Genomic DNA, 111,814 nt, shown 5'->3' on the forward strand with positions numbered 1-111,814 from the left:
AAACGCCCGGTTACATTCCGAACCCGGAAGCTAAGCCTTACAGCGCCGATGGTACTGCAGGGGGGACCCTGTGGGAGAGTAGGACGCCGCCGAACTCCTTTTAGAGCTCTGGCTCTTGGGCACCAGCCCAAGAGCCAGAGCTTTTTTGCGTTGAGGTAAGGTCAGGGGGCATCGTTGGCTTATTTTCTACTGGAGGCCCCCGGGTGGAGGTCCAGGAGACCCGTGTCCAGACAGACCGGGTCCTCACCATCCCGAACATCCTGAGCATGGCCCGCCTCGTCGGCGTACCTGTCTTCCTGTGGCTGATCCTCAGGCCCGAGTTCGGGGGTCCCAAGAGCGACGGCTGGGCCCTACTCGTACTGGCGCTGAGTGGAGTCAGCGACTACCTGGACGGCAAGCTGGCACGGCGCTGGAACCAGATCAGCAGCCTCGGCCGGCTCCTCGACCCCGCGGCCGACCGACTCTACATTCTCTCGACGTTGGTCGGGCTCACCTGGCGCGAGATTCTGCCTATCTGGTTGACCGCTGTACTTCTTGCGCGTGAGCTGGTTCTGCTGGTGATGGTGGGCATCCTCCGGCGGCACGGCTATCCGCCGCCCCAGGTTAACTTCCTGGGCAAGGCCGCCACCTTCAACCTGATGTACGCCTTCCCGCTGCTCCTGCTCAGTGACGGAAGTGGATGGATCGCGTCACTTGCCGCTGTTTTCGGATGGGCGTTCGCAGGATGGGGTACAACCCTGTACTGGTGGGCAGGAGTCCTCTACGTGGTACAAGTCCGCCGTCTGGTTCGTGCGGACGCCATGGCCGACTGAGCTCGCCCTTCGGCGGTAACAGTGGCTCGATGGCCCGTTGCGGAAAAGTGCGGGACAATCAGGACGGGTGAAGTCGGCTAGACCGTCGTCTCTTAGAGGAGGACGCTTCCGACATGAAGGCCGTCGTGATGGCCGGAGGCGAAGGCACACGCCTTCGCCCCATGACCTCGAGTATGCCCAAGCCGCTCCTGCCGGTGGCCAACCGGCCGATCATGGAGCACGTTCTGCGGCTGCTCAAAAGGCATGGGCTCAACGAGACCGTCGTAACTGTGCAGTTCCTGGCATCGCTCGTCAAGAACTACTTCGGAGACGGCGAAGAGCTCGGGATGGAGCTCACCTATGCCAATGAGGAGAAGCCACTCGGTACCGCCGGAAGCGTCAAGAACGCCGAGGAAGCGTTGAAGGACGATGCTTTCCTCGTCATCTCCGGCGATGCGCTGACCGACTTCGACCTGACCGAGCTGATCAGCTTCCACAAGGAAAAGGGTGCGCTGGTCACCGTCTGTCTGACGCGCGTACCCAATCCGCTGGAATTCGGCATCACCATCGTCGACGAAGAGGGCAAGGTCGAGCGCTTCCTTGAGAAGCCGACCTGGGGGCAGGTCTTCTCGGACACCGTGAACACGGGCATCTACGTCATGGAGCCCGAGGTGTTCAACTATGTCGAGCCGGATGTGCCCGTCGACTGGTCCGGCGACGTCTTCCCACAGCTGATGAAGGAGGGCAAGCCGATCTACGGCTATATCGCCGAGGGTTACTGGGAGGACGTCGGTACGCACGAGAGCTATGTGAAGGCGCAGGCCGACGTCCTGGAGGGAAAGGTCGACGTCGAGCTCGACGGCTTCGAGATCTCCCCGGGCGTATGGGTGGCGGAGGGTGCCGAGGTGCATCCGGACGCCGTACTCCGGGGGCCGCTCTACATCGGTGACTACGCCAAGGTCGAGGCCGGCGCCGAGATCCGCGAGCACACCGTCGTGGGCTCGAACGTCGTCGTGAAGACCGGTGCCTTCCTGCACAGGGCCGTGGTGCACGACAACGTCTACGTGGGACAGCACAGCAATCTGCGGGGCTGTGTGGTCGGCAAGAACACCGACATCATGCGTGCCGCCAGGATCGAGGACGGCGCGGTCATCGGTGACGAGTGCCTGGTCGGCGAAGAATCGATCGTGCAGGGCAATGTGCGGGTCTATCCGTTCAAGACCATCGAGGCGGGCGCCTTCGTCAACACCTCGGTGATCTGGGAGTCGCGAGGACAGGCCCATCTGTTCGGTGCCCGCGGGGTGTCCGGGATCCTGAACGTGGAGATCACGCCGGAGCTCGCCGTGCGGCTCGCCGGAGCCTATGCGACGACGCTCAAGAAGGGCTCCACGGTCACCACGGCCCGCGACCACTCCCGTGGTGCCCGCGCGCTGAAGCGGGCCGTCATCTCCGCGTTGCAGGCCAGCGCCATCGACGTTCGGGATCTGGAGAACGTACCGCTGCCCGTCGCCCGGCAGCAGACCGCGCGGGGCAGTGCCGGCGGGATCATGATCAGGACCTCCCCGGGTGTGCCCGACTCCGTGGACATCATGTTCTTCGACGGGCAGGGCGCGGACCTGTCGCAGGCCAGCCAACGGAAGCTGGACAGGGTGTTCGCGCGACAGGAGTACCGGCGTGCGTTCCCGGGAGAGATCGGGGACCTGTACTTCCCGGCCAGCGTCTTCGACTCGTACACCGGTTCGCTACTGCGGAACGTCGACACGACCGGCATCGCCGAGTCCGGGCTGAAGGTCGTGGTCGACGCGTCGAACGGCTCCGCCGGGCTCGTCCTGCCCAGCCTGCTCGGCAAGCTCGGGGTGGACTCGCTGACCATCAATCCCGGTCTCGACGAGTCCAGGCCGACGGAGAGTGCCGATGTGCGGCGGTCGGGGCTGGTGCGGCTCGGCGAGATCGTCGCGTCCTCCAGGGCCGCGTTCGGAGTGCGGTTCGACCCTGTCGGTGAGCGGCTGTCGCTCGTCGACGAGAAGGGGCGGATCGTGGAGGACGACCGGGCGCTGCTCGTGATGCTCGATCTCGTGGCCGCGGAGCGGCGCAGCGGCCGGGTGGCGCTGCCGGTGACCACGACCCGGATCGCCGAGCAGGTGGCGGCCTACCACGGGACCCAGGTGGAGTGGACGACGACTTCGCCCGACGACCTGACCCGGGTCGGGCGTGACGAGACGACCATCTTCGGCGGGGACGGCAAGGGCGGATTCATCGTCCCGGAGTTCAGCAGCGTCTTCGACGGTACGGCTGCCTTCGTACGGCTCATCGGGCTGGTGGCACGGACGCAGCTCACGCTCAGCCAGATCGACGCGCGGATTCCGCGGGCGCACGTCCTCAAGCGGGATCTGGCGACTCCGTGGGCCGTGAAGGGACTGGTCATGCGGCGCGTGGTCGAGGAGGCAGGAGACCGCTTCGTGGACACCACTGACGGTGTGCGGGTCGTGGAGACCGACGGGCGCTGGGTGATGGTGCTGCCCGACCCGGCCGAAGCGGTCACGCACCTGTGGGCGGAAGGGCCGGACGACGCCTCCGCGCAGGCCCTGCTGGACGAGTGGTCGGCGGTCGTGGACAGCGCCGGCCGCTGAAACACCCGGTACGCGTGCGTGCCGGACAAGTGTCCCCAAGGGGGCCTGTCCGGCACGCAGGTGGGGCCATTCGGAGGTAGCGGTCGCGACATGCGACGATGTGCGGCATGCCGCAGCAGCCCCCCGTTCGGAGCACAATTACGCGCCCGTCGCGTCCGGACGCGTCCATGTCGCTGCTCACCAACGTCATGGACCACAGCCTCGACGACGGATACGCCGAGGCTGCCGCCCGGAAGAAGTCCGAAGGCGGCTTCGGCATGCCCAGGACGCTCAGCGCGAAGCTCGGTCTCGCCGCCGGCCTGGTGCTGGCGGCGCTCGTCGTCACCGTGGGCGCGGCGCAGGCGCGGGTCGCGGCCCCGGTCGTCGCCAAGGAGCGCCAGGAGCTGATCGACCGCATCGACCGGGAGACGGAGAAGGCGGACAAGCTCGAGGGCACCGTCGACTCGCTCAGGGACGACGTGAGCGCGCGGCAGCGCGAGGCGCTCAACCAGAGCGGCGGCGGTGACCAGGCGGAGCTGGTGGGCATCCTGTCGGGCGCCGCAGAGGTGCACGGCCCCGGCGTGAAACTGGTCGTGAACGACGCCAAGGAAGCCACCACCGGCGGTGACGGCGATCCGCGTGAGACGTCCGGTTTCTCCGACACCGGGCGGGTGCGCGACCGGGACATGCAGCGCGTGGTCAACGGGCTGTGGGAGTCGGGCGCCGAGGCGATCTCCATCAATGGACAGCGGCTGACGGCGCTGTCGGCGATCAGGGCCGCGGGTGACGCGATACTGGTCGACAACAAGCCGCTGGTGCCGCCGTACACGGTGCTCGCGGTGGGGGACGGCAAGCGGCTGAGCACCAGGTTCCAGAACAGCGCCGACGGCCTGTATCTGAACGCCCTGCAGGAGAACTACGGCATCCGGACCAGCATCTCCACGGAGGACGCCCTCCGGTTGCCCGCCGCACCGAGTGTGATCGTACGTACAGCACAGCCGATAACCGAGAAGGGCACATCGTGATCGCCGTACTGGGCCTCGTCGTGGGAGTCGTGGCCGGCCTGTTGGTCCGGCCTGAGGTTCCGGCGGTCGTCGAGCCTTACCTGCCGATCGCCGTCGTGGCGGCTCTGGACGCCGTCTTCGGAGGACTGCGCGCCATGCTCGACGGCATCTTCGACGACAAGGTCTTCGTGGTGTCGTTCCTGTCGAACGTCGTCGTGGCCGCGCTGATCGTGTTCCTCGGCGACAAGTTGGGTGTGGGTGCCCAGCTCTCCACGGGTGTCGTGGTCGTCCTGGGCATCCGCATCTTCTCCAACGCCGCGGCCATCCGCCGGCATGTGTTCCGGGCGTGAGATCACCGATGAGCCACCAGGACGAGCAGCCCGAGCCCGAGCCCGAGCACAGGCTGCGCAAGGAACTGCCCGATGAGGTGCCCGCGCAGGTTCCCGAGCCCGAGCGGGGCCGCGAGGAGACGTCCGGGTCCACGCTGACCGGCCGTCAGCGGCTGGTGAAGGGGCTGTGGCCGCCGCGCGTCTCCCGTGCCCAACTCATCGTGGCCGTGCTGCTGTTCGGTCTCGGCTTCGGGCTGGCCGTGCAGGTGGCGTCGAACAGCGACAGTGACAGCGCGCTGCGCGGGGCCCGCCAGGAAGACCTTGTGCGCATTCTCGATGAACTCGACGACCGTACTCAGCGTCTTGAGGACGAGAAGCAAGGTCTGGAAAAGCAGCGCGACGAGTTGGAGAACAGCTCCGACCAGGCTGAGGAGGCCCGTAAGCAGACGGTCGAGAAGGAGAGGCAACTCGGCATTCTCGCGGGCACGGTGGCCGCGCAGGGGCCCGGCATCACGATGACGATCGAGGACACCAAGGGGACGGTCGAGGCGGACATGCTGCTCGACGCGATCCAGGAGCTGCGCGCGGCCGGTGCGGAGGCGATCCAGGTGAACGGCGTGCGTGTGGTCGCCGGCACGTATCTGACGGACTCCGGCAAGAGCGTGAGCGTCGACGGGAACCAGATCAAAGCTCCCTATCGTTTCAAGGTCATCGGCAAGCCGCAGGATCTCGAACCGGCGCTCAACATCCCCGGAGGCGTGGTGCAGACAATGGAGAAGGAGCAGGCCACGGTCACCGTCGAGCGTTCGAGCAAGATCGTCGTGGACGCCTTGCGGGCGGCGAAGCGGCCTGACTACGCTCGGTCGTCCTCCCAGTGAACCGGGGGTGCATGGCGGCCGACGCGCGAGGGCATGAGGTTGCGGGGGGTCGGCGCACCGAATGGGTGGTGCGTGGTGGAAACTGTCTGGTGGATACGGACGTTGTGAGGATGTCCGGTTCGACCGGCGTAATGAGTCAGGGTTCGTCCTGCCCCACGGGCGGGTCTGTTTCGGTCAAGGGGAATCGCCCGTGAAGTTGTTTGCGAAGTTGTTCGGCAAGAGCGCGCGAGAGGGCAGCGACAACGCGACCGCTCGCCATCGCGCACAGCCTGATGCAGAGGGCCGGCGGCCGCTGTTCCGGGACCAGGTGGCTGGTCCCGGCGGCGACATTTCCGGAGGTCAGGGCGCGCCGTCTGTTGACCCTGCCCAGTCCGGAGGCATAGGTTTCGGGCAACCGTCAACCTCAAGTGCGGGTGGAGGGTTTTCCGTGTCGGCCCTGGTATGTACGAGGTGCGGTAACCGCAACGGCGAGAACAGCCGTTTCTGCTCCAACTGCGGCGCGCCGCTGCGCCCCGGCCTGACGCCCGAGCGGGCGTCGGAGACGACGTCCACGATCTCGATCTCCGGCATCGAGGCCTACGACGCCGAAGTCACCGGTCAGACGCCGGTGCCGATGCTGTCGCCCGAGGCGCAGGCGGCCGTCGACGCGCTGCCGCTGGGTTCCGCGCTCCTGGTCGTGCGCCGGGGGCCCAACTCGGGCAGCCGCTTCCTCCTGGACGGTGAGCTGACCACGGCCGGGCGTCACCCGCAGAGCGACATCTTCCTGGATGACGTGACGGTGTCACGTCGGCACGTGGAGTTCCGACGTGGCCAGGACGGCACGTTCGCGGTCGCCGACGTGGGCAGCCTCAACGGCACGTACGTCAACCGTGAGCGGATCGACCAGGTCGCTCTGTCGAACGGTGACGAGGTGCAGATCGGCAAGTACCGGCTGGTCTTCTACGCGAGCCAGCGAGGCTACTGACCGTCCCCCCAGACTCCGTCCGGGGGGACCCCAGGGAAGGTCCATGCTTCGAACACCGGGCGGCGGTGCCGGGCACGGCGCCGCCGCGGCGGACAGTGGGCTGATGAGTATCGGCACGGTGCTGAACGTGCTGCGCGAGGAGTTCCCCGAGGTCACCATCTCCAAGATCCGTTTCCTGGAGTCGGAGGGCCTCATCGAGCCGCAGCGGACCCCCTCGGGGTATCGCAAGTTCAGCACCCAGGATGTCGAGCGCCTCGGTCATGTCCTGAGGATGCAGCGGGACCACTATCTGCCGCTCAAGGTGATCCGCGAGCACCTGGAGGCGATGGAGCGCGGTGAGGCCGTACGGCTGCCGGCCGTGGGGCGCCAGCGGGACGGCGAGGCCCTGCCGGAGGTGTCCGACGGACCCACCGCGGCCCGGATCGGGCGGGCCGCGCTGCTGGCCGCCGCGGAGATCGGCGAGCAGGAACTCCAGGAGTGGGAGTCCTACGGGCTCATCACCCCGTTGGAGGGCGAGGTGTACGACGCCGAGGCGGTCACGGTGGCCTCGCTCGTCACCGAGCTGGGACGGTTCGGGATCGAGCCTCGGCATCTGCGGGTGATGAAGGCCGCCGCGGACCGCGAGGCCGGGCTTGTGGACCAGGTGGTGGCCCCCCTCAAGCGCCACCGCAATCCGCAGACCAGGGCACACGCGGAGGACCGTACCAAGGAGCTGGCGGGCCTCACGGTGAAGTTGCACGCGGCACTGGTACAGACCGCGCTCGGGGTCCGGCTGCGCTGAACCGGGGTGGTCCCGGGAGGCGTGATCGGGCACCCGTTCCCGGCCCGACTACCCAAACGTCCCGGGCACGGCCTAGGGTTGCTGTGTGAACGAGCTCGATGTCGTAGGTGTCCGGGTCGAAATGCCCTCCAACCAACCGATCGTGCTCCTGCGTGAAGTGGGAGGCGACCGCTACCTCCCCATCTGGATCGGGCCGGGGGAGGCGACGGCCATCGCCTTCGCCCAGCAGGGCATGGCCCCCGCGCGACCGCTGACCCACGACCTGTTCAAGGACGTGTTGGAAGCCGTTGGCCAGGAGCTCACCGAAGTGCGCATCACGGACCTGCGTGAAGGCGTCTTCTACGCGGAGCTGGTCTTCGCCAGCGGGGTCGAGGTCAGTGCCCGTCCGTCCGATGCCATAGCGCTGGCGCTGCGTACCGGGACGCCGATCTACGGCAGTGACACGGTGCTCGACGACGCGGGCATCGCGATCCCGGACGAGCAGGAGGACGAGGTGGAGAAGTTCCGCGAGTTCCTCGACCAGATCTCGCCCGAGGACTTCGGGAGCAGCAGCCAGTAGCAGAGCCGGTGCGTGACAAGGTGCCGTGGCCCGGTGACGGGCCGCAACGGCGGCAATTGCCAGCGGCGAGTGAGAGCGTCCTGCGGCTCTCTCCGAGAGCATTCGGCTAGCCTTTCCCCGCGGTGGGGTGCGGGAAACCACTCTTAGGGTGATTATCACTCGGCGTGCCGAGTGTGGCGATCGTTGACGCGCCCCTGGTGACTGCCTACCGTCGAGAAGGCAGGTCAAGGACGGAGGTCGGCGTGAGCAGCAGCGGCGGCGGTATGGCTGGGGGTGCCCCCGGACACGGTTTCGGGGCGAGCGGTCCGTACCCGCTTCACAGCAACGCGGCCGGTCACGCTCCGCAGCGACCGACGGCCGTGCCGAGCAGCGGAGGGGCGACGTCCATGGCGTCCGAGCAGATCGGCTATCGAGGCCCGACGGCCTGTGCGGCCGCCGGCATCACCTACCGGCAACTCGACTACTGGGCCCGTACCGGGCTGGTCGAGCCGAGTGTGCGGCCCGCCTACGGATCGGGGACACAGCGGCTGTACAGCTTTCGCGACGTGGTCGTCCTGAAGATCGTCAAGCGGTTCCTCGACACCGGGGTGTCGCTGCAGAACATCCGCACCGCCGTACAGCACCTCAGGGAGCGGGGCTTCAGTGACCTGGAGCGCATGACGCTGATGAGCGACGGCGCCACGGTCTACGAGTGCACCTCGCCCGACGAGGTCCATGCGCTGCTCCAGGGCGGTCAGGGCGTCTTCGGGATCGCTGTGGGCGTGGTGTGGCGGGACGTGGAGAGCGCCCTGTCGCAGCTGCACGGGGAGCGGATCGACACGGGTGAGACCCTGGTCGGGCCCAACCCTGCCGATGAGCTGGCGCGGCGGCGCAACCGGGCCGTCTGAGCCCTGCCCCGGAGCCGTACGGGGCATTGTCAGTGGCGTAGGGCAGCATCGGAGATGTGAGAACCGCGCCCACGATCCTGCATCTCGACATGGATGCCTTCTTCGCCTCGGCGGAGCAGGCGTCCAAGCCGAGCCTGCGCGGAAAGGCCGTCGTCGTGGGCGGGCTCGGGCCGCGCGGGGTGGTGGCGACCGCTTCGTACGAGGCGCGGGTCTTCGGGGTTCATTCCGCGATGCCCATGGCCCAGGCGCGCCGGCTGGCTCCGAACGCGGCGTACCTGGTGCCGCGCTTCGGGTTCTACCGGTCGATCAGCGAGCAGGTGATGGGGCTGCTGCGGGCGTTGTCGCCGCTGGTGGAGCCGCTGAGCCTGGATGAGGCGTTCGTGGACCTGGAGGCCGGGGAAGCCGCCTGGGACGCGGAGTCGGCCCGGCTGGCCGGCCTGAAGCTGCGCGCCGACATACGGGCCGGCACGGGGCTCACGGGGTCCGTGGGGCTCGCCGCCTCCAAGATGCTGGCGAAGATCGCCTCCGAGCAGGCGAAGCCGGACGGGCTGGTGCTGATCGAGCCGGGCACCGAGCGGGCGCTGCTCGGGCCCATGCCGGTGCGGACGCTGCCGGGTGTCGGACCGGCCACCGGGGACCATCTGCGGCGGGCCGGGATCACCACGGTCGACGAGATCGCCGGGGCGGGCGAGGACGAGCTCGTACGGCTGCTGGGCAAGGCGCACGGGCACGCGCTGCACGCCATGGCGCAGGCGCGCGACGACCGGCCCGTCGTGGCCGAGCGGGAGGCCAAGTCGGTGTCGGTCGAGGACACCTACGACGTGGACATCCACGACCGGCTCAGGGTGGGGCTCGAGGTGCAGCGGCTGGCCGACCGGTGCGTGCGGCGGCTGCGCGGGGCCGGGCTGTCCGGGCGGACCATCGTGCTGAAGGTGCGGCGGTACGACTTCTCCACGCTGACCCGGTCCGAGACGCTGCGGGGGCCCACGGACGATCCGGCGGTCGTACGGGAGGCGGCCGCCCGGCTGCTGGACTCCGTGGACACAACGGGCGGTGTGCGGCTGCTCGGGGTGGGCGTGTCCGGGCTCGCCGACTACACGCAGGAGGATCTGTTCGCACAGGCGGCCGGTGAGCGGTCGGAGGGTGCGCTGGAGGAGTCGGCGGTGGACGAACCCGTGCAGGAGCCGCAGGAGCCGGTGGAGAGGCGTTGGCCGGCCGGGCACGACGTGCGGCACGCCGAGTACGGGCACGGATGGGTGCAGGGCAGCGGCCTCGGGCGGGTCACCGTGCGGTTCGAGACGCCCGACTCGGAACCGGGGCGGGTACGGACTTTCCGGATCGACGACCCGGACCTGGAAGCGGCGGATCCACTGCCGCTGGTGCGGCGAAGACCGGAGGATGGCGAGGTCCCGGCTGTGGACGACGGTGTCGGGGGGGAGCGGTCGGCTGCCTCGGGGTGAGCCCGGTGCGGCAGCTTGCCCAGTGACGGCCTTCCCGGGAAGCAGAGCCAGGATGAGCGTCGCGGGCCCGGCGCCTTGCCGGGGCCCGGCCGGCCCGGAAGGAAGGACCCGGGCGCGGGTTCTCGGGCCGCCTGCGGGCGGAACGCCCGGTCCGTCGGCCCGCCCTCGCGCAGCCTTCAGGTCTCGTCCGTGCCTGCCAGCTTGCCGAAGTCGTGGTCCGGGAACGGGGGAGGAGCGGCGATGTCGAGGCCATAGTGGTGGTAGAGCTGGAGTTCCTGTTCGGGGGAGAGGTGGCGGCCGACACCGAAGTCGGGGGCGTCTTTGATCAGGGCGCGGTCGAAGGGGACACGCAGGGCGCCCTCGATCAGTTCGCTGGGCTCGAGCGGGACGAAGGCGTCCCTTGAGAACAGGCCGGTACGTATGGCTGCCCACTCCGGCACACCGGTCGCGTCGTCGAGGTAGACCTCGTCAATGGTGCCGATCTTGGTGCCGTTGCGGTCGAACGCCTTGCGGCCGATCAGGTTGCGCGGATCGATATCGGTCTGCACGGGCCCTCCTCTTGGTCGCAACTCATCCGTAAGCACTACAAAAGAGCACATTCAGGAAGGCGGCCACTCGAAGGATCCGACGTCGACCTCGCTGGTAGGCTGGCGAACGGCTGCTGACCCCGTGCGGGAGAGTCCTCCGGACATCATCGGAGGCGCCGAAGGAGCAAATCCTCCCCGGAATCTCTCAGGCCCACGTACCGCACGGACGAGGTCACTCTGGAAAGCAGAGCGGGTGTCGACGGCATCCGCTCTCACCGACGGTGAAAGCCGGTGACCCCTCCTGGGCGACCCGGTGAAGCTCTCAGGTTGAGATGACAGAGGGGGAGGCCGTCCGGGTACCCGCGCCGTGGTGCCCCTCGCAGGTCGCGTCAGACCAGGAGGCCTCCGCAATGACCGCCCACCGCATTCCGCTCTCCGAGCTCGAACAGGGAATCCCGTTCGAGCAGCGCCACATCGGGCCCGACCACGAGGCGCGGGCCAAGATGCTCGCGCAGGTCGGCTACGGCTCGCTGGACGAGCTCACAGCAGCCGCGGTGCCGGACGTGATCAAGAACGCCGACGCGCTCGACCTGCCGGGTGCGCGCACCGAGGCCGAGGTGCTGGACGAGCTGCGTTCCCTCGCGGACCGCAACCAGGTCCTCGGCTCCATGATCGGTCTCGGCTACTACGGGACCTTCACGCCGCCCGTCATCCTGCGCAACGTCATGGAGAACCCGGCCTGGTACACGGCGTACACGCCGTACCAGCCGGAGATCTCGCAGGGCCGCCTCGAGGCGCTGCTGAACTTCCAGACCATGGTCGCCGAGCTCACCGGACTCCCGACGTCGGGCGCCTCGCTGCTGGACGAGGGCACGGCCGCGGCCGAGGCCATGGCGCTGTCCCGGCGCATGGGCAAGAACAAGAAGGGCCTTTTCCTGGTCGACGCGGACGCGCTGCCGCAGACCATCGCCGTGATCGAGACCCGCGCCGAGCCGACCGGCGTCGAGGTCGTCGTCGCCGACCTCAGCGGCGGCATTCCGGCGGAGATCGCCGAGCGCGAGATCAACGGCGTGCTGATCCAGTATCCGGGCGCCTCCGGTGCCGTGCGCGACCTCAAGCCGGTCATCGACCAGGCCCACGAGCTGGGCGCGCTGGTCACCGTCGCCGCGGACCTGCTCGCGCTGACCCTGCTGACCTCGCCGGGCGAGCTCGGCGCGGACATCGCGGTCGGTACGACGCAACGCTTCGGCGTGCCGATGGGCTTCGGCGGACCGCACGCCGGCTACATGGCCGTGCACGAGAAGTTCGCACGCAGCCTGCCCGGGCGGCTCGTGGGCGTCTCCGTCGACGCGGACGGGAACCGGGCCTACCGCCTTGCTCTGCAGACGCGTGAGCAGCACATCCGCCGGGAGAAGGCGACCAGCAACATCTGCACCGCGCAGGTGCTGCTCGCGGTGATGGCCGGGATGTACGCCGTCTACCACGGGCCCGAGGGCCTGAAGGCCATCGCCCAGCGCACCCACCGCTACGCCACGCTCCTCGCCGCGGGCCTCACCGCCGGCGGTGTCGAGGTCGTCCACGGCGCCTACTTCGACACGCTCACCGCGCGGGTGCCGGGCCGGGCCGCCGAGACCGTGGCCGCGGCGCGCGAGGACGGCGTCAACCTGCACCTCGTCGACGCCGACCATGTGTCGCTCGCCTGCGACGAGACCACCACGCGGGCACAGATCGCCGCCGTGTGGACGGCGTTCGGGGTCGAGGCCGACATAGAAGCCCTGGACGTAGTCACCGAGGACGCCCTGCCGGCCGCGCTGCAGCGCACCGACACGTACCTCACCCACCCGGTCTTCCACCAGCACCGCTCCGAGACCGCGATGCTGCGCTACCTGCGCAGGCTGGCCGACCGCGACTACGCGCTCGACCGCGGCATGATCCCGCTGGGCTCCTGCACCATGAAGCTCAACGCGACCACGGAGATGGAGCCGGTCACCTGGCCCGAGTTCGGCCAGCTGCACCCCTTCGCGCCCGCCGAGCAGGCGCAGGGCTACCTCACGCTCATCCATGAGCTGGAGGAGCGGCTCGCCGAGGTCACCGGCTACGACAAGGTCTCCCTCCAGCCCAACGCCGGGTCGCAGGGCGAGCTGGCCGGTCTGCTCGCCGTACGCGGGTACCACCGGGCCAACGGGGACGAGCAGCGCACCGTCTGTCTGATCCCGTCCTCCGCGCACGGCACCAACGCCGCCAGCGCCGTCATGGCCGGCATGAAGGTCGTCGTCGTGAAGACCGCCGAGGACGGCGAGATCGACGTCGAGGACCTGCGGTCGAAGATCGAGCAGTACCGCGACCGACTGTCGGTGCTGATGATCACGTACCCGTCGACGCACGGCGTGTTCGAGGAGCATGTCGCCGACATCTGTGCGCAGGTGCACGAGGCGGGCGGCCAGGTCTATGTGGACGGCGCCAACCTCAACGCGCTGGTGGGGCTCGCCCAGCCGGGGCACTTCGGTGGCGACGTCTCGCACCTGAACCTGCACAAGACGTTCTGCATCCCGCACGGCGGCGGCGGCCCCGGCGTCGGCCCCGTGGCCGTACGGTCGCATCTGGCGCCGTACCTGCCGAACCACCCGATGCAGCCCGCGGCCGGTCCGGAGACCGGGGTCGGTCCGATTTCGGCGGCCCCGTGGGGTTCCGCGGGCATCCTGCCGATCTCGTGGGCGTACGTCCGCCTCATGGGCGGTGAGGGACTCAAGCGGGCCACTCAGGTGGCGGTGCTCTCCGCCAACTACATCGCCAAGCGGCTCGAGCCGCACTACCCCGTGCTCTACACCGGCCCGGCCGGGCTGGTCGCGCACGAGTGCATCATCGACCTGCGGCCGCTCACCAAGGCGACCGGCGTGAGCGTCGACGACGTCGCCAAGCGGCTCATCGACTACGGGTTCCACGCGCCGACGATGTCGTTCCCGGTGGCCGGGACGCTGATGATCGAGCCGACCGAGTCCGAGGACCTGATCGAGCTGGATCGGTTCTGCGAGGCGATGATCGCCATCCGCGCGGAGATCGAGAAGGTCGGCGCGGGCGACTGGCCGGCCGAGGACAACCCGCTGCGGGGCGCTCCGCACACCGCTGCCGCCCTCGGCGGGAAGTGGGAGCACGCATACAGCCGGGAGGAGGCCGTCTTCCCGGCCGGCGTCTCGGCCGCCGACAAGTACTGGCCGCCGGTGCGCCGTATCGACCAGGCCTTCGGCGACCGGAACCTGGTCTGCTCGTGCCCGCCGCTGGACGCGTACGAGGACTGAGCGCTCCGCTGGAAGCGCGGTGACGAAACTGCGGGCCGGTGGGGGCCGGTCGCGCAGTTCCCCGCGCCCCTCGAGTCGCTCGGGGCATGTGACGAGGCCTCCGCTTCGGCCGGTCGGTCGGGGCGGAGCCCCTGCGCGTTCACGCGGACGCGAGTGACACCTCGGTCGACTTGATCAGGGCGATGACGGGGGAGCCCGTCGACAGGCCGAGGTCGGTGGCGGCGTCCTTGGTGATCGCCGCGGTCAGCTCGGCACCGTCGACGGCGACCTTGACGGTGGCCATGGCACCGCCGGTGGCGACATCACGCACCGTGCCGGGCAGCTGGTTGCGGATGGAGAGGCCGTCCACCCCGCCCGTGGCGAGGGAGACCTCCGTCGCCTTCACCAGAGCGCGTACGGCGGAGCCCGCTGTGAGGCCGAGTTCCTCGACGGCCTCCAGGGTGATCGCCGCGGTGAGGTCCTGGCCTCCGGTCAGGCGGACCTTGACCGTTGCCATGACCTCGCCCGGGGTGACGGCGGTGACGGTGCCAGGGATCTGGTTGCGGATGCTCAGGCTCATGGGATGCCTCGCAGAAGGTGGGGTTTGTCCTGATGTGGGTCCTGGGTGGCCCCACCGTAACCGGCGTGCATCGGCCTTGGCGTCAGGCCGGGTACGCGTGCGTCTGCGTCGCCTTCACCGTCGCCCAGACCGGTGCGCCCGGGTGCAGGTCGAGTTCGGCCGCGGCGACCGTGGTCAGGTCCGCGGCGAGCGGGAGTTCGCCGGTGAGGGCGGCGCGGATCTGGTCGCCGTGGGTCTCCAGGCCCGCGACCTCGCAGTGCCAGAGGTTGCGGGCGCTGGTGCCGGTGGGGCGGTCCCGGTGGAGGGTGACCGCGCTCGGAGGGAAGGCCACGAAGACTCCTCCCGAGAGGTCCTCGGTGGTGGTGAGGGCCGGACCCCCGTCGAGGCGGACCGTGTGACCTTCGGCCTGCCCTCGGTACAGGTTCAGACCGACCAGCTGCGCGATGTAGTCCGTACGCGGGTGGCGGGCGATGTCGGACGGGGTGCCCTCCTGGACGACGCGGCCGTGCTCGACGACGATCAGCCGGTCGGCCAGCACCATGGCGTCCAGCGGGTCGTGGGTGACCAGGACGGCGACCGCCTCGAACTCGTCCAGGTGACGGCGGAGTTGGGCCCGCACCTCAAGGCGGGTGCGGGCGTCCAGGGCGGCCAGGGGTTCGTCGAGGAGCAGCAGGCGGGGGTGGGTGGCCAGGGCGCGGGCGAGGGCGACGCGCTGCGCCTGACCGCCCGAGAGGCGGCGGGGCTTGGCACCGGTGTGGTCGGCCAGGCCCATGCGGTCCAGCCATTCGGCGGCCTGTGCACGGGCCTGCGCCCTGCTCGCGCCCCGGCAGCGCGGGCCGAAGGCCACGTTGTCCAGAGCCGTCAGGTGCGGGAAGAGCAGGTAGTCCTGGAAGACCACGCCGACCGGGCGCGACTCCGGAGGCGTACGGTCCAACGATGCGCCGTCGAGACGCAGATGGCCGGCCGTGAGCGGGACGAGACCCGCGAGTGCGCGCAGAGCCGTGGTCTTGCCGGCGCCGTTCGGGCCGAGCAGAGCGACGACGTCACCGGGTGCGGCGGACAGTGTCACGTCGAGGCGGAAGGCGCCGCGGTCCACGACGAGACGGGCGTCGAGGCCCTGGCCGCGAGCGTCCTCGGAGGCGAGGCCGGCCTCGGCGGCGTCAAGATCGGTCATGAAGCAATCGTCCGGCATGGTCGGGGGATCTGGGCAGAGGTCTTCGCGGCGCTCTCCGGCAGGTGCAGGGGGTGCCGCAGAGGTGCTCGTGGCCTGCTGGTCCGTGCTGCTGGTCGCGGCGTCATGAGGCCGTCATCCAACGGTCCCGCAAGCCCGCCAGTACCGCGATCGACACGGCCAGCAGCACCAGGCTGAGCGCGATCGCCGCCTCCGGGTCGTTCTGCAGGGCGAGGTAGACCGCGAGCGGCATGGTCTGGGTGCGGCCGGGGAAGTTGCCCGCGAAGGTGATCGTCGCACCGAACTCGCCGAGCGCGCGGGCCCAGGCGAGGACGGCACCCGCCGCGATGCCCGGCGCGATCAGCGGCAGGGTCACCCGGCGGAACGCGGTGAAGCGGGAGGCGCCCAGGGTGGCGGCCGCCTCCTCGTAGCGCGGGTCGGCGGCCCGCAACGTGCCCTCGACGCTGATGACGAGGAACGGCATCGCCACGAAGGTCTCCGCGACGACGACGCCGGTCGTGGTGAACGGCAGCGTGATCCCGAACCAGGCGTCCAGCCACTGGCCGACGACCCCGTTGCGGCCGAGCGCGAGCAGCAGCGCCACACCGCCGACGACCGGAGGCAGGACGAGGGGCAGGGTCACCAGGGCGCGAACGAAGCCACGGCCGGGAAAATCCGTGCGGGCCAGCACCCAGGCCAGGGGGACGCCGATGACCAGGCTCACCGCGGTCGCCGCCGTGGCGCAGACGAGGGACAGCCGGAGGGCCTGCCAGACCTCGGTGCTGGTCAGCTGCTCGGGCATGCTGCTCCAGGGTGCCCGTACGAGCAGGGCGATCAGGGGCAGGAGCAGGAAGGCGAGGCCCACGAGCGCGGGCAGGAGCAGGGGCAGTGGGACGCCCCGGGGGCGCTCGCGGACGCGGCCGCGCCGCGGGCCGCCCTTGAGGGTGTCGCCCGCGGCTTCGGCCTTGTCGGTCGGGGTCACGGCTTCAGGAACCCGGCCTCGGTCAGGACCTTCTGACCCTCGGCGGACTGCACCAGCGCGATGAACGCCTTGGCGGCCTCGGCGTTGGGCGCGTCCTTGAGCAGGGCGATCGGGTAGTCGTTGATGGCGTCGGAGGACTCGGGGAACTCAACGCCTTCCACCTTGTCACCGGCCGCGTGCACATCGGTCTTGTAGACGACCGCTGCGTCGGCCTCCTTCAGTTCGACCTTCGTCAGGGCGCTCTTGACGTCCTGCTCGTAGGAGACCGGGGTCAGCTTGAGGCTGCCGGCGTCCAGCGCCTTCTGGGCGGCGGCGCCGCACGGCACCGTCTTGTCGCACAGGACGACCTTCAGGCCGGACTTGGTGAGGTCCTTCAGGGAGGCGATCTTGTCGGGGTTGCCCGGCAGGGTGGCGATCTCCAACTGGTTGCGGACGAAGGTGACGGGCGTGGTGGCCGCGTCCTTCTTGTCCGTCACGATCGCCATGGTCTTGGCGCTGGCGGCGGCGAAGACGTCCGCGGGGGCGCCGCCGGTGATGCCGGCGGCGAGGCTGTCGCTGCCGCCGAAGTTGAAGGTGACGCTCGTCCCCGGGTGCTCCTTCTCGAACTCCTTGCCCAGGGTCGTGAAGCTCTCCTTGAGGGAGGCGGCCGCGAAGACGGTGACGGTGCCGGAGAGCTTCGGCGACGCCGAGACCGAGGAGTCGGATTTGGCGGACGAGTCCGAGTCCGAGTCGGAGGACGAGCAGGCGCTCAGCGCCAGCAGTGCGGCGGCACCCGCACCGGCCATCTGCAGGGTGCGGCGGGTCCGGCGTGCGGGACGGGTCATCACGGGTCTACTCCCTCTGCTGCTTCACCTGAGAGCCGTCGGGCCCTTCCACGATCTCGTGCGTACCGTGCAGCGATGATACTGCCGCAGATGCGAGGCGTAAGTCTCCTGTGGCATCGCATGATCTGTTTGCAGGCCGGGTTGGGGTGGGCATGTGCGTTTGTACGTGGCTGTCGTCCGGGTACCGTAATCCGGGAGGTGGTGGCACGTGACGCTCGCGGAGCTCTCCCTGATCGGAGACCTCGCCCGCCCGACCCGCCTGACCGTGCCGGACCTGCTCGGCTGGCGTCAGCACCGGGTGCGGGCCAGTTTCGAGTGCGCCACCAGCGGTAGGGCGTCGACAAGAGCGGGGTGACCGGGGCGACGATCTCGCTCGTCGACCGGGCGCCCCAGGGGGGCTCATCGCGTCCGGAGCAGGCCGCACGGGCTCGACTCCCGATTCACGCGTGGGCCACGCATGCCGCTGCGTCGGCGGTACCGCGTCGCGCTCGCGCGTGAACGCCACTTCGCACGGGCGGCGGCCGCCTGTCACGTCTCGCGGTCCTCGCCGTCCGGTCAACGCCTGAACGGCGGAGGCCGCTCCCGCTCAGACGCGGTCGATGTGCACGTTCGTCGACTTCACCCGGGCGGTGGCCTCCATGCCGACCTCCAGGCCCAGATCCTCCACGGCCTCGCGGGTGAGCAGGGAGACCAGGCGGTGCGGGCCGGCCTGGATCTCCACCTGGGCCGCGACGTCGCCGAGCTTGATCGCGGTGACGATGCCGGGGAAGGCGTTGCGGACCGAGGTGTACGGGGCGTCTTCCTCGGTGGTTCCGCCCCTGGCTAGCTCGACGGAGAACGCGGCGAGGTCCTTTCCGTCGATGAGACGGCGGCCGCTCTCGTCGCGGTGGGTGGCCACCCGGCCGGCGTCCGCCCAGCGCCGGGCGGTGTCCGGGCTCACGCCGAGCAGCCGTGCCGCCTGGCCGATTGTGTAGGACTGCATGTGAGTCACGATAGGGCCGGGAACGGGCGGTGGTGGACGGGGGCTGGTGACCCGGCCGGCGTCGTCGTGGACACCGACTCCCTGGCACTCGACTCCGCCAAGATCAGGACACGTCCGGCGGGTGAACCGGATACCCCGGTCGTCCTGCGTGTCGAGATCGTCGGCCGTACGAGACACGGGCGGGTCATGGCGCGTCTGCCGCGGCGCGCGCCGCTCAGGAAATCCCCGACTCCCTGAGCACGGCCCGCGCGGTGGCGTCGTCGATCTCCCGGCCCAGCCGCTCCAGCACCTCGGTGCCCTCCCACAGCGTGCCGCGTTCGCGCGAGCGGCGCGCGCCCGTGTCCAGGTCGTGCCAGAGCAGCGGGTTGGCGACGAGGACACGGGGGTCGAGTTCCAGCCGGTGACCCTGGGTGTCCCGCAGGACCAGGTGTCCGGAGACGCCGGGGTACTGCCGTATGTCGGTCAGCGCGTCGGTACGCACCATGTGCCCGCGTACGGGGCCGCGTATCGCCAGCCAGCCGGGGCCCGCGCTGACGCGCTGCGGCAGGAGCACCGTGAGGACCGCGGCGGCCATGGCCAGCCACAGCACGGCCCGCGCCGGCGTCAGGGTTCCGGCGTCCCAGTCGACCAGGAAGGTCAGTCCGCAGAAGACCAGGGCGCAGGCCACCGCGAGCCAGGCGCGCTTCCGCCAGTGGCGGTCGCCGTCCGGGGGGAGTGGTGTGGTGCGTCCCATGAGGCCGACGGTAGGCCCGCGCCGGCGGCGTGGACACCGGCGCTGACGGTGCTCTGACGCCGTACGGTCCGATCTTGACGGGGTCCTGACGCGCCGGGTTGTGCTCAGCCGGTGTGGACCCGCGGTCGTCGTGCGCGGTCCGGCTCCGCCTCGCGCAGGACCTCCCGGGTGACCGGGGCGACCTCGCCCTGGCCGAAGAGGAAGAAGCGCAGGAAGTTGGCGAACGGGCTGCCCTCGGTCCACTCGAAGTAGATGTGCGGGGTGCAGCCGGTGGCGTCGCGGACGTGCAGGAGCAGCGCGGCCAGGGCGTTGGGGATGGAGGCGGACTCCAGGGTGAGCACACGGTAGCGGTTGTGCAGGACCTCGCCGCGGACGGTCAGGCCCGCCTCGAACTCGGAGGGGTCCGTCACCGTCACCTCGACGAAGACGAAGTCCTCCTGTTCCGGCATGTCGTTGTCGGCCCGGATCTGCTCGATCTTGTCGCGGTACTCGGCCTTGTCCCGGCGGTCGGGCTCGTTGGCGATGAACCGCATCTTCCGGCTGGCCATGTCCCGGATGAATCGTTCCGCCATGTCGTCCAGCGTCACGCTGGTGACGCGGAGCTCGAAGGCGCGGGCCAGCCGGGAGAGCAGGGAGACCAGGATGATGCCCGCGATGAAGCAGGCGCCGATCTTCACGCCGTCGGGGCGCTCGATGACGTTCAGGACGGTCGTGTAGAGGAAGACCGCCGAAATGACGCCGAACGCGATGGTCCAGTTGCGCTGGCCCGCCTTGCGCGCGGCGATGGTCACGGCGATCGCCGCGGAGCTGATGAGCACCAGTACGCCGGTGGCGTACGCGCCGCCCTGCGCGTCCACGTCCGCGTCGAAGATCCACGTGACGAGGAAGCCGATGAGCGTGAAGACGATGACCATCGGGCGGACGGCCCGTGCCCAGTGCGGAGCCATGCCGTAGCGGGGCAGATAGCGCGGCATCAGGTTCAGCAGGCCCGCCATGGCGGAGGCGCCGGCGAACCACAGGATCGCGATCGTCGAGGCGTCGTAGACCGTGCCGAAGGCGTTGCCCAGGTATTCGTGCGAGAGATACGCCAGTGCACGCCCGTTGGCCTGGCCGCCGGACTCGAACTCCTTCTCCGGGATCAGGAGGGTGGTGATGAAGCTGGTGGCGATCAGGAAGCAGCTCATGATCAGGGCCGCGGTGGTGAGCAGCTTCTTGGTGTCCCGGATGCGGCCGGTCGGCTGTTCCTCGGTGTCGTCCGGGTCGCCCTTGACGTGCGGCATGACGGCGACGCCGGTCTCGAAGCCGGAGAGGCCGAGCGCCAGCTTGGGGAAGACCAGGAGGGCCACGCCGACCATGGCGAAGACGTTGCCGTGTTCGGCGGTCAGGGCGGTGGACCAGTCGGTGACCACGTGGCCGGCGGTGACGACGTGCCACAGGCCGACGATCACGACGACGACGTTGAGTCCGAGATAGATGCCCACCAGGACGACGGCGACGCCGATCGCCTCCAGGAAGCCCTTGAGGAACACCGCGCCGAGCAGCGCCACGAGGAACAGGGTGATCAGCATCTGCTTGTCGTGCAGGACGCTGTTCAGGTGCGGGTTCTCGACCAGGTGGGTCGAGGCGTCCGCCGCCGACAGGGTGATGGTGATCAGGAAGTCCGTGGCCGCGAACCCCAGCAGGGTCAGCACGAACAACTTGCCCTGCCAGAACGACAGCAGCCGCTCCAGCATCGCGATCGAACCCTCGCCGCGCGGGCTCTCCTCGGCCACGCGTCGGTACACGGGCAGGGCGCCCGCCAGGGTGACGATCACCAGCACGATGGTCGCGATGGGTGACAGCAGGCCGGCCGCGAGGGCCGCGATGCCCGGCTGGTAGCCGAGGGTCGAGAAGTAGTCGACACCTGTCAGGCACATCACCCGCCACCAACGCTGGCCCTTGTGCGCGGGTTCGGGTACGGCGTGCGGTCCCTGGTGGCCGCCGCCCTTGCCCATGTCGGACAGGCCCTCCAGCATCCAGGCGCGCAGGCGACTGGGAGGCGGGTGTTCGGTTGTGGCCATCGGCGTGCTCCTGATGTGCAGCTCAGCGTGTGGGTTCCGGCCATCACGCGGACGGCGGCACCAGCGTAAGCGGAGCGTGACGTCTGGGCCCACGGATCTTGGGGCGGTAGGCGTCAAGCTTCCGTTAAGAGTGGCCGTGTGAGCGGGGCTGCGCATCAGACAAGGGGCAAGCGGGCCCGGCCAGGCACGGGTTGGGCTGTACGGGGGACGAGCGGGTCGGTCGCCGAGGGGCCGATACCCGACGTCACGCTCTCGTACGGTCGCGGGACCTGGGCCGCCGACAACGGAGTGGACGGGTTCGCGCACCAGGCGGAAGCCGGCGGCCAGGCGAGCGGGAGGCCGACGCGGTGGTGGATCGAGCGGCTCCAGTGGGCAGGGCGCCGCGGCCGGGCGGGCCCGGGGAAACCCTCCGGCTGCGGCTGGGCCTGGGCTGCTGCAAACCAGCGGGGCGCCCTCGTCGCGCACGCCGTGCGGCGGGAGACCTACGCGGTGATCTGCCGGCTGCGGTTCCGGCCGTGCTGAACGGCGACCACCAGACCGCGTAAGAGTCCTGTCAAAGGCCCGCGGTAAGCCGTAAGGGACCCGTCAACGGCGGTCGAATCCGGAGACCGAGGTTGTTTCCTCGAACCGTTCCCGTCCAACGAACCTCACTCCAGGAGTCCACGATGGCCGATCTGGCCTTCGTCGTCACCACGATCGCGGTCTTCGCGTTCGTGGCCTTCATCGCCAAGGGGGTGACGAAGCTGTGACCGCCGAGAACATCGTCGGCCTCGTCGTGGCCGTCGCCCTGCTGGGTTATCTCGTCCTCGCCCTGATCTTCCCGGAGAGGTTCTGACCGTGACATCAGCTGCTACCGCAGCGGGCGACATGGGTCCCGTACTCGCCGGCGTACTCCAACTGCTCGCCCTCATAGCGGCGCTGGCACTCGCCTACGTCCCCCTCGGCACCTACATGGCCAAGGTCTACTCCTCCGACAAGCACTGGCGGGCCGAGAAGTGGATCTACAAGGGCATCGGTGCCGACCCGAACACGGAGATGCGCTGGCCCGCCTATCTGCGCGGTGTCCTCGCCTTCTCCGCGGTCGGCGTCCTCTTCCTCTATCTGCTGCAGCGGCTCCAGGGCGTCCTGCCCGGTTCCCTCGGCTTCTCAGCGATCGACCCGGACCAGGCGTTCAACACCGCCGCCTCCTTCGTCACGAACACCGACTGGCAGTCGTACTACGGCGAGCAGGCCATGGGCCACGTCGTGCAGACCGCCGGTCTGGCCGTGCAGAACTTCGTCTCCGCGGCCGTCGGCCTCGCCGTCGCGGTGGCCCTCGTACGCGGCTTCGCCCTCCCCCACTCTCGACTTCGCTCGAGCGGGGGGACCCCCATCCGCACCGGTGAGCTCGGCAACTTCTGGGCCGACCTGGTGCGTGGCACGGTCCGCATCCTGGTGCCGGGCGCCGTGATCGCCGCGATCGTGCTCGTCGCGTGCGGTGCGATCCAGAACTTCTCCGGGATCCATGAGGTCGGTCAGTTCCTGGGCCGGTCGCAGCAGTGGAACGGCGGTGCGGTGGCCTCGCAGGAGGCCATCAAGGAGCTGGGCACCAACGGCGGCGGCTACTTCAACGCCAACAGTGCCCACCCCTTCGAGAACCCGACCCCGTTCACGAACCTCTTCGAGATCTTCCTGCTTCTGGTGATCCCGTTCGCGCTGACCCGCACGTTCGGCATCCTGGTCGGCTCGGTCAGGCAGGGCTACGCGATCCTCGCCACGATGGCCACCATCTGGGTCGGCTTCGTCGCCCTGATGATGTGGACCGAGTTCGCCCACCACGGCACGGCGTTCCAGATCGCCGGTGGTGCGACGGAGGGCAAGGAGACCCGCTTCGGCGTCGGAGCCTCGTCGATCTTCGCGGTGTCGACCACTCTCACCTCGACCGGTGCGGTGGACTCCTTCCACTCGTCGTTCACCGGCCTCGGCGGCGGCATCACCCTGCTCGGCATGATGCTGGGCGAGATCGCGCCCGGTGGTACCGGCTCCGGCCTCTACGGCATGTTGATCATGGCGATCATCGCGGTGTTCATCGCCGGCCTGATGGTCGGCCGCACGCCCGAGTACCTGGGCAGGAAGATCGGCACCCGCGAGATCAAACTGGCGGCCTGCTACATCCTGATCACCCCGGCGCTGGTGCTCACCTTCACCGCGATCGCGATGGCCCTGCCGACCCCGGCGCACTCGATGACCAACAGCGGGGCGCACGGCTTCTCCGAGATCCTGTACGCCTACACGTCCGCCTCCAACAACAACGGCTCGGCGTTCGCCGGTCTGAACGCGGACACGCAGTGGTTCAACAGCACCCTCGGTCTCGCGATGATCCTCGGCCGCTTCCTGCCGATGGTGTTCGTGCTGGCCCTCGCCGGCTCGCTCGCCGGACAGAAGCCGGTCCCGGCCACCGCGGGCACCCTGCGCACTGAGAAGCCGCTGTTCACCGGTCTGCTGGTGGGCGCGATCCTGATCATCACCGGTCTGACGTACTTCCCGGCCCTCGCGCTGGGTCCGCTGGCCGAAGGGCTGGCGTCATGACCACCGAGGTAACGAATCACGAGGACTCGATGTCCACAGCCACCCCGACCCGGGCGCCGCACAGCGACGTACCCACCGCGCACAGGTCCCCCGAGGGCCGTGTCGGAGCGGGCCTCTTCGATCCGAAGCAGCTGGTCAAGTCGCTGCCGGACGCCTTCCGCAAACTCGACCCGCGGGTGATGGTCAAGTCGCCCGTCATGTTCGTGGTGTGGATCGGCTCCCTGCTGACCACCGTCTTCTCCTTCAAGGACCCGGGCGCCTGGTTCGGCTGGACGATCAGCGCCTGGCTGTGGCTGACCGTCGTCTTCGCCAACCTCGCCGAGGCCGTGGCCGAGGGCCGCGGCAAGGCGCAGGCCGACACCCTGCGCAAGGCCAAGACCGACACGGTGGCCCGACGGCTCGCCGGCGACCGCGAGGAGCAGGTCCCCGGCACCGAGCTGAGGATCGGCGACCTGGTCGTCTGCGAGGCGGGCGACGTCATCCCCGGCGACGGTGATGTCGTCGAGGGCGTGGCGAGCGTCGACGAATCGGCGATCACCGGTGAGTCGGCTCCCGTCATCCGCGAGTCCGGCGGCGACCGGAGCGCCGTCACCGGCGGTACGAAGGTGCTGTCCGACCGCATCGTCATCAGGATCACGACGAAGCCCGGTGAGACCTTCATCGACCGGATGATCAACCTGGTCGAGGGCGCGGCACGGCAGAAGACGCCCAACGAGATCGCGCTGAACATCCTGCTGGCGTCGCTGACGATCGTCTTCCTTCTGGCCTGCGCCACACTGCCGCCGTTCGCGGACTACGCGGGTTCCCACCTGACGATGGTCGTGCTGGTGGCCCTCCTGGTCTGCCTGATCCCGACCACGATCGGCGCGTTGCTGTCCGCGATCGGCATCGCGGGCATGGACCGTCTGGTCCAGCGCAACGTCCTGGCGATGTCGGGCCGTGCGGTCGAGGCCGCCGGTGACGTCTCCACCCTGCTGCTCGACAAGACCGGCACCATCACCCTCGGCAACCGTCAGGCGTCCGCGTTCGTGCCGGTACGCGGCGCCACCGAGGCAGAGGTCGCGGACGCCGCCCAGCTCTCCTCGCTGGCCGACGAGACGCCCGAGGGACGCTCCATCGTCGTACTGGCGAAGGAGAAGTACGGGCTGCGCGAACGTCACCAGGGCGAACTGGCCGGCGCCGAGTGGATCGCCTTCACCGCCCAGACCCGGATGTCCGGTGTGGACGTCGACGGCCGGAGGATCCGCAAGGGCGCGGCCGGTTCGGTGATCGCCTGGGTGAAGGAGCGCGGCGGCGAGGTCTCCGCGGACGCCGACACCCTCGCCGACCGGATCTCCGAGGCGGGCGGCACGCCGCTGCTGGTGGCCGTCGAGGACTCCGAGGGCGCCCGCGTCCTGGGTGTCATCCACCTCAAGGACGTCGTCAAGGACGGCATGCGGGAGCGGTTCGAGGAGCTGCGCCGCATGGGCATCAAGACCGTCATGATCACGGGTGACAACCCGCTGACGGCCAAGGCGATCGCCGAGGAGGCGGGCGTCGACGACTTCCTCGCGGAGGCCACTCCCGAGGACAAGATGGCCCTCATCAAGCGGGAGCAGGCGGGCGGAAAGCTGGTCGCGATGACCGGTGACGGCACGAACGACGCCCCGGCGCTCGCCCAGGCGGACGTCGGCGTGGCGATGAACACGGGTACGTCGGCCGCCAAGGAGGCCGGCAACATGGTCGACCTCGACTCGAACCCGACGAAGCTCATCGAGATCGTGGAGATCGGCAAGCAGCTGCTGATCACCCGTGGTGCGCTGACCACGTTCTCCATCGCGAACGACGTCGCGAAGTACTTCGCGATCATCCCGGCGTTGTTCGCGGCGGTCTACCCGGGCCTGGACAAACTGAACATCATGGCGCTGTCCTCGCCCGACTCCGCGATCCTGTCCGCGGTCGTCTTCAACGCGCTGATCATCGTCGCGCTGGTGCCGCTCTCCCTGAAGGGCGTGCGGTACCGGCCGATGAGCGCCGACAAGATGCTGCGGCGCAACCTGGGGATCTACGGGATCGGCGGTCTGGTCGCCCCGTTCATCGGCATCAAGATCATCGACCTGCTCATCTCCCTCATCCCCGGCATTGGGTGACGTCATGAACAACTCCCTTACGAACACCGCCCGGTTGCTCGGGGCGGGCCTGCGTGCCCTCCTCATGCTGACCCTGGTGACGGGTGTCATCTACCCGCTGGTGGTCACCGGCGTGGCCCAGGCCCTGTTCAACGACAAGGCGAACGGCTCCGAGGTCACGGCGGACGGGAAGGTGGTCGGCTCCTCGCTGATCGGCCAGGCGTACAACCTGCCGCTGAAGATGGGCCAGGAGACGCCGGCGCCCGACCTGAAGTGGTTCCAGGGCCGTCCGCAGAACGGCCTGGGCAGCAACAGCGTCAACACGCGGTACAAGCTGATCCTGTCCGGCGCGACCAACCGTTCCGGAGACAACGCCGACCTGATCCGGTGGGTGAAGGACGCCAAGGCCTCCGTCATCAAGGACAACTCGACCGCCGACTACAAGGTCAAGGCCTCCGAGGTGCCCGCCGACGCGGTGACGTCCTCCGGTTCCGGCCTGGACCCGGACATCTCCCCGCAGTACGCGGACATCCAGGTCCACCGGATCGCCGAGCGGAACGGCCTCCCGGTCGCCCAGGTGGAGAAGCTGGTCGAGGACCACACCGAGGGCCGCACCCTCGGCTTCATGGGTGAGCCCCGCGTGAACGTCCTCGAACTCAACATCGCGCTCAAGGCGCTTGTGGCCAAGGGCTGATGGCGTTACGCGATCCGCGCGGGAGCCGGTGGCCCGGGGCACATCCCGGCTCCGCCGACTCCCGCCGCCATGAAGCCGGCCCCGCCGAGGTCGGCGCCCATGGCCCCACGTACGACAGAAAAGGCGCACACCGATGACGCGGGTGCTGGTGGTGGAGGAAGACCCGCAGCTCGTACGGGCCCTCGTGATCAACATGCGGGCCCGCCGGTACGGAGTGGGCGCGGCCCCTGACGGAGCCACGGCCCTCCGCCTGGCGGCCGCCCGTCAACCCGACGTGGTGATACTGGACCTCGGTCTGCCCGACATGGACGGCGTCGACGTCCTCAGGGCGCTGCGCGGCTGGAGCCGGGTCCCCGTCCTGGTGCTGTCGGCCCGTCAGGCGTCCGACGAGAAGGTGGCCGCGCTGGACGCCGGGGCCGACGACTACGTCACCAAGCCGTTCAGCATGGACGAACTCACGGCCCGGCTGCGGGCCGCGGTCCGCCGCGTCGAGGAGCCGCCGCAGGTCGCCGGGACCACCACTACGATCTCGAGGCGTACGACGGCACGGTGAACGTCCATGCCCGGAACGGCCGGGTGCGGCAGTGCGTCGCGGAGCACGCCGTGCCGCCGGGACCGATCACGCCGGCCGTCGAGACCCGCACCGGCGGTGTCCTGCCGCCCACGGTCACGACCGCCGAGCAGGAGGCCCCCGGAGCGAGGGTCGGCGGGCCCGACACGATCGCTTTCTCGGCCGAGAGTTCCGAAGGAGGCGTGCGGCTCGCCGAACTCGATGGCCGCTCCCTGTCCACCCAGGTCGCCGGGGGCTTCACCGGACGGGTGGTCGGTATGTACGGCATCGAAGGCAGCGCTGCGTACGACTGGTTCGACCACGGTCCGCAGCGGGTGGCGCCGGGCAGCGAACCCCACTGATACCAACTGCGGCGAACTCCGGGGAACTTGGTGGCGGATTCGCCGCGCACAGGGGGTTGCCACCCGTCGGAGGCTGTCTCTAGGGTGCGGCAACAGCGAAGATTTCTGGATCTGGTCCGAAACTTTCGGAATCGGACGGGCAGGACGCGCCGTCCCGTACCCAAGGAGCGCAACATGGTCGACCCGGCACTGTCCCGCCGCAGCTTCCTGGCGGTCTCCGCCGCGGCCGGTCTGGGCATGACGGCACTGAGCGGCTGCGGTGGAGACTCGGACGGAGGATCGTCGTCGGGGACGAAGACGATCGAGTGGTGGAACATCTCCACCACCGAGCCCACGAAGACCGTCTGGGCTGGTCTGGCCAAGAAGTTCGAGGCTCAGAACCCCCATGTGAAGATCAAGATCGTGCAGCTGGAGAACGACGCCTACAAGTCGAAGATGACGGCGCTCATCGCCTCCGGAAAGCTGCCGGACATCTTCCACACCTGGGGCGGCGGCGTGCTCAAGCAGCAGGTCGACGCCGGGCTCGTCGAGGACCTCAGTGACAGCACCAAGCCCTGGTCGGACAGCATGCTGTCGGTCGCCAAGCAGCCGTACCTGATCGACGACAAGCTGTACGGCGTCCCGTTCGACATCGGCATGATCGGCTTCTGGTACAACAAGGCGCTGTTCAAGCAGGCCGGCATCAGCACGCCTCCGACCACCTGGAGCGGCTTCCTCGACGCCGTGCGCAAGCTGAAGGCCGCCGGTATCACTCCCATCGCCCTCGCGGGCAAGGAGAGCTGGACCGCGATGTATTACTGGGCGTACCTCGCGATGCGCACCGCCGGCATCGACGCCCTGCAAAAGGCCAACGAGGACAAGGACTTCACCGGCGCCGGTTTCGTCGAGGCCGGGCAGCACCTCAAGGATCTCGTCGGCCTCCAGCCGTTCCAGAAGGGCTTCCTCGGCGCCGCCTACTCCAGTCCCACCGGTCAGGCCGCCGCCGTCGGCAACGGCAAGGCGGCGATGGAGCTGATGGGCCAGTGGGCCCCGGTGGTCGAGGCCGACGCGGGCAAGGGCCTCGGCTCGGACCTCGGCTTCTTCCCGTTCCCCGCGGTCGAGGGTGGAAAGGGTGTCATCACCGAGGTGTTCGGCGGTGGCGGCGGGCACGCCCTGCGCAAGGGCGCCCCGAAGGAGGCCGTCGACTTCCTGAAGTTCTTCGCCTCCGAGGCCACCGACCTGGAGCTCGTCAAGAAGACCAACTCTCTCCCGGTGGTCCCCGGGGCAGAGAAGGGCCTGAGCGACCCCAACACCAAGGCCGTACAAGCCCAGTTGAACGGTTCCACCGGCTTCCAGCTCTACCTCGACCAGGCCTACGCACCCGCCGTCGGCCAGGAGATCAACGACAGCGTCGCCGCGCTGATCGCCGGCTCCAAGTCCCCCGAGCAGGTCGCGCAGTCGGTCACGAAGACCGCGAAGGAAGAGCAGTAGCCCACGATGACCTCCACATTCCTCCCGGACAAGCGGTCGGGCCCGGACGTCGCCCTCCCGCCGCCGACCGCGGGCCGGGGGCGGGCCCGGCGGCGCCTGCGGACCTGGCTCACCGCGGTCGGCTTCCAGGTGCCCGCGCTGGTGATGTTCATCGGGCTGGTCCTGCTGCCGATGCTGTTCGCGCTGTACGCCGCCTTCTTCCGCTGGGGCGGCTTCGGAATGCCCTCCGACTACACGGGCACGGACAACTTCACCCGGCTCTTCCAGGACCCGATCTTCCTGGGCGACCTGTGGCGCTGTCTGGTCCTGGTCGGCCTGACGCTCGCGTTCCAGCTGCCGTTCGCGCTCGCCATGGCGGTGCTCCTCAACCAGCGGCTGCGCGGTCGGGCCGTCTACCGGATGCTGTTCTTCGCGCCGTACGTCCTGTCCGAGGCCATCACCGGCGTTCTGTTCGGCATGGTCTTCGCCCCCGATGCCGGACTCGCCGACCACATCCTGGGAAGCATCGGCCTGGACAGTCTGGGCGGCGAGTGGTTCGCCGATCCCTCCAACGTCATGGCGACCATCTTCCTGGTCATGATGTGGAAGTACTTCGGCTTCCACATGATGCTCTACCTGGCCGGACTCCAGTCCATCCCGGCCGAGTTGAACGAGGCGGCGCTGATCGACGGCGCCGGACCCTGGATGCGTTTCCGCAACGTCACCCTGCCGCTGCTCGCGCCCACCCTGCGCATCAGCATCTTCCTGGCCGTCATCGGGTCGATCCAGCTGTTCGACCTGGTGTGGGTGGTCACCCAGGGCGGCCCCGACCACCACTCCGAGACGATGGCCGTGACCATGTTCCAGTACGGCTTCAAGCGCTACCAGGTCGGCTACGCCAGCGCGATCAGCGTGGTCATGTTCGGCATCTGCTTGGTCTTCGCCCTCGCCTACCAGCGGTTCGTGCTCCGCCGCGACCTCGAAGGGGCCACCACGACGATGAGGGGGGACGGCAAGTGACCCGGAAGACCGTACGCAGCCTGCCGCTGCACCTGATCCTCGTCGTCGTCGGCGCGGTGATGATCCTGCCCCTGGTGTACGCCGTCCTGTCCGGCTTCAAGTCCACCGACGAGCTCTCCCGCAACCCGTTCGGGCTGCCCGAACGGTGGCTGACCGGCAACTACACCGACATCCTCGGCTCGGGCGACTTCTGGCGGCTGCTCGGAAACAGCACACTGATCGCGGTGGCGACGACCGTGATCGTGGTCGCCGTGTCCGCGCTCGCGGCCTTCTCCTTCGCCAGGTTCGCCTTCCGCGGGCGGGAGGTGCTGTTCACCGTCTTCACGATGGGGCTGATGTTCCCCTTCGCGGTGGCGGCGCTGCCGCTGTTCCTGCTCCTGCGCTACCTGGGCCTGCTGGACAACCCGCTGGGTGTGATCCTCCCGCAGGCCGCCTACGGGCTGCCGATGACGATCATCATCCTGCGCGGGTTCTTCCGGCAGATCCCCGGCGAGATGGAGGAGGCGGCCACCCTCGACGGCTGCAGCCCCTTCGGCTTCTTCTGGCGGGTACTGCTGCCCATGGCGCGGCCCGCGCTCGGCACCGTCTCGGTCCTCGCCGTGGTCACCAGCTGGAACAACTTCTTCCTGCCGCTGCTGGTGTTCACCGACAACACATGGTGGACCCTCCCCATCGGCGTCCAGCAGTTCCAGGGCCAGTACTCGGCGGAGTACGCCCGCGTCTTCGCCTATCTCGTCCTGGCCATGGTCCCCGCCCTGGCCTTCTACTCCGTCGCCGAGCGCCAGCTCGTCGGCGGTCTCACCGCCGGCGCGACGAAGGGATGACGCGCGCCCGCGGACGTACGGCCCACCAGCACCCCGTTGTGAGGAGTCGCACCATGAGCACCACCAGCACCACCAGCACCATCGGCTCTGAGAGCACCACACGCACAACCCGCCCGTCCCGCACCCGCCTCAGACTCGCCGGCGCCCTCGCCACCGTCCTGGTCGCCGCCGGTGTCGTCGGAGGCCCGGCCGCCCAGGCAGGCGAACAGCACGGCAAGCCGCTCACCCTCGCCGACCTCGCCCAGCGCCACGGCCGCTACTTCGGCAGCGCCACCGACAACCCCGAGCTCACCGACCCCGCCTACACGGCGCTGCTCGGCAGCGAGTTCGACATGATCACCCCGGGCAACGGCATGAAGTGGTACGCCACCGAACCCCAACAGGGCGTCTTCGACTGGTCCAATGGCGACGAGATCGTGAACCTCGCCCGCGCCAACCACCAGAAGGTCCGCGGCCACACCCTCGTCTGGCACAACCAGCTGCCGAGCTGGCTCACCAGCCGCGAGTGGACCGCCGACGAACTGCGCGCCGTACTGAAGAACCACATCTTCGCCGAGGCACGCCACTACCGCGGCAAGGTCTACTCCTGGGACGTCGTCAACGAGGCGTTCAACGAGGACGGCACCTACCGCGAGACGATCTTCTACAAGACGCTCGGCCCCGGCTACATAGCCGACGCGCTGCGCTGGGCCCACCAGGCCGACCCGCACGCCAAGCTCTACCTCAACGACTACAACATCGAGGCGACCGGCCCGAAGAGCGACGCCTACTACCAGCTCGCCAAGGACCTGAAGGCGCAGGGAGTCCCGCTCGACGGCATCGGCCTCCAGGCCCACCTCGCCCTCCAATACGGCTATCCCACCACCCTGGAGGAGAACCTGCGCCGCTTCTCCCAGCTCGGCCTCGACACCGCGCTCACCGAGGTCGACGTACGGATGCTGCTGCCCGCGACCGAGGAGAAGGTGGCCCAGCAGGCCGACTGGTACCGGGACATGACCGAGGCGTGCCTGGCGGTGCGCCGGTGCGTGGGGATCACGGTGTGGGACTACACCGACAAGTACTCGTGGATCCCCGCGGTCTTCACGGGAGAGGGCGCGGCCCTGCCGTGGGACGAGCAACTCCAGCCGAAGCCGGCGTACTTCGCGCTGCGGGAGGCGCTGAAGTAACGCCCGTCCCGGGCGCCCGCCTCCCCGGCGCCCGGGAACGTCATGCCGTGGCCGGTGGTGCCGTGCTCGACCGCACCACCAGCTCCGTGCCCAGCTCCACCCGTGGCGAGTCCGGCTGTTCGTCACGGGCCAGCCGCAGCACCGTACGGACGGCCAGCTTGCCCATGTCCGCGAGCGGCTGGCGGACGGTGGTGAGCGGGGGAGCGGACCAGCGGACTTCCGGAAGGTCGTCGAAACCGACCACGCTCATGTCCTCGGGCACGCGCAGCCCGCGCCGGCGCAGCGCCTCGATCGCGCCGAGCGCCATCTGGTCGCTGGCCGCGAACACCGCGGTCGGCGGCTCGGGCAGGTCGAGCAGCCTGCCGCAGGCGCTGAACCCGGACTCGGGGTGGAAGTCGCCGGGGACGATGAGGGATTCGTCGACCGCGATGCCGGCGCCCTCCAGGGCTGCCCGGTAGCCGTCGTGCCGGGCGCGCGAGCACAGCAGCCGGACCGGCCCGGCGATCAGGCCGATCCTGCGGTGGCCGAGGGACAACAGGTGCTCGGTGGCCGCCATGCCGCCCGACCAGTTGGCGGCGCCGATGGTGGGCGCGTCCAGGGCGGGGAAGCCCGTCGGGTCGACGACCACCAGCGGGACGCCGAGGATGCGCAACTCCTCGTGCAGGGGCGGCTCCAGGGCCGAGGTGACGAGGACGACGCCGTCGGATGCGCGGGCCCGCAGGTTGCGCATCCAGCCGCGGGCGTCGCCCGAGCGCCCGTGGATGGCCGACACCACGGTGCCCACGCCGGCCGCGTGGGCGACCTCCTCGACACCCCGGATGATCTCCACCGCCCAGGGGCTGTCCAGGTCGTTGAAGACCAGGTCGAGCAGGGCCGCGCGGGTGGTGGCGGCCGCGGGGCGCTTGCGGTAGCCGTGCAGGCGCAGCAGGTCCTCGACCCGGGCCCGGGTCGAGGGCGACACGTCGGACCGGCCGTTGACCACCCGGGACACGGTCGGCACCGAGACCCCCGCCTGCCGGGCGATCTCCGTGATCGTGACCTTGCCCCGGACGGCGTCCGACGCCGTCCCTCCGTCGGCCTCGCGTGCTGCCAATGCCCCCACCTCCGTCGCTCCGGACGCATTCTCGAAACTTCCAGGAGTCTTCCGGAAAACGGACGCTCGTGGGAAGTCATCGCGGGGATCTTCCGGATCTCGTAACGGAGAGCTACGGTGAGTGACCACCCCTGGAGATGCGTCGGGGCCGGTTCGCAGGGAGTCTGCGGTCCGGCCCCTCATGTCTCCTGGCGGCACGCCGTGCCGCCCGATGGTGCTGGGTCGGCAGGTCCTAGGCTGCCGTCACCACCCGGCTGGTCTCCAGTGGGCGGTGGGGGGCGATGATCTGGCCGTCCGGCAGGAGCTCACCGGTGTCCTCGAAGAGGAGGACGCCGTTGCACAGCAGGCTCCAGCCCTGCTCCGGGTGGTGCGCCATGAGGCGGGCGGATTCCCGGTCGGCGGAGTCGGCTGTCGGGCACGGTGGCTGGTGCTGGCACATGGGTGGGATCTCTCGCTCTGTCGTGGTCATGTCCGCCCCCCGTTGCGATAAGTCGGTCGGAACCCAGTGTTGCCCCATGGGCGTCAATCCGCAGGGGTTTCGCTGCACCGCTTCTCACAGGTTGATGACGCATCACCGGGGCGAGCGGTTCATTCCAACTGCACGGTCTCTTCGGGTGGTTCGAAATGGTCGTACCAGGCTAGTCCCTGCGGGCTGGAGGCATTTTCCGGCTCGTACGAGCACTTTGCGGCTCTTGCGAGCGCAATGCTGTCCGCCGCCGTGATCATGGTGGGCAAGGCCGCTCGAATCGCGGCCTTCGGCGCCGGAAACGCACTCGTACCCCGCTGCCCGGAAATTCGGTTGGCGGGGTACGAGTGCGGGCGGAGGCGACTGCCCCGGTGTCAGGCCGGCTGGCTCAGCAGTGGTGCCGGAGTCGCCCGATGCGTGAGCACCGGGAGTAGTTCGGCGACCCGGTGCGGGCGGTGGGCCGCGATGCCGGGCGGGGCCGGCGCCAGCGGGACCAGGAGGTCCGTGGCGGCGGGGTGGCCGTCGGCGCCGTCCGCATCGCAGTCGCCGTGCAGCCACAGTGTGAGCATGTACAGGCCCGGCAGGGACAGCAGGCGCGCCTGATAGGGCTGTTGCACCGTCTCGGCCTGGCGCAGCGCGAGTTCGGTGGAGGCGATGTAGGGGCCCTCGAAGAAGTGCGAGAAGGCCCAGCCGTCGGGGGTGAGCCTGGTCTCGGCGGCGGCCACCGCGCGGTCGCCGCAGCGGATCAGGAACCGCCAGCCGGCCAGCCGGGTCGCGGACATGCCTTCGGGGGTGATCCGGTCCAGTACGTGGACGGGCAGCGGGAGTTCGGGCGTCGCGGGCCCCTGGGCGGTGCGCAAGGAGGGGGTTCGGGCCTCGCGGACCGCGGTGGGGGAACCGAGGGCCGTGAGGACGGAGCGGAGGGCAGGCGCGGGAGCCGGGGGGACATGCAGCGGCATGGTGGGTCGCCTCTCATTCGACAGGCACGGTGGCGCGAGGGCGGGGCATGGGCGGACGGCGCTGTCAGCTCTCGGATGGTCGGAGAGGCAGGGGCCGGGGTCTGTGGACCAGGATGCGGGTGTGCCTGTCGTACGTCACCTGGACGACAGGTTTCTTTCGACCGTGGGCGCCAACCTTCTCCGCCTTGTTCGCGGAGTTTATACGACGAGTGTTCACACTGTGTTTCGTCTAGCCGTTTCCCGCGGTTTCGGCAAGGGTTCATTCGGTCGGCGGTATGCGGGAATCCTCCCGGTTCCGGGCTCGCTGCGCGGCGATGACCTCGGGTTATGCATGTGCAGCGGTCGGCCAATTCTCGTCGGCGTTTTTCACGAGGCGTACGGGGTACTCGAAAGTGCACATTGTTTCATGCCTCGTGAATGTGCCGCCGGTCACGCCCGACCAATGTAGCGGCTACCCGGTGCGGTGGGGACGTTATCGATCGCTTCCACTGGGCATCATCCCACCTGACCCAGGACACCGGCGGCCGGAATCTTCGGGCCGCCCGCCGAGGAGGGACGCTTCCATGGGGGAGAAGGTCGTGGCAGGTCGGTTCGACCTGTCCGATCGCCAGCGCTACCGCGACAAGCTCCGGCGGTGCCTGGCGGGGTTGGAGCGGCTTCTGGAGGAGAAGCGGTTCGATCGCCCGAAGAACCTCATGGGGCTGGAGATCGAACTGAATCTGGTCGGCGCCGACGGTATGCCGAAAATGCTCAATGCCCAGGTGCTCGAGAGGATCGCAAGCCGAGATTTCCAAACAGAACTCGCCATGTTCAACCTGGAAGTCAACATAGCCCCACACCGATTGGGTGAGCGGGTATTCGACCGGCTCGCCGAGGAACTCCGTACGTCCCTGGCATATGCCGACCGGAAAGCGGGCGAGCTCGACGCCGGAATCATGATGATCGGCATTCTGCCGACCCTCGACCGCGACGACCTGGTGTCCTCCAACCTTTCCGATGTCGACCGCTACACCCTGCTCAACGACCAGATCGTGGCCGCCCGCGGGGAGGACTTCGCGCTCGACATAGACGGCATCGAGCGCCTCACCTGTACCTCCAAATCCATCGCTCCCGAGGCCGCCTGTACCTCCGTGCAGCTGCACCTCCAGGTCACCCCGGGCCGTTTCGCCGACGTCTGGAACGCCGCTCAGGCCGTCGCCGCCGCACAGATCGCCGTGGGTGCCAACTCGCCCTTCCTGTTCGGCCGCGAGCTGTGGCGCGAGTCCAGGCCCCCGCTGTTCCAGCAGTCCACCGACACCCGCCCGCCCGAGCTCCAGGCCCAGGGCGTGCGGCCGCGGACCTGGTTCGGCGAGCGCTGGATCTCCTCTGCGCACGACCTGTTCGAGGAGAACCTGCGCTACTACCCGGCGCTGCTGCCCATCTGCGACGACGAGGACCCGCTCGAGGTCCTGGAGGCGGGCGGTGTCCCGTCACTCGCCGAACTCGTCCTGCACAACGGCACGGTGTACCGCTGGAACCGCCCCGTCTACGGCATCGCCGACGGCCGGCCGCATCTGCGCGTCGAGAACCGGGTGCTGCCCGCCGGGCCCACCGTCACGGACGTCCTGGCCAACGCGGCCTTCTACTACGGCGTCGTGCGGGCGCTGGCCGAGGAGCCACGGCCGGTGTGGACCCGGCTGCCCTTCGAGGCGGCCGCCGCCAACTTCGACGCCGCGTGCCGGTACGGCATCGACGCCCGCCTCGAGTGGCCCCGACGCGGCCGGCTCGGTGGCACGACCCAGGTCGACGCCGTCGGCCTCGTACGCGACGAGCTGTTGCCCCTCGCCGAGGCCGGGCTCGACGCGTGGGGTGTCGAACCCGCCGACCGCGACCTGTACCTGGGCGTGATCGAGGAGCGCTGCCGGCGGCGGACCAACGGCGCGTCCTGGCAGGCAGCCACCTTCCACCGGGCCCTGGAGAAGGGCCTGTCCCGGGACGCCGCGTTCGCCGCCACCACCCGGCGGTACCGCGAGTTGATGAACCTCGGGGAGCCGGTGCACACCTGGCCGGTGGGGCTGCCGGAGCCGGTGCTGCTCGGGTGATGTGCAGGGCCAGCCCTGGCTTCCGCTCGCCCCGCCGCCACGATCGCCGTCAGGATCACCGTCTGGATCTGCGAGGGGTCGCTGACCGGCTGCCCCGCGCCGCCGGTGGCCCCGGCGATCTGCTCGGCCTCCTGCTTGTCGGCGTCCGGGCCCACGGCGATCACGATCAGGGAAACCGGCCGGGGGTCGTCCTGACAGGAGGATCCGAAAGAGCGCAGCCCGCCCTGCACGGAGGCCGCCGTGCGGGGCGGCGACGGTGAGGACGAGGACCGTCGTGACGGCCACGGTCCGGCGACGGACGCGGCGCCGGGGGTCGGCCGTGCCCGCCCCGTACTGATCGGGCAAGCTGTGACGTCCCATTACGGTGGTGCCCCTCCCTGGTGAACCTTGCGCCGGATGACGGCCGTATGGCCTGCAGAGGCCGGGCGAAGGCGGGCATGGGACGGGATTACTCAACTGGAGGCAGGTGTGCAGGTGGAGGCGGACTCGATGGCCGATTCTTTTCCGCAGGAGCGGCCCTCGCGACGGATTCTCCGGGACGAGACGCTGCTCGTCCTGGGGCTTTCGCTCGGTGCGAGCGGAGTGTCCGCCTTGATCAGTTTTGTCGGATCGGTCACCAAGCCGGGGGGTCTCAAGGACCAGGCGGCCACTCTCAACGCCTCGGCCGCGCCCGGCCGCCCCTGGCTGGATCTCGCCTGGCAGCTCTTCGGGATCGCCTCGGCCCTGGTGCCGGTCGCGCTCGTCGCCCACTTCCTGCTGCGTGAGGGCCAGAGCCTGCGCGTCCTCGGCTTCGACCGCACCCGGCCCTGGCCCGACCTGGGCCGCGGGGCGGGGGTCGCGGCGGTGATCGGCAGCGCCGGAATCGCCTTCTACCTGGCCGCTCGCGGCCTCGGCTTCAACCTCACGGTGGTGCCGGAGGCGCTGCCGGACGTGTGGTGGAAGTACCCGGTGCTGATCCTGTCGGCGATGCAGAACGCGATCCTCGAGGAAGTCATCGTCGTCGGCTATCTGCTGCGCAGGCTCGGCCAGTTGGGCTGGACCCCGGGCACCGCGCTGGTGGCCAGCTCCGTACTGCGCGGCTCGTACCACCTCTACCAGGGCATCGGCGGCTTCCTCGGCAACATGGTGATGGGTGTGGTGTTCGTCTACCTCTACCGGCGCTGGGGCCGGGTGGGTCCTCTCGTGGTGGCGCATTCCCTGCTCGACATCGGGGCGTTCGTCGGGTATGCGCTGCTGGCGGGCAAGGTGGGGTGGCTGCCCACGGCGTGAGCGGTGGTACGAGGGCAACGTGAGGGGCGTACGGCGACGTCGTACGCCCCTTGTCTCTTACGTCCTTTTTGCCGCTGTCAGGCGAGCAGCTCGCCCTCGATGACCGTGACCGCGCGGCCGCTCAGCAGGGTGCGGTCGCCGCGCACGTCGGTGCGGACGCGGCCGGAGCGGGGCGAGGCCTGCAGACCGGTGAGGTCGGCGCGGCCGAGGCGCTCGGACCAGAAGGGGGCGAGGGCGGTGTGGGCGCTGCCGGTGACCGGGTCCTCGTCGATGCCGACGTTCGGGAAGAAGCAGCGGGAGACGAAGTCGTAGCCGCGGGCGGGGTCCTCGGCGCGGGCGGTGGCGATGATGCCGCGCGCCGAGTAGGCGGCGAGGGCCTGGTGGTCGGGCTTCAGGGCGTGGACGGTCTTCTCGTCGGCGAGTTCGAGGAGCAGGTCGCCGACGTTCGGGCCGGTGTCGAAGGCCGCGCGGGGCTCGGCGCCGAGAGCCTCGGCGACCCCGCCCGGGAGCTCGACCCGCGTCAGCGGGGCCGTGGGGAAGTCCAGGGTGATCGAGCCGTCCTCGCGGGGCGTGGCGATCAGGACGCCGCTGCGCGTGGCGAACCGGACGGCCCCCTCGTGGGCGCCCGTGGTGTGCAGGACGTGGGCGGTGGCGAGCGTGGCGTGGCCGCACATCGCGACCTCGGTGGCGGGCGTGAACCAGCGCAGCGCCCAGTCGGCCTCGCCGCCCTCGGGCAGACGGTGGGTGAACGCGGTCTCGGCGTGGTTGACCTCCAGGGCCACCTTCTGGAGCCAGTCGTCGTCCGGGAAGGCGTCGAGGAGCAGGACCCCGGCCGGGTTGCCGGCGAAGGGGCGGTCGGTGAAGGCGTCGACGATACGAATGCGCATGCCACGACGCTAGAGCTCCGCGCCGCGGCGGACCAAGGCCAATCCGCCGCCGCTGGACCGGTTTCCGCGACAGCGCCGGGTCGGCGCCGGGCCGGCCGGGAGGGGCTTGCCACGCCCACCGTTCCGATATATCGTTGAAGCATCGCGACTGATCAACGACTGAATGGAGTGACTGCGATGCGCACCCACGGATTCGAGCGTGGACATCGACAGGACGGCCCCTCCCGGCGCGGCAGGGGTGGCGACGGACGGCGTGCCGCCTTCGGGCCCTTCGGCCCCGGTGGTCCCGGGTTCGGTCCCGGCGGCCCCGGATTCGGCCCGGGCGGACCCGGGCCCTGGGGCGGACGAGGGCGTGGCGGACCCAGGGGAAGGGCGCGGCGAGGTGACGTACGCGCCTCGATCCTGGCCCTGCTCAAGGACCGGCCCATGCACGGCTACGAGATGATCCAGGAGATCGCCGAGCGCAGCGGCGGGGCGTGGAAGCCCAGCCCCGGCTCGGTGTACCCCACCCTCCAACTGCTGGAGGACGAGGGCCTGATCGTCAGTGAGACCGAGGGCGGCAAGAAGCTGTTCTCGCTCACCGAGTCGGGCCGCACGGCCGCCGAGGAAGGTGCCGACGCGCCTTGGGAGGAGGCCTCGCGCGGAGTCGACTGGGAGGCCCTCACCGAGATCCGCCAGGCCGGCTTCGGTCTGATGGAGGCCTTCGGGCAGGTCTGGAAGACCGGCAGCAAGGAGCAGCGCGAGAAGGCGCTGACCGTCATCAACGACGCCCGCAAGAAGCTGTACCTGATCCTCGCCGACGAGGACTGACAGCAGTACAGCAGTACAGCAGTACAGCAGTACAGCAGTACAGCAGGACAGGGGCGCCCCCGCGGAGCACTCCGCGGGGGCGCCTCTGCGTGCGCCCCTCAGGTCACCAGACCGTCCAGCTTGCGCAGCGACTCGTTGAGCGCGGCTGTCGCCGAGTCCTTCAACTTGCCCGCCATCAGCGAGACGGCGGCGCCCGTGAACTCTCCGTCCATGCGGACCGTCGTGGCGTCGCCGTCGGGCGTCAGCGTGTAGCGCGTGGCGACGGTCACCGCCATCGGGCCCTTGCCGCGGATGGCGAGCACGCGGGCCGGCTCCAGTTCCTCGACGGTCCACTCGACCTCCGCCGGGAAGCCCATGAGCTTCATGTTCTCCTGGAACGTGGCGCCCACTTCGAGGGCCTCCGGACCACCCTTGGGAAAGTTGGTGTGGGTCGCGTTCCACTCGCCGTAGGCGGACCAGTCCGTGAGCTGTGCCCACACCCTCTCGGCGGGGGCCTGGATGCGTGCCTCCGCGCTGACTTCGGCCATGCGACCACCTCTTCGTGTCGGGCTACGGTGTCGCGGAACGTAGCCGCACGGCCCCGAACATTCAATACTGATGAACCGTCAGAAAAAATTCGCGGAGCAAGGCGGCGCGCACCTCTCCGGGAGGAACGGCGTGATCTCATCCGTAAGGAGGAGATTCCCGCTCGCGTTGTCCACTCTGCGTGGGACGCGAGAATGCTTCGCGCCGGGGATGTCCGCATCCGCAGGGGCTGATGAGCTAGGAGATGTGCAACCCCGTATTCCCCGGCAGTCGACCAGCGACCAGGGCATCCGTCGCGCCGGCGGCGAGGCCCGGATCAGTGCCGAACTGGCGGCGGTGGTCGCCGGTGCCCGGCGCAGGGCGCTCCGGGACGGGGACCGCCAGATCGACACCGCCCATCTCCTGCACTCGCTCCTGGAGTCCGACCCCGAGGCGCGCACCGTCTTCGGCGAAGGGCCGCAGATCGCCCGCCTGCTCGGCTATCTCGTCCAGCGCAGCATCGGCTACGGCCTGCGCTGGCAGGGCGGTGTCGAGGACTCCGGCCCCCTGCCCGCGGTGACGGAGGCGGCGGCCGAGGGATTCTCGCCGCTGGCCGCGGGCGCCATGGAGCACGCCTGCGAGCGCGCCGCGCTGCGCGGCGGCGAACCGGCCCGGGGTGTGGACCTGCTCGCGGCGATCGTCGTCGACCCGCAGGCGCGGGCCGTGGAGGTGCTGGCCCGCGCCGGCGTCGACCCGCGCGAGGTGACCGCCCGGATCGACGGCGGCCTGGAGAAGTACGTGAGGGGCGGCGAGGCGGCCTGGTGAGCCGCGACCTGGTGCAGGGCCGCGGGTCCAGTCGGTGAGACAGGTGTCATCGGAGGTGACGCTCATGTCGTCGCCTGTCATCATGTGCCGGTGCATACGTCAGAGAGCAGTCGGGTCGGCCGCGGAAAGGGCGTCGGACTGGGTCTCGCGCTCGCGTCGGCACTGGCCTTCGGTGGGTCCGGAGTCGCGGCCAAGCCGTTGATCGAGGCGGGCCTGGACCCGCTGCACGTGGTGTGGCTGCGGGTCGCCGGGGCGGCCCTGGTGATGCTGCCCCTCGCGGTGCGTCACCGCGCGCTGGTGCGCCGCCGACCCGCGCTGCTCGCCGGATTCGGCCTGCTCGCCGTGGCCGGCGTCCAGGCCTGCTACTTCGCCGCGATCTCCCGTATCCCGGTCGGGGTCGCCCTGCTGGTCGAATACCTCGCGCCCGCCCTGGTCCTCGGCTGGGTGCGGTTCGTGCAGCGGAGGCCGGTGACGCGCGCCGCGGCCCTCGGTGTGGTTCTCGCGGCCGGTGGGCTCGCCTGCGTCGTCGAGGTGTGGTCGGGGCTGAGCTTCGACACGCTCGGACTGCTCCTCGCGCTCGGCGCCGCCTGCTGCCAGGTCGGGTACTTCGTCCTGTCCGACCAGGGCAGCGACTCCGGCGAAGACGCCCCCGACCCGCTCGGTGTCATCGCCTACGGCCTCCTCGGGGGTGCCCTCGTACTGACCGTCGTCGCCCGTCCTTGGAGCATGGACTGGTCCGTGCTCGCGCACAGCGCGCGGATGGACGGCACCGCGGTCCCGGCCTGGCTGCTGCTGGCCTGGATCGTGCTCGTCGCCACGGTCGTCGCGTACATCACCGGCGTGGTCTCCGTACGTCGGCTCTCCCCGCAGGTCGCGGGCGTGGTGGCCTGCCTGGAGGCGGTCATCGCGACCGTCCTGGCCTGGGTACTTCTGGGCGAGCACCTCTCGGCGCCGCAGATCGCGGGTGGTGCCGTGGTATTGATCGGCGCGTTCATCGCGCAGTCGTCCACGCCCGCCGAGGGCTCGGCGGAGCCGGTGGCGAGTGGCACGCCCGAAAGGGAGTTGTCGGCCCGCGGAACGGCGGCATAAGGTGCGGATCATGCCTTCGGACGCACTCGTTCTTCCGCCGCCCGCCGCCTGAGGCGGGCCCTCCGGTCATCCCGCCCGGCACGTCGCCGGGCCGAACGGTGCTGCCCGCAGACGAAGTCCGCGGACCCTCGCTGAGCCGGGGTCCTTTCCCGAACTTCCGCGCACTTTCGCTGCGCGTCTGCGGAGAGAACGCATGTCCACTGCTGTATCCGGCCTGCCCGTCGGGCGAGGCCTGCTGTATCTGATCGTCGCCGGTGTCGCGTGGGGCACCGCCGGCGCGGCCGCCTCCCTCGTCTACCGGTCCAGTGACCTCGGCGCCGTCACCCTGTCGTTCTGGCGCTGCGCGGCCGGGCTCGTCGTGTTGCTCGCCGCCCGCTGCCTGCGTCCACGCGCCCGCACCGCCGCAGCGCTGTCACCGCGCCACAAGGCGCTGCGCGCCGGCGTCACGGGTGTGGGGCTGGCCGTGTTCCAGACGGCCTACTTCGCGGCCGTCTCCGCCACCGGCCTCGCCGTCGCCACGGTCGTCACGCTCGGCGCCGGCCCCGTCCTCATCGCGCTCGGCGCACGGCTGACCATGGGGGAGCGGCTCGGCCGCGGCGGGGTCGTCGCCGTCGCCGGGGCGCTCGTCGGCCTCGTGGTGCTCGTGGCCGGCGCCGGAGGCACGACCGTACGCCCGTGGGGCGTGCTGCTGGCGCTGGTGTCGGCCGCCGGCTACAGCGCGATGACCCTGTTCACGCGCTGGTGGGGCCGCGGCGGCGCGGTGGACGCCGCCGGTACGTCGGTGGGCGCGTTCGCGGTCACCAGCGTGTGCCTGCTGCCGTTCGCCCTGGCCGAGGGGCTGGTGCCGCACACCGCCGCCCCCGGCCGGATCCTGTGGCTGCTGGCGTACATCGCGACCGTCCCCACGGCCCTCGCGTACGCCCTCTACTTCGCGGGCGCGGCCGTCGTACGGTCCGCCACCGTCTCCGTGATCATGTTGCTGGAGCCGGTCGGCGCGGCGGTCCTCGCCGTCGCCCTGCTCGGCGAACGACTCACCCCCGCGACCCTCGCCGGCACGCTACTGATGCTCGGCTCGGTCACGGGCCTCGCACTGGCGGAGGCACGGGGCGCGGCGACGCCCGCCTGACACGGGCCCCTTGCCGGAGGACCCCCGGTCGGCACGCCTGCAGTCGCGTGCGCCGGGGGTGCTGCGGGTCCGGGGGAGCGGCCCTTCACCGGAGGGGCCCCTCCGGTGAAGGGCCCTGCTGCGCAACGAACGCGGCACGCAAGTTGGACCACCGCATAGCCGGCCGGCCCGTCCGCACGCCCGGCCGCCGACGCTCACTCATGCTCGCGAGAACGCACTCGTGCACGCTCGAGCGGCAACAGTTACGAACCCCCGCCACTCGCTGTCGTCGCCGGGCGCGTCCCAGGGACGGATCAGCATCACAGCACCGCCAGATAGTCCGGGACCTCGGTGCCGGAGGCCAGGTCGGGGTCGGCGAGCGGGGCGTCGTAGCCCTTGCGCAGGGGGACGACGCCGGCCCAGTGCGGGAGGGCGAGGTCCTCGGGCTCGTCGTTCACGCCGCCCGTGCGGAGCTTGGCGGAGACCTCGTTCAGGTCGAGGCGGATCACGGCGGTGGCGGCCAGCTCCTTCTTGTTCGCGGGCCGGGAGTCGGCGGCGCGGCCGGGTACGACGTGGTCGACGAGGGCGTCGAGCGCCTGCCGCTTCTCCTCGGGGTCCGTCACGTCATGGGCGATGCCGTGCACCACCACCGAGCGGTAGTTGATGGAGTGATGGAAGGCCGAGCGGGCCAGGATCAGCGCGTCGACGTGGGTGACCGTGAGGCACACCGGCAGCCCCGGGTCGGCCTCCCCCGTCATCCGCAGCGGACGCGAGCCGGTCGAGCCGTGCACATAGAGCCGCTCGCCGACCCGGCCGTACAGCGTGGGCAGCACCACCGGTGCGCCGTCGCGGACAAAACCGAGATGGCAGACGTAGCCCTCGTCGAGTATCGCGTGCACCAGTTCCTTGTCGTACGACGCCTTCTGCGCGGCACGCGTGGGGACCGTGCGGTCGGTCGGGCTGTAGGCGGCGGGTCGCGACGGCGTCCGCTGGGTCCCCTGCATGGCGCTCTCCATTGCACTAGTGCATAATTGGCTTTGTGCTAGGAGAATATCCGATCCAGGGTCGGCGCGCAGCGGAGATTTCGGCGAGCGTCGAACGCGCGGTGGGCGCCGGTGACCTGCAACCCGGTCAACTGCTGCCGCCGATGCGGGAGTTGGCGGAGCGGCTCGAGGTGAACCCCAATACCGTCGCGGCCGCCTACCGCACCCTGCGCGAGCGCGGGATCATCGAGACCGCCGGGCGACGGGGCAGCCGGGTGCGGGCCAAGCCGGCCACCACGGGGCGCGAGCGCATCCGGGTGGAGGTGCCGGAGGGAGTGCGGGACGTGGCCGACGGCAACCCGGATCCGGCACTGCTGCCGCCGCTCGCGCCCGCGTTCGCCGCGGCCGCCGGACAGGCAGACCGGGAGCCGGTGCTGTACGGCCATGATCCGGTGGAGCCCGAGCTCGTGCGTATCGCGCGGGCCGACCTGCGCGCCGACGGTGTACCGGAGGGTCCACTCGCCGTCACCTCCGGTTCGCTGGACGCCGTCGAGCGGGTCCTCGCGGCGCACCTCAAACCCGGTGACACGGTCGCTGTGGAGGACCCCGGCTGGGGCAGCCTGCTCGACCTGGTCCCCGCGCTCGGCCTGCGCACGGCTGCCGTCGGCGTCGACGACGAAGGCCCGCTCCCGGACGCCGTGCGCCGGGCCCTGGACTCCGGAGCGCGCGCCCTGATCGTCACGGACCGGGCCCAGAACCCCACGGGCGCCGCGGTGAGCGCCACACGCGCGCGTGCCCTGCGTTCCGTACTCCGCCAGTACCCCGACACCCTCCTCCTCGAGGACGACCACGGCCACCGCATCGTCGACCTCCCCCTGCACCCCCTCGCCGGCACCACCCGGAACTGGGCCTTCGTCCGCTCGGTCGCCAAGGCGTACGGCCCCGACCTGCGGCTCGCGGTGCTCACCGGGGACGCCGTCACCCTCGACCGGGTCCGCGGCCGGCAGCGGCTCGGGCCCGGCTGGGTCAGCCGGATCACCCAGCGGGCCGTGCTGCGGCTGTGGACCGACGGCGCGGTGGACGCGCCGGCGGTCGCGGCGGCGTACGGCCGCCGCCGGGACGCGCTGATCGGCGCGCTCGCCGAGCGGGGGATCGAGGCCCACGGCCGCAGCGGCATGAACGTCTGGATCCCGGTCCCCGACGAGACCGGAGCCGTCGCCCGGCTGCTGCACGCCGGCTGGGCGGTCGCCCCCGGCGCACGCTTCCGGATGAGCGCGCCGCCCGGCATCCGGATCACCGTCTCGACCCTGACCGCCGCCGAGATCGGCCCCCTGGCGGACGCGGTCGCCTCCGCGGTGGGCCCGGCGCCGGTGCGCGGTTACGCCTGAGGACGGGCCCTCAGGCGCGACCGCGCTCAGCGGCGCGCTACGCCTTGGCGCGGACCTGCGTCAGCGCCGCGCCCGCCAGCACGATCGCCGCTCCGGTCGGCGTCGACCAGGTCAGCGACTCGCCGAGGATCGCGACGCCCGCGGCCGTGGCGATGACCGGGATGAAGTACGTGACCATCTGGGCGGTTGTCGGGCCGACTTCGGCGACCAGTCCGTACTGGATGAGGACGGCGAGCCCGGTGCCGAGGGTGCCCAGTGCGGCGGTCGCCAGCAGGGGCACGAGCGCGAAGTGCGTCGGCGTGGTGGTGAACAGCGGGGTGACAGCTGCCAGTTGGGCGGTCGCCAGCAGCAACTGGGCGCCGGTCAGGGAAAGGTGCGAGTGGGTGGACCCGGCGAGCGTGCGGCGGACGTAGATCCAGCCGATCGGATAGCTGAGAGAGGCCAGTAGGGCCATCGCCGTGCCCGTGGCGTCCAGGCCGTGGAAGCCCTGCCAGGCGCCGAGCACGGTCAGGACGCCGAGGAAGCCGAGGCCGAGACCGGCGACCCTGAGCCGGGTCGGGCGGTCCTCGGAGAGGGCGACCAGGGAGAGGGCCATGCCCCACAGGGGAGAGGTCGCGTTGCAGATGCCCGCCAGCGTGGACGGGATCGTCAGCTCCGCGTAGGCGAAGAGGGAGAAGGGCAGCGCGTTGAGCAGGAAGGCGGCGACCGCGAGATGCGCCCAGGTCCGCCCGCCGCGCGGGAGTCGTTCGCCCTTGACGGCCATGGCCACCGCGAGTACCGCCGTCCCGAACACCAGCCGGCCGAGCGTGACCTGGAAGGGGGCGTACCCCTCGGTGCCCACCTTGATGAGGAGGAAGCTGAAGCCCCAGATCAGCGACAGGGTGCCGAAGCGGAGGCGCCAGTCCAGGGCGCGGCGCGGGCGGGGAGTGGTGCGAACGGGCTTCCGGGTGACGGTGACGGTACTCATGGGGACAACGATGCTGGAGGCGACCTCGTAGCACAATCGAGATTTTGCACCCGATATCTCGTAGCATCACTTACATGTTGAACCTGGAGCGCCTGCGCACCCTCGACGCCCTCGCCCGGCACGGCTCGGTCAGCGGGGCGGCCGAAGGGCTGCACATCACCACGTCGGCCGTCTCGCAGCAGATGGCCAAGCTGGAGCGGGAGGTCGGCCAGCGGCTCCTGGCCAAGCACGGCCGGGGTGTACGGCTGACGGACGCGGGCCGGCTGCTCGCCGACCACGCGGCGCGCATCCTGTCGCAGGTGCAGCTCGCCCAGTCCGACCTGGAGGCGCAGCGCGGGCAGGTCGTGGGCGAGCTCAGGCTGTCGGCGTTCCCGACCGCGGCACGCGGGCTGTTCCCCACCGCGCTCGCCGCACTGCGCGCCGAGCACCCGGCGCTGCGGGTGCGCTCGTGCGAGCTGGAACCCGAGGCCGGGATCGCCGCCGTGGTGCGCGGCGACCTGGACCTGGCGGTCGTACTCGACTGGTACAACAAGCCGATGCCGGTGCCCGACGGCCTGGTGACGGCGCCGATCCTCGACGACCCCGCCGACGTGGCCCTGCCGGCCGACCATCCGCTCGCCGGGCGGGGCGAGGTGGACCTCGGGGAGTTCGCCGAGGACGAGTGGATCACCTGGGGCGAGGGCGAGTTCTGCCACGAGTGGCTGATGTACACCCTGCGCTCCCGCGGCGTCGAGCCGATCGTCGGCCACCGCGCCGGCGAGACGCACACCCAGCTCGGACTGGTCGCGGCCGGACTGGGAGTGTGCATCGCGCCCCTGCTGGGCCGGCATCCGATGCCGCCCGGGGTCGTCACCGTCCCGCTCCGGCAGCGGGTGCGTCGGCACGTCTACGTCGTCTGGCGCGCGGACGCCGACCGCCGCCCGTCGATCCGCGCGGCGGTCGAGGCGCTGCGGGCGGCGGCGGAGCGCGTCGGCTGAACGCCCCTACGCGGCGCCCAGCTTGCGGAAGTCCCAGGACACGATCTTCTCGGGCGTCAGCCGCACCCACGCGTGCCGGCCGTCGTGCGGCATCTCCTCCAGACCGAAGTTCTTGCGGGCGAACAGGGTCTCCGGGACGTCGAGTTCCGCGCGCAGCTCCCCGGTGCGCGGGCTCTCGCCCGCGAACTCCACCGCCCCGGACAGCTCGACGCCGCGCAGTTCGTCGTACTCCTCGCCCGTGTCGACCACGATCGCGACCCGGGGATCACGGCGCAGGTCGGTCCAGCGCTTGCTGCGCACCACCGAGTACAGCCACATCGAGGTGCCGTCCCAGGCGAACCACAGCGTGCTGACGTGCGGCGCGCCGTCCACCGACACGGTGGCGACCCGGCAGGTGCGCTGGCTGGTGAGGAACTCGTCCAGCTCGCCCGGTGTCATCATGATCTTGCGGCCACGGCGCTGAGTGACGGTCATACGGCCCCCTCTTCTTCTCTCACGTCGTGCCAGAGCCGGTCCTCCCGGAGAGGGGAGATCCTCTGACAGTGCGTCAGAAAAGAATGGTTCGTCTTCCGTCCCCGCGCAATGGCGGCTAGTCTCGCCCGCCCCACACCGTCGGCGACAAGGAAGCGCCATGCCGTCGTACGAGCAGCTCAGCGAACTCCTCGACCCCGCGAGCACGGTGCTGCTCACCGTCGAATGCCAGCAGGGCGTCGTCGGACCCGACAGCGCGCTGCCCGAACTCGCCCGGGCCGCACGGTCGTCGGGCGCCCTCGCCAACGTCGCCCGGCTGGTCGCCGCCGCGCACGAGAGCGGGATCCAGGTGATCCACGCCGTCGCCGAGCGCCGCCCGGACGGCCGGGGTGCCAGCCGCAACGCCCGCCTCTTCCGCGCTGCCGAACGACTCCCCGTCCAGCAGCTGACCGGGACCACCGCGGTGCGCGTCGCGCCCCCGATCGAGGTCGCCCAGGAGGACTTCGTCGTACGGCGCCTGCACGGCCTGTCGCCCCTCCAGGGGACCGATGTCGACGCCCTGCTGCGCAACCTCGGCTGCCGCACGCTGATCGTCACCGGTGTCTCGGCCAACGTGGCGATCCCCAATGCCGTCTTCGACGCGGTCAACCGCGGCTACACCGCCGTAGTGCCGACGGACGCCATCGCGGGGGTGCCCTCCGACTACACCCCCGCCATGATCCGCAACACGCTCGCGCTGGTGGCGACCCTGGCGGCCACCGACGAAGTGCTCGGCTGCTTCAAGCGGCCACGGCGGTCCGGACGCGGTTGACGGCGCTCAGGCCAGTTTGATCTCGTCCCCGGACACGGTGATCTCGACGGCGGGCAGTGGCTTCGTCGCCGGAACCCTCTTCACGCTGCCGTCCTCGATGGAGAACTCGCTGTGGTGACAGGGGCAGACGATCACGCCGTCGGCCACACTGGTCACCGGGCACCCCTTGTGCGTGCAGTTCGACGAGAACGCCTTGAACGTGCCCGCCGTCGGCTGCGTGACCACCACGGCCGGATCCTTGAAGATCTTGCCGCCGCCCTCCGGGATGTCCGAGGTCTTCGCGAGGACGGTGCCGGCCGTGCCCGCGGAGCCGGAGGTGTCCTTGTCGTCCGAGTCCGACCCGCACGCGGTCAGCGCGACGGCGATCCCGGCCGCCCCGACCGTCGCCACGACGGTGCGGCGGCTGGGGCCGGCGACGGGCTGAAGCGATTCGCTGGTCATGCTGACGTTCCCTTCCCTGGAAGCCTCGTGATCTGCGCACGGTACGGCGTGCCCAGTGATCTGCACACCAGTACGGCCGGAGCCGACCCGCTGTTCAGCCGGCGACGGCATTCGCGCGCGATCGGGAGCGGTCGCGGTCCGCCGGCGGCGAATCGGTGTGGCTGTGGATCACGAATCTGGCGATCCTGCTCGGCCTGGAGTTCGACGCGGAGATGAACCGCCAACGGGCGTGAACTCGGCGAGCCCGTGTCGCCCTCCTTCCTGCTGGAGGTCATGGCCCAGTCGCTCGTGAAACCGCCGACAGGGCGCTACCAGGACGAGATCGTGCTGTTCCTGGCCACCGCCGCCGAACGCATCGGCGACGAGTGGCCCGACCCCGCCGGCCTGGGCGGTGACGTCAACGCTGTCATGAACGCGACTCAGAAACTCGCCGTGGCCAACGCGCTCAACCGGGCCCGCGCCATCGCAGAATGGGCGGTCGACCTGGAGGACGAGAGCCAGGAGCGCGCCGCCTACGACGACTGGAAGAAGCTGTTCGGGAACCGGATGACCAAGCCATGAACGTCCCACCGACCCCGGCGGCGTCCACGGGATACCGCTCCTCCGCGGACGGCGGCGGCGCTGCCTCAGGGTGTCCCCCGCACCGGTCTGTACCGGCTGAGTCACGGCCGCCGCGGAGCCGGATGCGCGCGCGGCCGGACGGGACGGGGAGCGGGCGGCGGACGGCGACCCGGAAGGCGACGGTGGCGTGGAGAACGACGGCGCCGGGCGGGAATTGCGGTGGGCTCCACTGCCCTCTGTTCAGACCACCAAGGATGTCAGCTCCTTCGCGCATTGCCGCAGTCGGTCGACCAGGGCAGTGCCCGGATCGCCGAGCCGGTCGGGAGTGCCGCAGACGGCGAGAGCCGCGGCCAGGCGGCCGGTGGCGGCGCTGTGGACGGGCACGGCCAGGCAGGCATGGTGCGGATCGAGTTCGCACCGCTGCTCGGCGATTCCTTCGGCGCGGACACGGTCGAGTTCGGCGGCGAGGGACGCAGGCGTGGTGAGGGTGTGCCGCGTCAGCGCGGGCAGGTGGGCGGGCAGCTCCTGTCCTTCGGCGAGGAGTAGTTTGCCGAGGGCCGAGGCGTGTGGGTGGCGGGTAAGGACGCCGGCGTCGGTCGGCGGGTGATCCGGGTCCGGATCGGTGAAGTAGATGTGCCCATCGGCGTATCCGGCCAGGTGGACCCCGAACCGTATATGCCCGCGCAGCCGCGAGACCACGGCGTGCGCGGCCGCGGGCACCGCGGGGACCGGGCGCGGGCCCGCGAGGCCGACGACGTTGCGGCCCAGGGCGAAGCCGCGCAGATCGGGCATCCGCACGAGGTATTCCTCCTCGACCAGCAGATTGAGGAGCCGGTACGTCGTGGCGGATGCCAGCCGCAGTTCGGTGGAGATCTCCTTGGCAGTGACGCCCGGTCCGGCTGCTGCCACGTGCTGCAGTACGGCGAGCGTGTTCCGTATGGCGCGGGGCTGGCGCCCGCTCACGGCCAGTGCGTCACCGCTCACCGCGCCCGCCGGCTGTCCACATGGTGCAGAACGTCCTGCGCGCTCGTCTCGTCGTACACCCCGATCGCCCCGACGCGCTCCGGATCACGTCGGCGGGCCAGCAGGAACCAGACCATTCCCGCGCCCATCAGCACCGCGAAGAGACCGGGCAGCAGGGCGTTGCCCGCGGACACGTTGAGCCGGGCGTGGGCGGCGAGGACGAGCAGCAGGAACGGCACACAGACTGCGGCTGCGGCCACCGGGGCCCGGGTGAGCTCGCCGATGCGGTGCAGGAACGCCGGTGCGGCCACGCACACGAGAGCGTAGGCGGTGAGGAATCCGTAGGTGCACAGGCTCAGCAACAGGGTGAACACTGTGGACAGTTCGAGACCCGTGGTGAGCAGGCCGAGCGGGACCAGCACCAGGATGGGCAGCACGAAGGAGACCGCGATGTGCGGCGTGCCGTGCGTGGGATGCGTCCTGCCCAGCTGGCGCGGTGTCATGCGTTCGCGGCCCATCGAGAACAACAGACGTACCAATGCGGTGCCGGAGGCCACGGCGCAGGCGAAGAACGAGATGGCGATGCCGAGGTCGAGCAGGACGGGCAGCCGCACCGCGGAATGGTGGTCGGGGAACTCGCCCAGTGGAGACAGGACACCGTTGCTTCCTGCCGCCAGCACTTGGGTGTAGGTCGCCAGCAGATACAGGCCGGCGGAGCACACGACGGTCCACCGCACAGCCCGTCCCACGACGAGAAACGGCCGGCGTGCCTCCGCGCCCAGCACTGTGGCGCTCTCGAAGCCGATGAACGCGCCGAATGCGGGCAGTGCGCCCGCCACGACCGAGGCGAGCGCCGCCGGACTCGCATCGGGTGGCTTCAGTTGACGCATGTCGGGGTGCGGGCCCTGGCGTACGAGGAGCACGGCGAAGAATGCCAGGGCCAGGACGATCGACGCGGCCTCCAGGAACAGAGTGAGGCCCGCGGACAGCCGCACTCCCCTGACGAGGAAGTACGCGGTGAGGATGCCGACCGTCAACAGTACGAGGGCGACCAGCAGTTCGGGCGGACCGGCCGTCATGCCCAGCCGCGCGAACAGCTGCCCTGCATACAGTCCGGCGCCCGTCAGGGCACCCATGGCCAGCACACCGTAGCCGATCAGCAAGGCGCATCCGCAGGCAAAGGCCGCGGCGGGGCCCAGGCCCTTGGCGGTGAAGCTGTAGAGGGCGCCCGGCGCGGCCATCCGGATCGAGAAGGTCCGTACGCACACCGAGACCAGCAGCGCCAGCAGCGCGGCGAGCGCCACCGACCACAGCGCGGAGGTGCCCGCATCCGCGGTGACCAGGGCGGGAGTGGAGGCCATCGCGGCGGCCGGGGCCACGGCCGAGACGGACTGGGCGAGCACAGGCAGCGGTCCGAGGGAGCGGCGGTCGAGGCCCGCGACGGGAGAGCGGCCGCGCAGCACCGGGGGCGAAGAGGCCTGTGTCGCCGTGCTGGTGGCGCTCATCGCTGTCCTCCTGGTGCCGGTGGTGCCGACGGGCACGGTAAAGGCGTCGTGTTTCCGGCGTATGAGCTCTGTATTGCGCGGGCGTGTTCCCGAACGGGAAAGCCCGCACGGAGCATTCCCGTTCGGTGTGCCGCGGTCCGTGACGGAGGTGTGACGGAGCGGCAATGGGAGGTGTTGAGACTGCCGGGCAGGCCGACTCCCGCCGATCATCCAGGAGGCACCGTGAGCAGTACGGCGAGTTCACCCCGCACAACCGCCGACGGGGACGATGCCGCCCGCCCCGGTCTGCGCGGCTCTCTCGGTACCGCTTCGATCGTGCTGATGGTCCTGGCGGCCGCCGCGCCGCTGACCGTCGTGGGCGGCAGCGTGCCGCTGGGCATCGCCCTGGGCAATGGTTCCGCGTATCCCGCGGCGTTCGCCGTCTGCTGCGTGGTGCTGCTGCTGTTCGCGGTCGGTTTCTGCGCGATGGCGCGACACGTGCGTGAGGCGGGGGCGTTCTACGCGTACGTCGACAAGGGGCTCGGCCGGCGTGCCGGTCTGGGTTCGGCGTTCCTCGCGCTGGTCACCTACACGGCGATCCAGGTGTCGGTGTACGGGTACATCGGTGTCGCCCTCGACGGTCTCGTCCAGTCCTACGGCGGGCCGCACATTCCTTGGTGGCTGTGGACCGGCGCGATGATCGCGCTGGTCGGTGTGCTCGGCTACCGGCATGTCGACCTCAGCGGCAAGGTACTCGGGGCCCTGCTGATCGGCGAGGTCGGCATCGTCCTCGTACTGGATATGGCTGTCGTGGCCACCGGTGGTGACCACGGACTGTCCACCGCCCTCGTCACCCCCTCCCGGCTCACCTCCGGATCACCGGGCCTCGCCGTCACCTTCGCCATCGCCGCGTTCATCGGCTTCGAGGCCACAGCGGTCTTCCGCAGCGAGGCCCGCGACCCTGACCGGACCATTCCTCGCGCCACCTATCTGGCCCTCGCGCTCGTGGGCGGTTTCTACACCCTCTCCAGCTGGGCCCTGGTGTCCGCCTGGGGCGATGAGCAGGCGGTGGCCGCCGCCGGTCGCGACCCGGAGGGCATGCTGATGGCGACCGTGAGCCGCTACCTCGGGCCGTTCGCCGAACACCTCGCCCAGGCCCTGTTCGTGACCAGCCTCTTCGCCTGCGTGCTCTCCTTCCACCACGTCATCGCCCGCTATCTGCACTCGCTCGCCGGGCGCGAGGCGCTGCCCGCGCGGCTCGGCCGCGCCCACCCGCGCCATCACTCGCCGTACGCGGCGTCCCTGACGCAGACCGTGAGCGCGGCCGCGCTGATCGCCGTGTTCACCCTCGCCGGGATGGATCCCATCACCGAGATCTTCACGTGGATGGCGGGCGTGGCCACCGCGGGTGTCGATGTCCTGATGCTGCTCACGTGTGTCGCAGTGCTGGTGTTCTTCCGCCGCACGGGCAGCGACACCCGCCCCTGGCACACCCTGTGGGCGCCCGCACTGGGTGGCCTGGGCCTGGCCGCTCTGCTGACCTTGACGGTCCTCAACTTCCCGCTGCTGATCGGCGGTTCCACCGTCCTCGCTGTCGTGCTGCTCGGCGTGCCGGCCGCGGCCTTCGTGCTCGGTGTCGTACGGGAACGCCGGCGCCGCACCGGCGAGGTTCCCGTCCCCGCCTGAATCCGCAGCCCCTCCCCTGCCTCCCCTCCCCGTTCCCTGACCACCCGCACCATCGAAAGATCCAGGAGCACCCCCATGACCGTGACCGACACCGCTGTCGCCGCCGGGCTCACCGTGCCGCCGACCGCGCACCCCCTCGCGATGCTCACCGCCGACGAGATACGCGCCGCCCGCGCCGTCCTGGACACGGCCGGGCACCTCGGGCCAGACGTGCGTTTCGTCTCCGTGGTTCCCGAGGAACCGGCCAAGGCCGAACTGCTCGCCTTCTCGCCCGGCGGCCCCGTGGACCGGCGACTGCGGATCCTGCTCCTCGATCGGGCGAACGGCGCCTCGTACGACACGATCGTCTCCGTCACCCGCGGCGCCCTGGACCACTTCGAGAAGATCGACACCACGGGGTCCGGTCAACTCCCGATCCTGGACGAGGAGTTCGAGACCGTTCAGGAGATCGTCGATGCCGACCACGCCTGGCGGGAGGCGCTGGCCCGCCGGGGACTGGACGCCTCGACCGTACGGGCGGTCCCGCTCTCCGCCGGCCACTACGGCCACGAGGGCGAGGCAGGCCGTCGTATCGTCCGCAGTTTCGGTTTCCACCAGGACCACGAGCAGGACCACCCCTGGGCCCACCCGGTCGACGGCCTGGTCGCGTATGTCGACCTGACCGCACGCACCGTCGTGCAGGTCATCGACGACGAGCTGGTCCCCGTACCCGAGGAGCCCGGCAACTTCCAGGACCCCGCGTACACCGGACCGGCCCGCAGCACCCTCAAGCCCATCGAGATCACCCAGCCCGAGGGAGTCAGCTTCACCGTCGAGGACGGGGTCGTCCGCTGGGAGAACTGGACCCTGCGGCTCGGCTTCAACGTCCGCGAAGGCCTGACGCTCCACCAGATCAGCTTTCACGACCGCGCAAAGGGCCGCGACCGGTCCGTCGTGCACCGCGCCTCGATCGCGGAAATGGTCGTCCCGTACGCCGATCCGTCCCCGGTGCGCTTCTGGCAGAACTACTTCGACCAGGGTGAGTACCTCTTCGGCCGCTACACCAACTCCCTGGAACTGGGCTGCGACTGCCTCGGCGAGATCCACTACACGGACGTCGTCGTCGCCGACGAGCACGGCGAGCCGCGGACCATCCGCAACGCGATCTGCATGCACGAGGAGGACTACGGCGTGCTGTGGAAGCACTCCGACCTCTTCGCGGGCTCCAACGAGACCCGCCGCCAGCGCCGCCTGGTGATCTCGTTCTTCACCACCGTCGGCAACTACGACTACGGCTTCTACTGGTACCTCTACCTGGACGGCACCATCGAGTGCGAGTCCAAGGCCACCGGCATCGTCTTCACCTCCGGATATCCGGAGCAGGGGCGGGAGTTCGCGACCGAGATCGCCCCCGGCCTGGGCGCGCCCTTCCACCAGCACCTCTTCTCCGCCCGGCTCGACATGGCCGTCGACGGGCACTCCAATGCCGTCGACGAGATCGATGCCGTACGTGTGCCCGTGAGCGACAAGAACCCGCACGGCAACGCCTTCGGGCGGCAGGTCACCCGCCTGCGCAGCGAACAGCAGGCGCAGCGGCAGGCCGACGGCAGCCGGGGCAGGGTCTGGCACGTCGTCAATCCGGGGGTCAGCAACCGGCTGGGTCAGCCGGTCGGTTACGCCCTCGTCCCCGAGGGCCTGCCGACGCTGCTCGCCGACGACTCGGCGTCCGTCACCTCCCGAGCGGCTTTCGCCACCCGTCACCTGTGGGTCACCCGGCATGCCGACGACGAGCGCTACCCGGCGGGCGATCTGGTCAACCAGCACCCGGGCGGCGCGGGACTGCCCGCCTGGACGGCCGCCGACCGAAGCATCGACGGCGAGGACATCGTGCTGTGGCACACCTTCGGTCTCACCCACTTCCCGCGTCCCGAGGACTGGCCGGTCATGCCGGTCGACTACACGGGCTTCGCCCTCAAGCCTGTCGGCTTCTTCGACCGCAACCCGACCCTCGACGTGCCGCCCAGCAGCAATGGTGGGCACTGCCACGGCGGTGAGCAGGCACCGTCGTGCCACTGACGCACCTGGCGACGCACGGCGGGGCGGCGCACACCGTGCTGATGGCGGCCATGGCCGTGCTCGGTGAGGGCTGCGCCCTTGCCGCGCTCTGGTCCGCTCGGAGCCGGACGTCCGTCCGCTGCTGGCTGCCTCATCTGGTGATGGGGGTCGTCATGGCCGTGGCCTGTCTGCCGGGCACCAGTGCCGTCGTGCCCTGGACGGGCGCGGCGGTGCTGGCCGCGAGCGCGGTGTGGTCGGGGTGGCCGGTCAGCGGTCCGGTCACTGCCCGGCCCACCGCAGGCCAGTCCGGCGCCCGCTGGTACACGTGCGCCGACCTGGTCGCCTGCGCGGTGCTCCTCGCGCTGACCGCCTCGCCCGCAGCCGCGGGCGAGGCGGGCCACACCGGTCCGCCGGCACCGGTCGCGGCCGTCACCGTTGCTGTCACGCTGGCCTGGGCGGGCGCCCGCACAGCTCTGTTCGCGGGCGTATTGCCGCCTCGCGCGGCAGGGCGCGCCGGGCTGGGGACGCGACTCGCCCGGCTGGGCAGTCCTGTCATGGTGCCGCTGATGGGGGTGATGGTGCTGACGGCCTGACCGGTCTCGTTCGGGCCGAGCTCGCGCGGCCGGCCGAGGGCCTGCTCAGCGGGCGTCGAATCCACTTCACCGCCCTGCGTCATTTCGCCCTCGACGGCACCGACCACCCCGCCCACAAGGACCAGCGCGTACATGGCCAAGTTGGAGTCAACCGTCTCCTCGGTCGACTACCAGCGCGGCATCCTGTCCGAGCTCTCCTCCATTCGGCCTGGGACGCGGGCTCCGTCAGGGCGAGGTGTCCGGGCTGAGCCCAGAGGACATCGACTACGCACGAGGCGTCCTCCATGTCCGCCGCCAAATCCAGGCGATCCGTGGAAGGTTGTACTTCGCTCTGCCGAAGGGGAAGAAGACCCGTACCGTCGACCTGCCCGCCTCGGTGGCCGAGGAGCTGAAGCGTCACGTCGAAGCGTTCCCACCGGTGGAGGTGGAGCCCCCGTGGGGCAAGCCGGAGGGGCAGGGGAGGAAGTTCTCCCTGCTGCTCACCACGCGACTCGGCAACGCCTCGCGGTGAACACGTGGAACACCTACACCTGGAAGCCGGAGAGTCCGTCGTGACCTTGGCACGGTGGCTCGGGCACTCCTCGCCGGCGATCACCCTCGGTTACTATGCTCACTTCATGCCGGAGGCCGGAAGCAAGGGGCGACCGTCATCGACGGATCGTGGATTGCAAGGTTGATGAGATGGGTGGCCTGGGAAAATGCTGAAAGAGGTCACCGCGACCCGCTACATCACGCCCCTGCGTGAGGGCGGCTCGCTGCCGGGACTCGTCGAGGCCGACGACTTCGGGACGTACGTCATGAAGTTCACCGGCGCGGGACAGGGCCGCAAGACGCTTGTCGCCGAGGTCGTGTGCGGGGAGCTCGCCCGTCGGCTCGGCTTCCGGGTGCCCGGCCTCGTGACGGTCGAGCTCGACCCGGTGCTGGGGCTCGGCGAACCCGACCAGGAGGTGCAGGAGCTGCTCAAGTCCAGCGGCGGCACCAACCTCGGCATGGATTTCCTCTCCGGGGCCCTCGGCTTCGACCCGCTCGCCTTCCGGGTGAGCCCCGAGGAGGCCGGGCGGATCGTCTGGTTCGACGCGCTGGTGAACAACGTCGACCGCTCCTGGCGCAACCCCAACCTGCTGATGTGGCGGGGCGAGCTGTGGCTCATCGACCACGGCGCCACCATGATCTGGCACCACAACTGGCGCGGCGCCGAAGCGTCCGCGGCCCGCCCCTACGACATCTCCGACCACGCGCTCAGGCCGTTCGCGCCCGATGTCGCCGCGGCCGCCGCCGAACTGGCGCCGCTGGTCACCGAGGAGCTCCTCGACGAGGTCACCGCCGGGATTCCGGACGTCTGGCTGACGGACGAGCCGGGCTTCGACACGCCGGACGACCTCCGGCAGGCCTACGCGCGGCCTCTGCTCGCGCGCGCGGGCCTCATCCACGAGCGCATCGAGGGGGCCCAGTGAGCGAGCGGAACGTCTTCGAGTACGCGGTGCTGAAAGTGGTGCCCCGCGTGGAACGCGGCGAGTGCATCAACGCCGGAGTCCTCGTGTACTGCCGGGCCGAGTCCTTCGTGGGCGTGCGCACGCACCTCGACGAGACCAGGCTGCTGGCCCTCGACCCGGACGTGGACGTCGCCGGCGTGCGGGCCGCGCTGCGCGCGGTCGAGGGCGTGTGCACCGGCGGCGAGGCTGCCGGGCAGGCCGCGCGCGACGACGCCGGCCGACGCTTCCGCTGGCTGATCGCACCGCGCTCCACGGTCGTCCAGCCGGGCCCCGTGCACACCGGGCTGACCGCCGATCCGGCGGCCGAGACGGAGCGGCTGCTCGACCTGCTCGTCAGGTAATGGATCACACGCGCGCGGTGTGCCGTTGACACCGAGTGCCAGGGCTTCTAGCGTCACGTCTGCTGAAGGTACTAAGCGGTCGCTCACCGGAGGGGCGTACCGTGGGAGCCGCATCTCAAGCGCGAGGAGAACCAGCAATGTCCACCACTGAGCAGCGGGTCGCGGTAGTCACCGGCGGGGCGCGCGGCATCGGCGCCGCCACCGCCGTACGACTGGCCGCCGAGGGCCGCGCGGTCGCCGTGATCGACCTCGACGAGGCCGCCTGCAAGGACACCGTCGAGAAGATCACCGCGGCGGGCGGCAAGGCCGTCGCCGTCGGCGCGGACGTCTCGGACGAGGCGCAGGTCGAGGCCGCGATCGCGCGCGTCGTCGAGGAGCTCGGCGCTCCGACCATCCTGGTCAACAACGCCGGTGTGCTCCGCGACAACCTGCTGTTCAAGATGACCGCCTCCGACTGGGACACCGTCCTGAACGTCCACCTGCGCGGCTCGTTCCTGATGACCAAGGCCGTCCAGAAGCACATGGTGGAGGCGGGCTTCGGCCGGATCGTCAACCTCTCCTCGTCCTCCGCGCTCGGCAACCGGGGTCAGGCCAACTACTCCGCCGCCAAGGCCGGTCTGCAGGGCTTCACCAAGACGCTGGCCATCGAGCTCGGCAAGTTCGGCATCACGGCCAACGCCGTCGCCCCCGGCTTCATCGCCACCGAGATGACCAAGGCCACCGCCGACCGCGTCAAGATGGGCTTCGAGGAGTTCAAGGCCGCCGCCGCCACCCAGATCCCGGTGCAGCGCGTCGGCGAGCCCGAGGACATCGCCAACGCCATCGCCTTCTTCACGGGCGAGGCCGCCGGCTTCGTCTCCGGCCAGGTGCTGTACGTCGCCGGCGGACCGCTCAACTAAGGATCACGGACATGACTGAACGCCCCGAGCTCTCGGGAAAGGTCGCCCTCATCACGGGCGCCAGCCGCGGCATCGGCTACGGCGTCGCCGAGGCGCTGGTCGCCCGCGGTGACCGGGTCTGCATCACCGGCCGGGGCGAGGACGCCCTGAAGGAAGCCGTCGAGAAGCTCGGCGCCGACCGGGTCATCGGCGTCGTCGGCAAGGCCCACGACCTGGACCACCAGGCCGCCGCCGTCGAGCGCACCATGGAGGCCTTCGGCCGCGTCGACTTCCTGGTCAACAACGCCGGTACGAACCCGGTGTTCGGGCCGATCGCCGACCTCGACCTGGACGTCGCGCGCAAGGTCTTCGAGACCAACGTGATCTCGGCACTCGGTTTCGCCCAGAAGACCTGGCACGCCTGGCAGAAGGACAACGGCGGCGCGATCGTCAACATCGCCTCCGTCGCGGGCCTCTCGGCCTCGCCCTTCATCGGCGCCTACGGCGTCAGCAAGGCCGCGATGATCAACCTGACCCAGCAGCTGGCGCACGAGTACGCGCCGCGGGTCCGGGTCAACGCGATCGCCCCGGCCGTCGTGAAGACCAAGTTCGCGACGGCCCTGTACGAGGGCCGGGAGGCGGAGGCGGCAGCGGCCTACCCGCTGGGCCGGCTCGGCGTGCCCTCCGACATCGGTGGCGCCGCCGCGTTCCTCACCTCGACGCAGTCCGACTGGATCACCGGCCAGACGCTCGTCGTCGACGGCGGCATCTTCCTCAACGCCGGCGTCGGCTGACACGCAGGGGCTCGACACGGGCGCTGTTTCCTCCGTAACGGATCCTTTCGGACGCCTGCGGATCTTTACGGAAACGGCGCCCGTTTCGGCGCACAGGAGACTCACAGACATATGACAACCTCGCCGAACGCGAGTTGATCAAGAGTCCCGCACGAAGCAGGTTCAACTCGCGTGGCACTGCGGTATGGTCTGCCGACCCTTGGCACGGCAGATCGAGGAGCGTGCGCGTGTTCAACCGGAAGCGAAGCCTTCGGCAAGTGGCGGCGATCGCGTCCATATCCCTCGTGACTGGATGCGGCTACTTCTCGGACAGCGGCTCCGGCAGCGAGGGACCGATCGCCGTGGGGACGACCAGCGCCCCCAGCACGCTGGACCCGGCCGCCTCCTGGGACGGCTCCTGGGAGCTGTTCCGGAACATCTACCAGACGCTGCTGGCCTACCCGAACGGCGCGACGACGCCCCAGCCCGACGCCGCCGAGAGCTGCGGGTTCACCGATGACTCCAACCGCACGTACCGCTGCAAGCTGCGCGAGGGCATGAAGTTCTCCGACGGGGACACGCTCGACGCCTCGGCCGTCAAGCACTCGATCGACCGGATCAAGAAGATCAACGTGTCCGGCGGCCCCGCCGGGCTGCTGGGCAGCCTGGACCGGGTGCAGGTGCTCGGCGAGCGCGAGGTCGTCTTCCACCTCAACCAGGCCGACGCGACCTTCCCGTTCGTCCTCGCCACCCCGGCCATGTCCATCGTCGACCCCGACGACTACCCGGCGGGCGCCCTCCGCAAGGACGGCAAGGTCTACGGATCCGGGCCGTACAAGCTCCAGTCGTACGACGAGGGCAAGAAGGCCGAACTCGTCAAGAACCAGAACTACAAGGGCTTCGCGGAGCGCAGAAACGATGCGGTGACGATCCGTTACTTCCAGGACTCCGCCACCATGGTCAAGGCGCTGCGCGACAACCAGATCGACGTGACCTACCGTGGTCTCGCCGCCGGCGACATCGTCGCCCTCGAGAAGAAGGACGGCGCGGAGGATCTCCAGCTGGTCGAGGGCACGGGCACCGACATCAGTTACCTGGTGTTCAACCCGCAGGATCCGTGGGCCGGCAAGGCCGCCGTGCGCAAGGCCGTCGCGCAGGTCGTCGACCGGGCGGCGATCGCCCACAAGGTCTACAAGGACACCGTGGACCCGCTGTACTCCATGGTCCCCAAGGGTCTGACCGGCCACACCACGGGCTTCTTCGACGACTTCGGCGACCCGGACACCGTCAAGGCCCGCAAGTTTCTCACCGACGCGGGCATCACCGAGCCCGTGTCGCTCACCTTCTGGTACACCAGCGACCGCTACGGCTCCGAGACGGCCCTGCAGTTCGCGGAGCTCAAGCGTCAGCTCGAGGCCTCGGGCCTGTTCGCGATCACGCTCAAGGACCGGCCCTGGAAGACGTACGTCGAGGGCTACCAGAAGGGCGAGTACCCGGTGTTCGGGCGCGGCTGGTTCCCCGACTTCCCCGACGCGGACAACTTCATCGCGCCGTTCGTGGGCGAGCAGAACGCGCTCGGTACGCCCTACCCGGCGCATGAGATCACCGAGACGCTGCTGCCCCGCTCCCGCCAGGAGAGCGACCGCGCCAACGTGGAGCAGGACTTCGAGGAGGCCCAGCAGATCATCGTCGACGACGCGCGGCTGCTGCCGCTGTGGCAGGGCAAGCAGTACGTGGCCGCGCACGAGGACATCTCCGGCGGGGAGCGTGCGCTGGACCCGTCGACGATCATGATGATGTGGGAGCTGTCGCGCAAGACCAGCTGGTAGCGCCGTCCGCCGGGCCGGGTGTCAGTGGTCGCCTGTAGGTTCTGAGGCCTGGAAGCGACCGCACGACATAAGGACGTTGACGTGACCGACACCGCCATGCTGCCCGAGTCCTGGCGCGGGGTCCTGGGCGAAGAGCTGCAGCAGCCCTACTTCAAGGGGCTGACGGAGTTCGTCGAGGAGGAGCGAGCGAAGGGTCCCGTCTACCCTCCGCGCGAGGAGGTCTTCGCCGCGCTCGACGCCACGCCGTACGAGCAGGTGAAGGTCCTGATCCTCGGCCAGGACCCGTACCACGGCGAGGGCCAGGGCCACGGTCTGTGCTTCTCGGTCCGCCCCGGGGTGAGGGTCCCGCCGTCCCTGCGCAACATCTACAAGGAGATGCACGAGGAGCTGGGCACGCCGATCCCGGACAACGGCTATCTGATGCCGTGGGCCCAGCAGGGCGTGCTGTTGCTCAACGCGGTGCTCACCGTCCGCTCCGGTGAGGCGAACTCGCACAAGGGCAAGGGCTGGGAGAAGTTCACGGACGCGGTGATCCGCGCGGTGGCCGACCGGCCCGACCCGGCGGTCTTCGTCCTGTGGGGCAACTACGCGCAGAAGAAGCTCCCGCTGATCGACGAAACCCGGCACGTGGTGGTCAAGGGCGCGCACCCCTCGCCGCTGTCGGCCAAGAAGTTCTTCGGCTCCCGTCCGTTCACGCAGATCAACGAGGCGGTGGCGCAGCAGGGCCACGAGCCGATCGACTGGACCGTTCCGAACCTGGGCTGACCGCCGCCGGGCCGGTCGCTTCCCCGGCCGGCCCGGTGCCGCCTGCCCCGGATCGCCGGTGCCTGCCGTTAGCGTCGGTCAGGAAAGACCGGCGAGGACGGCCGACGAGCACGCGGAGGACACCGTGGCGGAGCGACAGGACCAGGCGGCGCCCGATGCCGTGCTGACGCGGATCGGGCAGGTTGTGATGCTGCATCACGGAGGCGACCGTGAGGAGGCCCGCCGCCGCTTTTTGGACCTGTGGACGGAGATCGGCGAGCACGGTGACCCCCTGCACCGCTGCACCCTGGCCCACTACCTGGCCGACACCCAGGACGACCCCGGCGACGAACTGGCCTGGGACCTGAGGGCGTTGACCGCCGCCGAGGAACTCACGGACGAGCGACGCGCGGGGCAGGCGGGAAACGAGGGGGCGGTCGCTGCGCGGGCGCTGTATCCGTCGCTGCATCTGAACCTGGCGGCGGACTATGTGAAGCTCGGCCGCTCCGACGCCGCCCGCAGCCACGTCCGCCGGGCCCGCGGAGCTGCGGCAGCCCTGGGCGACGACACGTACGGGGACGGGGTACGGGCGGCGATCAGCCGGATGGAGCTGCGGCTGGGCGAGGGAGGCGGTTCCGGCGAGGGGAGCTGGGGGCCGCCGCGACAGCGGTCCTGAAACGGCGGCGTCGCTCCGCCTCAACGGCCGTACGTCTGCTCGCAGATCACCGTCTCCGGGCTGTCCGCCTGCCAGCCCCCGTACTGTTTGCCGAGCGCGCACACGTCCGTGTTCTTCCGTACCGGCTCGGACACGTCCGGGGTCTCGACGCGCGGCTGTTGATGCCGCCGGGGCTCCGGATGCGGCGGCCCGGAGCGGTCGTGCGCTGGAGTGCGGGGACCCGGCGCCTGGTGCGCCGGCGGCTTCGGTTCCGCGCTCCGGGACGGTCCTACGAGCTCCAGCGCCTCCCGCGCCGGCGCCTGCACGACCTGCGGCTCGGCCTCGCCGTCCGGCCGGGGCACGGATGTCGGTGCGAGCGCCACCGGGGCCGTCGGAGGTCCGGACGCGGGCGGGTGCTGGACCGTCACACAGCCGGAGAGGGCCGAGACGGCCACGGTGACCAGAAGTGTTGCGGTCGTCGTCGTTCGATACACTCGCGCCACTCTGCTGGGTCCGGACCCGTGAGGCACGGCGGATGAGCGGAGGTTGCCCCCCAAGAGTGATGTCGTGCCCCATAAGGAGCCTTCGGGCTCGCCGAGGTTTGACGTCAGTCGCCCGTGACGCCGTCGATGCGCTCGCGGATCAGGTCTGCGTGGCCGTTGTGGCGCGCGTACTCCTCGATCATGTGCGTGTAGATCCAGCGCAGGCTGAACGGCTCGTCGGTGAACCTGCTCGTTCCCTTGGAGAGATCGTCGAGACCGAAGCCGGCCGCGTTGCGCCGGGCGGCCTCGATCTCGGCCTGCCAAGTGGCGTACGCCTCCTGCCAGGTGTCCGCCTCGGTGAGATGGAACTCGCCGTCCCGGTCCTCGTCGCTGTAGTAGATGGGCCCCGGGTTCTCGCCCACCAGCACCTTGCGGAACCAACTGCGCTCCACCTCCGCCATGTGCCGGACGAGCCCCATCAGGGAGAGCTCGGACGGTTGCACGGACGCGGTCCTGAGCTGTGCGTCGGTCAGGCCCTGGCACTTCCAGGCGAGCGTCTGCCGGTGGTAGTCCAGCCAGCCTTCGAGCATGGTGCGTTCGTCGGCGTTCAGGGCGGGTTCGCTGCGCTCGGTCGTCATGCCCGCATCATTCCCCAACTCGCCATCCCCGACCAGGCGTTTCCAGTGGCCGAGCACTCCATGGAGCAGTTCCCGCAGCGAGGCCCGACCCCCCCTCCGGGCCCGGCACCCGGGTGGCGAAGCCCGGCGGTGCGTCGCCAGCGCCGGCCCGTCCACCAGCGAGGCCGGTGGGGTTCGCGGATCGGGCGTCTCCTCCTGCGGCAGCACCCGCGCCTCCCGGCCTGGGCGCCGTACGGCGAGCTCCAGCGGCGCCTGCCGGGTCCGCGCGAGATCGGACGTCGAGCCCTGCGGGAGTCCGGTCGCCTCGTCGACCGTCCGGTGGGTGAGCCCGCGCATGCCGCGCTCGGCGAGCCGGGCGGGCGAGCGCGGGGTCGGTGATCAGGTCGGCGCAACCCCGCGGTCGCCGCGCTCTCCAAGGCGGGGTCGTCGCTCTTCCCGCGTGGCTTCGACGGTATCGCGGACCGCCCGTATGCTGCCGTGGAGTCAGGCGCGGACAAGCAGTGAAGGAGCTCCCCCCGTGAAGGTCGGCTGCATCGGACTCGGCGACATCGCGCAGAAGGCGTACCTGCCGGTGCTCGGAGTCCAGCCCGAGGTCGAACTGCACCTCCAGACCCGGACGCCCGCGACCCTCGACCGGGTCGCCGCCACCCTTCACCTCCCCGGCCCCCAGCGCCACCAGGACCTCGACTCCCTCCTCGCCCAGGGCCTCGACGCCGCGTTCGTGCACGCGTCCACCGCCGCGCACCCCGAGATCGTCACCCGCCTGCTGGAAGCGGGCGTACCGACGTACGTCGACAAGCCGCTCGCCTACGAACTCGCCGACTCCGAGCGGCTCGTGGCGCTCGCCGAAGAGCGCGGGGTGTCACTCGCCGTCGGCTTCAACCGGCGCCACGCCCCCGGGTACGCGCAGTGCGCCGAGCACCCGCGCGAGCTGATCCTCATGCAGAAGAACCGCATCGGGCTGCCGGAAGAGCCACGCACGATGATCCTCGACGACTTCATCCACGTCGTGGACACACTGCGCTTCCTGGTGCCGGGACCGGTCGACGACGTGAGCGTCCGGGCCCGCGTCCGCGACGGCCTGCTGCACCACGTCGTGCTCCAGCTCGCCGGGGACGGTTTCACCGCACTGGGCGTGATGAACCGCCTCAGCGGCTCGGCCGAGGAGATCCTGGAGGTCTCCGGTCAGGACACCAAGCGCCAGGTGGTCAACCTCGCCGAGATAATCGACCACAAGGGCCAGCCCACCGTGCGCCGACGTGGCGACTGGGTGCCGGTGGCCCGGCAGCGCGGTATCGAACAGGCCGTGCTGGCCTTCCTCGACGCCGTGCGTGCGGGCAAGGTGCTCAGTGCCCGGGATGCGCTGGCCACTCATGAACTGTGCGAGCGGGTGGTGCGTGCGGTGCGGGAGCGCTCCGGCGCAGTCTGACCGCCCGTACGCCCTCAGTGAGGCACAGCGCCGCCAGCACCAGCAGGGCCGCGTGTGCCGGCCAGTCGCCGAAGCGGACGTACGGGGTGACACCCGTGGCCAGCGGCACCTCGTACACCTGCGCCTCGCTCGCGCTCGTCCCCAGCCACGACCCGATCCGTTCGCCCCTCGGTCCGTACACGGCGGAGACCCCGGTCAGCGTCGCGTGCACCATCGGGCGGCCGGTCTCCGCCGCGCGGAGCGCCGCCAGCGAGGCGTGCTGCTCCGGGGCCCAGCTCTGCTGGAACGTCGACGTCGACGACTGGCCGACCAATACGTCGGCGCCGTCCTCGGCGAGATGGCGGGTCATGTCGGGGAAGGCGGTCTCGAAGCAGACCAGCGGGCCGATGTGCAGCCCGTGCCCGGCGTTCATCACGACCTGTTCGGTGCCGCGCCTGCGGTCCTCGCCGGCCGCCTTGCCGACGGAGGTGGCCCAGCCGAGCAGGGAGCGGGCCGGGATGTACTCGCCGAACGGGACCAGCCGCATCTTGTCGTAGCGGTCGCCGGTGGGCCCGTTCGGGCCCACCAGGATGGAGCTCTTGTAGATACCGGGCCGGTCGGAGCGGTGGGCATCCACGTTGACCAGGATATCGGCGCCGGTCTCCCGGGAGAGCGTGGCGATCCGCCGCGCCAGGTCGGGCCGGTCGCCGAGGTCGAAGCCGACGCTGCTCTCCCCCCAGACGATCAGGTCGACGTCCCGCCCGACGAGTTCACGCGTCAGCCGCTCCTCGCGGTCGAAGCGACGGTCGCCGCTGTCGGTGCCGCCGATGACCCCGGGCTGGACCACGGCGATCCGGGCCCGTCCGTCGACGTCGGGCCGCGGCGACCACACCCAGGCCGCCGAGGTGGCCGCGGCGGTGGCGACGAGGCCGGCCACGGCGGGCACCCGGGACTCCCGGACCGACGCGAGGACGGCGAACGCGACGTTCACGGCGACCACCAGGAAGCTGAGCAGCCACACTCCGCCGACTGACGCGAGCCGCAGCGCCGCCTCCACCTGCCACTGGCTCGCGCCGAGCATGCCCCAGGGCCCGCCCAGGCCCTGCCAGGAACGCACCAGCTCGATCGCCAGCCAGGCCGACGGCAGCACGACGAGGGCGGCCATGACCCGGCTCCGTGAGGGGACCCCGGCCAGGAAACGGCGCACCAACCAGGCCCACGGGGCCCACAGCACGCCCAGCAGAGCAGCTATGACGAACGTGAACACGTGCAGGTTCGGCAGCAGCCAGTGGTGCATGCCCAGCATGAACCCGAACCCACCGAACCAGCCGTCGTACGCCGCGCGCTTCCCGCTCGGAGCGGAGCGCGCCAGCAGGATCCACGGGACCAGGGCGGCGTAGGCGAACCACCACAGGGACGGGGCGGGGAAGGCGAGCACGGGCAGGGCACCCGCCAGTGCCGCGAGCACGGCGCGGCGCCACGGGGAGGCGAGCCATCGGTCGAGTGTCCTCATACCGCGCCTCCCTACCCCGTCCCGGTGGTTCCAGTGTGCGTGCCGGGGGAGGAACTCCGACAGGGGGCCTCGGCTCAGTCGACCACGCTGTCGGCCTGCCGGCCGGGCATGCGGCGCCACTTCTCCTCGACGACCACCTCGCGCAGTCGCCAGCCGTCATACGTCCGCAGCAGGCCGAAGGCGTAGCGGCCACCGCATACGAAGTCCGGTGGCGCGGCGGCCGAGTCGCCGTCGGGACCGGCGAGGCGCATGGGGTTGACGTAGTCGGCCTGGACACGGGCCGTGTCCCCGGCGTCCTGTTCCAGGACCCCGAAACGCACCCGGCGGTTGACGATCAGATGCTGCCGCATGGAGAAGAGCCGCATGCTCTCGGCGAGCCAGGCGGCGACCTTCCCGGCGTCCCCCTCGACGCCGCCGGCCGAGCGGTAGTCGGCACGCCCGTCCGGGGTGAACAGGCCCCGGTACGCCACCCAGTCCCCGTCGTCCACCGCCACCGCGTAGTCGGTGATCAGTCCGTCGACGGCCAGCCGGTCCATCACGGTCGCGAGCTCCACACGCTGCGTCATCGGCTCAGTGTTGGGCATGGGGCGGGCCGCGCCAAGGGGCGTGCGGCGATATTCGGCGGTCATGGACGGTCACGCCCCGGCGCCCCCGGGCGACAGACGTATGTCAGTGTGAGGCATGACAACGACGGGGGAAGAAGAGGCGTTCGCGGCCGGAGCCGGTCGAGGACGCGGGAGTCTCTACGCGTACCGGGTGCGTGGGCGTGGACGCGCCGGGATCGTTCTGTGGGTCGGTGGGCGGGGTGACGAACCCGACCAGGTGTTTGCCCTGGCAGGAGGCGGTCGTCGGTGCGTACCGGTGTTCGTGACCGGCCGGCAGACGCGGGCGTACGTGCGTCGGCACGGGTGGCAGTCGGCCGCTTCCGAGGCCGGCACGCTGGAGTTGGTCCGTGTCCAGCACTGGCTGGACGATCCGATCCACCGGAAGGTGCCGGCGGGCGCCGTGCTGGAGGCGTGGAACTTCTTCGAGGACCTGGCCCGAGGCGTGGACGCGGTCCACCGGCTGCCCCGGCAGGGAGCGGTGCACGACAGCGCGTACGACAAGCTGTTCGGAGGCGAGTCCGCCGTGTGGACGCCCGCCGAACAACGCGCGGTACTGGAGCTGATCACGGCCGGGGTGGAGCTGTGGGAAACATGCCCGGTGATCGCGAATCCCCGGTACCACGGAGGGCGGGCGGCGACGTCGGCCGCTCAGTCCTAAGTCTTCTCCGAGTCCTTGGGGCGACGATGAGAGACCTGCTCCCGTGCGGTGCGCCAACGTGAGCGTGTCTGTTCGACCACGCTGTCCCACTGGCGGCGGACCTCGTTGTCCGAGGGGCGCAGGCCCTGTCGGATCCGGATGAGTTCGTCTCGTACCTCTCGCCCCAGGGCCGCCGAGGCGACGGTGACGAGCATGGCGCCGAAGAGTGCCGAGATCATCGCGAAGACGGCACCGACCGCTCCATAGCGTGCGGCGTAGGTGTTGAAGAGCCGCGGCAGGTAGACGGTCGCGCCCACCGAATAGACCGCCGTCAGTACGGCCGCGGTGATGCCGAAGGGGAGCAGGCCCGGCCAGTCGATCCGCTTCGCGGACAGGAGTCGGCCGCTCCAGACGAGGAACGCGGCGGTCACCGGTACCTCGCACGCCGAGGCCGCCAGCTCCAGCCGGCCTCCGCCGAGGACCGCGTAGAGCCATCCGGTGACCGCCGTGTAGCCACCGAGAGCGAGGACCCACCACAGGCCGTTCCGTGTGTTGCGGACGCTGAGAGGCCTCAGTTCCCAGGTCTGTTCGAACAGCCGCTGCGAGGCGCGCGCGAAGCTCAGCGCGGAGATCATCAGGAACACGACCCCGAAGACGCCCACGCTCGCACCGGTGTTCTCGGCAGGGGAAAGGAGGGATCTGACCGCCTCGGCGCCTGCCCCGGTGAGGCTGTAGCGGTTGATGATCCGCTCCGCGGCGTCGTAGTCCGCGAAGTTGCTCATCAGGGTGCCGCTGAGGATCGCGAGCGGGATGACCGTGGTGAGCGCGCTGGATGCCAAGGCCATCGAGCGGTCGAAGCCCACGATTTTCTGGAACCGGTTGATGACGCGCAACGCGAAGGAAGGACGCAGCCAGAACGTCAGCGTTCTGACCAGGCGCTCGCGATTGATCTTCGCCGTCCTGTCCTCCGTGAAGATCGGGACTTTCGTGGCGTTGCGACCCTAACGGACGGTCATGGAGGGAGCGGCGGGCGACACGGGAGCAGTACGGCCGAACGGTGCGCGGCTTGTGGTGACCCCCCTCGGGCGGCAGGACGTGGGGACGGCTCAGGCCGCCTTGATGACCCTGCCGCGGATCGCCGCGGCCCACTCGACCACCAACAGCTCGTACTCCGCCCGCTCCTGGGCCGACAAGGAGCCGCCCGCGCGCATCCAGAGCGCCCGGATCTGTTCGTTCACCTCGGCGGCACAGCGCACGGAACCAGGGGCCACGGATTCGGGGGACATGCGGGCAAGCCTAGGCGCAAGCACTGACACTGCGCTACCGGATGGCTACTCAGACCGTATGGGGTTGGTCACCGACGCGTGATCAGCCGACGACGCGTGATCGGTCGATCCGGACGACGCCACGCAGAGCGCACCGACCGGCGTCACGGCAGAGGCCGCACGCGAGCAGATGCGGTGGGTCCCCGAAGCGGTCCTGCAGCGGATCAGCCCGCCGACTCCGCCGCGTGCGGGCTCAGCACACCCGCCGTGACCAGGGCGATGACGACGATGCCGAGGGCGACGCGGTAGTAGACGAACGGCATGAAGCTCTTCGTGGAGATGAACTTCATGAACCACGCGATGACGGCGTAGCCGGACGCGAACGCGATCACCGTCGCGAACATCGTCGGCCCCCACGCCACATGGTCGCTCTCCAAGGCGTCCTTGGTCTCGAAGGCCCCGGACGCGAGGACCGCCGGCATGGCGAGGAGGAAGGAGTAGCGGGCGGCGGCCTCGCGCTTGTAGCCCATGAACAGGCCGCCGCTGATGGTCGCGCCGGACCGGGAGACGCCGGGGATGAGGGCGCAGGCCTGGCAGAGGCCGTAGATCAGGCCGTCCTTCGCGCTGAGGTCCTCAAGGGTCTTGCGCTGCTTGGGTGCCCGGTGCCGGCCACCCTGCTCGTCGCGGGCCGCGAGCCGGTCCGCGATGCCGATGACGATGCCGACGACGATCAGCATGGTCGCCGTGACCCGCAGATCGCGGAACGGACCCTCGATCTGGTCCTTGAGCGTCAGGCCGAGCACACCGATCGGGATCGAGCCGACGATCACCAACCAGCCCATCTGCGCGTCGTGGTCGCTGCGCATCGCCTTGTCGAACAGCGAGCGGCACCATGCGGAAATGATCCGCCCGATGTCCTTGCGGAAGTAGATCAGCACAGCGGCCTCCGTGCCGATCTGCGTGATCGCCGTGAAGGCCGCCCCCGGGTCGTGCCAGCCCGAGAAGGCGGCGGTCAACCGCAGGTGCGCGCTGGAGGAGACGGGGAGGAACTCGGTCAGCCCCTGGACGAGTCCGAGGATGAGGGATTCAAACCAAGACATGAAGTGAGGGAGTCCAAGTGCCGATTGTGGGAGGGACGAGGGGCCGCCGGGTCCGCCATGCGGTGATACGGACACGCGTTCCGTCGCGCGCGTTGATCACGTGCGCCGTGGGGCAGCGTAGCGTCCCCGGGTGACAGGCCCACCACAGGGGTTTCGAAGGCGGTCGGCGAGGAGGTCGGCGAGGAGGTGCCTCCGGGTGTTGACCGGCCACGGTGCCGCCGCATACGTTGCAGCGAAAGGGAAAGCGCTTACTGTCGCCCTGCCGTCCTGTTCGCCGCTCCGGAGGAGTGCTGATCACGTCCATGCCCACGCCCGCCGCCCACCCCGGGACGTCCCAGCCCCACTCCGCTCCGCTCGCCTCCGCGCACCCCGCTCCGCTCACCGGCCGCCGCATCCGCGCCGCCGTCATCGGCACCGGCGCCATCGCGCGCGGTTCCCATCTGCCGGCGCTGGCGCAGCTGGCCGGGGAGGGCGAGACCGAGGTCGTCGCCGCGGTCGACATCGACGCCGTCGCCGTGCAGGAGTTCTGTACGGCGGGCGGGATTCCGCACGCGTACACCGACCTGGACCGGATGCTGCGCGAGCAGCGGCCCGACCTGGTCACCATCTGCACCCCGCCGACCCTGCACCGTGAGCAGACGGTGGCGGCGCTGCGTGCCGGGGCCTGGGTGTGGTGCGAGAAACCGCCGGTGCCGACCCTCGCCGACTTCGACGCCGTCGAGGCGGAGGAGGGCGCCGAGGGCGGTCCCTACGCGTCGATCGTCTTCCAGCACCGTTTCGGCTCCGGTTCCCGGCACGTCCGCAGGCTGCTCACCGAGCGGACCATGGGCCGGCCGCTCGTGGCGCACTGCCAGACCACCTGGTACCGCGACACCGCCTACTACGCCGTGCCCTGGCGGGGCCGCTGGCAGACCGAGGGCGGAGGACCGGCGATGGGGCACGGGATCCACCAGATGGATCTGCTGCTCGATCTGCTCGGACCGTGGAGCGAGGTGCGGGCCATGGCCGGTCGCCTGGTCCACGACGTGGAGACCGAGGATGTCTCGACGGCCCTGGTCCGCTTCGAGAACGGGGCCATGGCGACGATCGTCAACAGTGTTCTCAGCCCCGACGAGGTCAGCCGCATCCGTATCGACTGCGAGCGCGCCACCGTCGAACTCACCCACCTCTACGGGCACAGCAACGCCGACTGGCGCATCACTCCGGCCGCGGACGTGCCGGGCGACGAGGCGGCGGCCTGGCAGGACTTCGGCGCGGACGTGCCCAGTTCACACCTGGAGCAGCTGCGCGAACTGGTGGCGAGCATGCGCGCCGGGGAGCGGCCGCGCAGCAGCGGCGAAGACGGACGCACCAGCCTGGAGCTGATCAGCGCGCTGTACAAATCGGCGTTCACGGACGTCACCGTGCGACGGGGCGAGATCGGGCCCGGCGACCCGTTCTACACGGCCCTGCACGGGGGTGTGCCCGGCTGGGCGCCCGCGACCGTCGTCGAACAGCCCGACACGAGCGAGGAGGTGCCCGCATGACGAACGGACTGCGCATCGTCCACGCGCACGGCGACCGCATCACGGTGACCGAACCCACCACCGGTGTCGAGCTGCTCTCCTACGTCTACCGGCCGGAGGCGGCCTGGGAGGCGCCCAAGCCGTACATCCACCCCATCCGCACCCTGGCCGGCGACGTCGTCACCGACTACCGGCCCAACGACCACCGCTGGCACAAGGGCCTGTCGCTGACCGCCTCCCATCTGTCGGGGGCGAATCTGTGGGGCGGAAACACATACGTTCACGGAAAGGGATATCTCGAACTACCAGAGCGCGTCGGCTCGATGGCGCACGTCGCCTTCGACGAGGTCGTCTCGGACGGAGACCGTGTCGTCATCGCCGAGCGGCTCACCTGGCACCCGTACAGCGGGGAGCTGTGGGCGGAGGAACAGCGCCGCGTCGAGATCCACGACGTCGACCCGGCCTCCGGCTCCTGGGCGCTGACCTGGACGACCGCCGTGACGAACCGGCGCGACGAGCCGCTGCGGTTCGGCAGCCCGACCACCGCCGGGCGTGAGTCGGCCGGCTACACGGGCCTGTTCTGGCGTGGCCCGCGCGCCTTCCGCGAGGGCCGTGTCATCGGACCCGAGGGCGAGGGGCAGGAACTCATGGGTTCCCAGTCGCCCTGGCTCGCCCTCTCCGGTGAGCACGACGGCACGGACGGCCACGCCACCCTCGTCTTCGCGCACGCCCCGGAGAACGACCACGCCGGCACCCAGGGCGCCCACCCCGCCCACTGGTTCGTCCGCAACGACCCCTTCGCCGGCGTCGCCCCGTCCTGGTCCTTCCACGACGAGCTCGAACTCGCCCCCGGCGACACGCTCACCCGCCGCTACCGGATCGTGGTGGCCGACGGGGCCTGGGAACGGGAGGAGATCGCCAAGTATCTGGAGGCGCACCCGTGGTGAGCGCGGCGGAGTTCGCCGGTCTGCCGGGCGGGGTCGGTCTGTCGCAGTTGTCGGTGTACGACTGGCCGGCGGCCGACGGTCTGTGCGGCGGAACCCCTCATATGCACCTGGCCTGTTCGGAGGCGTACGTCGTCACGGGCGGGCGCGGCGCCGTGCAGACGCTCACCGCGTCCGGGTACGCGGTCACGCCGCTCGCGCCGGGCACGGTCGCCTGGTTTTCGCCCGGCACGATCCACCGGCTGGTCAACGAGGACGACCTGCGCATCACCGTCCTGATGCAGAACAGCGGTCTGCCGGAGGCGGGCGACGCGGTGCTCACCCTGCCTGCGCCGTACCTGACCGATCCGGAGACGTACGCCGCCGCGACGACGATCCCGGCCGACGCGCCCGAGACGGAGCGGGAGCGGATCGCCCGCGCCCGCCGCGACCTCGCCCTGGAGGGCTACCGGGCGCTGCGCGCCGCGGAAGGGCCCGAGGCGCTGGCTGCCTTTCACCGGGCCGCCGGCGCGCTGGTGCGGCCCCGGATCGCCGAGTGGCGCGAGCGCTGGCGGTGCGGCGCGGAGGCGGCCGCCGCGGCGACGGGGGAGCAGCTCGACCGCCTCGAACGGGGCGACCTCTCCCACCTCGGCGGGGCCCTCGTACGATCCGAACAGCCCTCGGAGTACGGGCGGTTCGGGATGTGCGGGCGGCTCGACGTGTACGAGGTCCGGCAGGGGAGCGTGTGAACGGACGGGCGGCCGGTTCGGTCCGCGACAGGACGGACGACGACCTCGCGGTGTGCGTGCGGGTCCTGGCCGAGGTCCATCGGCGTGACGGCTATCCCGTGAACTGGCCCGACCGGCCCGGGGAGTGGCTGTCGCCGGCCTCCTCCCTCGGGGCCTGGGTGGCCGAGCTCGACGGCCGTCTCGCCGGCCACGTCGGACTGTCACGGAGCGCGGAGGGCGATCTCGCTCCCGGGCTGTGGAGCGAGCGCACCGGAGCGGCCGCGGAGTCGGCCGCCGTCGTCGGCCGGCTGTTCGTCGCGCCGTGGGCCCGGGGGTACGGCATCGGCGCCCTGCTGATCGACCGGGCCGTGCGGGAGGCGAGGCGGCACGGTCTGCACCCGGTGCTCGACGTCGTGTCCTCCGACACCGCCGCGGCCGCCCTGTACGAGCGGCTGGGGTGGAAGCGCATGGCGACGGTCGAGCAGGTGTGGGGGCCGGGCCTGACGGTGGCCGTCCACTGCTACGCCGGCCCCTGAGGGCGGCGGTACCCGCGCTCCTCAGGGGCGTGGGGAACTGCGGGACCAGCCACGGCCGGCCCGCGAGTTCGTCGCCCCGCTTCCAGCGGAGCGCTCAGGCCGCCGTCGGCCCCGTCACCGTCCAGCCCGGGGCCTGGGGGTGGGCCGTCAGGTCCTCGTGCCGGACCTCGTCGCCGCAGGCCGAGCAGGTGACGAGCGGCACCAGTTCGTTGCCGCAGAGGTGCTCGATCACCATGGGGCGATCGTCGTCTTCACGGAGATGACGGTCGCCCCACGCCATGAGGGTCACCAGGACCGGCTCCAGCTCGAGACCGGCCTGCGTGGGCCGGTACTCGAACCGCTGCGGGCGCTCGCTGTAGGCGCGCTTCGTCAGGATCCCGGCGTCGACGAGCCGGCGCAGCCGGGTGGCCAGGACGTCGCGCGGGGCGCCGATGTTGCGCACCATCTGGTCGAAGCGTCCGTTGCCGAGACACACCTCCCGCAGGACGAGCAGGGAGTACTTCTCACCGACGAGCGCCAGGGCGTCGGCGATGGAGCAGGGGCGCGGGTCTCGGGTGGCGGCCATGAAGTCGATTCTAGGGGAGGGTTTGATTTTCCAACTCGCAGAGCTATGGTGAGTTTGAATTTCCTACTCACCAGTAATCGCACTGGTGGCCCCAGCGGCCAAGGAGGCCCGCACCATGCGTGACGCAGTCATCGTCGAAGCCGTACGCACCCCCATAGGCAAGGGCAAGCCGAACGGCGCCCTCGCGCACGTCCACCCCGTCGAGCTTCTCGCCCACACCCTGCGCACCCTCGTCGACCGCTCGGGCATCGATCCGGCGCTCATCGACGACGTCATCGGTGGCACGGTCACCCAGGTCGGTGAGCAGTCCGTCAACATCACCCGGCAGGCCGTCCTGTCGGCGGGCTTCCCGGAGTCGGTGCCCGCGACCACGGTGGACCGCCAGTGCGGCTCCTCCCAGCAGGCGGTGCACTTCGCGGCGCAGGGCGTGATGTCAGGGGCGTACGACCTGGTCGTCGCCTGTGGTGTGGAGTCCATGGGCCGGGTGCCGATGGGATCGGCGGTGCTGCCGGGCACCGACCCCTTCGGTCCCGGAGTCGCCGGGCGCTACCCGGAGGGCCTCGTGCCGCAGGGCATCAGTGCCGAACTCATCGCGGCGAAGTGGTCCATGACGCGTGAGGAGTTGGACGCCTTCGCGGTCTCCTCGCACCGGAAGGCGGCCGCGGCCTGGGACGCGGGCCTCTTCGACGCCCAGGTCGCCCCCTTGGAGGGCATCACCCGCGACGAGTGCGTACGGCCCGGCAGCACCCCCGAGATCCTCGCCGGCCTCAAGCCCGCCTACTACGACCCCGGTTTCGCCGAGCGCTTCCCGCAGATCGAGTGGAACGTCACCGCGGGCAACGCCAGCCCGATCAACGACGGAGCCTCGGCCGTACTCATCATGGCCGGCGAGACCGCGGCCCGCCTCGGTCTGCGCCCGCTGGCCCGCCTGCACAGCTTCGCCGTCACCGGCTCCGACCCGCTGCTGATGCTCACCGGCGTCATCCCGGCGACCGAGAAGGTACTGCGCAGGGCCTCCCTCACCCTCGACGACATCGACCTGTTCGAGGTCAACGAGGCGTTCTCCAGTGTGGTGCTGGCCTGGCGGCAGGAGACCGGCGCCGACCTCGCCAAGGTCAACGTGCACGGCGGCGCGATCGCGCTCGGGCATCCCCTCGGCGCGAGCGGCACCCGTCTGACCACGACCCTGGTCCACGCGATGCGCGAGCGCGGAGCCCGCTACGCGCTGCAGACGATGTGCGAGGCGGGCGGCCTCGCCAACGCCATGATCCTGGAAGCCGTGTAACAGGCCGTCAGCTGGGCCGCAGGTGGTGGCGCTTGCGCCAGGCCACCACCGCGCCCACCAGCGCCGGTACGGCGATACAGGCCATCGCGATCAGGAACGCGGGCGACGTCGGCGCGGAGGCACGGGCGCCCGCGACGACGTACGCGGCGGTGTTCGGAACCGACCCGAGCGCCGTCGCGAGCAGGAACGGCAGCCAGCCCATGCGGGAGACGGCGGCGCAGTAGTTCGCCGCCCAGAACGGCACCCCGGGGAACAGCCGGGCCGCCATCATCGAGCGGAAGCCGTGCCGGCTGAGCTGTCCGTCCGCCGCCTTCAGCCAGCGACCCCGCAGCAGCGGCCGCAGCGCGTCCTGCCCGAGCACCCGGCCCAGACCGAAGGCGATCCCGGCGCCGAGCACGGTGCCCGCCAGTGCCGAACCGACCCCGAGCTGCGAGCCGAACAGCGCGCCCGCCGCCAGGTTCAGCAACGGCCGGGGCACGAACGCCACCGTGCACAGGCCGTACGCCACTGCGAACACGACGGCCGCCGCGGCACCCCCGACATGCGGCGGCCAGCCGTGCGCCAGCAGCTTCTGCGGCTCGAAGAGCAGCACGACGAGCAGCGCGAACCGGGACCAGGGCGAGAGCAGTGCTCTCGTGCAGCGCGAGCCGAAACCGGCGGGCGCGGACAGGGCGACGGTGAACTCCGTCGCGGCGGCCCGGGGAGAGGCCGTGGCGGTGCCCCCAGAGCGGGTGGTGGCATCGAGCATCCGGTGACAGTAACCGACTTACGTGTGTGATCGCCGTATGGGCCCCCGGAAAACCACGTCCACGCGCGCGTGCCCTCGACGGACCGGCACGGAAAACCATTCGACGCGAGGTGACGCGTCGGCGATGATCGGCGTCATGTTCCGGTACGCCTTCCTCCTCGCAGCATCCGCGGTCGCGGATGCCCCGAAGGCTGCCGTTCCCGTGGTCGTCGCAGCAGTCGACGGCGCCCGAAGCTGACCCTCTCCGGATAGTCCGGCGGACCCCGCAGGGGGAGGGTCGGCCAGTTCCCCGGGGTCCCCGTCCCGGCCGCGCTCCGAGCGCCGGGACCTCACTCGGCTCACTGAGAGGCTTCGAGGTACCGCCATGCCCAAGACGGCATACGTGCGCACAAAACCGCATCTGAACATCGGCACGATGGGCCACGTCGACCACGGCAAGACCACCCTGACCGCCGCCATCACCAAGGTCCTCGCCGACCGCGGGGCCGGCACCTTCGTGCCGTTCGACCGCATCGACCGGGCGCCGGAGGAGGCCGCGCGCGGCATCACCATCAACATCGCGCACGTCGAGTACGAGACCGACACCCGGCACTACGCGCACGTGGACATGCCCGGCCACGCCGACTACGTCAAGAACATGGTCACCGGGGCCGCGCAGCTCGACGGGGCGATCCTCGTCGTCTCCGCGCTCGACGGGATCATGCCGCAGACCGCCGAGCACGTGCTGCTCGCCCGCCAGGTCGGCGTCGACCACATCGTCGTCGCGCTCAACAAGGCCGACATGGGCGACGAGGAGCTCTCCGACCTTGTCGAGCTGGAGGTCCGCGAACTGCTCACCGCGCACGGCTACGGCGGCGACGCCGCTCCCGTCGTACGCGTCTCCGGGCTGAGGGCCCTGGAGGGCGACCCGCGCTGGACGGCGTCGATCGAGGCGCTGCTCGACGCGGTGGACACGTATGTGCCCATGCCGGAGCGGTACGTGGACGCGCCGTTCCTGCTGCCGGTGGAGAACGTGCTCACCATCACCGGCCGGGGCACCGTGGTCACGGGCGCCGTGGAGCGCGGCACGGTCCGCGTCGGCGACCGGATCGAGGTGCTCGGCGCCGGTGTCGAGACCGTCGTCACCGGCGTCGAGACCTTCGGCAAGCCCATGACGGAGGCGCAGGCCGGCGACAATGTCGCGCTGCTGCTGCGCGGAGTGCCGCGTGACGCGGTGCGGCGCGGGCACGTCGTCGCGGCGCCCGGCAGCGTGCTGCCCCGGCGGCGTTTCACGGCGCAGGTGTACGTGCTGTCGGGGCGCGAGGGCGGCCGTACCACCCCGGTGTCGACCGGATACCGGCCGCAGTTCTACATCCGCACCGCGGACGTGGTCGGCGACGTCGACCTCGGCGAGACGGCGGTCGCCCGCCCCGGCGACACCGTCACGATGACGGTCGAGCTGGGCCGCGAGGTCCCGCTGGAGCCGGGGCTCGGCTTCGCCATCCGCGAGGGTGGGCGGACCGTCGGGGCGGGGACCGTGACCGCCGTCGAGTGACGGGTACTCCATGCCCGGGGGACCGCGGGGCCGGCTACGGCCGGTCGCGCGGTCCCCCCGGCCACTCCCGGGCGCACCACGCGGGCACAATGGGAAGGTGAACGAGCCCATACCCGTAAGCCGAGTCGTCGATCACGGGTTCGCCAAGCTGATGCCCGACGTCGATCGGGAGCGGGCCTGGCTGCTGACCGTCGACGGGGCACCGCAGTCGTACGTCGACCTGGACGCGCCGACGCATCTGGAGTTCGAGTACGCCCGCAGGCTCGGGCACGTCCTGGACACCGTCGCGGAGCCGGGGCGTCCACTGGACGCGCTGCACCTCGGCGGCGGCGCGCTCACACTGCCCCGGTACCTGGCCGCGACCCGGCCCGGCTCCCGGCAGGACGTCGTCGAGGCCGACGAGGGCCTGCTGAAACTGGTCGTCGAGCACCTCCCGCTCCCGGACGGCGCGGGCGTCACCCTGCACGCGGCTGACGCCCGCGTCTGGCTGGAGGCCGCCCCCGACGACTCGGCCGACGTCCTCGTCGCCGACGTCTTCGGCGGCTCCCGCGTCCCCGCGCACCTGACGTCCGTCGGCTACGCCCGCGAGGCCGGGCGGGTTCTGCGCGACGGCGGCGTCTACCTGGCCAACCTCGCCGACGCCGCGCCCTTCGCCTTCCTGCGCTCCCAACTCGCGACCTTCGCGACGGTGTTCCCGGCCCTCACGCTGATCGCCGAACCGGGCGTGCTGCGCGGCCGCCGCTTCGGCAACGCGGTGCTCGTCGCCGCGCACCACCCGCTCGACACCGCGGCCCTGACCCGGCTCGCCGCCGCCGACGCCTTCCCGGCGCGCGTCGAACACGGGGCCGCGCTGAGGGACTTCATGGGCGACGCGCGGCCCGTACGGGACGAGGACGCCGTACCGTCACCCGAGCCCCCCGACGGGGCTTTCGGTATCGGTTGACCCCCTCTCGGCCCCCGGCCCGCCCTGGGCCACCGGCTTGGTCCTCCGGCGCGGACGCCCACACGAACGGCCGACGGAACGGCAACCGCTTCCGCCTTCGCGGGCTCGGGCGGGACATGGCGTCACCGAGCCCGTAGGTCCAGGCCACGGTAGGATGACCAGCATCGGAGGGAGGGGATCGAGCGCCTTTCGGCGCGACAAATGACAGTCTGGGAGGATCCATGGCTGTAGAGATCCCACCACTTCTCAAGCCCTCTCGGCTCAGGCGCCGGGGAGGCCTGTGGGGCGAATGCCTGGCAGAGTTCCTCGGGACGTTCGTTCTCATCTCCTTCGGCTGCGGCGCGGTGGCCATGGCGGTCGCCGCCCTGCCGGGCTCGGGTCGTACATCGGGGCCCACGACATTCTTCTGGGGAGCAGGGGACTGGCTGCTGATCACCTGGGGCTGGGGACTGGCCGTGACCTTCGGTGTGTACGTGGCCGGGGGAGTGAGCGGGGCGCACCTCAACCCGGCGGTGACCCTGGCCTTCGCGGTGCGCCGGAAATTCGCCTGGGCCAAGGTCCTCCCGTACATGGCGTCGCAGCTGATCGGGGCATTCACCGGCGCCGCGCTCGTCTACGGGGTCTACCACAACGCGATCAGTACCTTCGACGCCGCCATGAAGGGCCCGAAGACCAATGGCCACACGCTCGCGTCCTTCTCCATCTTCGGCACGTTCCCGGCGCCGTATTTCCACGGCGGCATCTGGGGACCACTGTTCGACCAGATCGTCGGCACCATGTTCCTGGTGATGCTGATCGTCGCCGTCGTCGATCTGCGTAACACCGCGGTGAAGGCCAACTTGGGCCCCTTGATCATCGGATTCGCTGTCGCGGCGATCGGCATGTCCTACGGGGCGAACGCCGGCTACGCCATCAATCCCGCCCGTGACCTGGGCCCGCGCCTGCTCACCTGGGCTGCGGGATGGCAGGACCTGGCGATGCCCGGCACCGTGTCGGGGGCGTTCAGCAACTACTTCTGGATCCCCATTGTCGGGCCGCTGGTCGGCGGCGTGATCGGAGTGCTCGTCTACGACCTGTTCATCGGGGACATCCTGCACATCCGTGCCCAGCAGGCGGCCGAACCGGAAGTCGGACGGACGCGGCCCGAGAAAGGCACGGATGAGGAGTAGTGGCGTTCGGCCCGGTCAGCTCTCCGCCGGGTCCCCGTGCAGCCGCACCGTGCTGAGGATCTTCATGATGGTCGCCTTCGGGACCTCTTCGTCGACACCCTTGGCCCCGTAGAGGTTCCAGGAGACGAAGTCGTCGGCGGAGTTCTTGAAGCCGAACGTGATCGCCTTGCCGTCGCCGGCGCACGTGCCCTTCTGCGGCGTGTCAGTGGATTGCGCCCAGGCGTAACTGCCCTTGATCCCGGAGGCGGTCGTGTAGGGCGTGGCCTTCTTGTCGAACGTGAGCGACTTCTTGTCCGGCTGGGTGTAGCCGCCGTAGACCCACCAGGCCGGGGTGTCGATCGCGACGTCGTCGGCGCTCTTGGCGCCGCTGGCACCCTTCGTGCCCACCACGGCCAGCGGTGTGTCGTCGGTCAGGCCGTTCTTGTCGTCGTCGGACGTGCACCACTTCGACTGGTACTCGGCCGTACCGGACATGCTGATGATCGGCTTGGTGTCGTCCGACTCCGTCTCCTCGAAGCCGATGCTCAGGCCGGGAGACCGGACCTCCCAGTCCGCCGGTACGTCGAAGGCGACGCCCCACTTGGGGTTCACTACGACCTTCCAGCCGGCGACCGTCGGCTTCTCGGTCTCGTTGCCGCGCGGGTTGTCGTCAGTGGCGGCCGAGTCGCTCGGCTCCGCGGTCGTGGACCGGCTCGGCTTCTTGTCCTTGCCGTAGACCTCGACCGGCTTGTCGTCCTTGCCCAGGACCAGGTACCCGGTGACGGCGGCCGCCACCACGACGGCCGTGGCGGCCAGGATCGCGATCAGCTTGGTCCGGTTGCCACCGCCACCGCCACCGCCGCTCGGCTGTGGCTGAGGGAAGCCGGCAGGTGAGGGCGTGCCCCACTGCGGCTGCTGCCCATAGGGGTTGGGCTGCTGATAGCCGGGCTGCTGATACGGATTCGGCTGCTGGTATCCCGGCTGCTGGTACGGGTTGGTCTGCCCTTGCGGGTTGTGCTCGCCCCCGGGCGGCTGCTGCTGTCCTGGCCACATGCCGAGCAACCCTAGTGCCGCCCGGGACGCGAACCGGTCACGGACCCTTGTCAGGGGCATACCGAAGGCGGAGGCGCAAGGTCTGGCCAGCGGAGGCTACTCGTGGGTAACATGTCGGTCATGAGCGCAGATCAGATGTCGATCGGCGAGTTGCTCGCCGCTACGGTGCCCATGGTTCGGACCCTGAACCTGGAGTACCTGGAGACCACTCCGGAAAAGGCCGTCCTCGCCCTCCCGGACCAGAGCGAGTACCGCAACCACGTCGGCGGACCGCACGCCGGAGCGATGTTCACCCTCGGCGAGTCGGCCAGCGGTGCGATCGTCCTGGCCGCCTTCGGCGACCAGCTCTCCCGCGCTGTGCCGCTGCCCGTCAACGCCGAGATCGCCTTCAAGAAGATCGCGCTCGGCCCGGTCAGGGCCACGGCCACGCTCGGCCGCCCGATCGCGGAGGTCGTCGCCGAACTCGACGCGGGCAAGCGCCCGGAGTTCCCCGTCTCCGTCGCCATCCAGCGCGAGGACGGCGCCGTGACCACTGAGATGACGGTTGTCTGGACCCTGCGCCCCAACAGCTGACTCCCGTCACGGGAGAGGGGTCCCGGCCACGAGTATGTCGTTTCCGGCCGGGACTCTGGTCGGGGGTCACCGCACCGGGAACGGCCCCCTCTCACCCCCTCCTTGCACCCCTCCTTGCCTCCTCCTTTCCCTTCGGTTCTTGTCGGCGCTCCGCCGTTTCCTGTTCGCGTCATTGACACGAGTCACCAGGGGCCATAGTTTTCCCGCCGCGTCGACGGTCTCCAACGAGGTGTCAAGTCGGTCCTCGTGCAAGGTGAGTTCAGAGGGCGAACGCACGCCGGGGAGCCGGGGCGCACCTGCGGTTCACATCGTCGTGCCCGCACACCGAAGGAGTGACGGCCCATGACCGACACCGTCTCCCGGCGATCCGCCCTGACCCTGCTGGGCGTCGCGATCGCCGTCGCCACGGCGGCCACCAGCGGATTCACCCCGACCGCCCGCGCCTACGCCCAGGGCAGACCCGACGCGGGGGCCGGCCCCCGCGTCGAACGCCTCATCGCCAGGCTCACCCTCGACGAGAAGATCTCCCTGCTGCACGGTGCCACCGACCCGGACTCGCTCGGCCAGGCCGGTTACATACCCGGCGTGAAGCGCCTCGGTGTCCCGCCCCTCCGCCTCGCCGACGGCCCGGCCGGCGTCCGCGTCACCCGACACGCCACCGCCCTGCCCGCCCCCGTCCTGCTGGCCGCCGCCTTCGACCCGGACCTCGCCCGCCGCTACGGGCAGGTCATCGGCCGCGAGGGCCGCGCCCTCGGCCAGGACGTCCTGCTGTCCCCGATGGTCAACCTCATCCGCACCCCGTACGCCGGCCGCAACTTCGAGACCTTCAGCGAGGACCCGCTGCTCGCCTCCGACCTGGTCGCCGCCGAGATCGAGGGCATCCAGGGCGAGGGGCTCGTCGCGACCGTCAAGCACTACGCGCTGAACAACCAGGAGAGGGACCGCAACTCCATCGACGTGCGCGTCGACGAGCGGACGATGCACGAGATCGAACTGCGCGGCTTCGAAGCGGCCGTCGCCGCCGGAACCGGCGCCGTCATGGGTGCCTACAACAAGGTCAACGGCACCTTCGCCTGCGAGAACAAGACGCTGCTCACCGACATCCTGCGCGAGCAGTGGGGCTTCGGCGGCTGGGTGATGACCGACTGGTTCGCCGCGCACAGCACCGTGGCGGCCATCACCGCCGGCCTCGACATGGAGATGCCGGACGGGACGTACTTCGGTACGGCGCTGAAGTCGGCCGTCCAGAACGGCAGCGTGCCCGAACAGTTCGTCGACCGCGCCGTGCGCCGCGTCCTCGGCGTCATGGACCGCTTCGGCCTCCTCGACGGCAGCGTGCCCGCCCGCCCGGACCGCGATCCGGAGGCGGGCGCGGCGGTCGCCCTGGAGGTCGCCAGGGCGGGAGCCACCCTGCTGCGCAACGAACGCGGCACGCTGCCCCTGACCGGCGGCGACATCGCGGTGATCGGCCCGAGCGGCACCCTGCCCTTCGTCAGCGGCGGCGGCAGCGCGCACGTCATACCCGACCATGCCGACACCCCCCTGGACGCCATCACCGCACGCGCGGGAAGCGGCGCCAAGGTGACGTACGCGCTCGGCGAGGACCTCTTCGGCAAGGAGATCCCGGCGGCCTCGCTCACGCCCGCCTTCGACAGTGCGGGCCACGACGTCGGCGCCGGGCAGACCTGGACGTACGACGGCACGCTCACCGTCGCCGAGGCCGACGAGTGGACCTTCGTCATCCATTACTCGGGTGCGCCCACCATCCGCCCCAAGGTCCTCCTCGACGGCGTGGAGCTCTTCCCGCTCGCGCCCGGTTACGGCGAGTACTTCATGGGCGGCCTGGTCACCACCGCCCCCGACGGCCTGGCCGTGCGCCGCGCCACGCTCACCCTCGCCAAGGGCACCCACACGCTGAGCATCAGCGCACAGGGCGGCGACGCGGGACAACTGTTCCGGCTGCGGCGCATCACCGGCGCGACCCGGGCACAGGACCTGGCCGAGGCGGTGACGGCGGCGCGCTCGGCCCGGCATGTCGTCCTCTTCGCCTACGAGGACGCCACCGAGGGCCTGGACCGCACGACGATCGCGCTCCCGGGCAACCAGTCCCGGCTCATCGAGGCCGTGACGGCGGCGAACCCGCGCAGCACCGTCGTCCTCAACACCTCCTCCTCGACGTCGATGCCGTGGCTGGAGCTCACCGGGGCCGTGCTCCAGATGTACTACCCGGGCCAGGAGGGCGCGGCCGCCACCGCCGCCGTCCTGTTCGGCGACTGCGATCCGGGCGGCCGGCTCACCCAGTCCTTCCCGTCCGACGACGACCACCACCCCGTCGCCGGCGACCCGCGCCGCTACCCGGGCGTGGACGGCACCGAGGAGTACTCGGAGGGCATCCACGTCGGCTACCGCTGGTACGACGCCGAGGGCGTGCGCCCGCTCTTCCCGTTCGGGCACGGGCTGTCGTACACCTCCTTCGCCTACGAGAACCCTTCGGTCCGGTGGACCCGCCGGGGCCTCGACGTCGGTTTCACCGTCCACAACACCGGCCGGCGGGCGGGCGTCGACGTGCCGCAGGTGTATGTCGGACGCTCGCCCGACCTCCGGCTCGACCAGGCGGTACGGGCGTTGGGCGGATACCGGCGGATCGCGCTGCGGGCAGGGGAGCGGCGCCGGGTCACCGTCCGCGTCGACGCGCGCACGCTGTCCTCGTGGGATGTGAAACGGCACGCCTGGGTGCTCGGCACCGGGCGGCGCACCGTGTGGATCGGTGCGTCGTCCCGCGACCTGCGGCTGCGTACGAGCGTGGAGGTGAGCCGGTGACGCGCGAACGTGAAGGGGTGCCGAGGGGCAGGCGTGCGCCTGTCGTGCGACGAGTCACCCTCGCGCTGGCGGCCCTCGCGGCCACGCTCCTCACCCCCGTCCCCGCCCAGGCCGCGGCACCGCAGGCCGACCCGGTGGTCCGGACCGACGCGGGCCTCGTGCGCGGCGTCACCGCCGAGGGACGACAGTTCCTCGGCATCCCGTACGCCGAGCCGCCCGTCGGGAAGCTCCGCTGGACGGCGCCGCGCCCGGTTCGCCCCTGGAACGGGGTGCGCGCGGCGCGGGACTTCGGCAACTCATGTGTGCAGACGGCCAGTTGGGACCCTGGGTACGAGCAGCCCAGTCACACCGAGGACTGCCTCGACCTCAACGTCTACGTCCCCGAGGGCTCCGCCCGGCGCGCCGTGCTCGTCTGGTTCCACGGCGGAGGTCTCACCGCCGGCGCGGGCCGGGACATCGTCCCCGACACCTTCGCCCGGCAGACCGGAACGGTCGTCGTCACCGTCAACTACCGTCTCGGCGCCATGGGTTTCCTGGCCATGTCCGGCCTCGACGGCGAGGCGCGCGACGGAGTCTCCGGCAACTTCGGCATGCTCGACCAGCAGGCCGCGCTGCGCTGGGTACGGGCCAATATCGGCCGCTTCGGCGGTGACCCGGCCCGCGTCACCATCGCGGGCGAGTCGGCCGGCGGCCGCTCGGTCTGCACCCAGCTGGCCTCGCCGACGGCGAAGGGCCTGTACCGGGCGGGCATCATCGAGAGCGGCGCCTACGACGACTGCTCCGCCCGCGGTCACGAGACCGCGGTGGCCCAGGGAGCCGCCTTCGCACGGAAGCTCGGCTGTACGACCGTGGCGTGTCTGCGCGGCAAGTCCGCGGCCGAGATCCTCGACACCCAGGGCGAGTTCGACTGGAGCCCGGTCGTCGGCGGCGCCTTCCTGCCCGAGCAGCCCGAGACGGCCCTCGCGCAGGGGGCCGCAGCGGGGATCCCGGTGATGAACGGGGCCAACCAGGACGAGGGGCGGCTGTTCGCCTTCGCCTCCTTCGACCTGGGCGGCAATCCGCTCACGCCCGAGCAGTACCCGGAGGTCATGCGGTCGGCGTTCGGTGACCGGGCGCTCACGCGCTACCCCCTGTCCGCCTATCCCTCGCCGACCCTCGCCTACGCCGCCGCGCTCGGCGACACCCTGATGGCCTGCCCCGCACTCCGGCTGGACGGCATCCTCGCCGCGCGCGGACCGGTGTACTCGTACGAGTTCGCCGACCGCACCTCGCCGCCCTTCGCCTCGCTGCGGAACCTGCACACGGACTTCGACTTCGGTGCGACCCATGTGAACGAGGTGCAGTACCTCTTCAAGCACTTCGGACTCGACTCGCCACTGAACGCCGAGCAGCGTGCGCTGTCCCGGCAGATGGTCCAGTACTGGGGTTCCTTCGTCCGGGACGGGGTGCCGCGCGCCGCCGGGCAGCCGGCGATGCCCGGCCGTCCGGGGACCGTGCTGGCGCTGCGGACCGCGTCGGCGGGCGGAAACACGCCGAGTACGACCGTGCACGCGGAGCATCGGTGCGATCTGTGGGACGCCGACACCTCCGGGTGACCCGGTAGGCTTCCTGGCGTGCGCCTCCTCGCGGCGCACGCCGGGAACGCAGGGACGCAGAACGGGAGGAAGCCGCGGTGCACGTGCAGGAGTGGCTCGACACGGTGCCCGCGGGTGCCGTCTACGCCGTGGTGGCCCTGGTCATCGGTCTGGAGAGCCTGGGTATCCCGCTGCCGGGCGAGATCATCCTGGTGTCGGCGGCCCTGCTCTCCTCGCAGCACGCGGGCGTCAACCCCATCGTTCTCGGCGCGTGCGCCAGCGCCGGCGCCGTGATCGGCGACTCCATCGGCTACGCCATCGGCCGCAAGGGCGGACGGCCACTGCTGGCCTGGCTCGGCAAGAAGTTCCCCAAGCACTTCGGCGAGGGGCACATCGCCACCGCCGAACGGTCGTTCGAGAAGTGGGGCATGTGGGCCGTCTTCTTCGGCCGCTTCGTCGCCCTGCTGCGCATCTTCGCCGGCCCGCTCGCGGGCGTGCTGCGGATGCCGTACTGGAAGTTCCTCATCGCCAACCTGCTCGGCGGCATCATCTGGGCGGGCGGCACGACCGCGGTCATCTACTACGTCGGCCTCGTCGCCGAGGACTGGCTGAAGCGGTTCTCGTATCTGGGGCTGGTGGTGGCCGCGCTCATCGGGCTCACCTCGATGCTGGTGCTGAAGCGCAAGGCGAAGAAGGCGACGGCGCACAAGGAGGCGGCCGAGCGGGAAACCGTCCCGGCCACCGAGTAGGAACCGGCCGCAGGACTCAGTCCCCGTGCACCTGGCGGTGCGCCTGGGCCAGCTCCGCGTACATCGTGCCGTTCAGGGTGACGCCCTGACGCTCCTCCTGCGACAGCTCCCGCCTGACCTTCGCCGGGACGCCCGCGACCAGTGAGCCCGGGGGCACCTGCATGCCCTGCGGTACCAGGGCCTGGGCGGCGACCAGGGAGCCGGCGCCGATCACCGCGCCGTTGAGCACCGTGGCGCCCATGCCGATCAGGCAGTCGTCGCCGACCGTGGCTCCGTGCACCACGGCGTTGTGCCCGATGGAGACACGCTCACCGACGGTCACCGGGAATCCGGGGTCGGCATGGAGCGTGCAGTTGTCCTGGACGTTGCTGCTCGCGCCGACCGAGATCCGCTCGACGTCGCCGCGCAGCACCGCCCCGTACCAGACGCTCGCCCCCGCCTCCAGCGTCACGTCGCCGATCACCGTCGATGTGGGGGCCACGAAGGCCTCCGGGTCCACCTTCGGTTCTCTGCCCGCGATACCCGTGATCAGCGCCTTGTGCGTCATGACCGTCTCCTCGTGTCCGTCGTACACCGGCACCGTACGCCACCCGGTGGGGTGAAGATCACAGGGCTCCGGCCTCTTGGGTGCACCACGCGCCGACTACGGTGAGCGGGTGCCGAAGCGCAAGAACACGTTCTCATCCTGGCGGCGCCGCGTCGCGCAGCAGGCCGTCCACGCGGGCTGGTCCTGGGTGCAGCGCACGGGCTCCGTCACCGCCGAGCACCCCGGGCGCTTCCGCTTCGGCTCGATGGGAACGGCGACCAGGCTCGCCTTCCCCCTCGGCACCGTCTTCGGCGAGCCCTGGATCCATCTCGGCTCCCACTGCATAGTCGGCGAACAGGTCACCCTGACCGCCGGCCTCATGCCCGACCTCGACCTGGGCCCGGACCCGATCCTGCGCATCGGCGACGGGGTCGTGCTCGGCCGCGGCAGCCATGTCATCGCCGACACGACGGTCACCATCGGCAGCGACTGCTACTTCGGGCCGTACGTCTACGTCACGTCCACGAACCACTCCTACGACGACCCGCACGAGCCCATCGGCAAGCAGTGGCCGCGGATGGAGCCCGTGGAGATCGGGCCCGGCTGCTGGATCGGCACGGGGGCCGTGATCCTGCCGGGGGCGCGGATCGGACGGAACGTCGTGGTGGCCGCGGGCGCCGTCGTCCGGGGTGTCGTGCCCGACCACGCGGTGGTGGCCGGGGCGCCCGCCCGGGTCGTACGGCGCTGGACGCCCGCCGAGGGCTGGCAGCCACCCCTGCGCAGCCCGGCCCCGGTGCCGATCCCGGACGGGGTCACCTCCGAGCAGCTCGTGGCGCTGTCGGGTCTCGACGAGGAGACGGCGGCGAGGCTGGCCCAGCTGGAGCCGGAGTCCTGAGTCAGCCGGTGGCCAGCAGCAGGGTGCCCACCAGGGCCAGGCCCGCGCCCGCCGCCTGCACGGCCCGCAGCCGCTCGCTGAGGAAGCCGCGCGCGGCCAGCGCGGTCACCACCGGGTAGAGCGAGGCGAGCACGGCGGCGACCGTGACCGGGCCGTGCTGGGCGGCGACCGAGTACGTGCCGTTGGCCGCGACGTCGGCGAGGCCGACGAAGGCGAGCGCCGGGAGCGAGGCCCAGGGGAAGCCGCCCGCCGGGAGTGCCGGTGCGCCCCGCCGCACGGAGACGTACAGCGCGGTACCGCCCACGGCCACGTTCGTCACGCGCTGTACGAAGAGCGCCAGGAAGAGACCGGTGACCGTGGTCGACGCCTCGGCGATCAGCGCGAAGACCGTGCCGAAACCGAGTGCGGCGATCAGCGTCAGCAGGATCGCCCGACGCTGCACCGCGGCGCCTCTCAGCTGCGGACCGCCGGCGAGCACGACACCGGTGACGGCGACCGCGATCCCGGCGAGCTGCGTCAGCCCGGGGCGCTCACCGAGGAAGAGCCCCACGCCGACGGGGACGGCCACGCTGAGCGTGGCGAGCGGGGAGACGACTCCCATCGGGCCGAGGGCGAGCGCCTTGTAGAAGGAGAGCAGCGCGACCGGGCCCACCAGACCCGCGGCGAACGCGAACCACAGCCGTGGTCCGGCCTCGCTCCAGCCTCCGGTGGCGGCCACGATCGCGCCGAGCACGGCCGCGGCGATTCCCTGTGAGACCACGACCACCGTCAGCGCCGGGATCCGGCGCGTCAGCACCCCGCCGCCGAAGTCGGCCAGGCCCCACAGGAGGCTGGTGGCCAGGGCGAAGAATGCTGTCACGGGTCGCCTCGCAGTACAGTTCGGTGAACGATCGGGTGCACCACACAGTAGTTCAGTGTAGTGAACCCCGCCATTCAGAATACTGAACTCCGAGTGCTCCATGACCCCCGATATTGGACGGAATGTGTCGGATCTCGACCTGCTGACCCAGTCCCTGGCGCGCAATGTGAAGCGCTGGCGCACCGAGCGTGGCTTCACCCTGGACGCGCTCGCCGCACGGGCCGGTGTCAGCCGCGGCATGCTGATCCAGATCGAGCAGGCCCGCACCAACCCCAGCATCGGCACCATCGTCAAGATCGGCGACGCCCTCGGCATCAGCATCACCACCCTGCTCGACTACGAACAGGGCCCGAAGGTCCGCATCGTCCCCGCCGAACAGGCCGTACGGCTGTGGCACACGGACGCCGGCAGCTACAACCGCCTCCTCGCGGGAACCGAGGCCCCGGGCCCGCTGGAGATGTGGGACTGGCGGCTGATGCCCGGGGACAACAGCCCCTCCGACCCACACCCCGCCGGCACGGTCGAACTCGTCCATGTCACGGCCGGGGAGCTGACCCTCACCGTCGACGGCGTGGAGTACCGCGTCCCGGCGGGCGCGAGCGCCTCCTTCGAGGCCAACACCCCGCACATCTACGGCAATCAGGGTGCCGTCCCTATGGAGATGGTGATGGCCGTCTCGGTCCCGCTCGTGCGCTGAGACCCTTCGTGGGCGGCCGTCGTACGGCTGTTACCGTGCGGCCATGCGCGCACCCATCGGAGACTTCGACCACGCCACCCCCACCCCTGACTGCCTCGACGAGCTCACGCGCCCGGTCGCCGACGCCGTACGCCGGTGGACCGGCAGCGTTCCCGCCGGCGAGATCCTCTACGTCGAGACCGACCCGCAGTGGGCCGACACCGCCGTCTTCGTGGAGCACTACGGCCGGGACCTGCTCGAGCGGTCCGCCAACTGCGTGGTCGTCGCCGGCAAGCGCGGTGGTGAGTCCACGCTGGCCGCCTGCGTGGTCCTGTCCACCACGCGCGTCGACGTGAACGGTGCCGTGCGCCGTCAGCTCGGCGCCCGCAAGGCCTCGTTCGCGCCCATGGACACGGCGACGGGGGAGACCGGCATGGAGTACGGCGGGATCACCCCGATCGGACTGCCCGACGGCTGGCCGGTGCTGGTGGACTCGGCCGTCGTCGACCTGCCGTACGTCCTGGTCGGCAGCGGACGGCGGCGCGGCAAGCTGCTGGTGCCGGGGAAGGCGTTCGCGCAGCTGCCGGGCGCGGTCGTGCTGGACGGGCTGGGAGTGGCCTGAGGTCACCCGGGCGTGTGGTGGGCCAGCGCCAGATGCGGGTCCGGCTCGCCCGGGACGGGTGCAGGGTCGGCGTGCACCAGGGCCGCGGTGAGCCTCGGGACGGCGTGCAGCAGGGCGTGTTCGGCGTCGACGGCGATCGCATGGGCCTGCCGTACCGTCGCCTCGCCGTCCACCACGACCGCCACCTCGGCGCGCAGCCGGTGCCCGATCCAGCGCATCCGCAGCTCGCTCACCTCACGCACCCCCTCGACCTCCGCCAGCGCCCGCTCGGCCCGGTCCACCAGGGCCGGGTCCACGGCGTCCAGCACCCGCCGGAACACCTCACGCGCCGCGTCGCGCAGCACCAGGGCGATCGCGGCCGTGATCGCCAACCCGACGACCGGGTCCGCCGGTTCCCAGCCGAGCGCCGAGCCGCCGGCGCCCACGAGCACCGCCAGTGAGGTGAACCCGTCCGTACGGGCATGGAGTCCGTCCGCGACCAGCGCGGCCGAACCGATCGACCGGCCGACACGGATGCGATAGCGGGCCACCCACTCATTGCCCGCGAAACCGACGAGAGCGGCCACGGCGACCGCCCAGAGGTGCTCGACGGGCCGAGGCGAGAGAAGCCGCTCGATCGCCGTCCACCCGGCGAAGGCCGCGGACGCGGCGATCGTCAGCACGATCGCTAGGCCGGCCAGGTCCTCGGCGCGGCCGTAGCCGTAGGTGAAGCGGCGCGTCGCCGCGCGCCTGCCCAGCACGAAGGCGATGCCGAGCGGTACGGCGGTCAGCGCGTCCGCGGCGTTGTGCACCGTGTCGCCGAGCAGCGCCACCGACCCGGACACGGCCACGACGACCGCCTGCGCCAGCGCCGTCGCCCCGAGCACCGCCAGTGAGACCCACAGCGCGCGCATGCCGTGGGCCGAGGACTCCAGGGCGGGGTCGAGTTTGTCGGCGATCTCGTGGGAGTGGGGGGTGAAGAGGTGGGTGAGACGGTGGCGGAGGCCGGTGGTGGGGTGGGTGTGCCCCTCGTGATGAGGGTGCTCATGGCCGTGCTGGTGTCCGTGTCGGTGCCGGTCGCTCACGTGGCTCCCCTTCCGGTGCGCAGGAACGGAGGTGCGCGGGAGTGGACGCACGTGGCCCACGAGGCCATTATGTGCGTATGAGCGCACGCATGCACCTATCACCTGCGCATCATGCGCATCCGCACACCCCGGGCGAGGAGCAGTTCGCGCTCGCGGCCGAACTCCTCGCCCTGCTCGGCGACCGCACCCGCCTCACGCTGCTGCACGCGCTGGCGGTGGGGGAGGCCGACGTCACCACCCTCACGGAGGCGTGCGGGGCGGCGCGGCCCGCGGTGAGCCAGCATCTGGCGCGGCTGCGCCTGGCCGGTCTGGTGAGCGCCCGCAAGGAAGGCCGCCGGGTGATCTACGCACTCCGCGACGGCCATCTGCGCCGCCTCGTCGCCGAGGCGCTGAACGTGGCCGACCACCGCCTCGGCGACCAGCCCGGGCACGACTGACCGGGAGCGCGTCGGGTCAGTGGTGGGCGGCCGTGCCCAGGTACTGCTCGGCGAAGGCGGCGGCCGCCACGGGTGAGGTGAACAGGCGCCGCAGCCGGGCCAGTGTGGTGCCCGCGCGGAACGGGTCGCCCGTGGCGGCGCCGTGGTACACCTCGGAGAGCCAGTGCGAGAACTCCTGGTAGTCCCACACGCGCCGCAGACACGCCTCCGAGTAGTCGTCGAGCCCTCTGTCGTCGTTCTTGGTGAGGTGGTCGACCAGCGCGTCGCCGAGCAGGAACGCGTCGTGCAGGGCCAGGTTCATGCCCTTGGCCGCGATGGGCGCGACGAGGTGGGCCGCGTCACCCGCGAGGAAGAGCCGCCCGTAGGCCATCGGCTCGACGACGTAGTCGTGCATGTCCAGCACCCGCTTCTCGATCAGCCGTCCCTCGGTGAGCGGCGGAACGCCCGCCGCGCCGAGGCGCTGCCGCAGCTCCGTCCAGACGCGGTCGTGCGGCCAGTTGCCCGGGTCGTCGCCGGGCGGGCACTGGAGGTAGTAGCGGGTCACCTCGGGACTGCGGGCCATATGACCGGCGAAACCACGCGGATGGACCCCGAACAGCACACAGTCGGACGACGGCGGCGCCTCGGCGAGGAGGGCCAGCCAGCCGATGCCGTAGTCGTGCCGTGCCACCCGGGCCCGGTCGGCCGGCAGCGCGGTGCGCGTCACGCCACGTGCCCCGTCGCATCCGGCGACGAAGTCGCAGTGCAGCAGCTGCCGTCGACCGGTCTCCGGGTCGAGGTACGACACCGAGGGCCGGTCCGAGTCCAGGTCGTGCAGCCGCACGTCCCGCACCCCGAACCGTATGTCCCCGCCGCGCACGTCCGCGTACTCGTGCACCAGGTCCGTCACCAGCAACGGCTGTGGATAGACGAAATGGTGACGGCCTGTCAACTCTCCGTAGAGGAAGCGGTACCGATCGCCGCCGAACCGGAACTCGCACTGCGTGTGCCTCTGCGCACGCTCCAGCAGGTTCCCTGCGAGGCCTCTCCGCTGGAGGGCCCGCACGGCCCACTCCTCGACGATTCCGGCCCTGGGCCGCTGCTCGATGAACTCCCTCGTCCCGGTCTCCAGGACGACACAGGCGACACCGGCGGCCCGCAGGACGTTGCCGACGGTGAGCCCCGCGGGCCCGGCGCCCACGACGACGACCGGGCAGTGCTGCGGGGAGGGGGAGTCGGGGTGGTGGGGGGAAGTGAAGGTCACCCGGTCATTATGTTGGGGTCGGCGAGAGCCGGCCCCGCCCCCTCCTGGCGCAGCGCCGGGATCTCGATCGCAGGGCAGCGGTCCATCACCATGTCCAGGCCCGCCGCACGGGTGCGGTCGTACGCCGCCTCGTCGACGACGCCCAGCTGGAACCACACCGCCCGCGCACCCTTGCCGACCGCCTCGTCCGCGACCGTTCCGGCGAGGTCGCTGTTGACGAAGACGTCGACGACGTCCACCTCGAAGGGGATGTCCGCGAGGGACGCGTAGCCCTGCTCGCCGTGCACGGTCTCCGCCTTGGGGTGAACGGGGACGACCCGCTTGCCGAAGCGCTGGAGCACCTCGGCGACGTGGTACGCGGCGCGGCTCCGGTTCGACGACAGGCCCACCACGGCCCAGGTGTCACCGAGCTCGGTGAGGATCTTGCGGATCGTTGCCTCGTCGCCGTACACCGGCGGCCTCCTATGGACAGGGGAACTGACTGGGAAGAGACGCTGTCCTGGGGTCAACAGCGGACGGTGTGCGGGGATTCCGAGCAGGTCCGCCACACCCCCGGGCCGGGCTCCGTGTCCTGAATCCGCGCAGCCTGCCTGCGCCCGGGCGCCCGCGCGCCTACGCTCAGCCCGTGCTTCGCATCATCGACGCCCGTACCGGCGAACCCGTCGACGCCGCCCCCGTCCGCCGGGGCCTGACCCGTGTCGAGGCGCACGCGCCGGGGTTCGACACCACGGCCCTGCGCGTGCTGCTCGTCACCGACCTGCTCGTACGCGCCCTGGAGCTCGGCGGGACGCCGGTCTGGGCGCTGCTGAGCGCACCGCGCGACCAGGCCGAGCTGCGCGCGAGTGCCGCGGCCCTCGGTGTCCGGCCCTTCGAGGAGGGGCGGGACATCGGACCCGGGCTGGGCGAGGCCCCGGTCCTGCACGTGGTGGGCGAGGGCGGTGCAGTGCCCGACGGGGTCCGGGTCGAGGTCGCGCCCGTCCTGTCGGCGAAGGCCGGTGTTCCGGAGGGCACCGACCCTTCAGTGCTTCGGCTGGCCCTCCTCGGTCTCCGGCGGAGCGCGCCCGTACGACTCGGCCCGGCCGTCCTCACGGACGCCGACCGCACCCTTCGGCGTTGGCGCCGCACGGTCGCCACCTGGGCGACCAGGCCGTCCAGGCCGGTCCCCGACGAGGTGCGCCGACGGCTCCGTACCGCCTGGGAGGACGACCTGGACGTGCCCGAGGTCCTGCGCGTCCTGCGATGGGTGGAGGAGGCCGGGCCGGACCTGCCGGACGGCGCCCGCTTCGAGACGTACGCCTACGCCGACCGGCTCCTCGGCCTCGAGCTCACCCGCGACCTGGGAGCCCCGGCGTGATCGCGCGCGCCGGCGCGGGACCGCTGCGCCGTCTGGTCGTGCTGCGGCACGCCAAGTCCGCCTGGCCCGAGGGCGTCCCCGATCACCGGCGGCCGCTCTCCCCGCGCGGCCGCCGGGACGCCCCGGCCGCGGGCCGCGCCCTCGCCGAGGCCGACTCCCTGCCCGATCTCGCCCTGTGCTCCACCGCCCTGCGCGCCCGCCAGACCTGGGAGCTGGCCGCCGCCCAGTGGGGCACCCCGCCGCCGGTGCGGTACGACCCGAGGCTGTACGGAGCCGACGCGGTGGACCTGCTGGAGGTGGTGCGTGAGACGCCCCCCGAGGTCGAGACGCTGCTGCTGGTCGGGCACAACCCCGGCCTGGAGGAGCTGGTCCTCGATCTGGCCGGTGAAGGCCTCGACGGAGCGCTGGACGAGGTCCGCGCGAAGTTCCCCACCTCGGCGATCGCGGTCCTCGCCTGGCACGGCAGCACCTGGCGGGCTCTCGCCCCGGGGACGGCCCTGCTGACGTCGATGACCGTGCCGAGAGGGAAGAAGCAGGGCCGAGCGCCGGACTAGCCCACGTGGACGTACGGCCGCCGGTCCGGGTGCGGCTCCGCGCGGCGCAGTACCTCGCGGGTGACCGGGGCGACCTCGCCCTCGCCGAAGATCAGGAAGCGGACCAGGTGGCTGAAGGGGTTGCCCTCCGTCCAGTTGAAGTAGGCGTGCGGGACCTGACCGGTGCGGTCGCGCAGGGCCAGCAGCACCGCGGCGATGGTGTTGGGCACCGTCGGGCCCTGGGCCCGCAGCCGCCGTACGCCGTGCTTCTCGTCACCGTGCACGGTGATGTCGGCGGTGAAGTCCGAGGAGTCCCGCACGAACACCTCCAGGAACAGCACCGGCCCGCGCTCCGGCATGGGCGTGTGCCCCCGCTGGTCGTGCTCCTTGGCCCGGTACTCCCGCCGGCTGTGCTCCTGCGGCTCGTTCGCGATCAGGCGCAGCGGACCGCTGCGGGCCGCCGCGTCGGCGATCCGCACCGCCTTCTCGTCGAGGACGACCTCGCCGGCACGCAGTTCGAAGGCCCGGTGCACCCGCGAGCTGAACGACGTGACCAGGATGGCCACGATGAAGATCGCCGCGATCTTGATACCGTCCGGTCGCTCGATGACGTTCGCCACCAGCGTGTACGCGAAGACGGCGGTGATCGTGCCGAAACCGAGCGTCGTACGGCGATGGCCGCGCCTGTGCGCGGCGACCGTGGAGGCGAACGCCGCCGACAGCATCAGCACCAGCACACCGGTCGCGTACGCGCCGCTCTGCCTGTCGACGTTCGCGTCAAACCACAGGGTGATGAGGACCGCGGCCGTCATGAAGACCAGGACCAGCGGACGCACCGCCCGCGTCCACTCGGGGGCCATGCCGTAGCGCGGCAGATAGCGCGGTACCAGGTTCAGCAGCCCGGCGAGCGCGGAGGCACCCGCGAACCACAGGATCGTGATCGTGGAGACGTCGTAGACCGTGCCGAACACCTGGCCGAGGTACTCGTGCGCTAGATAGGACAGCGCGCGGCCGTTGGCCGGGCCACCGCTCCTGAAGTCCTCCTGCGGGATGAGGATCGTCGTGGCCAGGCTGGACAGCAGCAGGAAGCAGCTCATGGTCAGCGCGGCCGTGGTGAGCAGCTTGCGGGTGTCGCGGATGCGGCCCGCCGGGTTCGCGTACGTGTCCGTCGGGCCGCCCTTGACCTGCGGCATCACGGCCACGCCCGTCTCGAAGCCGGACATGCCGAGTGCCAGCTTCGGGAAGACCACCAGCGCCACGCCGACCATCACCAGGGGCGAGGAGTGCTCGGCGGCCAGCGCGTGGATCCAGTCGTCGATCCGCACCGGGTGGGTGAACACCTCCCAGGCGGAGTCGGCGAGCACGGCCAGATTGAGGGTCAGGTACGTCGCCACCAGCACCACCGCGATGCCGATGGCCTCCCGGAAGCCCTTCAGGAAGACGGCGCCGAGCAGGCCCACCAGCACCAGGGTGACCCAGATGTTCTCGCCGGCCAGCCAGTGCGGGGCGAACGGGTTCTGCACGACGTGCGCGGCGGCGTCCGCGGCCGACAGTGTGATCGTGATGATGAAGTCCGTCGCCGCGAAGCCCAGCAGCACCAGCACGAAGATCTTCCCCGACCACCACGACAGCAGCCGCTCCAGCATCGCGATCGAACCCTCGCCGTGCGGGCTCTCGTGCGCGACCCGGCGATAGACCGGCAGTGCGCCGAGCAGGGTCAGCGCGATCAGTATCAGCGTCGCCAGCGGGGACAGCAGACCGGCGGCGAGGGCGGCGATGCCCGGCTGGTAGCCGAGCGTGGAGAAGTAGTCGACACCGGTGAGGCACATCACCCGCCACCATCGATGGCCCTCGTGCTCGGCGTGCGGAGCAGCGTGCGGGCCCGGATGGCGGGCCGTCTGCTCGCTCAGGCCCTCCAGCAGCCACGCCCGCCAGCGCCACGCGCGCGTGGAGGGCTTCGAGCGGGCAGGTCCGGTGCCGCCGGTGCTCCCCACGTGCGTGCCGGTCATGCCGGTGTCTCCCTGTCTCCCCGTGATCGGCGGAGGCCGGCCGGCCTCCGCCGATCACGGGGCGCGTACCCACCTCATCGTCGCCCCCACCTGCGACGCGGGCTACCGCACCGGCTGCGCATAGGCTGGCCGGATGCAGGACGAGTACCGCACCGTCGCCCACGCGGGCGTGCACGAGACCGAGGTCAACCGTTCCCGCTTCCTGTGCGCGCTCGCCCCGGCGGCCACCGAGCAGGAGGCCCAGGCCTTCGTCGCCGCCGTTCGCAAGGAGCACGCCGACGCCACCCACAACTGCTGGGCCTACGTCATCGGAGCCGACGCCTCGGTCCAGAAGGCCAGCGACGACGGCGAACCCGGCGGCACGGCGGGGGTCCCCATGCTCCAGATGCTGCTGCGCCGCGACATGCGGTACGTCGTCGCCGTCGTCACCCGCTACTACGGTGGCGTCAAGCTCGGTGCGGGCGGACTGATCCGGGCGTACGGCGGCGCGGTCGGGGAGGCCCTGGACGCCCTCGGCACCCTCACCCGGCGGCGCTTCCGGCTGGCCACGGTGACCGTCGACCACCAACGGGCGGGCAAGGTGCAGAACGACCTGCGCTCGACCGGGCGCGAGGTACGTGACGTTCGTTACGGGGAGGCGGTCACCATCGAGATCGGGCTGCCGGACGCCGACGTGGAGGCCTTCCGGGGGTGGCTCGCGGATGTGACGGCCGGGACAGCGGGGTTCGAGCTGGGCGGCGAGGCGTACGGCGACACTTAACGAATGGGGCTTTTTCTCGTAACGGACATATGGGCGGCTGGTCGTGACGGGCTGATACGGGAGTAACCGCCCGTGATGTCAGACCCGGCCGTTAACCTCGGGGATCATGCGACTGCTGCACACTTCCGACTGGCATCTCGGCCGCGCGTTCCACCGGGTCGACATGCTCGGCGCGCAGGCCGAGTTCATAGGCCACCTCGTCACGACCGTGCGCGAGCACGCCGTGGACGCCGTGGTCGTGTCGGGAGACGTGTACGACCGGGCGGTACCGCCGCTCGCCGCGGTCGAGCTGTTCGACGACGCCCTGCACCGCCTCGCCGACCTCGGCGTGCCGACCGTGATGATCTCCGGGAACCACGACTCCGCCCGCCGACTGGGGGTGGGCGCCGGTCTGATCGACCGCGCGGGCATCCATCTGCGGACCGAGCCGTCGGCGTGCGGGACGCCGGTGGTGCTCTCCGATGCCCACGGCGAGGTGGCCTTCTACGGTCTGCCCTATCTCGAACCCGCCCTGGTCAAGGACGAGTTCGGCGTGGAGAAGCCAGGACACGAGAGCGTGCTCGCCGCCGCCATGGACCGCGTCCGCGCCGACCTCGCCACCCGCGCGCGTGGCACACGTTCCGTCGTCCTGGCCCACGCCTTCGTCACCGGCGGTGAGGCCAGCGACAGCGAGCGGGACATCACCGTCGGAGGGGTGGCCGCCGTGCCCGCCGGCGTCTTCGACGGCGTGGACTACGCGGCGCTGGGCCACCTGCACGGCTGCCAGACCATCACCGAGCGCGTGCGCTACTCCGGCTCCCCGCTGCCGTACTCCTTCTCGGAGGCCGGCCACCGCAAGAGCATGTGGCTCGTCGACCTGGGCGCCGACGGCACGCTCACCGTCGAGCGGATCGACTGCCCGGTGCCACGGGCGCTGGCCCGCGTCAGGGGCCCGCTGGAGGAGCTGCTCGCCGATCCGGGGCTCGCCCGGCACGAGGAGGCGTGGGTCGAGGCGACGCTCACCGACCCCGTCCGCCCGGCCGATCCCATGGCCCGGCTCACCGAGCGGTTCCCGCACACGCTGAGCCTCGTCTTCGATCCCGACCGGGCTCCGGACGACCCCGGCGTGTCCTACGCCACGCGGCTCGCCGACCGCAGCGACCAGCAGATCGCGGAGGACTTCGTGGCGCACGTGCGCGGTGCCGGGCCCGACGCGCGGGAGCGGATCGTGCTGCGGGACGCGTTCGACGCGGTGCGCGCGGACGAGACCCTGCGGGAGGTGGCCCGGTGAGGCTCCACCGCCTGGACATCACCGCCTTCGGGCCCTTCGGCGCGGCGCAGACGGTCGACTTCGACGAGCTGTCCGCCGCCGGGCTCTTCCTGCTGCACGGCCCGACCGGCGCGGGCAAGACCTCCGTCCTCGACGCGGTCTGCTATGCGCTCTACGGCTCCGTCCCGGGCGCCCGACAGAGCGGGCAGGGCCTGACGCTGCGCAGCGACCACGCCGCGGTCGGCACCCGCACGGAAGTCCGCCTCGAACTGACCCTCGCGGGGCGACGGTTGGAGATCACCCGGCAGCCGCCCTGGGAGCGTCCCAAGCGGCGCGGCTCGGGTACCACCCTCGACAAGGCCCAGACCTGGCTGCGCGAGTACGACGCCGTCGCCGGCTCCTGGAAGGACCTCAGCCGCTCGCACCAGGAGATCGGCGAGGAGATCACCCAGCTGCTCGGCATGAGCCGCGAGCAGTTCTGCCAGGTCGTGCTGTTGCCGCAGGGCGACTTCGCTCGGTTCCTGCGCGCCGACGCCGAGGCCCGCGGCAAGCTGCTCGGCCGGCTGTTCGACACGCATCGCTTCGCGGAGGTCGAGAAGCGCCTCGCCGAACGCCGGCGTGTGACCGAGACCCAGGTACGCGAGGGCGATGCCGCGCTGCTGGCGGACGCACACCGCATGCAGCAGGAGGCGGGCGGCGCCATGGAGCTGCCCGAGCTCGCGCCCGGGGAGCCGGGCCTGGCCGAGGCCGTACTGAGCGCCGCCGCCGTCGCCCGCAGTACCGCCCGCGAAGAGCTGGCCGTCGCCCACTGCCGCCTGTCCGCCGCCGAGTCCGCACAGGCCGCCACCGAGCGCGCGCTGTCCGACGTACGCGAAGTGGCCCGGTTGCAGCAGCGGTTCGCACAGGCGCGGCAGCGCGCCACGCTGCTCCAGGAGCGGGCCGACGCGCACCGGGGCGCGCAGGCGCGCATGGAACGGGCGCGCAAGGCGGAGGCGGTGGCGCCGGCGCTGGAGCTGCGGGAGGCCGCCGAGGCCGAGCACCGGCGGGCAGCCGGTGCCGAGGCACGCGCGCGTGCACAGGTGCCGGCGACCTTCGCGGAAGCCGGTGCGGCGGGACTCGCGGCCGCCGCGCGCCGGGCCGCCGAGGAACTGGGCGGACTGGAGTCGGCCCGCCGCGCCGAGCACCGCCTGACCGAACTCACCGCCGAGCGCACCGGCCTGGACCGCCAGGAGCGCGCCGACGACGACGTCCTGGCGGAGGCGGAGAGCTGGCTCGGCGAGTGGGAGACGACCCGGGCCGGCCTTCAGGGCCGTATCGAGGCCGCCCAGGAGGCCGCCACCAGGGCCGAGCAGCTCGCCGTGCAGCGCGAACCGGCGCAGAAGCGGCTCAGGGCCGCCCGGCTGCGCGATCAGCTCGCCGGGGACACCGAAGAAGCGCAGAAGCGGGCACTGGTCTCGGAGAAGCAGGCGATACAGGCCCGCGCCGACTGGCTGGACCTGAAGGAACAGCGACTGAACGGCATCGCCGCCGAACTGGCCGCGAACCTCCAGGACGGCGAACCCTGCGCCGTCTGCGGCGCCACCGAACACCCCGCCCCCGCCCGCAAGATCGCCGGACATGTCGACCGCGAGGCGGAGGAACGCGCCCTGGCCGCCTACCAGAGCGCGGAGGAACGGCATGCGCAGGACGAGCGCCGCCTGGGCGTCGCCCGGGAGGCGCTGGCCGCCGCCACCGCCGAGGCGGGAAACGCCCCGACGGAGCAACTGGCGCGGGAATCCGAGGAATTGGAGCGGCAGTACGCCGAGGCCCGCAGCGGCGCCTCCGGACTGCACGCCGCGAACGAACAGCTGAGGCACGCCGAGCAGGAGCGCGAACGGCGGACCGCGGTGCGGCAGGAGGCGGCCGTCCGAGCCGCCTCACGGGTCGGCCACCGGGAGCGACTGGACCGCGAGAAGGCCATGCTGGAGAAGGAGTTGGCCCACGCCCGGGGCGGCGCCGGCAGCGTCGCCGCGCGGGCCGCGCAGCTGGAGCGTCAGGTCGCCCTGCTCACCGACGCGGCCGACACCGCCCGCACCGCCGAGGACACCGCGCAGCGGCTCAAGGCCACCGACGCGCGCCTCGCCGACGCCGCCTTCCGCGCCGGGTTCGACACCCCGCAGGCGGCGGCCGCCGCACTCCTCGACGACGCGGCGTACCGCGAGCTCCAACGGCGCCTGGACGCCTGGCAGTCCGAGGAGGCCGCCGTACGCGCCGTCCTCGCCGAGGCCGACACCGCGGCCGCCGCCCAGCAGCCGCCCGCCGACGTCACCTCGGCCGAGCGGACCGCCGCCGTCGCGGGCCGCCGGCTGCGCGACGCCGCCTCCGTACGCGACGCGGCCGCCCGGCGCTGCACCGAACTCGACCGGCTGTCCGCGCGTGCGGCCACCGGGGTACGGCGCCTCGCACCCCTGCGCGAGGAGTACGACCGCGTCGCCCGCCTGGCCGGCCTCGCCGCGGGCACCTCGGCCGACAACGAGCGCAAGATGCGCCTGGAGTCGTATGTGCTGGCGGGCCGCCTGGAACAGGTCGCCGCCGCCGCGACCGTGCGGTTGCAGCGCATGTCGTCCGGCCGCTACACCCTTGTCCACTCCGACGACCGGGCCGGACGCGGTCGTAGCGGGCTCGGGCTGCACGTCGTCGACGCCTGGACCGGGCGTGAGCGGGACACGGCGACGCTGTCGGGCGGCGAGACGTTCTTCGCCTCGCTCGCCCTGGCGCTCGGCCTCGCGGACGTCGTCACCGACGAGGCCGGCGGGGTCCGCCTGGACACGCTCTTCATCGATGAGGGCTTCGGCAGCCTCGACGACCAGACCCTCGACGAGGTCCTCGACGTCCTCGACTCCCTGCGCGAACGCGACCGCAGTGTGGGGATCGTCAGTCACGTGGCCGACCTGCGGCGGCGCATCCACGCGCAGCTGGAGATCGTGAAGGGCCGGTCGGGCTCGGCGGTGCGGCAGCGGGGTCAGTGAGCGAGCGGCCGCCGGGGGAGCGGGGAGGAGTAGACGACGCTGGTCGTGACCGACCCCAGCGTCCCGATCTTGCCCGACACCTCCTCCAGGTGCCGCATCGAACGGGCGGCGACCTTGATGACGAAGCAGTCGTCGCCCGTGACGTGATGCGCCTCGAGGATCTCGGGCGTGACGGCCACCAGGTCGTGGAACGGCTTGTAGTGGCCGTTGGGATAGCGCAGCCGTACGAATGCCAGGATCGGCAGGCCCAGCCGCTCGGGGTCCACGACGGCCGCGTACCCCTGGATGATGCCCGCCTCCTCCAGCCGCCGCACCCGCTCGGTGACCGCGCTCGCGGACATCGACACGGCACGCGCCAGGTCGGCGAAGCTGGCCCGGCCCTCGCGCTGGAGGACCTCGAGGATGCGCCAGTCGGTGGCGTCCGGGGAATACGCGGTCATGACGGAGAAATAGCAGGTGAATCCCCGGCGGAGCAAGGCCCACGCCGGGGAATGCCCCTTCAGTGAGATGATCATCGACCGTAGATTTCTGGGCATCGGGAACCACCACGGAAAGGCCTCACGATGACCGCCGCGACCACCGTCAACCCCGTCCTGCGCGTCGCCCCCGCCGCGCCGGCCGAGGCAGCCGCCTACTTCCGCGCCAGCCTCGTCTTCCACGCCGACGTCTCCGACGTCGCCGCCGCACTCGCGGCCGGCGGGGACCCCGGCTTCGTCGTCCTGGACTCCCGCTCCACCGCCTCCTGGGATCAGGGCCACGTCCCCGGCGCGGTCCACCTGCCGACCGCGCTCATCCCCGAGCAGGCCGAACAGCTCCTGGACAAGTCGGTCCCGGTCGTGACGTACTGCTGGGGACCCGGTTGCAACGGCGCCACGCGGGCTGCCCTCGCCCTCGCCGAACTCGGCTACCAGGTCAAGGAGATGCTCGGCGGCTTCGAGTACTGGGCGCGCGAGGGCTTCGCATACGAGACCTGGGAGGGCACCGAGCGCCGGGCGGCCGACCCGCTGACGGCGCCGGTGGACGCGGAGGACTGCGGCTGCTGACGCGACGGCGGGAGATCGTGCGAAGAGGTCGCGTGCCAGGAGTTCGGCGCGCGGCCAGGACTCAGTCCCGTACCGGCGTCGGACGCAGGAAGCGGCGGTCCGCCGGAGCGAACTCCTCTTCCGGGCGGGCCGCGCGCAGCACCACGTCCAACGCGGCGTCCGCCGCGCAGGCGTAATGCCCGCTGGCCCAGGCGGCGTTGGCCTCCACCACCGCCCAGCCCGAGTCGGTGAGCAGCCCCACGTCCACGACGACCGCGCTCGGCAGCCCGCTGTCGACCAGGCGCCCGGCGAAGGACAGCACCTCGGACCGGCGCGGGTCCGCTGCCAGCGGCGCCACGTCGAGCTCGCCGCCCGTCGCGTACCGGCTGCCGGTGCGGACCGTGCCGTCCAGGAGGAACAGCCGGTACTCCAGGGCGAATGTCACGATGTCGCTCACCAGCACGGGCGCGTCGTCGTCGACCGCATCGGGCCCCGGCAGCCGGCTCCCGTCCGGGTAGACGCGTGCGGGGAAGCTCTTGTCGTTGGGCGGCTTCACGAACGCGGGCCGGCGCAGCTGCCGCGCCTCGCGGATGGTCGTGAACTCGACGTCTCGCAGGGTGAGTTCGTACGGCAACCGGGCGAGCCAGTCCTCCGGGGCCTCCAGCAGTCCGAGCCCCAGCTCCCGCGCCACGGCGTCCGCGAACAGCGGTCCGGCGTACAGCGAGGCCCCGGCGGCCCCGCGCTCGTGCTCGGGCACCCGCCAGTCGCGCAGCGTCTCGACCCGCGTGCCGCGCCGCCGTGCGGCGTCCGCGAGGGCGTGTCCGGTCGCCGTGACGCGCGGGGAGAGGAAAAGGGTCCGGGTGGTCATGAGAGTAGAGAGTGGCGTACGAGTCGCCTTCGGGGACAGTGAATTCGTGGGACCCCTGTGCGTGTAGGTTCTGCGGCATGGTGCGATACGCGGATCCGGGCGCGGTGGAATGGGTGGAGTCGGGCGGCGGGCCGCTCATAGCGGTGCCGGAGACGGTGCTGCCGTTCTGGGCGGGTGCCGAGGGGGACGAGACGGCCTCGGACTACGACCGCGCGTGTGAGATCGACGCGGCTGTCGGACTGCTGCCCGTCGGGGACAGCGCGGCCCTGGTCCTCGGCGACGAGCCCGCCGCCACCGCCTACCTCCCCGACCACGGCACGTTCGTACGCTGGTACGCCGCGGACTCGGCGGAGGAACTCCTCGCGGAGCTGCCCGAAGCGCTCGTCACGGCGTCCTGGGCGTCCGAAGTGAACTGGAACGTACCCGGCACGGTCCTCCTGTTCGACGCGGCCTGGCCCGGCAACGACTGCGCGCGGACCGACCATGTGAAGATCTCGCTCCATCCCGGCCGGTACGCCGTGCGCGCGGCCCAGGTGCAGCCGGGCCCCGAGACCTGGTTGGGGCTCGTACAGCTGCGGCGACTGCCGGACTGACCGGGCGGGGCGGTGCGTGGCGGCTGCCGGGCTGTTCGGTGGGCGGGGACGGCGCTCGGCTGGCCCCCGAACGCGTCCGTAATTACGAGTGCGCCGACCCCGCACGTTCACCATCATGGTCGTCCATGTCACGACTCCCGCACCCGAAGACCTGCGCCGTGACCCCGAACGAAGTCGAGAGCTTGGGGAAGGGTCACGGGTCAGGTCATCGACTCGGAGGGCGGGTTCCGGAGATGAGCGGGGTGAGCCCCGTGCGTCAGAGCTTGGACAGCTCGTCCACCAGGTCGTCCAGGCCGAGGGAACCCTGGGACAAGGCCGCCATGTGCCAGGCCTTCAGGTCGAAGGCGTCGCCGTGCCGCTTGCGGGCGTTCTCGCGGCCCAGCAGCCAGGCCCGCTCGCCGAGCTTGTAGCCGATCGCCTGACCGGGCATCGTCAGATAGCGGGTCAGCTCGCTCTCCACGAAGTCCGCCGGGCGGCTGCTGTGCCCGCCGAAGAACTCCTGGGCCAGCTCCGGAGCCCAGCGCTCGCCCGGGTGGAACGGGGAGCCCGCCGGGATCTCCAGCTCCAGGTGCATGCCGATGTCGATGATGACGCGGACGGCCCGCATCATCTGCGCGTCCAGGTAGCCGAGCCGCTGTTCGGCGTCGGTGAGGAAGCCCAGCTCGTCCATCAGCCGCTCCGCGTACAGCGCCCAGCCCTCGGCGTTGGCGCTCACCCCGCCGAGGGTCGCCTGGTAGCGGGACAGGTTCGCGGCGACGTGCGTCCACTGCGCGAGCTGGAGGTGATGGCCGGGGACGCCCTCGTGGTACCAGGTGGAGACGAGGTCGTAGACCGGGAAGCGGGTCTGGCCCATCGTCGGCAGCCAGGTGCGGCCCGGGCGCGAGAAGTCCTCCGACGGCGCGGTGTAGTAGGGCGCCGCCGCCCCGCCGGGAGGCGCGATGCAGGACTCCACCTTCCGCACTCGCTCGGCGAGTTCGAAATGCGTGCCGTCCAACGCGTCGATCGCCTGGTCCATCAGGCCCTGCAGCCAGTCGCGGACCTCCTCGACGCCCTCGATGTGCCGGCCGTGCTCGTCGAGATGCGCGAGCGCCACCCACGGCGTCGCGGCGCCGGGCAGGATCTTCTCGGCCTCCTGCCGCATCTCGCCCAGGAGACGGTGGTACTCGGCCCAGCCGTACGCGTACGCCTCGTCCAGGTCGAGGTCCGTGCCGTTGAAGTAGCGTGCCCAGCGGGCGTAGCGCTCACGGCCCACGGTGTTCGGCGCGCCCTCGATCGTCGGCGCGTACACGTCGCGCATCCAGTCCCGCAGCTCGACGACGGCCGCGGTCGCCCCGCGGGCGGCCTCGTCCAGTTCCGCGCGCAGCGCCTGAGGGCCGGCCGCCGCGAAGTCCTCGAACCAGCCGCGGCCGTTGCCGTCGGTGTCCGACCACTCGGTGAGCTGTTCGACGAACGTGGCCGTCGGACGCGGTGCCGCGTACAGCTTGCGTTCCAGGCCGAGCGCGAGGGACTCGCGGTAGCCCGCCAGCGCCGTCGGCACCGCGCGCAGCCGCTCGGCGATCGCCGCCCAGTCCTCCTCCGTCTGCGCCGGCGTCACGGTGAAGACCTCGCGCACCGAGTGCGGTGCCGTGTGCAGGTTGCCGACGGCGCGCAGGTGTTCGTCGGCCTCGTGCACGGCGAGCTCCGCGGTGAGCCGTTCGCGCAGCAGGCGCCCGCAGCGGCGCTCGATGTCACTGTCGGCGCCCGGCTGCCGCTCGGCCTCGTCGAGCCGGGCGAGCGTCGTCCGGGCCAGCTCGGCGAGCGCATCCTGTCCGGCCGGTGAGGTGTCGGGCAGACGGCTCGAACTCTCCTTCACTCCGAGGTAGGTTCCGGTGATCGGGTCGAGGGCGATCAGCTCGTCGACGTAGGCGTCGGCGACCTCGCGGGGCAGCTGGCTCTTGGTCTCTGACATGCGGACATCCTCGTACGGATACCGGTGCCACGTCAGCCCGGATTGCCACGCCATGCGCGATGTCAGTCCGATTTCGCTGAGGGCTTGTCCGACGGGCCTGGTGGGAGCAGTGGCCCGCAGTCCCACTGCTGGAAGATCAACCGGGTCTCCACGCGGGCGACTTCCCGTCGCGCCGTGAACTCGTCGAGCACCAGCCGCTGCAGATCGGCCATGTCCGCCACCGCCACATGGACGAGATAGTCGTCCGGACCGGTGAGATGGAACACCGTCCGCGCTTCCGGCAGCGCCCGGATCCGCTCCACGAACGGCCCCACCAGCTCCCGTCGATGCGGCCTGACCTGCACCGACAGCAGCGCCTGCAACCCGCGCCCCAGCTTCGCCGGATCCACCCGCAGCTGATGGCCGAGGATCACCCCCGAGCGGCGCAGCCGCGTCACGCGGTCCAGACAGGTCGACGGCGCGACCCCGACCTGCGCGGCGAGATCGCGGAACGTCGTCCGGGCGTCGTTCTGCAACAGCCGCAGCAGGTGAAGGTCCACCGGATCCAGTACGACAGATTCGGCCATTGGCCGAACGTAGCACGGCGTTCGAATACGGTGCCCCGGCCGGTGTTCACCCTTGCCGCCATGGACTCAGCGACCACGTTCGCGCCGTACGACGACGTACGCACCCCATCGAGAGCACTGGCCACCGAGGCCGTGCACGCCGGACGGGACGACCTCGCCCGCCAGGGACTGCACGCCCCGCCGATCGACCTGTCCACCACCTACCCGTCCTACGACAGCCGCGGCGAGGCCGCCCGCATCGACGCCTTCGCCGCGACGGGTACCGAGCCGGAGGGCCCGCCGGTCTACGCCCGTCTCGGCAACCCCACCGTCGCGCGCTTCGAGACCGCCCTCGCCCGACTGGAGGGCACCGAGAGCGCGGTCGCGTTCGCCAGCGGCATGGCCGCGCTGAGCGCCGTACTGCTGATACGGGGGGCGATGGGCCTGCGCCACGTCGTGGCCGTGCGCCCGCTGTACGGCTGCAGCGACCACCTGCTCACCGCCGGACTGCTCGGCTCGGAGGTGACCTGGACCGACCCGGCCGGCATCGCGGACGCCCTGCGCCCGGACACGGGCCTGGTCATGGTCGAGACCCCGGCGAACCCGACCCTCGCCGAAGTGGACCTGCGGGCCGTCGCCCACGCCTGCGGCTCCGTTCCGCTGCTCGCGGACAACACCTTCGCCACGCCCGTCCTGCAACGCCCCGCCGAGCAGGGCGCCCGGCTGGTGCTGCACAGCGCCACCAAGTACCTCGGCGGACACGGAGACGTGATGGCCGGCGTCGTGGCCTGCGACGAGGAGTTCGCCGGGCAGCTGCGCCAGGTCCGGTTCGCGACCGGCGGGGTGCTGCATCCGCTGGCCGGCTATCTGCTGCTGCGCGGCCTGTCGACCCTGCCGGTACGGGTGCGGGCCGCCTCCGCGAACGCCGCCGAACTCGCCCGCCGCCTCGCCGCCGACCCGCGCGTCGCCCACGTCCACTACCCGCGCATCGGCGGAGCGATGATCTCCTTCGAGGTCCACGGCGACCCGCACGAGGTCATCGCCGGCGTCCGGCTGATCACCCCGGCCGTGAGCCTCGGCAGCGTGGACACCCTCATCCAGCACCCGGCCTCCATCAGCCACCGCATCGTGGACCCCGCAGACCGTCGGGGCGCCGGCGTGAGCGATCGGCTGCTGCGACTGTCGGTGGGACTGGAGGATGTCGAAGACCTGTGGGCCGACCTGAACGGGGCATTGGGCGGTCCGGGCGCGGCTGATCGGGTCGCGGTCGGGGAGTCGGGGCGTCGGTCGTCCGAATCGTCTTGACGGTTTGCCTCGTCCTGCCCCTGTCGCCGCCTCGACGGGGGCTGGGCCTGTGACGAACGGCCCGGCGGAGTCCGAGTCCGCCGAGCCGTTCGTCCGAGTCGCCGAGGTGTTCCTAGTCGCGCACGATCCGCTCGCCGTACCGCTGCTGCCGCTCGTAGGGCAGCCGCGCCTCGACCGGTGCCGCGTCCAGACGGGCCGTGATCACCAGGGTGCCCTCCTCGATCTGGTAGTCGAGGGGGAGGCCGAGGCCGCGCATCGCGGCGACCATGCCGGTGTTGGAGGCCTGCGTCACGGCGTACACGCTCTCGCAGCCGGCTTCGACCGCCATGGTCACCAGGCGGCCGAGGAGTTCGGCGCCGATACCTCGCCTTTGCCATTCGTCCTCGACGAGCAGCGCCACCTCCGTCTCGTCCCCGTCCCACAGCAGATGGCCGAGGCCGACGATGCGCCCGGACCTGGTCTGCACCGCGAGCGTCCGTCCGAAGCGCGGGCTGAGCAGGTGGTTCAGATAGCGGTCCGCGTCGCCGACCGGACCGTGGTAGCGCATCGCGAGGGTGCGTGCCGAGCACCGCTCGTGCATGTCCTTCGCGGCCTCCAGGTCGCCGGTGTCGGCCCGGCGCACGGTGATGTCGTTGCCCTCGGGCAGCGTCAGCACATCTTCGCTGAGCGGGACGCGCGGACCGAGCCGGGCGTCGAGCTCCACCAGCGCCCGCGCCCGGGCGAACTCGGTCGGCGTGAACGGCAGATACGGCCGTTCCACGGTGATCACTCCGCCTTCCGGCGCCCGCAGCCGCATCACGGTGTCCTCGAGAACCCCCTCGACCGGTACGCCGTCCACCCCGCGGCCCTTGTCCAGCGGCGAGGCGGGCAGCGACCGGATGGTGCACCGGCCCAGCAACTGGCGCAGCGCGAGCGGGAGTTCCGCCGCGTCCAGCGCGGTGCGGGTGGCCAGGCCGAGCACCCGGGTCGGGGCGTCCACCAGGTCGTGCGCGTCGGCCCGCTCGATCCAGGTCGAGGCGCCGCCGGCCTGTGCCACCGCGCGGCTGATCTCGGCCGCGGGCAGCTCGCCGGGTGCCCGCAGCAGGAACTCGTCGACCGTGCCCTCGCCCAGGGGATGCGTCTGCAGGCTCAGGATGTCCACCCGCAGTGCGGCCAGTGCCGTGCACAGCATCGCCAGCGACCCCGGTTCGTCCTTCACCGTCGTCCGCATCCGCCACAGGGCGCTCTTCCCGCCCGTGGCCTGGACGGCCACGGCGGACGGCCCGGCCTGCTGCTCGCCGGAGCGCGGCCGGGCGCCGGTATCGGTATCGGTCGCCGGAGGCGCGTGACCGTGGTGGCGTGCCCACCATGTGTGGAATCCCGCCGTGGCCGCGAGCACGACCGCCGAGGTCACCAGCAGGGCCGGACCGTCGGGGCCGTGACCGATCAGGTTTGCCACGGCGTCCGCCACCGCCACGGCCGTGAAGAGGGCGGCGAGTTCCACCACGTCCCTCCGCCAGTGGTGCACGGGGCGCCCGTGTTTTGCACGCGTCACATCAGACATGTCTCGATTCATGCAGCCACTGTGAAGGATGCGTGTTGCGTGATCACGAACGCTTTGTGACTGAGCGGTAAAAACAGGATCTGCACCTTTTGCAGCTTTTTTGTCGTTGTGTTGCGCCGCTGCACCGGCTGGGCAACGCCCCAGCTCAGAGGAGGTGGCCAGGCGCGACGGCGTACGGGACCACGTCATGCGGCCACTTCCTCGGTCAGCGCACAGTGCAGTCGCCGGGCCTGCGTCACCCTGCGGGAGGAGCCGCGCCGGGCCGCCGCCCGCGCCGCTGCGAAAACCTCGTCACGATGGGCGAGTTGAAGGACGCGGTGGTGCCGCGCACCGGGGGATGACGCCGGTGCGCGGCACACGTTCGAGGGTACGGGACCGCGGACCTACTGCCCGACGCGTCCCGGCTGGAGAACCTGGGTGAACAGTACGGTGCCGTCCTGCTCGCGCAGCCGCACCGTCAGCTCCCCGCTGTCGCCGTCGATGTCGACCTCGCCGAAGAACTGGTAGCCGCCGGCGGGCGAGACGTTCGACGCGGTCGGCGCCTTCACGAACACCCGTTCCGGACCGAAGGTGTTGTCCAGCGCGCTGGCCGGGAAGGCACCGGCGTTCAGCGGGCCCGAGACGAACTCCCAGAACGGCTCGAAATCGGTGAACGCCGCTCGCGACGGCTGGTAGTGCTGGGCCGAGGTGTGGTGCACGTCGGCCGTCAGCCACACGGTGCCGGTGATCCGCCGGTGCTTGATGTACCGCAGCAGCTCGGCGATCTGCAGCTCACGGCCCAGCGGCACGCCCGGGCCGCCCTGCGCCACCGCCTCGATGTTCGGCCTGCCCTCGGTGGTGTCGGGCACGACCAGGCCGAGCGGCATGTCTGCCGCGATGACCTTCCACACCGCACGCGACCGCGTCAGCTCCCGCTTGAGCCACTCCAACTGCTCGCTGCCGAGGATGCCCTGCGGATCGACGGTCTGGTCGTCGGGGGAGTTGGCGTTGCGGTACGTCCGCATGTCCAGCACGAACACGTCGAGCAGTGGTCCGTGGCGCATGACCCGGTGGACGCGGCCGTCCTTCGCGCCGGGACGCAGCGTCGAGATCGGGAAGTACTCGCTGAACGCCCGTCGGGCGCGCG

Annotated in this window: 110 protein-coding genes, 1 rRNA gene, 2 pseudogenes and 1 riboswitch (1 of these 114 cut by a window edge); of the genes and pseudogenes, 72 read left to right on the forward strand and 41 right to left on the reverse strand. The window is 71.0% G+C overall.

Annotated elements, in window-relative coordinates:
- The 11 genes from rrf to ACFY16_RS32490 all read left to right on the forward strand — a co-directional run.
- Positions 1–95: ribosomal RNA gene (gene rrf / locus ACFY16_RS32440) — 5S ribosomal RNA — on the forward strand; the annotation flags it as partial.
- Positions 96–203: 108 nt separating this feature from the next.
- Positions 204–812 (forward strand): CDP-alcohol phosphatidyltransferase family protein, encoded by a 609-nt coding sequence (locus ACFY16_RS32445; protein WP_351150835.1) that lies wholly within the window; start codon positions 204–206, stop codon positions 810–812.
- A gap of 113 nt (positions 813–925) precedes the next feature.
- On the forward strand, positions 926–3,421 hold the full coding sequence (locus ACFY16_RS32450; protein WP_390650788.1) for a sugar phosphate nucleotidyltransferase: 2,496 nt from the start codon (positions 926–928) through the stop codon (positions 3,419–3,421).
- A gap of 167 nt (positions 3,422–3,588) precedes the next feature.
- Complete coding sequence (locus tag ACFY16_RS32455) at positions 3,589–4,425, forward strand: DUF881 domain-containing protein (RefSeq protein ID WP_390650789.1); 837 nt, start codon at positions 3,589–3,591, stop codon at positions 4,423–4,425.
- Positions 4,422–4,754, forward strand: coding sequence for a small basic family protein (locus ACFY16_RS32460; protein ID WP_003988855.1), 333 nt, complete (start codon positions 4,422–4,424; stop codon positions 4,752–4,754). Before ACFY16_RS32455 ends, ACFY16_RS32460 begins: the two co-directional genes overlap by 4 nt.
- Before the next feature lie 8 nt (positions 4,755–4,762).
- The gene (locus ACFY16_RS32465; RefSeq protein WP_390650790.1) at positions 4,763–5,611 is read left to right on the forward strand and encodes a DUF881 domain-containing protein; all 849 of its coding nucleotides are present in this window, start codon (positions 4,763–4,765) and stop codon (positions 5,609–5,611) included.
- Positions 5,612–5,672: 61 nt separating this feature from the next.
- On the forward strand, positions 5,673–6,575 hold the full coding sequence (locus ACFY16_RS32470; RefSeq protein WP_390650791.1) for an FHA domain-containing protein: 903 nt from the start codon (positions 5,673–5,675) through the stop codon (positions 6,573–6,575).
- Positions 6,576–6,618: 43 nt separating this feature from the next.
- Positions 6,619–7,356 carry a MerR family transcriptional regulator gene (locus tag ACFY16_RS32475; RefSeq protein ID WP_390650792.1) on the forward strand — a complete coding sequence of 246 codons (738 nt, stop codon included), beginning with the start codon at positions 6,619–6,621 and terminating at the stop codon, positions 7,354–7,356.
- An 85-nt stretch (positions 7,357–7,441) separates the two neighbouring features.
- Positions 7,442–7,915: a bifunctional nuclease family protein gene (locus tag ACFY16_RS32480; protein WP_003988851.1), complete on the forward strand. Its 474-nt coding sequence runs from the start codon at positions 7,442–7,444 to the stop codon at positions 7,913–7,915.
- 242 nt (positions 7,916–8,157) lie between these two features.
- On the forward strand, positions 8,158–8,802 hold the full coding sequence (locus ACFY16_RS32485) for a MerR family transcriptional regulator (RefSeq protein ID WP_390650793.1): 645 nt from the start codon (positions 8,158–8,160) through the stop codon (positions 8,800–8,802).
- Positions 8,803–8,858: 56 nt separating this feature from the next.
- On the forward strand, positions 8,859–10,262 hold the full coding sequence (locus ACFY16_RS32490; protein ID WP_390650794.1) for a DNA polymerase IV: 1,404 nt from the start codon (positions 8,859–8,861) through the stop codon (positions 10,260–10,262).
- A gap of 176 nt (positions 10,263–10,438) precedes the next feature.
- Here the strand turns inward: ACFY16_RS32490 and ACFY16_RS32495 are convergent, their stop codons facing one another.
- Positions 10,439–10,810: a PRC-barrel domain-containing protein gene (locus tag ACFY16_RS32495; RefSeq protein WP_390650795.1), complete on the reverse strand. Its 372-nt coding sequence runs from the start codon at positions 10,808–10,810 to the stop codon at positions 10,439–10,441.
- A gap of 114 nt (positions 10,811–10,924) precedes the next feature.
- A riboswitch (glycine riboswitch) is annotated at positions 10,925–11,020 on the forward strand.
- A 179-nt stretch (positions 11,021–11,199) separates the two neighbouring features.
- Between ACFY16_RS32495 and gcvP the strand changes: the two genes are divergently transcribed.
- Positions 11,200–14,085, forward strand: a complete 2,886-nt coding sequence (gene gcvP / locus ACFY16_RS32500; protein ID WP_390650796.1) for an aminomethyl-transferring glycine dehydrogenase — start codon at positions 11,200–11,202, stop codon at positions 14,083–14,085.
- A gap of 139 nt (positions 14,086–14,224) precedes the next feature.
- Here gcvP and ACFY16_RS32505 read toward each other — a convergent pair whose 3' ends face one another.
- The 4 genes from ACFY16_RS32505 to modA form a co-directional block, all read right to left on the reverse strand.
- Complete coding sequence (locus ACFY16_RS32505; RefSeq protein WP_390650797.1) at positions 14,225–14,644, reverse strand: molybdopterin-binding protein; 420 nt, start codon at positions 14,642–14,644, stop codon at positions 14,225–14,227.
- 82 nt (positions 14,645–14,726) lie between these two features.
- A complete protein-coding gene (locus ACFY16_RS32510; RefSeq protein WP_390650798.1) occupies positions 14,727–15,818 on the reverse strand; it encodes an ABC transporter ATP-binding protein in 1,092 nt (363 codons plus the stop codon).
- Positions 15,819–15,939: 121 nt separating this feature from the next.
- On the reverse strand, positions 15,940–16,797 hold the full coding sequence (locus ACFY16_RS32515) for an ABC transporter permease (protein WP_390650799.1): 858 nt from the start codon (positions 16,795–16,797) through the stop codon (positions 15,940–15,942).
- Positions 16,794–17,621 carry a molybdate ABC transporter substrate-binding protein gene (modA, locus tag ACFY16_RS32520; protein ID WP_390650800.1) on the reverse strand — a complete coding sequence of 276 codons (828 nt, stop codon included), beginning with the start codon at positions 17,619–17,621 and terminating at the stop codon, positions 16,794–16,796. Before modA ends, ACFY16_RS32515 begins: the two co-directional genes overlap by 4 nt.
- 208 nt (positions 17,622–17,829) lie before the next feature.
- Here modA and ACFY16_RS32525 point away from each other — a divergent pair, with 208 nt between their 5' ends.
- The gene (locus ACFY16_RS32525; protein WP_390650801.1) at positions 17,830–17,976 is read left to right on the forward strand and encodes a hypothetical protein; all 147 of its coding nucleotides are present in this window, start codon (positions 17,830–17,832) and stop codon (positions 17,974–17,976) included.
- A gap of 231 nt (positions 17,977–18,207) precedes the next feature.
- On the opposite strand, the gene ACFY16_RS32530 is transcribed toward ACFY16_RS32525, so the two are convergent.
- The 3 genes from ACFY16_RS32530 to ACFY16_RS32540 all read right to left on the reverse strand — a co-directional run bounded on the left by ACFY16_RS32530 (position 18,208) and on the right by ACFY16_RS32540 (position 21,396).
- Positions 18,208–18,603, reverse strand: coding sequence for a molybdopterin-binding protein (locus tag ACFY16_RS32530; protein WP_390650802.1), 396 nt, complete (start codon positions 18,601–18,603; stop codon positions 18,208–18,210).
- 214 nt (positions 18,604–18,817) lie between these two features.
- Positions 18,818–19,336, reverse strand: a complete 519-nt coding sequence (locus ACFY16_RS32535; protein WP_390650803.1) for a hypothetical protein — start codon at positions 19,334–19,336, stop codon at positions 18,818–18,820.
- Positions 19,337–19,440: 104 nt separating this feature from the next.
- Positions 19,441–21,396: an amino acid transporter gene (locus ACFY16_RS32540; RefSeq protein WP_390650804.1), complete on the reverse strand. Its 1,956-nt coding sequence runs from the start codon at positions 21,394–21,396 to the stop codon at positions 19,441–19,443.
- Between the two features lie 614 nt (positions 21,397–22,010).
- On the opposite strand from ACFY16_RS32540, the gene ACFY16_RS32545 reads away from it, so the two are divergent.
- The 11 genes and pseudogenes from ACFY16_RS32545 (at position 22,011) to ACFY16_RS32595 (ending at position 32,137) form a co-directional block, all read left to right on the forward strand.
- Positions 22,011–22,145: a hypothetical protein gene (locus ACFY16_RS32545; RefSeq protein WP_390650805.1), complete on the forward strand. Its 135-nt coding sequence runs from the start codon at positions 22,011–22,013 to the stop codon at positions 22,143–22,145.
- Positions 22,142–22,231, forward strand: a complete 90-nt coding sequence (gene kdpF / locus ACFY16_RS32550) for a K(+)-transporting ATPase subunit F (RefSeq protein ID WP_016434100.1) — start codon at positions 22,142–22,144, stop codon at positions 22,229–22,231. The genes ACFY16_RS32545 and kdpF overlap by 4 nt, the downstream gene beginning before the upstream one ends.
- Positions 22,232–22,263: 32 nt before the next feature.
- A complete protein-coding gene (gene kdpA / locus ACFY16_RS32555; RefSeq protein ID WP_390650940.1) occupies positions 22,264–23,964 on the forward strand; it encodes a potassium-transporting ATPase subunit KdpA in 1,701 nt (566 codons plus the stop codon).
- Positions 23,961–26,093: a potassium-transporting ATPase subunit KdpB gene (gene kdpB / locus ACFY16_RS32560; protein WP_390650806.1), complete on the forward strand. Its 2,133-nt coding sequence runs from the start codon at positions 23,961–23,963 to the stop codon at positions 26,091–26,093. Before kdpA ends, kdpB begins: the two co-directional genes overlap by 4 nt.
- Before the next feature lie 4 nt (positions 26,094–26,097).
- Positions 26,098–26,766, forward strand: a complete 669-nt coding sequence (locus ACFY16_RS32565; protein ID WP_390650807.1) for a potassium-transporting ATPase subunit C — start codon at positions 26,098–26,100, stop codon at positions 26,764–26,766.
- A gap of 133 nt (positions 26,767–26,899) precedes the next feature.
- A pseudogene (locus tag ACFY16_RS32570) lies at positions 26,900–27,286 on the forward strand (response regulator); the annotation flags it as partial.
- Between the two features lie 29 nt (positions 27,287–27,315).
- Positions 27,316–27,678, forward strand: a complete 363-nt coding sequence (locus tag ACFY16_RS32575) for a hypothetical protein (protein ID WP_390650808.1) — start codon at positions 27,316–27,318, stop codon at positions 27,676–27,678.
- A 174-nt stretch (positions 27,679–27,852) separates the two neighbouring features.
- Positions 27,853–29,148, forward strand: a complete 1,296-nt coding sequence (locus tag ACFY16_RS32580) for an extracellular solute-binding protein (RefSeq protein ID WP_390650809.1) — start codon at positions 27,853–27,855, stop codon at positions 29,146–29,148.
- A 6-nt stretch (positions 29,149–29,154) separates the two neighbouring features.
- A complete protein-coding gene (locus ACFY16_RS32585; protein ID WP_390650810.1) occupies positions 29,155–30,147 on the forward strand; it encodes a carbohydrate ABC transporter permease in 993 nt (330 codons plus the stop codon).
- A gap of 59 nt (positions 30,148–30,206) precedes the next feature.
- Positions 30,207–30,971: a carbohydrate ABC transporter permease gene (locus tag ACFY16_RS32590; RefSeq protein ID WP_390650941.1), complete on the forward strand. Its 765-nt coding sequence runs from the start codon at positions 30,207–30,209 to the stop codon at positions 30,969–30,971.
- A 53-nt stretch (positions 30,972–31,024) separates the two neighbouring features.
- The gene (locus ACFY16_RS32595; RefSeq protein ID WP_390650811.1) at positions 31,025–32,137 is read left to right on the forward strand and encodes an endo-1,4-beta-xylanase; all 1,113 of its coding nucleotides are present in this window, start codon (positions 31,025–31,027) and stop codon (positions 32,135–32,137) included.
- A 40-nt stretch (positions 32,138–32,177) separates the two neighbouring features.
- On the opposite strand, the gene ACFY16_RS32600 is transcribed toward ACFY16_RS32595, so the two are convergent.
- From ACFY16_RS32600 to ACFY16_RS32610, 3 genes are all read right to left on the reverse strand, one after another.
- The gene (locus ACFY16_RS32600; RefSeq protein ID WP_390650812.1) at positions 32,178–33,230 is read right to left on the reverse strand and encodes a LacI family DNA-binding transcriptional regulator; all 1,053 of its coding nucleotides are present in this window, start codon (positions 33,228–33,230) and stop codon (positions 32,178–32,180) included.
- A gap of 232 nt (positions 33,231–33,462) precedes the next feature.
- Positions 33,463–33,669, reverse strand: a complete 207-nt coding sequence (locus ACFY16_RS32605; RefSeq protein WP_351151053.1) for a DUF5999 family protein — start codon at positions 33,667–33,669, stop codon at positions 33,463–33,465.
- A gap of 401 nt (positions 33,670–34,070) precedes the next feature.
- Positions 34,071–34,655 carry a hypothetical protein gene (locus ACFY16_RS32610; RefSeq protein WP_390650813.1) on the reverse strand — a complete coding sequence of 195 codons (585 nt, stop codon included), beginning with the start codon at positions 34,653–34,655 and terminating at the stop codon, positions 34,071–34,073.
- Positions 34,656–35,218: 563 nt separating this feature from the next.
- On the opposite strand from ACFY16_RS32610, the gene ACFY16_RS32615 reads away from it, so the two are divergent.
- Both ACFY16_RS32615 and ACFY16_RS32620 read left to right on the forward strand, forming a co-directional pair.
- On the forward strand, positions 35,219–36,736 hold the full coding sequence (locus ACFY16_RS32615; RefSeq protein ID WP_390650814.1) for a glutamate-cysteine ligase family protein: 1,518 nt from the start codon (positions 35,219–35,221) through the stop codon (positions 36,734–36,736).
- Positions 36,737–37,225: 489 nt separating this feature from the next.
- Positions 37,226–38,005: a CPBP family intramembrane glutamic endopeptidase gene (locus ACFY16_RS32620; protein WP_390650815.1), complete on the forward strand. Its 780-nt coding sequence runs from the start codon at positions 37,226–37,228 to the stop codon at positions 38,003–38,005.
- Positions 38,006–38,082: 77 nt separating this feature from the next.
- Here the strand turns inward: ACFY16_RS32620 and ACFY16_RS32625 are convergent, their stop codons facing one another.
- Entirely contained in the window at positions 38,083–38,892 is an 810-nt protein-coding gene (locus tag ACFY16_RS32625; protein ID WP_390650816.1) for a PhzF family phenazine biosynthesis protein, read from the reverse strand.
- 177 nt (positions 38,893–39,069) lie between these two features.
- Here ACFY16_RS32625 and ACFY16_RS32630 point away from each other — a divergent pair, with 177 nt between their 5' ends.
- Complete coding sequence (locus ACFY16_RS32630; RefSeq protein ID WP_351150920.1) at positions 39,070–39,702, forward strand: PadR family transcriptional regulator; 633 nt, start codon at positions 39,070–39,072, stop codon at positions 39,700–39,702.
- Between the two features lie 98 nt (positions 39,703–39,800).
- Here ACFY16_RS32630 and ACFY16_RS32635 read toward each other — a convergent pair whose 3' ends face one another.
- A complete protein-coding gene (locus ACFY16_RS32635) occupies positions 39,801–40,229 on the reverse strand; it encodes an SRPBCC family protein (RefSeq protein WP_390650817.1) in 429 nt (142 codons plus the stop codon).
- A gap of 244 nt (positions 40,230–40,473) precedes the next feature.
- Between ACFY16_RS32635 and ACFY16_RS32640 the strand changes: the two genes are divergently transcribed.
- The 3 genes from ACFY16_RS32640 (at position 40,474) to ACFY16_RS32650 (ending at position 43,246) form a co-directional block, all read left to right on the forward strand.
- Positions 40,474–41,031 carry a Clp protease N-terminal domain-containing protein gene (locus tag ACFY16_RS32640; protein WP_390650818.1) on the forward strand — a complete coding sequence of 186 codons (558 nt, stop codon included), beginning with the start codon at positions 40,474–40,476 and terminating at the stop codon, positions 41,029–41,031.
- A gap of 84 nt (positions 41,032–41,115) precedes the next feature.
- Positions 41,116–42,120, forward strand: coding sequence for a DMT family transporter (locus ACFY16_RS32645; protein WP_390650819.1), 1,005 nt, complete (start codon positions 41,116–41,118; stop codon positions 42,118–42,120).
- Between the two features lie 193 nt (positions 42,121–42,313).
- On the forward strand, positions 42,314–43,246 hold the full coding sequence (locus ACFY16_RS32650) for a DMT family transporter (protein ID WP_390650820.1): 933 nt from the start codon (positions 42,314–42,316) through the stop codon (positions 43,244–43,246).
- A gap of 299 nt (positions 43,247–43,545) precedes the next feature.
- Here ACFY16_RS32650 and ACFY16_RS32655 read toward each other — a convergent pair whose 3' ends face one another.
- The gene (locus tag ACFY16_RS32655) at positions 43,546–44,229 is read right to left on the reverse strand and encodes a pyridoxamine 5'-phosphate oxidase family protein (RefSeq protein WP_390650821.1); all 684 of its coding nucleotides are present in this window, start codon (positions 44,227–44,229) and stop codon (positions 43,546–43,548) included.
- Between the two features lie 35 nt (positions 44,230–44,264).
- On the opposite strand from ACFY16_RS32655, the gene ACFY16_RS32660 reads away from it, so the two are divergent.
- Positions 44,265–45,596, forward strand: coding sequence for an aminotransferase class I/II-fold pyridoxal phosphate-dependent enzyme (locus ACFY16_RS32660; RefSeq protein ID WP_390650822.1), 1,332 nt, complete (start codon positions 44,265–44,267; stop codon positions 45,594–45,596).
- Between the two features lie 37 nt (positions 45,597–45,633).
- Here the strand turns inward: ACFY16_RS32660 and ACFY16_RS32665 are convergent, their stop codons facing one another.
- Complete coding sequence (locus tag ACFY16_RS32665; RefSeq protein ID WP_390650823.1) at positions 45,634–46,563, reverse strand: DMT family transporter; 930 nt, start codon at positions 46,561–46,563, stop codon at positions 45,634–45,636.
- A 74-nt stretch (positions 46,564–46,637) separates the two neighbouring features.
- Between ACFY16_RS32665 and ACFY16_RS32670 the strand changes: the two genes are divergently transcribed.
- Positions 46,638–47,540, forward strand: a complete 903-nt coding sequence (locus ACFY16_RS32670) for a LysR family transcriptional regulator (protein WP_390650824.1) — start codon at positions 46,638–46,640, stop codon at positions 47,538–47,540.
- Between the two features lie 6 nt (positions 47,541–47,546).
- Here the strand turns inward: ACFY16_RS32670 and ACFY16_RS32675 are convergent, their stop codons facing one another.
- Positions 47,547–48,014 carry a pyridoxamine 5'-phosphate oxidase family protein gene (locus ACFY16_RS32675; RefSeq protein WP_390650825.1) on the reverse strand — a complete coding sequence of 156 codons (468 nt, stop codon included), beginning with the start codon at positions 48,012–48,014 and terminating at the stop codon, positions 47,547–47,549.
- Between the two features lie 157 nt (positions 48,015–48,171).
- Between ACFY16_RS32675 and ACFY16_RS32680 the strand changes: the two genes are divergently transcribed.
- Positions 48,172–48,822 carry a cysteine hydrolase gene (locus ACFY16_RS32680; RefSeq protein ID WP_390650826.1) on the forward strand — a complete coding sequence of 217 codons (651 nt, stop codon included), beginning with the start codon at positions 48,172–48,174 and terminating at the stop codon, positions 48,820–48,822.
- Between the two features lie 6 nt (positions 48,823–48,828).
- Here ACFY16_RS32680 and ACFY16_RS32685 read toward each other — a convergent pair whose 3' ends face one another.
- Positions 48,829–49,263: a Rieske 2Fe-2S domain-containing protein gene (locus tag ACFY16_RS32685; protein ID WP_390650827.1), complete on the reverse strand. Its 435-nt coding sequence runs from the start codon at positions 49,261–49,263 to the stop codon at positions 48,829–48,831.
- 155 nt (positions 49,264–49,418) lie between these two features.
- Here ACFY16_RS32685 and ACFY16_RS32690 point away from each other — a divergent pair.
- Both ACFY16_RS32690 and ACFY16_RS32695 read left to right on the forward strand, forming a co-directional pair.
- A pseudogene (locus tag ACFY16_RS32690) lies at positions 49,419–49,493 on the forward strand (YihY/virulence factor BrkB family protein); the annotation flags it as partial.
- 16 nt (positions 49,494–49,509) lie between these two features.
- Complete coding sequence (locus tag ACFY16_RS32695; protein WP_390650828.1) at positions 49,510–49,824, forward strand: hypothetical protein; 315 nt, start codon at positions 49,510–49,512, stop codon at positions 49,822–49,824.
- Positions 49,825–50,064: 240 nt separating this feature from the next.
- On the opposite strand, the gene ACFY16_RS32700 is transcribed toward ACFY16_RS32695, so the two are convergent.
- Both ACFY16_RS32700 and ACFY16_RS32705 read right to left on the reverse strand, forming a co-directional pair.
- Complete coding sequence (locus ACFY16_RS32700; RefSeq protein WP_390650829.1) at positions 50,065–50,787, reverse strand: IclR family transcriptional regulator; 723 nt, start codon at positions 50,785–50,787, stop codon at positions 50,065–50,067.
- A 17-nt stretch (positions 50,788–50,804) separates the two neighbouring features.
- The gene (locus ACFY16_RS32705) at positions 50,805–52,292 is read right to left on the reverse strand and encodes an APC family permease (RefSeq protein WP_390650830.1); all 1,488 of its coding nucleotides are present in this window, start codon (positions 52,290–52,292) and stop codon (positions 50,805–50,807) included.
- A 222-nt stretch (positions 52,293–52,514) separates the two neighbouring features.
- On the opposite strand from ACFY16_RS32705, the gene ACFY16_RS32710 reads away from it, so the two are divergent.
- From ACFY16_RS32710 to ACFY16_RS32760, 11 genes are all read left to right on the forward strand, one after another.
- Positions 52,515–53,957: an APC family permease gene (locus ACFY16_RS32710; protein ID WP_390650831.1), complete on the forward strand. Its 1,443-nt coding sequence runs from the start codon at positions 52,515–52,517 to the stop codon at positions 53,955–53,957.
- Positions 53,958–54,032: 75 nt separating this feature from the next.
- Entirely contained in the window at positions 54,033–56,012 is a 1,980-nt protein-coding gene (locus tag ACFY16_RS32715) for a primary-amine oxidase (protein ID WP_390650832.1), read from the forward strand.
- On the forward strand, positions 56,003–56,584 hold the full coding sequence (locus ACFY16_RS32720; protein ID WP_390650833.1) for a hypothetical protein: 582 nt from the start codon (positions 56,003–56,005) through the stop codon (positions 56,582–56,584). The genes ACFY16_RS32715 and ACFY16_RS32720 overlap by 10 nt, the downstream gene beginning before the upstream one ends.
- A 319-nt stretch (positions 56,585–56,903) precedes the next feature.
- Positions 56,904–57,095: a hypothetical protein gene (locus tag ACFY16_RS32725; protein ID WP_390650834.1), complete on the forward strand. Its 192-nt coding sequence runs from the start codon at positions 56,904–56,906 to the stop codon at positions 57,093–57,095.
- 187 nt (positions 57,096–57,282) lie between these two features.
- Entirely contained in the window at positions 57,283–58,038 is a 756-nt protein-coding gene (locus ACFY16_RS32730) for a HipA family kinase (protein ID WP_390650835.1), read from the forward strand.
- Positions 58,035–58,418, forward strand: a complete 384-nt coding sequence (locus tag ACFY16_RS32735) for a DUF3037 domain-containing protein (protein WP_390650836.1) — start codon at positions 58,035–58,037, stop codon at positions 58,416–58,418. The genes ACFY16_RS32730 and ACFY16_RS32735 overlap by 4 nt, the downstream gene beginning before the upstream one ends.
- A 137-nt stretch (positions 58,419–58,555) precedes the next feature.
- Complete coding sequence (fabG, locus tag ACFY16_RS32740) at positions 58,556–59,317, forward strand: 3-oxoacyl-ACP reductase FabG (RefSeq protein WP_390650837.1); 762 nt, start codon at positions 58,556–58,558, stop codon at positions 59,315–59,317.
- An 11-nt stretch (positions 59,318–59,328) separates the two neighbouring features.
- Positions 59,329–60,090 carry an SDR family oxidoreductase gene (locus ACFY16_RS32745; RefSeq protein WP_390650838.1) on the forward strand — a complete coding sequence of 254 codons (762 nt, stop codon included), beginning with the start codon at positions 59,329–59,331 and terminating at the stop codon, positions 60,088–60,090.
- Positions 60,091–60,317: 227 nt separating this feature from the next.
- Complete coding sequence (locus ACFY16_RS32750; RefSeq protein ID WP_390650839.1) at positions 60,318–61,898, forward strand: ABC transporter substrate-binding protein; 1,581 nt, start codon at positions 60,318–60,320, stop codon at positions 61,896–61,898.
- 81 nt (positions 61,899–61,979) lie between these two features.
- A complete protein-coding gene (gene ung / locus ACFY16_RS32755; protein WP_390650840.1) occupies positions 61,980–62,663 on the forward strand; it encodes a uracil-DNA glycosylase in 684 nt (227 codons plus the stop codon).
- Positions 62,664–62,787: 124 nt separating this feature from the next.
- A complete protein-coding gene (locus tag ACFY16_RS32760) occupies positions 62,788–63,318 on the forward strand; it encodes a hypothetical protein (protein WP_390650841.1) in 531 nt (176 codons plus the stop codon).
- Positions 63,319–63,338: 20 nt separating this feature from the next.
- On the opposite strand, the gene ACFY16_RS32765 is transcribed toward ACFY16_RS32760, so the two are convergent.
- Together ACFY16_RS32765 and ACFY16_RS32770 are read right to left on the reverse strand one after the other, a co-directional pair.
- A complete protein-coding gene (locus tag ACFY16_RS32765; RefSeq protein WP_390650842.1) occupies positions 63,339–63,791 on the reverse strand; it encodes a hypothetical protein in 453 nt (150 codons plus the stop codon).
- A 113-nt stretch (positions 63,792–63,904) separates the two neighbouring features.
- Positions 63,905–64,417 carry a DinB family protein gene (locus tag ACFY16_RS32770; protein WP_390650942.1) on the reverse strand — a complete coding sequence of 171 codons (513 nt, stop codon included), beginning with the start codon at positions 64,415–64,417 and terminating at the stop codon, positions 63,905–63,907.
- A 517-nt stretch (positions 64,418–64,934) separates the two neighbouring features.
- Here ACFY16_RS32770 and ACFY16_RS32775 point away from each other — a divergent pair.
- Positions 64,935–65,846 (forward strand): Gfo/Idh/MocA family protein, encoded by a 912-nt coding sequence (locus ACFY16_RS32775; protein WP_390650843.1) that lies wholly within the window; start codon positions 64,935–64,937, stop codon positions 65,844–65,846.
- Here ACFY16_RS32775 and lnt read toward each other — a convergent pair.
- Complete coding sequence (lnt, locus tag ACFY16_RS32780; RefSeq protein WP_390650844.1) at positions 65,764–67,338, reverse strand: apolipoprotein N-acyltransferase; 1,575 nt, start codon at positions 67,336–67,338, stop codon at positions 65,764–65,766. The genes ACFY16_RS32775 and lnt overlap by 83 nt on opposite strands.
- Positions 67,339–67,412: 74 nt before the next feature.
- The gene (locus ACFY16_RS32785) at positions 67,413–67,904 is read right to left on the reverse strand and encodes a nuclear transport factor 2 family protein (RefSeq protein ID WP_390650845.1); all 492 of its coding nucleotides are present in this window, start codon (positions 67,902–67,904) and stop codon (positions 67,413–67,415) included.
- A gap of 295 nt (positions 67,905–68,199) precedes the next feature.
- Here ACFY16_RS32785 and ACFY16_RS32790 point away from each other — a divergent pair, with 295 nt between their 5' ends.
- Positions 68,200–68,601: a hypothetical protein gene (locus ACFY16_RS32790; protein WP_390650846.1), complete on the forward strand. Its 402-nt coding sequence runs from the start codon at positions 68,200–68,202 to the stop codon at positions 68,599–68,601.
- Here ACFY16_RS32790 and ACFY16_RS32795 read toward each other — a convergent pair.
- From ACFY16_RS32795 to ACFY16_RS32805, 3 genes are all read right to left on the reverse strand, one after another.
- Entirely contained in the window at positions 68,598–69,425 is an 828-nt protein-coding gene (locus ACFY16_RS32795) for a hypothetical protein (protein WP_390650847.1), read from the reverse strand. The two genes, ACFY16_RS32790 and ACFY16_RS32795, sit on opposite strands and share 4 nt — an antisense overlap.
- 261 nt (positions 69,426–69,686) lie before the next feature.
- Entirely contained in the window at positions 69,687–69,866 is a 180-nt protein-coding gene (locus tag ACFY16_RS32800; RefSeq protein ID WP_390650848.1) for a hypothetical protein, read from the reverse strand.
- 203 nt (positions 69,867–70,069) lie between these two features.
- Positions 70,070–70,945, reverse strand: coding sequence for an undecaprenyl-diphosphate phosphatase (locus ACFY16_RS32805; RefSeq protein ID WP_390650849.1), 876 nt, complete (start codon positions 70,943–70,945; stop codon positions 70,070–70,072).
- 302 nt (positions 70,946–71,247) lie between these two features.
- Between ACFY16_RS32805 and ACFY16_RS32810 the strand changes: the two genes are divergently transcribed.
- The 4 genes from ACFY16_RS32810 to ACFY16_RS32825 are packed head-to-tail and all read left to right on the forward strand — an operon-like array spanning position 71,248 to position 74,637.
- On the forward strand, positions 71,248–72,471 hold the full coding sequence (locus ACFY16_RS32810) for a Gfo/Idh/MocA family protein (RefSeq protein ID WP_390650850.1): 1,224 nt from the start codon (positions 71,248–71,250) through the stop codon (positions 72,469–72,471).
- Complete coding sequence (locus tag ACFY16_RS32815; protein ID WP_390650851.1) at positions 72,468–73,397, forward strand: PmoA family protein; 930 nt, start codon at positions 72,468–72,470, stop codon at positions 73,395–73,397. The genes ACFY16_RS32810 and ACFY16_RS32815 overlap by 4 nt, the downstream gene beginning before the upstream one ends.
- The gene (locus ACFY16_RS32820; protein ID WP_390650852.1) at positions 73,391–74,122 is read left to right on the forward strand and encodes a cupin domain-containing protein; all 732 of its coding nucleotides are present in this window, start codon (positions 73,391–73,393) and stop codon (positions 74,120–74,122) included. The genes ACFY16_RS32815 and ACFY16_RS32820 overlap by 7 nt, the downstream gene beginning before the upstream one ends.
- A complete protein-coding gene (locus tag ACFY16_RS32825) occupies positions 74,119–74,637 on the forward strand; it encodes a GNAT family N-acetyltransferase (RefSeq protein ID WP_390650853.1) in 519 nt (172 codons plus the stop codon). The genes ACFY16_RS32820 and ACFY16_RS32825 overlap by 4 nt, the downstream gene beginning before the upstream one ends.
- Before the next feature lie 94 nt (positions 74,638–74,731).
- Here the strand turns inward: ACFY16_RS32825 and ACFY16_RS32830 are convergent, their stop codons facing one another.
- Positions 74,732–75,202: a winged helix-turn-helix transcriptional regulator gene (locus tag ACFY16_RS32830; RefSeq protein WP_390650854.1), complete on the reverse strand. Its 471-nt coding sequence runs from the start codon at positions 75,200–75,202 to the stop codon at positions 74,732–74,734.
- A 115-nt stretch (positions 75,203–75,317) separates the two neighbouring features.
- Here ACFY16_RS32830 and ACFY16_RS32835 point away from each other — a divergent pair, with 115 nt between their 5' ends.
- Positions 75,318–76,487: a thiolase family protein gene (locus tag ACFY16_RS32835; RefSeq protein WP_390650855.1), complete on the forward strand. Its 1,170-nt coding sequence runs from the start codon at positions 75,318–75,320 to the stop codon at positions 76,485–76,487.
- A 7-nt stretch (positions 76,488–76,494) separates the two neighbouring features.
- On the opposite strand, the gene ACFY16_RS32840 is transcribed toward ACFY16_RS32835, so the two are convergent.
- The gene (locus ACFY16_RS32840; protein WP_390650856.1) at positions 76,495–77,235 is read right to left on the reverse strand and encodes a TVP38/TMEM64 family protein; all 741 of its coding nucleotides are present in this window, start codon (positions 77,233–77,235) and stop codon (positions 76,495–76,497) included.
- 364 nt (positions 77,236–77,599) lie between these two features.
- Between ACFY16_RS32840 and tuf the strand changes: the two genes are divergently transcribed.
- From tuf to ACFY16_RS32855, 3 genes are all read left to right on the forward strand, one after another.
- Complete coding sequence (tuf, locus tag ACFY16_RS32845; protein WP_390650857.1) at positions 77,600–78,769, forward strand: elongation factor Tu; 1,170 nt, start codon at positions 77,600–77,602, stop codon at positions 78,767–78,769.
- Between the two features lie 97 nt (positions 78,770–78,866).
- Complete coding sequence (locus ACFY16_RS32850) at positions 78,867–79,712, forward strand: spermidine synthase (RefSeq protein ID WP_390650858.1); 846 nt, start codon at positions 78,867–78,869, stop codon at positions 79,710–79,712.
- A gap of 221 nt (positions 79,713–79,933) precedes the next feature.
- Complete coding sequence (locus ACFY16_RS32855) at positions 79,934–80,881, forward strand: MIP/aquaporin family protein (RefSeq protein ID WP_390650859.1); 948 nt, start codon at positions 79,934–79,936, stop codon at positions 80,879–80,881.
- Between the two features lie 15 nt (positions 80,882–80,896).
- Here ACFY16_RS32855 and ACFY16_RS32860 read toward each other — a convergent pair whose 3' ends face one another.
- Positions 80,897–81,913 (reverse strand): hypothetical protein, encoded by a 1,017-nt coding sequence (locus ACFY16_RS32860; protein ID WP_390650860.1) that lies wholly within the window; start codon positions 81,911–81,913, stop codon positions 80,897–80,899.
- 135 nt (positions 81,914–82,048) lie between these two features.
- Here ACFY16_RS32860 and ACFY16_RS32865 point away from each other — a divergent pair, with 135 nt between their 5' ends.
- The 4 genes from ACFY16_RS32865 (at position 82,049) to ACFY16_RS32880 (ending at position 87,629) form a co-directional block, all read left to right on the forward strand.
- Positions 82,049–82,486: a DUF4442 domain-containing protein gene (locus tag ACFY16_RS32865; RefSeq protein ID WP_351151056.1), complete on the forward strand. Its 438-nt coding sequence runs from the start codon at positions 82,049–82,051 to the stop codon at positions 82,484–82,486.
- Positions 82,487–82,828: 342 nt separating this feature from the next.
- Entirely contained in the window at positions 82,829–85,306 is a 2,478-nt protein-coding gene (locus tag ACFY16_RS32870; protein ID WP_390650861.1) for a beta-glucosidase, read from the forward strand.
- Positions 85,307–85,350: 44 nt separating this feature from the next.
- On the forward strand, positions 85,351–86,901 hold the full coding sequence (locus ACFY16_RS32875; RefSeq protein ID WP_390650862.1) for a carboxylesterase/lipase family protein: 1,551 nt from the start codon (positions 85,351–85,353) through the stop codon (positions 86,899–86,901).
- A 77-nt stretch (positions 86,902–86,978) separates the two neighbouring features.
- Entirely contained in the window at positions 86,979–87,629 is a 651-nt protein-coding gene (locus ACFY16_RS32880) for a DedA family protein (RefSeq protein WP_390650863.1), read from the forward strand.
- Between the two features lie 16 nt (positions 87,630–87,645).
- On the opposite strand, the gene ACFY16_RS32885 is transcribed toward ACFY16_RS32880, so the two are convergent.
- Entirely contained in the window at positions 87,646–88,176 is a 531-nt protein-coding gene (locus tag ACFY16_RS32885; RefSeq protein ID WP_390650864.1) for a gamma carbonic anhydrase family protein, read from the reverse strand.
- A gap of 109 nt (positions 88,177–88,285) precedes the next feature.
- On the opposite strand from ACFY16_RS32885, the gene ACFY16_RS32890 reads away from it, so the two are divergent.
- Positions 88,286–89,050, forward strand: coding sequence for an acyltransferase (locus ACFY16_RS32890; protein ID WP_390650865.1), 765 nt, complete (start codon positions 88,286–88,288; stop codon positions 89,048–89,050).
- A 1-nt stretch (position 89,051) separates the two neighbouring features.
- Here ACFY16_RS32890 and ACFY16_RS32895 read toward each other — a convergent pair whose 3' ends face one another.
- On the reverse strand, positions 89,052–89,909 hold the full coding sequence (locus ACFY16_RS32895; protein WP_390650866.1) for an EamA family transporter: 858 nt from the start codon (positions 89,907–89,909) through the stop codon (positions 89,052–89,054).
- A 124-nt stretch (positions 89,910–90,033) separates the two neighbouring features.
- Between ACFY16_RS32895 and ACFY16_RS32900 the strand changes: the two genes are divergently transcribed.
- Both ACFY16_RS32900 and ACFY16_RS32905 read left to right on the forward strand, forming a co-directional pair.
- Positions 90,034–90,606: a helix-turn-helix domain-containing protein gene (locus ACFY16_RS32900; protein WP_390650867.1), complete on the forward strand. Its 573-nt coding sequence runs from the start codon at positions 90,034–90,036 to the stop codon at positions 90,604–90,606.
- A gap of 43 nt (positions 90,607–90,649) precedes the next feature.
- A complete protein-coding gene (locus tag ACFY16_RS32905) occupies positions 90,650–91,207 on the forward strand; it encodes a YbaK/EbsC family protein (RefSeq protein ID WP_390650868.1) in 558 nt (185 codons plus the stop codon).
- Positions 91,208–91,209: 2 nt separating this feature from the next.
- Here the strand turns inward: ACFY16_RS32905 and ACFY16_RS32910 are convergent, their stop codons facing one another.
- Positions 91,210–92,271, reverse strand: coding sequence for a cation diffusion facilitator family transporter (locus ACFY16_RS32910; RefSeq protein ID WP_390650869.1), 1,062 nt, complete (start codon positions 92,269–92,271; stop codon positions 91,210–91,212).
- 77 nt (positions 92,272–92,348) lie between these two features.
- On the opposite strand from ACFY16_RS32910, the gene ACFY16_RS32915 reads away from it, so the two are divergent.
- Positions 92,349–92,708 (forward strand): ArsR/SmtB family transcription factor, encoded by a 360-nt coding sequence (locus tag ACFY16_RS32915; RefSeq protein WP_390650870.1) that lies wholly within the window; start codon positions 92,349–92,351, stop codon positions 92,706–92,708.
- Between the two features lie 16 nt (positions 92,709–92,724).
- Here the strand turns inward: ACFY16_RS32915 and ACFY16_RS32920 are convergent, their stop codons facing one another.
- A complete protein-coding gene (locus ACFY16_RS32920; RefSeq protein ID WP_390650871.1) occupies positions 92,725–93,951 on the reverse strand; it encodes a 4-hydroxybenzoate 3-monooxygenase in 1,227 nt (408 codons plus the stop codon).
- Positions 93,948–94,403: a CoA-binding protein gene (locus ACFY16_RS32925; protein ID WP_390650872.1), complete on the reverse strand. Its 456-nt coding sequence runs from the start codon at positions 94,401–94,403 to the stop codon at positions 93,948–93,950. Before ACFY16_RS32925 ends, ACFY16_RS32920 begins: the two co-directional genes overlap by 4 nt.
- Before the next feature lie 173 nt (positions 94,404–94,576).
- Between ACFY16_RS32925 and ACFY16_RS32930 the strand changes: the two genes are divergently transcribed.
- Entirely contained in the window at positions 94,577–95,305 is a 729-nt protein-coding gene (locus ACFY16_RS32930; protein ID WP_390650873.1) for a hypothetical protein, read from the forward strand.
- On the forward strand, positions 95,302–95,859 hold the full coding sequence (locus ACFY16_RS32935) for a SixA phosphatase family protein (RefSeq protein WP_390650874.1): 558 nt from the start codon (positions 95,302–95,304) through the stop codon (positions 95,857–95,859). The genes ACFY16_RS32930 and ACFY16_RS32935 overlap by 4 nt, the downstream gene beginning before the upstream one ends.
- Here ACFY16_RS32935 and ACFY16_RS32940 read toward each other — a convergent pair.
- Positions 95,856–97,847 (reverse strand): amino acid transporter, encoded by a 1,992-nt coding sequence (locus tag ACFY16_RS32940; RefSeq protein ID WP_390650875.1) that lies wholly within the window; start codon positions 97,845–97,847, stop codon positions 95,856–95,858. The genes ACFY16_RS32935 and ACFY16_RS32940 overlap by 4 nt on opposite strands.
- A 133-nt stretch (positions 97,848–97,980) precedes the next feature.
- Between ACFY16_RS32940 and ACFY16_RS32945 the strand changes: the two genes are divergently transcribed.
- The 3 genes from ACFY16_RS32945 to ACFY16_RS32955 all read left to right on the forward strand — a co-directional run bounded on the left by ACFY16_RS32945 (position 97,981) and on the right by ACFY16_RS32955 (position 102,864).
- Positions 97,981–98,607, forward strand: coding sequence for a YigZ family protein (locus ACFY16_RS32945; RefSeq protein WP_390650876.1), 627 nt, complete (start codon positions 97,981–97,983; stop codon positions 98,605–98,607).
- 106 nt (positions 98,608–98,713) lie between these two features.
- Positions 98,714–99,877: an exonuclease SbcCD subunit D gene (locus ACFY16_RS32950; RefSeq protein WP_390650877.1), complete on the forward strand. Its 1,164-nt coding sequence runs from the start codon at positions 98,714–98,716 to the stop codon at positions 99,875–99,877.
- Complete coding sequence (locus tag ACFY16_RS32955) at positions 99,874–102,864, forward strand: AAA family ATPase (protein WP_390650878.1); 2,991 nt, start codon at positions 99,874–99,876, stop codon at positions 102,862–102,864. The genes ACFY16_RS32950 and ACFY16_RS32955 overlap by 4 nt, the downstream gene beginning before the upstream one ends.
- Here the strand turns inward: ACFY16_RS32955 and ACFY16_RS32960 are convergent.
- Complete coding sequence (locus tag ACFY16_RS32960; RefSeq protein ID WP_390650879.1) at positions 102,858–103,304, reverse strand: Lrp/AsnC family transcriptional regulator; 447 nt, start codon at positions 103,302–103,304, stop codon at positions 102,858–102,860. The two genes, ACFY16_RS32955 and ACFY16_RS32960, sit on opposite strands and share 7 nt — an antisense overlap.
- 123 nt (positions 103,305–103,427) lie before the next feature.
- On the opposite strand from ACFY16_RS32960, the gene ACFY16_RS32965 reads away from it, so the two are divergent.
- Entirely contained in the window at positions 103,428–103,907 is a 480-nt protein-coding gene (locus tag ACFY16_RS32965; protein ID WP_390650880.1) for a rhodanese-like domain-containing protein, read from the forward strand.
- Between the two features lie 61 nt (positions 103,908–103,968).
- Here ACFY16_RS32965 and ACFY16_RS32970 read toward each other — a convergent pair whose 3' ends face one another.
- Positions 103,969–104,754 (reverse strand): ATP-grasp domain-containing protein, encoded by a 786-nt coding sequence (locus tag ACFY16_RS32970; RefSeq protein WP_390650881.1) that lies wholly within the window; start codon positions 104,752–104,754, stop codon positions 103,969–103,971.
- A gap of 77 nt (positions 104,755–104,831) precedes the next feature.
- Here ACFY16_RS32970 and ACFY16_RS32975 point away from each other — a divergent pair, with 77 nt between their 5' ends.
- Complete coding sequence (locus ACFY16_RS32975) at positions 104,832–105,347, forward strand: immunity 21 family protein (protein WP_390650882.1); 516 nt, start codon at positions 104,832–104,834, stop codon at positions 105,345–105,347.
- A 256-nt stretch (positions 105,348–105,603) separates the two neighbouring features.
- Here ACFY16_RS32975 and ACFY16_RS32980 read toward each other — a convergent pair whose 3' ends face one another.
- Positions 105,604–107,295 (reverse strand): DUF885 domain-containing protein, encoded by a 1,692-nt coding sequence (locus ACFY16_RS32980; RefSeq protein ID WP_390650883.1) that lies wholly within the window; start codon positions 107,293–107,295, stop codon positions 105,604–105,606.
- Positions 107,296–107,357: 62 nt separating this feature from the next.
- Positions 107,358–107,861: an Lrp/AsnC family transcriptional regulator gene (locus tag ACFY16_RS32985; RefSeq protein WP_390650884.1), complete on the reverse strand. Its 504-nt coding sequence runs from the start codon at positions 107,859–107,861 to the stop codon at positions 107,358–107,360.
- A gap of 60 nt (positions 107,862–107,921) precedes the next feature.
- On the opposite strand from ACFY16_RS32985, the gene ACFY16_RS32990 reads away from it, so the two are divergent.
- Positions 107,922–109,145: a trans-sulfuration enzyme family protein gene (locus ACFY16_RS32990; protein ID WP_390650885.1), complete on the forward strand. Its 1,224-nt coding sequence runs from the start codon at positions 107,922–107,924 to the stop codon at positions 109,143–109,145.
- 112 nt (positions 109,146–109,257) lie between these two features.
- Here ACFY16_RS32990 and ACFY16_RS32995 read toward each other — a convergent pair whose 3' ends face one another.
- Positions 109,258–110,688, reverse strand: coding sequence for a GNAT family N-acetyltransferase (locus ACFY16_RS32995; RefSeq protein WP_390650886.1), 1,431 nt, complete (start codon positions 110,686–110,688; stop codon positions 109,258–109,260).
- Between the two features lie 383 nt (positions 110,689–111,071).
- Positions 111,072–111,814 carry the end of an alkaline phosphatase D family protein gene (locus ACFY16_RS33000; protein WP_390650887.1) on the reverse strand. 844 nt of this gene lie beyond the right edge of the window, so 743 of the gene's 1,587 nt are visible here — the last part of the coding sequence; the start codon falls outside the window, past its right edge — the gene reads right to left on this strand; the stop codon is at positions 111,072–111,074.

This window comes from Streptomyces sp. NPDC001315, from assembly GCF_042896175.1.
Taxonomy (GTDB): domain Bacteria; phylum Actinomycetota; class Actinomycetes; order Streptomycetales; family Streptomycetaceae; genus Streptomyces.

Excerpts from the sequence above, each read along its gene's own strand:
- ACFY16_RS32450 (WP_390650788.1), top strand. The coding sequence starts at position 926 with ATGAAGGCCGTCGTGATGGCCGGAGGCGAAGGCACACGCCTTCGCCCC.
- ACFY16_RS32455 (WP_390650789.1), top strand. The coding sequence starts at position 3,589 with ATGTCGCTGCTCACCAACGTCATGGACCACAGCCTCGACGACGGATAC.
- ACFY16_RS32465 (WP_390650790.1), top strand. The coding sequence starts at position 4,763 with ATGAGCCACCAGGACGAGCAGCCCGAGCCCGAGCCCGAGCACAGGCTG.
- ACFY16_RS32470 (WP_390650791.1), top strand. The coding sequence starts at position 5,673 with ATGGGTGGTGCGTGGTGGAAACTGTCTGGTGGATACGGACGTTGTGAG.
- ACFY16_RS32475 (WP_390650792.1), top strand. The coding sequence starts at position 6,619 with ATGCTTCGAACACCGGGCGGCGGTGCCGGGCACGGCGCCGCCGCGGCG.
- gcvP (WP_390650796.1), top strand. The coding sequence starts at position 11,200 with ATGACCGCCCACCGCATTCCGCTCTCCGAGCTCGAACAGGGAATCCCG.
- ACFY16_RS32505 (WP_390650797.1), bottom strand. The coding sequence starts at position 14,644 with ATGAGCCTGAGCATCCGCAACCAGATCCCTGGCACCGTCACCGCCGTC.
- ACFY16_RS32510 (WP_390650798.1), bottom strand. The coding sequence starts at position 15,818 with ATGACCGATCTTGACGCCGCCGAGGCCGGCCTCGCCTCCGAGGACGCT.
- modA (WP_390650800.1), bottom strand. The coding sequence starts at position 17,621 with ATGACCCGTCCCGCACGCCGGACCCGCCGCACCCTGCAGATGGCCGGT.
- ACFY16_RS32530 (WP_390650802.1), bottom strand. The coding sequence starts at position 18,603 with ATGCAGTCCTACACAATCGGCCAGGCGGCACGGCTGCTCGGCGTGAGC.
- ACFY16_RS32535 (WP_390650803.1), bottom strand. The coding sequence starts at position 19,336 with ATGGGACGCACCACACCACTCCCCCCGGACGGCGACCGCCACTGGCGG.
- ACFY16_RS32540 (WP_390650804.1), bottom strand. The coding sequence starts at position 21,396 with ATGGCCACAACCGAACACCCGCCTCCCAGTCGCCTGCGCGCCTGGATG.
- kdpA (WP_390650940.1), top strand. The coding sequence starts at position 22,264 with ATGGGTCCCGTACTCGCCGGCGTACTCCAACTGCTCGCCCTCATAGCG.
- kdpB (WP_390650806.1), top strand. The coding sequence starts at position 23,961 with ATGACCACCGAGGTAACGAATCACGAGGACTCGATGTCCACAGCCACC.
- ACFY16_RS32565 (WP_390650807.1), top strand. The coding sequence starts at position 26,098 with ATGAACAACTCCCTTACGAACACCGCCCGGTTGCTCGGGGCGGGCCTG.
- ACFY16_RS32580 (WP_390650809.1), top strand. The coding sequence starts at position 27,853 with ATGGTCGACCCGGCACTGTCCCGCCGCAGCTTCCTGGCGGTCTCCGCC.
- ACFY16_RS32585 (WP_390650810.1), top strand. The coding sequence starts at position 29,155 with ATGACCTCCACATTCCTCCCGGACAAGCGGTCGGGCCCGGACGTCGCC.
- ACFY16_RS32590 (WP_390650941.1), top strand. The coding sequence starts at position 30,207 with ATGATCCTGCCCCTGGTGTACGCCGTCCTGTCCGGCTTCAAGTCCACC.
- ACFY16_RS32595 (WP_390650811.1), top strand. The coding sequence starts at position 31,025 with ATGAGCACCACCAGCACCACCAGCACCATCGGCTCTGAGAGCACCACA.
- ACFY16_RS32605 (WP_351151053.1), bottom strand. The coding sequence starts at position 33,669 with ATGTGCCAGCACCAGCCACCGTGCCCGACAGCCGACTCCGCCGACCGG.
- ACFY16_RS32610 (WP_390650813.1), bottom strand. The coding sequence starts at position 34,655 with ATGCCGCTGCATGTCCCCCCGGCTCCCGCGCCTGCCCTCCGCTCCGTC.
- ACFY16_RS32615 (WP_390650814.1), top strand. The coding sequence starts at position 35,219 with ATGGGGGAGAAGGTCGTGGCAGGTCGGTTCGACCTGTCCGATCGCCAG.
- ACFY16_RS32620 (WP_390650815.1), top strand. The coding sequence starts at position 37,226 with ATGGCCGATTCTTTTCCGCAGGAGCGGCCCTCGCGACGGATTCTCCGG.
- ACFY16_RS32625 (WP_390650816.1), bottom strand. The coding sequence starts at position 38,892 with ATGCGCATTCGTATCGTCGACGCCTTCACCGACCGCCCCTTCGCCGGC.
- ACFY16_RS32630 (WP_351150920.1), top strand. The coding sequence starts at position 39,070 with ATGCGCACCCACGGATTCGAGCGTGGACATCGACAGGACGGCCCCTCC.
- ACFY16_RS32635 (WP_390650817.1), bottom strand. The coding sequence starts at position 40,229 with ATGGCCGAAGTCAGCGCGGAGGCACGCATCCAGGCCCCCGCCGAGAGG.
- ACFY16_RS32650 (WP_390650820.1), top strand. The coding sequence starts at position 42,314 with ATGTCCACTGCTGTATCCGGCCTGCCCGTCGGGCGAGGCCTGCTGTAT.
- ACFY16_RS32655 (WP_390650821.1), bottom strand. The coding sequence starts at position 44,229 with ATGCAGGGGACCCAGCGGACGCCGTCGCGACCCGCCGCCTACAGCCCG.
- ACFY16_RS32665 (WP_390650823.1), bottom strand. The coding sequence starts at position 46,563 with ATGAGTACCGTCACCGTCACCCGGAAGCCCGTTCGCACCACTCCCCGC.
- ACFY16_RS32670 (WP_390650824.1), top strand. The coding sequence starts at position 46,638 with ATGTTGAACCTGGAGCGCCTGCGCACCCTCGACGCCCTCGCCCGGCAC.
- ACFY16_RS32675 (WP_390650825.1), bottom strand. The coding sequence starts at position 48,014 with ATGACCGTCACTCAGCGCCGTGGCCGCAAGATCATGATGACACCGGGC.
- ACFY16_RS32680 (WP_390650826.1), top strand. The coding sequence starts at position 48,172 with ATGCCGTCGTACGAGCAGCTCAGCGAACTCCTCGACCCCGCGAGCACG.
- ACFY16_RS32685 (WP_390650827.1), bottom strand. The coding sequence starts at position 49,263 with ATGACCAGCGAATCGCTTCAGCCCGTCGCCGGCCCCAGCCGCCGCACC.
- ACFY16_RS32705 (WP_390650830.1), bottom strand. The coding sequence starts at position 52,292 with ATGAGCGCCACCAGCACGGCGACACAGGCCTCTTCGCCCCCGGTGCTG.
- ACFY16_RS32715 (WP_390650832.1), top strand. The coding sequence starts at position 54,033 with ATGACCGTGACCGACACCGCTGTCGCCGCCGGGCTCACCGTGCCGCCG.
- ACFY16_RS32730 (WP_390650835.1), top strand. The coding sequence starts at position 57,283 with ATGCTGAAAGAGGTCACCGCGACCCGCTACATCACGCCCCTGCGTGAG.
- fabG (WP_390650837.1), top strand. The coding sequence starts at position 58,556 with ATGTCCACCACTGAGCAGCGGGTCGCGGTAGTCACCGGCGGGGCGCGC.
- ACFY16_RS32745 (WP_390650838.1), top strand. The coding sequence starts at position 59,329 with ATGACTGAACGCCCCGAGCTCTCGGGAAAGGTCGCCCTCATCACGGGC.
- ACFY16_RS32770 (WP_390650942.1), bottom strand. The coding sequence starts at position 64,417 with ATGACGACCGAGCGCAGCGAACCCGCCCTGAACGCCGACGAACGCACC.
- lnt (WP_390650844.1), bottom strand. The coding sequence starts at position 67,338 with ATGAGGACACTCGACCGATGGCTCGCCTCCCCGTGGCGCCGCGCCGTG.
- ACFY16_RS32785 (WP_390650845.1), bottom strand. The coding sequence starts at position 67,904 with ATGACGCAGCGTGTGGAGCTCGCGACCGTGATGGACCGGCTGGCCGTC.
- ACFY16_RS32795 (WP_390650847.1), bottom strand. The coding sequence starts at position 69,425 with ATGGCCTTGGCATCCAGCGCGCTCACCACGGTCATCCCGCTCGCGATC.
- ACFY16_RS32800 (WP_390650848.1), bottom strand. The coding sequence starts at position 69,866 with ATGTCCCCCGAATCCGTGGCCCCTGGTTCCGTGCGCTGTGCCGCCGAG.
- ACFY16_RS32805 (WP_390650849.1), bottom strand. The coding sequence starts at position 70,945 with ATGTCTTGGTTTGAATCCCTCATCCTCGGACTCGTCCAGGGGCTGACC.
- ACFY16_RS32810 (WP_390650850.1), top strand. The coding sequence starts at position 71,248 with ATGCCCACGCCCGCCGCCCACCCCGGGACGTCCCAGCCCCACTCCGCT.
- ACFY16_RS32815 (WP_390650851.1), top strand. The coding sequence starts at position 72,468 with ATGACGAACGGACTGCGCATCGTCCACGCGCACGGCGACCGCATCACG.
- ACFY16_RS32830 (WP_390650854.1), bottom strand. The coding sequence starts at position 75,202 with ATGGCCGCCACCCGAGACCCGCGCCCCTGCTCCATCGCCGACGCCCTG.
- ACFY16_RS32835 (WP_390650855.1), top strand. The coding sequence starts at position 75,318 with ATGCGTGACGCAGTCATCGTCGAAGCCGTACGCACCCCCATAGGCAAG.
- ACFY16_RS32840 (WP_390650856.1), bottom strand. The coding sequence starts at position 77,235 with ATGCTCGATGCCACCACCCGCTCTGGGGGCACCGCCACGGCCTCTCCC.
- tuf (WP_390650857.1), top strand. The coding sequence starts at position 77,600 with ATGCCCAAGACGGCATACGTGCGCACAAAACCGCATCTGAACATCGGC.
- ACFY16_RS32855 (WP_390650859.1), top strand. The coding sequence starts at position 79,934 with ATGGCTGTAGAGATCCCACCACTTCTCAAGCCCTCTCGGCTCAGGCGC.
- ACFY16_RS32860 (WP_390650860.1), bottom strand. The coding sequence starts at position 81,913 with ATGTGGCCAGGACAGCAGCAGCCGCCCGGGGGCGAGCACAACCCGCAA.
- ACFY16_RS32865 (WP_351151056.1), top strand. The coding sequence starts at position 82,049 with ATGTCGATCGGCGAGTTGCTCGCCGCTACGGTGCCCATGGTTCGGACC.
- ACFY16_RS32870 (WP_390650861.1), top strand. The coding sequence starts at position 82,829 with ATGACCGACACCGTCTCCCGGCGATCCGCCCTGACCCTGCTGGGCGTC.
- ACFY16_RS32885 (WP_390650864.1), bottom strand. The coding sequence starts at position 88,176 with ATGACGCACAAGGCGCTGATCACGGGTATCGCGGGCAGAGAACCGAAG.
- ACFY16_RS32905 (WP_390650868.1), top strand. The coding sequence starts at position 90,650 with ATGCGCGCACCCATCGGAGACTTCGACCACGCCACCCCCACCCCTGAC.
- ACFY16_RS32915 (WP_390650870.1), top strand. The coding sequence starts at position 92,349 with ATGAGCGCACGCATGCACCTATCACCTGCGCATCATGCGCATCCGCAC.
- ACFY16_RS32940 (WP_390650875.1), bottom strand. The coding sequence starts at position 97,847 with ATGACCGGCACGCACGTGGGGAGCACCGGCGGCACCGGACCTGCCCGC.
- ACFY16_RS32945 (WP_390650876.1), top strand. The coding sequence starts at position 97,981 with ATGCAGGACGAGTACCGCACCGTCGCCCACGCGGGCGTGCACGAGACC.
- ACFY16_RS32950 (WP_390650877.1), top strand. The coding sequence starts at position 98,714 with ATGCGACTGCTGCACACTTCCGACTGGCATCTCGGCCGCGCGTTCCAC.
- ACFY16_RS32960 (WP_390650879.1), bottom strand. The coding sequence starts at position 103,304 with ATGACCGCGTATTCCCCGGACGCCACCGACTGGCGCATCCTCGAGGTC.
- ACFY16_RS32965 (WP_390650880.1), top strand. The coding sequence starts at position 103,428 with ATGACCGCCGCGACCACCGTCAACCCCGTCCTGCGCGTCGCCCCCGCC.
- ACFY16_RS32970 (WP_390650881.1), bottom strand. The coding sequence starts at position 104,754 with ATGACCACCCGGACCCTTTTCCTCTCCCCGCGCGTCACGGCGACCGGA.
- ACFY16_RS32975 (WP_390650882.1), top strand. The coding sequence starts at position 104,832 with ATGGTGCGATACGCGGATCCGGGCGCGGTGGAATGGGTGGAGTCGGGC.
- ACFY16_RS32980 (WP_390650883.1), bottom strand. The coding sequence starts at position 107,295 with ATGTCAGAGACCAAGAGCCAGCTGCCCCGCGAGGTCGCCGACGCCTAC.
- ACFY16_RS32985 (WP_390650884.1), bottom strand. The coding sequence starts at position 107,861 with ATGGCCGAATCTGTCGTACTGGATCCGGTGGACCTTCACCTGCTGCGG.
- ACFY16_RS32990 (WP_390650885.1), top strand. The coding sequence starts at position 107,922 with ATGGACTCAGCGACCACGTTCGCGCCGTACGACGACGTACGCACCCCA.
- ACFY16_RS32995 (WP_390650886.1), bottom strand. The coding sequence starts at position 110,688 with ATGTCTGATGTGACGCGTGCAAAACACGGGCGCCCCGTGCACCACTGG.